At 57.8% G+C, this 113,832-nt stretch carries 109 protein-coding genes and 2 tRNA genes (2 of these 111 running past the window's edge); 70 read left to right on the top strand and 41 right to left on the bottom strand.

What is annotated here, in order from left to right:
- A protein-coding gene (locus HDF08_RS14185; RefSeq protein ID WP_257031136.1) for a BON domain-containing protein crosses the window boundary here: on the top strand, positions 1-418 show its 3' portion. Its footprint begins 389 nt before the window's first position; the window shows 418 of its 807 coding nt (coding positions 390-807); the start codon falls outside the window, past its left edge; its stop codon occupies positions 416-418.
- 66 nt (positions 419-484) lie between these two features.
- Positions 485-1,351, top strand: coding sequence for a UbiA-like polyprenyltransferase (locus HDF08_RS14180; RefSeq protein ID WP_179639299.1), 867 nt, complete (start codon positions 485-487; stop codon positions 1,349-1,351).
- A gap of 46 nt (positions 1,352-1,397) precedes the next feature.
- Here the strand turns inward: HDF08_RS14180 and HDF08_RS14175 are convergent, their stop codons facing one another.
- Together HDF08_RS14175 and HDF08_RS14170 are read right to left on the bottom strand one after the other, a co-directional pair.
- Entirely contained in the window at positions 1,398-1,733 is a 336-nt protein-coding gene (locus tag HDF08_RS14175) for a CsbD family protein (RefSeq protein ID WP_179639298.1), read from the bottom strand.
- A gap of 61 nt (positions 1,734-1,794) precedes the next feature.
- On the bottom strand, positions 1,795-1,944 hold the full coding sequence (locus tag HDF08_RS14170; RefSeq protein WP_121472057.1) for a lmo0937 family membrane protein: 150 nt from the start codon (positions 1,942-1,944) through the stop codon (positions 1,795-1,797).
- A 134-nt stretch (positions 1,945-2,078) separates the two neighbouring features.
- On the opposite strand from HDF08_RS14170, the gene pheA reads away from it, so the two are divergent.
- The 5 genes from pheA (at position 2,079) to HDF08_RS14145 (ending at position 8,501) form a co-directional block, all read left to right on the top strand.
- Complete coding sequence (gene pheA / locus HDF08_RS14165; protein WP_257031135.1) at positions 2,079-2,933, top strand: prephenate dehydratase; 855 nt, start codon at positions 2,079-2,081, stop codon at positions 2,931-2,933.
- 355 nt (positions 2,934-3,288) lie between these two features.
- Positions 3,289-5,739 (top strand): endopeptidase La, encoded by a 2,451-nt coding sequence (lon, locus tag HDF08_RS14160; protein WP_179639297.1) that lies wholly within the window; start codon positions 3,289-3,291, stop codon positions 5,737-5,739.
- 249 nt (positions 5,740-5,988) lie between these two features.
- The gene (locus tag HDF08_RS14155; protein WP_179639296.1) at positions 5,989-6,534 is read left to right on the top strand and encodes a DUF488 domain-containing protein; all 546 of its coding nucleotides are present in this window, start codon (positions 5,989-5,991) and stop codon (positions 6,532-6,534) included.
- 304 nt (positions 6,535-6,838) lie between these two features.
- Entirely contained in the window at positions 6,839-7,675 is an 837-nt protein-coding gene (locus tag HDF08_RS14150) for a hypothetical protein (protein WP_179639295.1), read from the top strand.
- Between the two features lie 262 nt (positions 7,676-7,937).
- Positions 7,938-8,501, top strand: a complete 564-nt coding sequence (locus HDF08_RS14145; RefSeq protein WP_179639294.1) for a dihydrofolate reductase family protein — start codon at positions 7,938-7,940, stop codon at positions 8,499-8,501.
- 30 nt (positions 8,502-8,531) lie between these two features.
- Here HDF08_RS14145 and HDF08_RS14140 read toward each other — a convergent pair whose 3' ends face one another.
- Positions 8,532-9,419, bottom strand: a complete 888-nt coding sequence (locus HDF08_RS14140) for a GGDEF domain-containing protein (protein ID WP_179639293.1) — start codon at positions 9,417-9,419, stop codon at positions 8,532-8,534.
- 266 nt (positions 9,420-9,685) lie between these two features.
- Between HDF08_RS14140 and HDF08_RS14135 the strand changes: the two genes are divergently transcribed.
- A complete protein-coding gene (locus HDF08_RS14135; RefSeq protein ID WP_179639292.1) occupies positions 9,686-10,105 on the top strand; it encodes a DUF6321 domain-containing protein in 420 nt (139 codons plus the stop codon).
- A gap of 117 nt (positions 10,106-10,222) precedes the next feature.
- On the opposite strand, the gene HDF08_RS14130 is transcribed toward HDF08_RS14135, so the two are convergent.
- Positions 10,223-11,314, bottom strand: coding sequence for a GlxA family transcriptional regulator (locus HDF08_RS14130; protein WP_257031134.1), 1,092 nt, complete (start codon positions 11,312-11,314; stop codon positions 10,223-10,225).
- 11 nt (positions 11,315-11,325) lie between these two features.
- Here HDF08_RS14130 and HDF08_RS14125 point away from each other — a divergent pair, with 11 nt between their 5' ends.
- The 4 genes from HDF08_RS14125 (at position 11,326) to HDF08_RS14110 (ending at position 14,364) form a co-directional block, all read left to right on the top strand.
- Positions 11,326-11,973 carry an HD domain-containing protein gene (locus HDF08_RS14125; protein ID WP_179639291.1) on the top strand — a complete coding sequence of 216 codons (648 nt, stop codon included), beginning with the start codon at positions 11,326-11,328 and terminating at the stop codon, positions 11,971-11,973.
- A 102-nt stretch (positions 11,974-12,075) separates the two neighbouring features.
- Positions 12,076-12,327 carry a MoaD/ThiS family protein gene (locus HDF08_RS14120; RefSeq protein ID WP_218884709.1) on the top strand — a complete coding sequence of 84 codons (252 nt, stop codon included), beginning with the start codon at positions 12,076-12,078 and terminating at the stop codon, positions 12,325-12,327.
- 229 nt (positions 12,328-12,556) lie between these two features.
- Complete coding sequence (locus HDF08_RS21740) at positions 12,557-13,309, top strand: molybdenum cofactor biosynthesis protein MoaE (protein ID WP_257031133.1); 753 nt, start codon at positions 12,557-12,559, stop codon at positions 13,307-13,309.
- A complete protein-coding gene (locus HDF08_RS14110; protein ID WP_373563199.1) occupies positions 13,306-14,364 on the top strand; it encodes a VWA domain-containing protein in 1,059 nt (352 codons plus the stop codon). Before HDF08_RS21740 ends, HDF08_RS14110 begins: the two co-directional genes overlap by 4 nt.
- 3 nt (positions 14,365-14,367) lie before the next feature.
- On the opposite strand, the gene HDF08_RS14105 is transcribed toward HDF08_RS14110, so the two are convergent.
- The gene (locus tag HDF08_RS14105; protein WP_179639289.1) at positions 14,368-14,643 is read right to left on the bottom strand and encodes a DUF4242 domain-containing protein; all 276 of its coding nucleotides are present in this window, start codon (positions 14,641-14,643) and stop codon (positions 14,368-14,370) included.
- A gap of 118 nt (positions 14,644-14,761) precedes the next feature.
- On the opposite strand from HDF08_RS14105, the gene HDF08_RS14100 reads away from it, so the two are divergent.
- From HDF08_RS14100 to HDF08_RS14090, 3 genes are all read left to right on the top strand, one after another.
- On the top strand, positions 14,762-15,637 hold the full coding sequence (locus HDF08_RS14100; protein ID WP_373563224.1) for an inositol monophosphatase family protein: 876 nt from the start codon (positions 14,762-14,764) through the stop codon (positions 15,635-15,637).
- 1 nt (position 15,638) lies between these two features.
- Complete coding sequence (locus tag HDF08_RS14095) at positions 15,639-16,082, top strand: NUDIX domain-containing protein (RefSeq protein ID WP_179639288.1); 444 nt, start codon at positions 15,639-15,641, stop codon at positions 16,080-16,082.
- A 159-nt stretch (positions 16,083-16,241) separates the two neighbouring features.
- Positions 16,242-16,502 carry a 4Fe-4S dicluster domain-containing protein gene (locus tag HDF08_RS14090; protein WP_158943206.1) on the top strand — a complete coding sequence of 87 codons (261 nt, stop codon included), beginning with the start codon at positions 16,242-16,244 and terminating at the stop codon, positions 16,500-16,502.
- 108 nt (positions 16,503-16,610) lie between these two features.
- Here the strand turns inward: HDF08_RS14090 and HDF08_RS14085 are convergent, their stop codons facing one another.
- Complete coding sequence (locus tag HDF08_RS14085; RefSeq protein WP_353069462.1) at positions 16,611-16,973, bottom strand: hypothetical protein; 363 nt, start codon at positions 16,971-16,973, stop codon at positions 16,611-16,613.
- Positions 16,974-17,087: 114 nt separating this feature from the next.
- Here HDF08_RS14085 and recO point away from each other — a divergent pair, with 114 nt between their 5' ends.
- From recO to HDF08_RS14070, 3 genes are all read left to right on the top strand, one after another.
- Positions 17,088-17,825 (top strand): DNA repair protein RecO, encoded by a 738-nt coding sequence (gene recO / locus HDF08_RS14080; RefSeq protein ID WP_179639287.1) that lies wholly within the window; start codon positions 17,088-17,090, stop codon positions 17,823-17,825.
- 187 nt (positions 17,826-18,012) lie between these two features.
- The gene (locus tag HDF08_RS14075) at positions 18,013-19,086 is read left to right on the top strand and encodes a hypothetical protein (protein ID WP_179639286.1); all 1,074 of its coding nucleotides are present in this window, start codon (positions 18,013-18,015) and stop codon (positions 19,084-19,086) included.
- 112 nt (positions 19,087-19,198) lie between these two features.
- Positions 19,199-19,603: a secondary thiamine-phosphate synthase enzyme YjbQ gene (locus tag HDF08_RS14070; RefSeq protein WP_353069460.1), complete on the top strand. Its 405-nt coding sequence runs from the start codon at positions 19,199-19,201 to the stop codon at positions 19,601-19,603.
- A gap of 52 nt (positions 19,604-19,655) precedes the next feature.
- Here the strand turns inward: HDF08_RS14070 and HDF08_RS14065 are convergent, their stop codons facing one another.
- Positions 19,656-20,432: an SDR family oxidoreductase gene (locus HDF08_RS14065; RefSeq protein WP_179639284.1), complete on the bottom strand. Its 777-nt coding sequence runs from the start codon at positions 20,430-20,432 to the stop codon at positions 19,656-19,658.
- 99 nt (positions 20,433-20,531) lie between these two features.
- On the opposite strand from HDF08_RS14065, the gene HDF08_RS14060 reads away from it, so the two are divergent.
- Complete coding sequence (locus tag HDF08_RS14060; protein ID WP_179639283.1) at positions 20,532-21,023, top strand: winged helix-turn-helix transcriptional regulator; 492 nt, start codon at positions 20,532-20,534, stop codon at positions 21,021-21,023.
- Positions 21,024-22,205, top strand: coding sequence for a vWA domain-containing protein (locus HDF08_RS14055; RefSeq protein WP_257031131.1), 1,182 nt, complete (start codon positions 21,024-21,026; stop codon positions 22,203-22,205).
- A 104-nt stretch (positions 22,206-22,309) separates the two neighbouring features.
- Here the strand turns inward: HDF08_RS14055 and HDF08_RS14050 are convergent, their stop codons facing one another.
- Both HDF08_RS14050 and HDF08_RS14045 read right to left on the bottom strand, forming a co-directional pair.
- Positions 22,310-24,322, bottom strand: a complete 2,013-nt coding sequence (locus HDF08_RS14050; protein ID WP_179639282.1) for a DUF6600 domain-containing protein — start codon at positions 24,320-24,322, stop codon at positions 22,310-22,312.
- A complete protein-coding gene (locus HDF08_RS14045) occupies positions 24,286-24,621 on the bottom strand; it encodes a hypothetical protein (RefSeq protein WP_179639281.1) in 336 nt (111 codons plus the stop codon). The genes HDF08_RS14050 and HDF08_RS14045 overlap by 37 nt, the downstream gene beginning before the upstream one ends.
- Positions 24,622-24,867: 246 nt before the next feature.
- On the opposite strand from HDF08_RS14045, the gene HDF08_RS14040 reads away from it, so the two are divergent.
- Both HDF08_RS14040 and glyS read left to right on the top strand, forming a co-directional pair.
- Positions 24,868-25,857, top strand: a complete 990-nt coding sequence (locus tag HDF08_RS14040) for a glycine--tRNA ligase subunit alpha (protein ID WP_179639280.1) — start codon at positions 24,868-24,870, stop codon at positions 25,855-25,857.
- A 125-nt stretch (positions 25,858-25,982) separates the two neighbouring features.
- Positions 25,983-28,088 carry a glycine--tRNA ligase subunit beta gene (glyS, locus tag HDF08_RS14035; RefSeq protein ID WP_179639952.1) on the top strand — a complete coding sequence of 702 codons (2,106 nt, stop codon included), beginning with the start codon at positions 25,983-25,985 and terminating at the stop codon, positions 28,086-28,088.
- Here glyS and HDF08_RS14030 read toward each other — a convergent pair.
- The 3 genes from HDF08_RS14030 to HDF08_RS14020 all read right to left on the bottom strand — a co-directional run bounded on the left by HDF08_RS14030 (position 28,085) and on the right by HDF08_RS14020 (position 29,429).
- Entirely contained in the window at positions 28,085-28,261 is a 177-nt protein-coding gene (locus HDF08_RS14030; protein WP_179639279.1) for a hypothetical protein, read from the bottom strand. The genes glyS and HDF08_RS14030 overlap by 4 nt on opposite strands.
- A 232-nt stretch (positions 28,262-28,493) precedes the next feature.
- Entirely contained in the window at positions 28,494-29,117 is a 624-nt protein-coding gene (locus tag HDF08_RS14025; protein WP_179639278.1) for a GNAT family N-acetyltransferase, read from the bottom strand.
- Positions 29,118-29,204: 87 nt separating this feature from the next.
- On the bottom strand, positions 29,205-29,429 hold the full coding sequence (locus tag HDF08_RS14020) for a hypothetical protein (RefSeq protein ID WP_179639277.1): 225 nt from the start codon (positions 29,427-29,429) through the stop codon (positions 29,205-29,207).
- A 318-nt stretch (positions 29,430-29,747) separates the two neighbouring features.
- On the opposite strand from HDF08_RS14020, the gene opgC reads away from it, so the two are divergent.
- Positions 29,748-30,926, top strand: coding sequence for an OpgC domain-containing protein (gene opgC, locus HDF08_RS14015; protein ID WP_179639276.1), 1,179 nt, complete (start codon positions 29,748-29,750; stop codon positions 30,924-30,926).
- Here opgC and HDF08_RS14010 read toward each other — a convergent pair.
- Positions 30,919-31,623, bottom strand: coding sequence for a hypothetical protein (locus HDF08_RS14010; RefSeq protein WP_179639275.1), 705 nt, complete (start codon positions 31,621-31,623; stop codon positions 30,919-30,921). The two genes, opgC and HDF08_RS14010, sit on opposite strands and share 8 nt — an antisense overlap.
- 279 nt (positions 31,624-31,902) lie before the next feature.
- On the opposite strand from HDF08_RS14010, the gene HDF08_RS14005 reads away from it, so the two are divergent.
- The 10 genes from HDF08_RS14005 to HDF08_RS13960 all read left to right on the top strand — a co-directional run bounded on the left by HDF08_RS14005 (position 31,903) and on the right by HDF08_RS13960 (position 43,609).
- Positions 31,903-34,431, top strand: coding sequence for an LptA/OstA family protein (locus tag HDF08_RS14005; protein WP_179639274.1), 2,529 nt, complete (start codon positions 31,903-31,905; stop codon positions 34,429-34,431).
- Positions 34,428-35,156, top strand: coding sequence for an LPS export ABC transporter ATP-binding protein (lptB, locus tag HDF08_RS14000; RefSeq protein WP_179639273.1), 729 nt, complete (start codon positions 34,428-34,430; stop codon positions 35,154-35,156). Before HDF08_RS14005 ends, lptB begins: the two co-directional genes overlap by 4 nt.
- Before the next feature lie 224 nt (positions 35,157-35,380).
- Positions 35,381-37,123 carry an RNA polymerase factor sigma-54 gene (rpoN, locus tag HDF08_RS13995; RefSeq protein ID WP_179639272.1) on the top strand — a complete coding sequence of 581 codons (1,743 nt, stop codon included), beginning with the start codon at positions 35,381-35,383 and terminating at the stop codon, positions 37,121-37,123.
- Between the two features lie 45 nt (positions 37,124-37,168).
- Positions 37,169-37,792, top strand: coding sequence for a ribosome hibernation-promoting factor, HPF/YfiA family (hpf, locus tag HDF08_RS13990; RefSeq protein ID WP_179639271.1), 624 nt, complete (start codon positions 37,169-37,171; stop codon positions 37,790-37,792).
- Positions 37,793-37,843: 51 nt separating this feature from the next.
- Positions 37,844-38,785 carry an RNase adapter RapZ gene (rapZ, locus tag HDF08_RS13985; RefSeq protein WP_179639270.1) on the top strand — a complete coding sequence of 314 codons (942 nt, stop codon included), beginning with the start codon at positions 37,844-37,846 and terminating at the stop codon, positions 38,783-38,785.
- Positions 38,786-38,874: 89 nt separating this feature from the next.
- A complete protein-coding gene (locus HDF08_RS13980) occupies positions 38,875-40,752 on the top strand; it encodes an ABC transporter ATP-binding protein (RefSeq protein WP_179639269.1) in 1,878 nt (625 codons plus the stop codon).
- Positions 40,749-41,654 carry a YicC/YloC family endoribonuclease gene (locus HDF08_RS13975; RefSeq protein ID WP_179639268.1) on the top strand — a complete coding sequence of 302 codons (906 nt, stop codon included), beginning with the start codon at positions 40,749-40,751 and terminating at the stop codon, positions 41,652-41,654. Before HDF08_RS13980 ends, HDF08_RS13975 begins: the two co-directional genes overlap by 4 nt.
- Before the next feature lie 82 nt (positions 41,655-41,736).
- Positions 41,737-42,396, top strand: a complete 660-nt coding sequence (gene gmk / locus HDF08_RS13970) for a guanylate kinase (protein ID WP_179639267.1) — start codon at positions 41,737-41,739, stop codon at positions 42,394-42,396.
- Between the two features lie 76 nt (positions 42,397-42,472).
- Positions 42,473-42,685: a DNA-directed RNA polymerase subunit omega gene (gene rpoZ, locus HDF08_RS13965; RefSeq protein WP_179639266.1), complete on the top strand. Its 213-nt coding sequence runs from the start codon at positions 42,473-42,475 to the stop codon at positions 42,683-42,685.
- A 33-nt stretch (positions 42,686-42,718) separates the two neighbouring features.
- Positions 42,719-43,609: a uracil-DNA glycosylase gene (locus HDF08_RS13960; RefSeq protein WP_179639265.1), complete on the top strand. Its 891-nt coding sequence runs from the start codon at positions 42,719-42,721 to the stop codon at positions 43,607-43,609.
- 73 nt (positions 43,610-43,682) lie between these two features.
- Here HDF08_RS13960 and HDF08_RS13955 read toward each other — a convergent pair whose 3' ends face one another.
- The 4 genes from HDF08_RS13955 to HDF08_RS13940 all read right to left on the bottom strand — a co-directional run bounded on the left by HDF08_RS13955 (position 43,683) and on the right by HDF08_RS13940 (position 46,926).
- Positions 43,683-44,369, bottom strand: coding sequence for a ribonuclease T2 family protein (locus tag HDF08_RS13955; protein WP_179639264.1), 687 nt, complete (start codon positions 44,367-44,369; stop codon positions 43,683-43,685).
- A gap of 96 nt (positions 44,370-44,465) precedes the next feature.
- Positions 44,466-45,638 (bottom strand): LssY C-terminal domain-containing protein, encoded by a 1,173-nt coding sequence (locus HDF08_RS22195; RefSeq protein WP_179639263.1) that lies wholly within the window; start codon positions 45,636-45,638, stop codon positions 44,466-44,468.
- Between the two features lie 39 nt (positions 45,639-45,677).
- The gene (locus HDF08_RS13945; protein ID WP_179639262.1) at positions 45,678-46,445 is read right to left on the bottom strand and encodes a helix-turn-helix domain-containing protein; all 768 of its coding nucleotides are present in this window, start codon (positions 46,443-46,445) and stop codon (positions 45,678-45,680) included.
- A 40-nt stretch (positions 46,446-46,485) separates the two neighbouring features.
- Complete coding sequence (locus tag HDF08_RS13940; RefSeq protein ID WP_353069444.1) at positions 46,486-46,926, bottom strand: nuclear transport factor 2 family protein; 441 nt, start codon at positions 46,924-46,926, stop codon at positions 46,486-46,488.
- 157 nt (positions 46,927-47,083) lie between these two features.
- Between HDF08_RS13940 and priA the strand changes: the two genes are divergently transcribed.
- The gene (gene priA / locus HDF08_RS13935; protein ID WP_179639261.1) at positions 47,084-49,588 is read left to right on the top strand and encodes a replication restart helicase PriA; all 2,505 of its coding nucleotides are present in this window, start codon (positions 47,084-47,086) and stop codon (positions 49,586-49,588) included.
- A gap of 81 nt (positions 49,589-49,669) precedes the next feature.
- Here the strand turns inward: priA and HDF08_RS13930 are convergent, their stop codons facing one another.
- Positions 49,670-49,939, bottom strand: a complete 270-nt coding sequence (locus HDF08_RS13930) for an HU family DNA-binding protein (RefSeq protein ID WP_158943184.1) — start codon at positions 49,937-49,939, stop codon at positions 49,670-49,672.
- A gap of 243 nt (positions 49,940-50,182) precedes the next feature.
- Here HDF08_RS13930 and dcd point away from each other — a divergent pair, with 243 nt between their 5' ends.
- The 6 genes from dcd (at position 50,183) to HDF08_RS13900 (ending at position 55,469) form a co-directional block, all read left to right on the top strand.
- Entirely contained in the window at positions 50,183-50,737 is a 555-nt protein-coding gene (dcd, locus tag HDF08_RS13925) for a dCTP deaminase (protein WP_179639260.1), read from the top strand.
- A gap of 54 nt (positions 50,738-50,791) precedes the next feature.
- On the top strand, positions 50,792-51,493 hold the full coding sequence (locus HDF08_RS13920) for a response regulator transcription factor (RefSeq protein WP_179639259.1): 702 nt from the start codon (positions 50,792-50,794) through the stop codon (positions 51,491-51,493).
- 442 nt (positions 51,494-51,935) lie between these two features.
- Positions 51,936-52,637: a lipid-binding SYLF domain-containing protein gene (locus tag HDF08_RS13915; RefSeq protein ID WP_179639258.1), complete on the top strand. Its 702-nt coding sequence runs from the start codon at positions 51,936-51,938 to the stop codon at positions 52,635-52,637.
- 102 nt (positions 52,638-52,739) lie between these two features.
- Positions 52,740-53,684 carry a lysophospholipid acyltransferase family protein gene (locus tag HDF08_RS13910; protein ID WP_257031128.1) on the top strand — a complete coding sequence of 315 codons (945 nt, stop codon included), beginning with the start codon at positions 52,740-52,742 and terminating at the stop codon, positions 53,682-53,684.
- 25 nt (positions 53,685-53,709) lie between these two features.
- Complete coding sequence (gene lpxD, locus HDF08_RS13905) at positions 53,710-54,639, top strand: UDP-3-O-(3-hydroxymyristoyl)glucosamine N-acyltransferase (protein ID WP_257031127.1); 930 nt, start codon at positions 53,710-53,712, stop codon at positions 54,637-54,639.
- 209 nt (positions 54,640-54,848) lie between these two features.
- Positions 54,849-55,469 (top strand): hypothetical protein, encoded by a 621-nt coding sequence (locus HDF08_RS13900; RefSeq protein WP_179639256.1) that lies wholly within the window; start codon positions 54,849-54,851, stop codon positions 55,467-55,469.
- Between the two features lie 86 nt (positions 55,470-55,555).
- Here the strand turns inward: HDF08_RS13900 and HDF08_RS13895 are convergent, their stop codons facing one another.
- The 4 genes from HDF08_RS13895 to HDF08_RS13880 all read right to left on the bottom strand — a co-directional run bounded on the left by HDF08_RS13895 (position 55,556) and on the right by HDF08_RS13880 (position 59,986).
- Positions 55,556-56,575: a ferritin-like domain-containing protein gene (locus HDF08_RS13895; RefSeq protein ID WP_179639255.1), complete on the bottom strand. Its 1,020-nt coding sequence runs from the start codon at positions 56,573-56,575 to the stop codon at positions 55,556-55,558.
- Positions 56,576-56,588: 13 nt separating this feature from the next.
- Positions 56,589-57,530, bottom strand: coding sequence for a ferritin-like domain-containing protein (locus HDF08_RS13890; RefSeq protein WP_218884707.1), 942 nt, complete (start codon positions 57,528-57,530; stop codon positions 56,589-56,591).
- A gap of 95 nt (positions 57,531-57,625) precedes the next feature.
- Positions 57,626-58,357: a bacillithiol biosynthesis deacetylase BshB1 gene (gene bshB1, locus HDF08_RS13885; protein ID WP_179639254.1), complete on the bottom strand. Its 732-nt coding sequence runs from the start codon at positions 58,355-58,357 to the stop codon at positions 57,626-57,628.
- Between the two features lie 78 nt (positions 58,358-58,435).
- The gene (locus HDF08_RS13880) at positions 58,436-59,986 is read right to left on the bottom strand and encodes a hypothetical protein (protein WP_179639253.1); all 1,551 of its coding nucleotides are present in this window, start codon (positions 59,984-59,986) and stop codon (positions 58,436-58,438) included.
- 179 nt (positions 59,987-60,165) lie between these two features.
- Between HDF08_RS13880 and HDF08_RS13875 the strand changes: the two genes are divergently transcribed.
- From HDF08_RS13875 to HDF08_RS13865, 3 genes are read left to right on the top strand one after another with little or no spacing between them, the layout of a single operon-like run.
- A complete protein-coding gene (locus HDF08_RS13875) occupies positions 60,166-62,106 on the top strand; it encodes a bifunctional homocysteine S-methyltransferase/methylenetetrahydrofolate reductase (RefSeq protein WP_179639252.1) in 1,941 nt (646 codons plus the stop codon).
- Complete coding sequence (locus HDF08_RS13870) at positions 62,106-62,342, top strand: exodeoxyribonuclease VII small subunit (protein WP_179639251.1); 237 nt, start codon at positions 62,106-62,108, stop codon at positions 62,340-62,342. The genes HDF08_RS13875 and HDF08_RS13870 overlap by 1 nt, the downstream gene beginning before the upstream one ends.
- 22 nt (positions 62,343-62,364) lie before the next feature.
- The gene (locus HDF08_RS13865) at positions 62,365-62,502 is read left to right on the top strand and encodes a hypothetical protein (protein ID WP_179639250.1); all 138 of its coding nucleotides are present in this window, start codon (positions 62,365-62,367) and stop codon (positions 62,500-62,502) included.
- Between the two features lie 127 nt (positions 62,503-62,629).
- Here the strand turns inward: HDF08_RS13865 and HDF08_RS13860 are convergent, their stop codons facing one another.
- Positions 62,630-63,220, bottom strand: a complete 591-nt coding sequence (locus tag HDF08_RS13860; RefSeq protein ID WP_179639249.1) for a hypothetical protein — start codon at positions 63,218-63,220, stop codon at positions 62,630-62,632.
- 240 nt (positions 63,221-63,460) lie between these two features.
- On the opposite strand from HDF08_RS13860, the gene HDF08_RS13855 reads away from it, so the two are divergent.
- Positions 63,461-64,087 (top strand): serine O-acetyltransferase, encoded by a 627-nt coding sequence (locus HDF08_RS13855; RefSeq protein WP_179639248.1) that lies wholly within the window; start codon positions 63,461-63,463, stop codon positions 64,085-64,087.
- Here the strand turns inward: HDF08_RS13855 and HDF08_RS13850 are convergent.
- From HDF08_RS13850 to HDF08_RS13840, 3 genes are all read right to left on the bottom strand, one after another.
- A complete protein-coding gene (locus HDF08_RS13850) occupies positions 64,068-65,072 on the bottom strand; it encodes a polyprenyl synthetase family protein (protein ID WP_179639247.1) in 1,005 nt (334 codons plus the stop codon). The two genes, HDF08_RS13855 and HDF08_RS13850, sit on opposite strands and share 20 nt — an antisense overlap.
- Before the next feature lie 152 nt (positions 65,073-65,224).
- Positions 65,225-65,725, bottom strand: a complete 501-nt coding sequence (locus tag HDF08_RS13845) for a YajQ family cyclic di-GMP-binding protein (protein WP_158943172.1) — start codon at positions 65,723-65,725, stop codon at positions 65,225-65,227.
- Between the two features lie 57 nt (positions 65,726-65,782).
- On the bottom strand, positions 65,783-66,670 hold the full coding sequence (locus HDF08_RS13840; RefSeq protein WP_179639246.1) for a TatD family hydrolase: 888 nt from the start codon (positions 66,668-66,670) through the stop codon (positions 65,783-65,785).
- 98 nt (positions 66,671-66,768) lie between these two features.
- Here HDF08_RS13840 and HDF08_RS13835 point away from each other — a divergent pair, with 98 nt between their 5' ends.
- Complete coding sequence (locus HDF08_RS13835) at positions 66,769-67,260, top strand: cupin domain-containing protein (protein ID WP_179639245.1); 492 nt, start codon at positions 66,769-66,771, stop codon at positions 67,258-67,260.
- A 142-nt stretch (positions 67,261-67,402) separates the two neighbouring features.
- On the opposite strand, the gene HDF08_RS13830 is transcribed toward HDF08_RS13835, so the two are convergent.
- The 4 genes from HDF08_RS13830 to HDF08_RS13815 form a co-directional block, all read right to left on the bottom strand.
- Complete coding sequence (locus HDF08_RS13830) at positions 67,403-67,939, bottom strand: PEP-CTERM sorting domain-containing protein (RefSeq protein WP_179639244.1); 537 nt, start codon at positions 67,937-67,939, stop codon at positions 67,403-67,405.
- 200 nt (positions 67,940-68,139) lie between these two features.
- The gene (gene metG, locus HDF08_RS13825) at positions 68,140-70,623 is read right to left on the bottom strand and encodes a methionine--tRNA ligase subunit beta (protein WP_179639243.1); all 2,484 of its coding nucleotides are present in this window, start codon (positions 70,621-70,623) and stop codon (positions 68,140-68,142) included.
- A gap of 265 nt (positions 70,624-70,888) precedes the next feature.
- Positions 70,889-71,677, bottom strand: coding sequence for a FadR/GntR family transcriptional regulator (locus tag HDF08_RS13820; RefSeq protein WP_179639242.1), 789 nt, complete (start codon positions 71,675-71,677; stop codon positions 70,889-70,891).
- Between the two features lie 141 nt (positions 71,678-71,818).
- Entirely contained in the window at positions 71,819-73,147 is a 1,329-nt protein-coding gene (locus tag HDF08_RS13815; protein WP_179639241.1) for an MFS transporter, read from the bottom strand.
- 174 nt (positions 73,148-73,321) lie between these two features.
- Here HDF08_RS13815 and meaB point away from each other — a divergent pair, with 174 nt between their 5' ends.
- The 10 genes from meaB (at position 73,322) to HDF08_RS13765 (ending at position 80,668) form a co-directional block, all read left to right on the top strand.
- Positions 73,322-74,662 (top strand): methylmalonyl Co-A mutase-associated GTPase MeaB, encoded by a 1,341-nt coding sequence (meaB, locus tag HDF08_RS13810; RefSeq protein WP_257031126.1) that lies wholly within the window; start codon positions 73,322-73,324, stop codon positions 74,660-74,662.
- Complete coding sequence (gene tsaB, locus HDF08_RS13805; RefSeq protein ID WP_179639240.1) at positions 74,659-75,327, top strand: tRNA (adenosine(37)-N6)-threonylcarbamoyltransferase complex dimerization subunit type 1 TsaB; 669 nt, start codon at positions 74,659-74,661, stop codon at positions 75,325-75,327. Before meaB ends, tsaB begins: the two co-directional genes overlap by 4 nt.
- Before the next feature lie 50 nt (positions 75,328-75,377).
- The gene (locus HDF08_RS13800; RefSeq protein WP_179639239.1) at positions 75,378-75,818 is read left to right on the top strand and encodes a GNAT family N-acetyltransferase; all 441 of its coding nucleotides are present in this window, start codon (positions 75,378-75,380) and stop codon (positions 75,816-75,818) included.
- Between the two features lie 81 nt (positions 75,819-75,899).
- Positions 75,900-76,118, top strand: coding sequence for a DUF465 domain-containing protein (locus tag HDF08_RS13795; RefSeq protein WP_218884705.1), 219 nt, complete (start codon positions 75,900-75,902; stop codon positions 76,116-76,118).
- Between the two features lie 96 nt (positions 76,119-76,214).
- Positions 76,215-76,862 carry a phosphatidylserine decarboxylase gene (locus tag HDF08_RS13790; RefSeq protein ID WP_179639238.1) on the top strand — a complete coding sequence of 216 codons (648 nt, stop codon included), beginning with the start codon at positions 76,215-76,217 and terminating at the stop codon, positions 76,860-76,862.
- Positions 76,862-77,701: a CDP-diacylglycerol--serine O-phosphatidyltransferase gene (gene pssA, locus HDF08_RS13785; RefSeq protein WP_257031125.1), complete on the top strand. Its 840-nt coding sequence runs from the start codon at positions 76,862-76,864 to the stop codon at positions 77,699-77,701. Before HDF08_RS13790 ends, pssA begins: the two co-directional genes overlap by 1 nt.
- Before the next feature lie 80 nt (positions 77,702-77,781).
- The gene (locus tag HDF08_RS13780) at positions 77,782-78,837 is read left to right on the top strand and encodes an Asd/ArgC dimerization domain-containing protein (RefSeq protein WP_179639237.1); all 1,056 of its coding nucleotides are present in this window, start codon (positions 77,782-77,784) and stop codon (positions 78,835-78,837) included.
- 48 nt (positions 78,838-78,885) lie between these two features.
- Positions 78,886-79,806, top strand: coding sequence for a fructokinase (mak, locus tag HDF08_RS13775; protein ID WP_218884703.1), 921 nt, complete (start codon positions 78,886-78,888; stop codon positions 79,804-79,806).
- A 135-nt stretch (positions 79,807-79,941) separates the two neighbouring features.
- Positions 79,942-80,028 (top strand) — tRNA-Leu (locus tag HDF08_RS13770).
- A gap of 421 nt (positions 80,029-80,449) precedes the next feature.
- Positions 80,450-80,668, top strand: a complete 219-nt coding sequence (locus HDF08_RS13765) for a hypothetical protein (RefSeq protein ID WP_179639236.1) — start codon at positions 80,450-80,452, stop codon at positions 80,666-80,668.
- A gap of 187 nt (positions 80,669-80,855) precedes the next feature.
- Here HDF08_RS13765 and HDF08_RS13760 read toward each other — a convergent pair whose 3' ends face one another.
- Positions 80,856-81,131, bottom strand: a complete 276-nt coding sequence (locus HDF08_RS13760; protein ID WP_179639235.1) for a metal/formaldehyde-sensitive transcriptional repressor — start codon at positions 81,129-81,131, stop codon at positions 80,856-80,858.
- 555 nt (positions 81,132-81,686) lie between these two features.
- Here HDF08_RS13760 and HDF08_RS13755 point away from each other — a divergent pair.
- The 6 genes from HDF08_RS13755 to HDF08_RS13730 all read left to right on the top strand — a co-directional run bounded on the left by HDF08_RS13755 (position 81,687) and on the right by HDF08_RS13730 (position 91,413).
- Positions 81,687-82,967: an Nramp family divalent metal transporter gene (locus HDF08_RS13755; RefSeq protein ID WP_373563196.1), complete on the top strand. Its 1,281-nt coding sequence runs from the start codon at positions 81,687-81,689 to the stop codon at positions 82,965-82,967.
- An 11-nt stretch (positions 82,968-82,978) separates the two neighbouring features.
- Positions 82,979-83,203 carry a hypothetical protein gene (locus HDF08_RS13750; RefSeq protein WP_179639233.1) on the top strand — a complete coding sequence of 75 codons (225 nt, stop codon included), beginning with the start codon at positions 82,979-82,981 and terminating at the stop codon, positions 83,201-83,203.
- A 288-nt stretch (positions 83,204-83,491) separates the two neighbouring features.
- Entirely contained in the window at positions 83,492-85,180 is a 1,689-nt protein-coding gene (locus tag HDF08_RS13745) for a TonB-dependent receptor (RefSeq protein WP_179639232.1), read from the top strand.
- A 310-nt stretch (positions 85,181-85,490) separates the two neighbouring features.
- Positions 85,491-87,356: a CRTAC1 family protein gene (locus HDF08_RS13740; protein ID WP_179639231.1), complete on the top strand. Its 1,866-nt coding sequence runs from the start codon at positions 85,491-85,493 to the stop codon at positions 87,354-87,356.
- A gap of 75 nt (positions 87,357-87,431) precedes the next feature.
- A complete protein-coding gene (locus HDF08_RS13735) occupies positions 87,432-89,726 on the top strand; it encodes a tetratricopeptide repeat protein (RefSeq protein ID WP_257031217.1) in 2,295 nt (764 codons plus the stop codon).
- A 679-nt stretch (positions 89,727-90,405) separates the two neighbouring features.
- Positions 90,406-91,413 carry a tetratricopeptide repeat protein gene (locus HDF08_RS13730; protein WP_373563195.1) on the top strand — a complete coding sequence of 336 codons (1,008 nt, stop codon included), beginning with the start codon at positions 90,406-90,408 and terminating at the stop codon, positions 91,411-91,413.
- Positions 91,414-91,458: 45 nt separating this feature from the next.
- On the opposite strand, the gene HDF08_RS13725 is transcribed toward HDF08_RS13730, so the two are convergent.
- From HDF08_RS13725 to HDF08_RS13710, 4 genes are all read right to left on the bottom strand, one after another.
- Complete coding sequence (locus tag HDF08_RS13725) at positions 91,459-94,794, bottom strand: carboxypeptidase-like regulatory domain-containing protein (protein ID WP_179639229.1); 3,336 nt, start codon at positions 94,792-94,794, stop codon at positions 91,459-91,461.
- Positions 94,795-94,972: 178 nt separating this feature from the next.
- A complete protein-coding gene (locus tag HDF08_RS13720) occupies positions 94,973-95,395 on the bottom strand; it encodes a TOBE domain-containing protein (protein ID WP_179639228.1) in 423 nt (140 codons plus the stop codon).
- Between the two features lie 49 nt (positions 95,396-95,444).
- Positions 95,445-96,824 carry an FAD-containing oxidoreductase gene (locus tag HDF08_RS13715; protein WP_179639227.1) on the bottom strand — a complete coding sequence of 460 codons (1,380 nt, stop codon included), beginning with the start codon at positions 96,822-96,824 and terminating at the stop codon, positions 95,445-95,447.
- A 141-nt stretch (positions 96,825-96,965) separates the two neighbouring features.
- Entirely contained in the window at positions 96,966-97,448 is a 483-nt protein-coding gene (locus HDF08_RS13710) for a nuclear transport factor 2 family protein (RefSeq protein ID WP_373563193.1), read from the bottom strand.
- A gap of 1,194 nt (positions 97,449-98,642) precedes the next feature.
- On the opposite strand from HDF08_RS13710, the gene HDF08_RS13705 reads away from it, so the two are divergent.
- Positions 98,643-99,629, top strand: a complete 987-nt coding sequence (locus HDF08_RS13705) for a hypothetical protein (protein WP_179639226.1) — start codon at positions 98,643-98,645, stop codon at positions 99,627-99,629.
- 85 nt (positions 99,630-99,714) lie between these two features.
- Here HDF08_RS13705 and HDF08_RS13700 read toward each other — a convergent pair.
- Both HDF08_RS13700 and HDF08_RS13695 read right to left on the bottom strand, forming a co-directional pair.
- Positions 99,715-99,790, bottom strand: a tRNA-Cys gene (locus HDF08_RS13700).
- Positions 99,791-99,836: 46 nt separating this feature from the next.
- Entirely contained in the window at positions 99,837-100,493 is a 657-nt protein-coding gene (locus HDF08_RS13695; protein ID WP_179639225.1) for a peroxiredoxin, read from the bottom strand.
- Positions 100,494-100,814: 321 nt separating this feature from the next.
- On the opposite strand from HDF08_RS13695, the gene HDF08_RS13690 reads away from it, so the two are divergent.
- Both HDF08_RS13690 and HDF08_RS13685 read left to right on the top strand, forming a co-directional pair.
- Positions 100,815-101,783, top strand: a complete 969-nt coding sequence (locus HDF08_RS13690) for a PhzF family phenazine biosynthesis protein (protein ID WP_179639224.1) — start codon at positions 100,815-100,817, stop codon at positions 101,781-101,783.
- A gap of 660 nt (positions 101,784-102,443) precedes the next feature.
- Positions 102,444-102,893, top strand: a complete 450-nt coding sequence (locus tag HDF08_RS13685) for a response regulator (RefSeq protein ID WP_179639223.1) — start codon at positions 102,444-102,446, stop codon at positions 102,891-102,893.
- A gap of 140 nt (positions 102,894-103,033) precedes the next feature.
- Here HDF08_RS13685 and HDF08_RS13680 read toward each other — a convergent pair whose 3' ends face one another.
- Entirely contained in the window at positions 103,034-105,598 is a 2,565-nt protein-coding gene (locus HDF08_RS13680) for an ATP-dependent DNA helicase RecG (RefSeq protein WP_373563191.1), read from the bottom strand.
- A gap of 92 nt (positions 105,599-105,690) precedes the next feature.
- On the opposite strand from HDF08_RS13680, the gene HDF08_RS13670 reads away from it, so the two are divergent.
- Positions 105,691-106,923, top strand: a complete 1,233-nt coding sequence (locus HDF08_RS13670) for an MFS transporter (protein WP_257031124.1) — start codon at positions 105,691-105,693, stop codon at positions 106,921-106,923.
- Positions 106,924-106,927: 4 nt separating this feature from the next.
- Here the strand turns inward: HDF08_RS13670 and HDF08_RS13665 are convergent, their stop codons facing one another.
- A complete protein-coding gene (locus HDF08_RS13665; protein WP_179639222.1) occupies positions 106,928-107,122 on the bottom strand; it encodes a DUF1059 domain-containing protein in 195 nt (64 codons plus the stop codon).
- Positions 107,123-107,288: 166 nt separating this feature from the next.
- On the opposite strand from HDF08_RS13665, the gene HDF08_RS13660 reads away from it, so the two are divergent.
- Complete coding sequence (locus tag HDF08_RS13660) at positions 107,289-108,233, top strand: ABC transporter ATP-binding protein (protein ID WP_179639221.1); 945 nt, start codon at positions 107,289-107,291, stop codon at positions 108,231-108,233.
- Positions 108,226-109,470 (top strand): ABC transporter permease, encoded by a 1,245-nt coding sequence (locus HDF08_RS13655; RefSeq protein WP_179639220.1) that lies wholly within the window; start codon positions 108,226-108,228, stop codon positions 109,468-109,470. Before HDF08_RS13660 ends, HDF08_RS13655 begins: the two co-directional genes overlap by 8 nt.
- An 8-nt stretch (positions 109,471-109,478) precedes the next feature.
- Here HDF08_RS13655 and HDF08_RS13650 read toward each other — a convergent pair whose 3' ends face one another.
- Positions 109,479-109,844, bottom strand: coding sequence for a VOC family protein (locus tag HDF08_RS13650; protein ID WP_179639219.1), 366 nt, complete (start codon positions 109,842-109,844; stop codon positions 109,479-109,481).
- A 72-nt stretch (positions 109,845-109,916) separates the two neighbouring features.
- Between HDF08_RS13650 and HDF08_RS13645 the strand changes: the two genes are divergently transcribed.
- On the top strand, positions 109,917-110,231 hold the full coding sequence (locus tag HDF08_RS13645; RefSeq protein ID WP_257031123.1) for a helix-turn-helix domain-containing protein: 315 nt from the start codon (positions 109,917-109,919) through the stop codon (positions 110,229-110,231).
- Between the two features lie 24 nt (positions 110,232-110,255).
- Here HDF08_RS13645 and HDF08_RS13640 read toward each other — a convergent pair whose 3' ends face one another.
- On the bottom strand, positions 110,256-111,638 hold the full coding sequence (locus tag HDF08_RS13640) for an outer membrane beta-barrel protein (protein ID WP_218884702.1): 1,383 nt from the start codon (positions 111,636-111,638) through the stop codon (positions 110,256-110,258).
- A 425-nt stretch (positions 111,639-112,063) separates the two neighbouring features.
- On the opposite strand from HDF08_RS13640, the gene HDF08_RS13635 reads away from it, so the two are divergent.
- Positions 112,064-112,708 carry a lysophospholipid acyltransferase family protein gene (locus tag HDF08_RS13635; RefSeq protein ID WP_373563190.1) on the top strand — a complete coding sequence of 215 codons (645 nt, stop codon included), beginning with the start codon at positions 112,064-112,066 and terminating at the stop codon, positions 112,706-112,708.
- Positions 112,709-112,821: 113 nt separating this feature from the next.
- Positions 112,822-113,832 carry the 5' portion of a tRNA preQ1(34) S-adenosylmethionine ribosyltransferase-isomerase QueA gene (queA, locus tag HDF08_RS13630; protein WP_218884700.1) on the top strand. 84 nt of this gene lie beyond the right edge of the window, so 1,011 of the gene's 1,095 nt are visible here — the first part of the coding sequence; its start codon is at positions 112,822-112,824; the stop codon falls past the right edge of the window.

Below are 113,832 nucleotides of genomic sequence, written 5' to 3'. Positions count from 1 at the left end.
AACGACGGCGTTCAATGCGTTTACGATCGGCGTCGAGAAGGGTGTGGTGACCCTGGGCGGGACCGCATATGGCCCCACGGATAAGGATTCGGCGTTGAGCCTGGCAGAGAACTATCCGGGGGTGAAAGACGTGATTGATAACGTGGAGGTGGCGCCGGTGTCGCCTATGGATGACAGGATTCGACTGGCAGAGGCGCGGTCGATCTATGGCTTTCCGCAGTTGAACAAATATGCGATTGATCCGGCAAAGCCGATTCGGATCGCGGTTGTGAATGGGAACGTGACTTTGTCGGGCGTGGTGGACAGTCAGTCGGACAAAGATGTGGCGAATATTCGTGCTAATGGTGTGCCGGGAGTGTTCAAAGTGGTGAATAACCTGGAGGTGGTTGGGGGTGAGGCGGAGAAACCGGCTAAATAAGGCTGTTTTTTGACCTTTAGGCACGCTGGCTAGGTTAGAGGGGACTAACTCTTTTACGATAGAGGGATGGCATCGTTGTGGAAGAGTACGGTTGTAACGCTTGAGATGATCAAGTGGGAGCATTCGGTGTTTGCGCTCCCGTTTGCGTTGACAGGAGCGGTGCTGGCTGCGGGTGGTTGGCCGACGCTGCGAGTTCTGGGCTGGATTATTGTGTGCATGGTGGCTGCGCGGTCTGCGGCGATGGCGTCCAATCGGCTGGCGGATGCGCAATTGGATGCGGCGAACCCGCGCACCGCGATGAGGGCTTTGCCTGCCGGCGCGCTGAGCAAGGGGTTTGTTGCGGGATTTGTGGTGGTGTCGATCGCGCTGTTTGTGGTGGGAGCGGCGATGCTCAACCGGCTGACGCTGGAGCTTGCTCCTGTGGCGCTTGCTGTGGTGCTGGCGTACAGCTATATGAAGCGGCTGACGCGGTGGTCGCATGTTGTGCTGGGCCTGGCGTTGGGGATTGCGCCTTCGGCCGCGTGGATTGCGGTGCGGGGATCGCTGGATATCAGGATTGTGGTGCTGACGGCGGCGGTGCTGTTGTGGGTTGGCGGCTTCGATGTGCTGTATGCGTGTCAGGACTTTGAACACGACCGCAAGGTGGGGCTGAATAGTGTTCCGCAGGCGTTCGGCATCACGGCAGCCTTTTGGATCGCGCGCGGGATGCATTTGGGGATGCTGCTGCTGTTGTGCTGGCTGATCGAACTGTTTGGGTTGGGAAGGATTGCGATGTTAGGGGTTGGGCTGGTTGCGATCCTGCTTCTGTATGAGCACTCGATTATTTCGCCGAAGGATCTGCGACGCATGAATGCGGCTTTCTTTACGTTGAATGGGGTGATCTCGGTGGTGTTCTTTGGGTTTGTTGCTGCGGATGTGTTGCTGCACAAATAGAAAGGCCCGCACGGTGGCGGACCTTTCCATAGAATTCGACTGCTGATTAGCTGTTGTGCTCTCGTTTGAAGTTATCCAGCTTCTCGTTGACACTGTCTTTGGCATTCTGCGCGGTGTTCGCAATCTTCTCGCGCACGTTGTGAGCGGTGTCTTCTGCGTGGGCTTTGTAGTCTTCGCCTTTGACGTCAGTACGAGCGCGGGCATCATCCTTTGCGACCTCCGCGGCATCTTTAGCGTTGCCCCAGGTCTCCTTGGCGGCACCCTTGACTTGATCGGCTACGCCCGAGTTGGCTAGCTTTTGATTACCGACGGCTTCGCCTACGCTCTGCTTGATCTTGCCGGCTACCTGATCGAATTTACCTGCTGCTTTTTCGGTGTTCATAGTTGACTCCTTGCGTATAGAGCGAGAGGGCTGCGGTTTAACTTCTTAACTTCGAGAGTGGTTATAGGGCTCGTCTGCCAGACAGCAGGTTGAAGATGAGCACGATGATGGCCAGAACCAGAAGGATATGAATCCATCCACCGAGGGTGTAGCTGCTAACAAGTCCCACAATCCACAGAATGAAGAGAATAATTGTGATTGTCCAAAGCATTTGGTTCTCCTAAGACGATTGCCGGCTTCACTTCCCGGTTCGCCGTGATGGCATTCAAAGATTCAGGCCCGTCCTGTGGTAAGTTGCCCGGTTAGGCGAGTGGGTTGCCAGAGGGAATAAAATATGAACCAAACATGAACGAAATGTGCGGGGTATCTGGATTGAAGGTGGCGATTCAAGGAGAGCTGGGCTCGAATAGCCACATGGCAACTGTCGAGATGCTGGGCAGTCGCGAGAAGTTAGAGATTGTTGCTTGTACGGTATCGGCCCAGGTGCTGGCGAAGGTTCTCGCGGGTGGGGTCGATGCGGCGGTGCTGCCCATTGAGAACAGTCTGCACGGATCGGTTGCGGAACATTACGATCTGCTACTGGATCTTCCGGTGCATATTGAGCGCGAGAGTTTGATGAGGATTCGACACAATGTGATTGCGATGCCAGGAGTGAAGCTGCAGGAGATCAGGAGAGTGATGTCGCATCCGGTCGCGTTGTCGCAGTGCCGGAGATTTCTGGCTTCGCATCCGGAGTGGGAGGTGGTCCCTTTCTACGACACGGCGGGGAGCGTGAAGCGACTCATGGGGGAGGGTCTGCGGGATGTTGCAGGGATCGCTCCTGCGCTTGCGGCAACGGAGTATGGCGCAGAGGTAATGGTGGCGGGCATTGAAGACCATGCTGAGAACTACACGAGGTTTCACCTGGTGAAGCGCGACGGTGCGTCGGTCGAGGAGCCGGCAAAGGACGGGAACAAGATGAGCCTGGCGTTTGCCATCGAACATCGACCGGGAACGCTGGTGGCGGCGTTGCAGAGACTGGCGGACGCCGGGGTGGACCTAACCAAGATCGAGTCCAGACCGGTTCCGGGTAGCCCGTGGGAGTATGTCTTCTACGTCGATGTGCGGTTCGATTCGGCGGAGAAGGCTGAGGCTGCGTTGAGTGCGTTACGGGAACACTGCCGGATGGTGAAGGTGCTGGGTCGATATTGGGCGGCTTAGCGGTCCCGCTGTCCCGGACGTTATATTGGGCTTGCCTTGGCCGGTGGCAAAGTGGCGGGTCTGAGGCGTAGTATGCCCAGTACTGTGGGCGGTCAAACGACGGCTTGATTATCCCGTCCTTCTTTGGGTCGAGATTGATGTCGTGGGGTGATTTGGCGAGGATCTGACGACTGGGCTCTTATTTGGAAGAGCAATCTTGAAATCCCTCTTTTAGGAAGTTACTCACTGATGCGAATGGGGTTATGGCCGATGACGGAATGTGGAGACGCACGTTTTCCGGAGAGAGGGGCATAGTTTGCGACCAGATGAAGACTTGCTGCATCGAATAGTGGATAATCTGATAGAGGTACACTCAATGCCAAGCGACTTTGTAAGTGTGATTCAACCGACCGCGACCAAAACCAGCGAGGGGTCGGGTGCTGAGGTGATAGGGAAACGGCCTGTTCCGGTGTTGCCGGTTCGGGATACTGTCCTGTTTCCTCACGCGGTGCTTCCGTTGACGGTGGGGCGGGATAGCTCGATCCAGCTGATTCAGTCGCTGGGCGAGGAGAAGACCATTCTTGTGGTGGCGCAGCGGGATGCGCGGCAGGACGCTCCGCAGGCTGCAGATCTGTTTGCGACTGGTACCAGAGCGACGGTGCACAAGGTCGTCAAGATGCCGAACCAAAGTCTGTTTGTGTTCACCGAGGGCAATGAGCGGGTACATCTTGGCGAGTTTGCGCAGCTGGCGCCCTTTATGACGGCCGAATATGAGGCCATTCCGGACGTGGATCCACAGCAGACGCCAGAGGCCGAGGCGCTGCAACGGAATGTGGTCAGCCAGTTCCAGCAGATTGTGACCTCGTCGCCTACCTTGAGCGACGATCTGCAGACGATTGCGATCAACATCGACGAACCCGGGAGGCTGGCGGACTTTATCGCCTCCTCGCTTCCGTTTTTGACGACGACTGACAAGCAGGAGCTACTGGAGACGCCAGATGTTTCGGCGCGTCTGGAGCGGATCAACAAGCACCTGGCGAAGGAGCTTGAGGTGCAGCAGCTGCGCAACAAGATCCAGACCGAGGTGCAGGATTCCGTGCAGTCGTCGCAGCGGGATTACTACCTGCGCGAGCAGTTGAAGGCGATCCAGAAGGAGTTGGGTGATCAGGATGATACCCAGAAGGACATCGCTGAGCTGAAGGAGAAGATTGAGACCGCCGGGATGCCGGAAGATGTGAAGAAGGATGCGTTGAAGGAGTTGGGCCGGTTGAGCCGGATGAATCCTGCGGCGGCGGACTACTCCCTGACGCGGAACTATGTGGAGTGGCTGGCGGTGCTGCCGTGGTCGAAGACCTCTTCGGGCGAGGTGGATATTCTGAAGGCGAAGGCGATCCTCGATGAGGATCACTATGGCTTGAAGAAGGTGAAGGATCGCATTCTGGATTACCTTTCGGTGCGGCGTTTGAAGCCGGATATGAAGGGGCCGATTCTGTGCTTCGTTGGGCCTCCGGGTGTTGGTAAGACTTCGCTGGGACGTTCGATCGCGAAGGCGTTGGATCGCAAATTTTCACGCATCTCGCTGGGCGGTATGCATGATGAGGCCGAGATTCGCGGACATCGGAGGACATACATAGGCGCGTTGCCGGGGCAGATTATTCAGCACCTGAAGCGGGTTGAGGTGAAGGATCCGGTGTTCATGCTGGATGAGATCGATAAGCTGGGGCGCGACTTCAGGGGAGATCCTGCGAGTGCGTTGCTTGAGACGCTTGATCCGGAGCAGAATAATACGTTCCGCGACAACTATCTCGATCAGCCGTTTGATCTGAGCAAGGTGTTGTTTATCTGCACGGCGAATCAGCTGGATACGATTCCCGGGCCGCTGCTTGATCGTATGGAGATCATCGAGCTGACCGGTTATACGGAAGAGGAGAAGGTGAATATCGCCATCAAATACCTTATTCCGCGGCAGATCAAAGAGAACGGTATTACGGAAGAGAACATCGAATTCCCGAAGGACAGCGTGCATCTGATCGCGCGGCACTACACGCGGGAGGCTGGTGTTCGCAAGCTCGAGCAGCAGATTGGGACCGTGTGCCGCAAGGTTGCGCGCAAGATCGCGGAGGGTCAGACGGAGAAGGTTGTGATTACTCCGGAGGTCGTGCACGAGTTTCTTGGCGGCATCAAGGTGCGTGTGGATACCGAGATTGCGGAGCGTACCAAGCGTGCTGGGGTTGCTGTGGGCTTAGCGTGGACACCGGCGGGCGGCGATGTTTTGTTCATTGAAGCGAACCGGATGAAGGGCAAAGGCGGCTTCACGATCACCGGTCAGATTGGGGATGTGATGAAGGAGAGCATGCAGGCTGCTTTGACCTGGGTGCGCTCGAATGCCGCGTCGTTAGGGCTCGATGAGGACTTTACGAAGGATGTGGACCTGCACATTCACGTGCCTGCGGGAGCGATTCCGAAGGATGGTCCTTCGGCCGGCGTGACGATGGCTACGGCTCTGGTCAGCTTGTTGACGGATACTCCAGTGCATCCTCTGACGGCGATGACGGGCGAGATTACGCTGAGCGGCAATGTGCTGCCGGTTGGCGGGATCAAGGAGAAGTTCCTTGCGGCGAAGCGGGCCGGCGTGCGGGATGTAATTCTGCCGGCGGACTGTAAACAGCAGGTGGATGAGGACTTAACGCCGGATCAGATTGAGGGCGTTACGCTGCACTACGCTACGCGGATTGAGGATGTCCTGGCCGTCGCGCTGCCGAAGACTCGGGCGGAGAAGGTGAAGGATGAGGTGGTTCGCGAAGAGGTTCTTCACGCTACGGTGTAAGTTCGATCAGGACGAAGGGCGGTTCGGCGGTTGCCGGATCGCCCTTTTTTCTTTTCGGCGGGAGAGATTTTTTGTTTGGTGGTGGAGGGGTGTTTTTGCGGGGGTTTTTGCGAAATATGGGTGTTTTGCTGTGGTGTTTTTGTGGTGAGAACGTGGTGGTTTGCGTGGCTGATGTGGTGTCTTAGCCGTCATGTTTTTGGCGTCTAAAATGTGACACGTTTTTGAAGTTTATTTTCAGGCGGTGGCTGGATGATGACGGTTGGACACTCGACGCTGGAGCTGGGGGCGTTTCTGCGGGCGCTGGGGGAGAATGGCTGCTCGACGCTGGTGGATGTGAGGCGGTATCCGGGGTCGAAGCGGTATCCGCAGTTTGGGCAGGAGAGGCTGTTTGCATCGCTGGAGGAGGTTGGGATTCGCGGGGTGTGGCGGGTGGGGCTGGGTGGGCGCCGGGTGGCGAGGAAGGACAGCGTTAACACGGCGTGGCGGAACGAGAGCTTTCGGGGGTATGCGGACTATATGCAGACGCCGGAGTTTGGGGCGGAGATGGATTGGCTTATGGGGCTGCCGGATCTGAAGACTGCGGTGGTGATGTGCGCTGAGGCGGTGCCGTGGCGGTGCCACCGGTCGCTGATTGGGGATGCGGTGCTGGCTCGCGGTGGGGAGGTGGAGGATCTCTTTGTGACGGCTGACGGTGGGAGCTCGCGGAGGGTGCATGCGATGACGGAGTTTGCGCGGGTGGAGGGTGGGCGGGTGTGGTATCCGGGTGAGGCTACGTTGTTTGCTCCTGGGGATTGAGACCGCAGAAATATTTAGCAGCTTTTCGTACTGTCGATTACTTCCCACAAGCCGACTTGTCGGTAGTAATTGAGAGGGTGATATCCACAAGTTCCCTCCGGCTACTTACGGCGCAGCGAGATTACCAGTTGGGCCAAAGACAGAAGTAAGCCGATTACAGTCATCGTTACCATGAAACCCTCCGGGGCGAAACTGCGTCGCCCAATCACTTCACACTCCTTATGTTGTTCTTTCAGACGACTTAAAAGTTGTAGAACCGGTTGCATACAATTCTTTTTACGCGCATCATCTTTGTGTGCAAAGTGTGCAAATTTATGACGGGAAAAATCATGCTGGAGGCCGCTACGAGCGTTTCTTCCGAGACTTGATCCTTGACTTCCTCAATGGTGAGGCGACGCACTGGGGTTTGCTGGCTTGGAAGCGAATTCCGGAACTGAATCTGCCAAGCGAAGCGGAGTGTGAGGCCGCAAGCGCTGCATTCTTCATCCGGCTACGCGCTTTTGTGGATGGCTTCCTTCAGACTGGAATCGACAGCAACAGGATCGAGACACCGTCGAGCCGCAGAGTCCGCGCTTCGGTGGATGAAGCTCCCATTATGACGGTCTCCGCAGACGAAGCTCCGGTGGTGATCTTTGACGAGATTCAAGCATCGTGGCTGCGAAACCAGCCAATGCCTCTCTTGAACGGGGATGGTACGATGGCGATCGGCGTGAACCAACCGCGCTGGAAGAATCAAGACCCGATACTGTATGCGCGCGACATGGCGACCCACTACTTCCAGGAATTGCTTGCGTCACCGCTTTCGACGCGCATCGGCAAGTGTACCAATCCGACTTGCAAACGGTATTTCCTTCGCAAACGCCAACGGAAGACTGCAATCAAGCGGGGCAGCTACTGCGGCAGTTGCAAACTAGTCGGTGGAGCAGAGCGGACTCGGGCAAGCCGCGAACGATTGAAGCAAGAGATGCTTAGAGCGGCGGCGAAAGCCTGGCGTGAATGGGGTACGCGCGCGCGCCGGACCGACCGTGCGGTTTGGGTCGCGAAGCACGTCAACAACACTTTCGGGAAATCGTGTTTTATCCATCCCAAGTGGGTTAATCAAAATCGCGAAGCGATTGAAAGATACTGTGACCCCGAATAACTGACCGCGCCAAAGTGATTCGAGACGGGATTATTATTCACATTATTAGGGAAATTAGTACCGAGAAAAGCGCTTCTGGGAAGTGGTCTGTCGCCTGACAACAGCAAAGACGAGATGCGGGAGATCTTCGCTGCGCTACGGAATGACAACAGACAGACGACAGCAGTTGAAGGTACCATCTCGGGGGCGAAGTATGAGTGGTCCCATCCAACGTTGGATTCAGATTGAGGGTTCAGATTCAGGAGGATCGGAGGAGAGATCGATGCGCAGATTGATGGTGTTCAATATTTCGTCGGTGGATGGATACATCGCGGACGCGAACGGCGATATGAGCTGGGCTCGCCAGCAGGATAAGGAGTGGAACGAGTTTACGCAGGGGAATGCCAAGGGCGACGGCACGATGTTGTTTGGCAGGAAGACGTATGACCTGATGGCCGGCTTCTGGCCGACGTCCACGGCGACGGCGATGATGCCTGAGGTTGCGGAGAGGATGAACAGCGCGAAGAAGGTGGTGTTTTCGCGGTCGATGGAGTCGGCGGGGTGGAAGAATACGACGCTGGTGAAGACCGATCCGGTGGAGACGGTGCGAAAGATGAAGGCGGAGGCCGGGGAGGGGATGGTGATCTTCGGGAGTGGGACGCTTGTTGCGCAGCTGACGGGTGCGGGGCTGATCGATGAGTATCAGATTGCCGTGATGCCTGTGGTTCTTGGTGGGGGGAAGACGATGTTCGAAGGGCTGGAGGAAAAGGTGAAGCTGACGCTGACGAAGCATCGCGTGTTTGGCAATGGAAGCGTGCTGCTGCACTATGAGCCGACGAAGGCGTGAGTGGGTAGTGTGTGAATTGCGGTGGGGTGGCTATTGGGTTGCGGGGACGGTGGTGAATCTGGAGGCGGATTGTCGTCCTGAGGATTCGAAGGCGTGGCAGATGCAGTTGCGTCCGGCAGCTTTGGCGGAGTAGAGGGCTTCGTCGGCGATCTCGATGAGGTCTTCAGAGGTCTCCTTCCATCCGAAGGCAGTAGCGATGCCGATGCTGATGGTGGGGGAGTCGATGAGCGTTCTCTGACTGGCGATTTTGGTGGCCTGGACGGCTTTTCGAAGCTCTTCGGCGATGCGCCATGCCTGGCTGGAGGCGGATTGGGGAAGGATGACGAGGAACTCCTCGCCGCCGTAACGACCGATGGCTCTGGATTCGGGGATGATGTGGGAGATGACGCGGCCGAGCTCTTTGAGGACGGTGTCTCCGGTGCGATGGCCGAAGGTGTCGTTGATGGCTTTGAAGTTGTCGACGTCGATGAGGAGGATGGAGAAGGGGGAGTTGTGCTTGCAGGAGTGCTGGCACTGGGCGTCGAGAAGGGCCATGATGTGACGGCGGTTGAAGAGTTCGGTGACGGGGTCGATGATGGCGGCGCGTTCGAGGTCGACGATCTTGGAGAGGTCTCTGGCGGTGTGGAGGGCGAGGGTGGATACGGTAAAGACGAAGATGGATGCGGCCAGGAAGACGAGGCTGACGATCCAGTCTTCGTAGTTGTCTGGACCGTCGGTGGTGTTGATGCGGAGGAAGATGGCGACGCCGACGGCGGCGAGGGTGAGAAGTGCTCCCATGATGCGCCAGGTGGAGCGGGCACGGCCGCGAGGCAGCATGGCGCAGATCCGGCGGATGGGGAGGAGTGAGGAGAGAAACAAGACAACTGAGGTGGCGAGGATGAGTTGAATTACTAGATTTGGGATAGCTGGAATGGTCATGGGATGGTGCGGCGACTGATGACGGTTGGATGCCAAAAGGAGCGTGAATGTTGGTCGGAGCCAGCTTATCTCGGGTGGCGAGGGTGTAAGTGATGCCATCGCAGCGGTTATGGAAGTTGCCGATAGGTTGCAGTAGTTTGGCGGTCTTTAATTTGGAACCGTGGATGGTGCAATTTGTGGTGCGATGGTGTTTGTGGTCGAACTTCGGCGAGTGCCGAAGAAACCTGTTGGGGGTGGATTGATTCTCAAGTAGAAGAGGGTTTGCGATGCCAAATGTGAAAAAGCCAAGTGCGAAGAGTGTGGTGAAGAGGTCAGGAACGAAGAGCGCCGCGAAGTCTGCAACGAAGAGCGCGGCGAAGTCGATGTCTGCGAAGGGGAAGGATCCGAAGGGCGGGCTGACGGCGGCGGGGCGGGAGTTTTATAAGAAGACAGAGGGTGCGAATCTGAAGCCGGGAGTGAAGGGCGAGGCGGATACTCCGGAGAAGATGCGGAGGAAGGGATCGTTTTTGACGCGGCACTTTACGCATCCGCGCGGGCCGATGATGAAGGATGGAGAACCGACGCGGTTGGCACTGAGTGCACACGCGTGGGGCGAGGCTGTGCCGAAGACGGAGGCTGCGGCGAAGAAATTAGCGGCTAGGGGGAGGAAGCTGTTGGAGAAGTATCGTGCGGCGAAGGAGTCTTGAGAAAGCGGTCATGCTTCGCATGAGGCCCACATCTCAAAATCGAGATATGAAGCACCCGGCTGTTGAAAATGATTACGGGTGTTGCTGGTTTGCCCATCTTTGCCCAGCTGTATCCAGCTAGGACTTGATGGGGCGTTTGAAGCGGTGGATGTATTCGGCGGGTGTGATGCCGAGGATGCGGGAGAAGGTGCGGCGCATGGCGTCTGCGGTGCTGAAGCCGGTGGCGTCGGCGATCTCTTTGAGTCCCATGCTGGAGCTGTCGATCATCTGCTGGGCGGCTTCGACGCGCATGCGATCGACGAACTGGCCGGGGTTCATGCTGGTTTCGCGAAGGCAGATGCGGGTGAAGTGGCGGGGGCTGACGCCAATGCGCTCGGCGAGGCGGTCGACGGTGAGGGGTTCGCGGAGGTGCTCGAGCATCCAGACCTGTAGCTCGCGTAGGGGCTGCGAGGTGACGGCCTGGTGGGAGAGCATGTGGCTGTACTGGGCCTGGCCTCCGGGGCGGACGAGGAACATGACTAACTTGCGCGCGATGGCGAGGGCGGCGGCGTGGCCGTGGTCTTCTTCTACGAGTGCTAGGGCAAGGTCCATGCCGGCGGTGATGCCGGCGGAGGTGTAGATGGAACCGTCGCGGAGGTAGATGGGGTCGGGCTTGACTTGGACGGCGGGGAACTCGCGGGCGAGTCGGTCGCAGAAGTCCCAGTGGGTGACGGCCTGGCGGTTGTCGAGGAGGCCGGCGGCGGCGAGGAGGAAGGCTCCGGTGCAGATGGAGGCGACGCGGCGGGAGCGGGTGGCGGCTTGGGCGATCCAGGCGACGTAAACGGGATCGTAGGTGCCGGATTCGGCTCCGGGGCCGCCGGTGACGAGGAGGGTGTCGATTGGACCGGTGACTTCGGCGAGGGGGACGGCGTTGGTGAGGGCGAAGCCTCGGTTGGTCTGGAGGACGGTGGTGGCGTCGGGTGTGGCGAGTGTGATCTCGTAGCCGGGGGAGTTGGCGGGGACGGCGTTGGCGAAGACGGCGTTGGCAAAGACTTCGAGGGGGCCGGCGATGTCGAGGATCTGCACGGGTGGAGGGCCGGTGATGACGATCTTTCGCATGGTTTCAGGGTACGTGATTGGGGCCGAGGGGATGTCCGAATTTGCTATATCTGTGTCGTGGCGGTGCGGGCGGGGGCGGCGCAGGATGGGGGTGTCAGTAAGTTGTGCCAAAGGAGAGTGCCATGAGTCTTACGATTTCTGCTACCGCTATTCCTGATTCCAAGCTTGCCAAAGAGGCTACCGCTATTTTGCGTGAGCAGGGTACGGATCTGTTGTTCAACCATTCGAACCGGGTGTATTTGTTTGCTGCGGAGCTGGGGCGGCAGAAGAAGCTGCGGTTCGATCCTGAGCTGTTGTATGTGAGCGCAGCGTTCCACGATCTTGGGCTGGTGAAGAGGTACATCAGCGAGACGGAGCGGTTTGAGGTGGATGGGGCGAATGCGGTGCGGCAGTTTTTGACTGCGCATAACGTGGCGGAGGAAGAGGTGATGACGGCGTGGACGGCGATTGCGCTGCATACGACCCCAGGGGTGACGCAGTATATGAAGCCGGAGGTGGCGTTGCTGTTTTCAGGCGTGGGGCTGGATGTGCTGGGGGAGGGGTTTGAGAGTTTTCCGGCGGAGCTTCGTGAGGCGATTGTGGCGGAGTATCCTCGGGAGAACTTCAAGGAGGGGATCGTGAAGGCGTTCTTTGGCGGGTTTGAGAATAAGCCGGGGACGACCTGGGGGACGGTGAAGGCGGATGTTTGCGAACGGTTTATTCCCGGGTACAAGAGCCCGAACTTCTGCGACCTGATTGCGAACTCTCCGTTTCCGGACTCGGTTTGCTGAAGGGTTTGATGGTCAGAAGGCGGCGTTGCTCCCTTTAGGAGTGATGTTGAAGTTGTATGGACGTCAAAGACTCGTGCTCGCGTATTCTGATGGGATATGCGGGTGCGAGTTCTTTATTTTGGAGTGCTGAAGGATGTCTTCGGCAGGAGTGGTGAAGACATGGAGCTGGCGGATGGGGCTTCGGTGGCGGATCTGATTGCGGCTTGCCGGGGACGGGCTGTGGGCGCTGGGGGAGTTTGGGATTCGATGGCTGTGGCGGTGAATCAGGAGTATGCGCAAGGTGTCGATGTGTTGAAGGATGGGGATGAGGTGGCTTTGTTGCCGCCGGTGAGTGGGGGAGTTGGAAGACGATAGCGATGAGCAAAGGCAAAATCAAGAGCAGCGGCAAAAACAAGAACAAATGCGGGGGTCTCTCCACTACGCTGCTCACGATGAGACCGTGAGCAGCTTCGGTCGAGATGACGATTTTTAGTTGATTTGTTTAGAGGTAGAGGTAGAGGTAGAGGCAAAGGCAAAGGCAAAAGCAAAGGCAAAAGCAAAATGCGGAGGTTCTTCGCTCCGCTCAGAATGACAAAGGTTGAGTATGGGTTTGAGGTATGGGATGCGGGTTGAGATTACAGATGAGGTGATTGCGTCGGCGGAGATTGCGGCGGAGATCAAAGCTGCTGCGGACGGCGCGGTGTGCGTGTTTGACGGGATTGTGCGGGATAATACGCGGGGACGGAAGACGCTGTATCTCGACTATGAGGCTTATCGGGAGATGGCGCTGGAGAAGATGCGCGGGTTGGCGGGCGAGGCGGTGGAGCTGTTTGGCGTACGGGATGTGGCGCTGGTGCATCGTCTGGGGCGGCTTTATGTAGGGGAGACCAGTGTGCTGATTGTGGTGGCTTCGGCGCATCGGGGTGCGGCGTTTGAGGCTTGCCGGTGGCTGATCGATACGTTGAAGAAGATGGTGCCGATCTGGAAGAAAGAACAGTTTGTGGATGGGGCGGTGTGGGCGGATGGGGAGCCGTTCCCTGAGGAGCAGCGGGTTGGCGGGGTTGGCGGGTTGGCGAGTCAGCGAGTCAGCGAGACGGAGGGCGCTTCCGAGGCGTTGGTTTTGGGCGGGGCGGATGGGCTTGGGGAGGAGAGCGGTTCGCGCCTACCGGCGCGAATACCCCACCCTATCGCGATGAAACCGCGAAAGGATGGGGCACCCGGTGGGTTAGCGAGTCAGCGAGTCGGCGAGACGGCGGGACCCGGCGGTCATGCTTCTACGGACGATGCCGATATATCAGAAGCGATGTATCGGGCACCCGGTTCTGTGGCGAAGGTCGAGGGTGGAGGCGCACGGTGAGAGTGCTGGTTGGGGCTCTGCTTGGGCTCGTGCTGGTGCGGGGGGATCTGTTGTCGCAGGCTCCGGTGGTGCGGCAGCCTCCTCCGGCGGTGGGGGCGCAGGCGCCTAAGGATCCGGAGGATGTGCAGACACCGCCTGCGGTGGCGACTCAGACTCAGACGGGTGGCAAGGCGAATGGTTCTGCGGGGACTCCTGAGGGCGGATTTCCTACGATCAGGGTGGAGACGCGGCTGGTGAATGTGGCGTTGAACGTGGTGGATACGAAGGGTTCGCCGGTGGGTGGGCTGGAGCGGGAGGACTTCCAGATTCTTGAGGATGGGAAGCTGCAGAAGATCGCTGTATTTGAGAAAGAGGCTACGACGCCGCTGTCGATCGTGCTTGCCATTGATGCGAGTGAGAGCGTGATGACCAGTGAGCGGCTGGAGAAGGAGGCGGCGAAGCACTTTGTGCGGGCGCTGCTGCGGGAGCAGGACGAGCTGGACCTGATGGAGTTCTCGGATGTGGTGCGGGAGCTTGTGCCGTTTACGAATCAGCCGAAGCGGATTGAGAGCGGGTTGAATGCGATTCAGCATGGAGACGCTACGGCGTTGTATGACGCGATCTATCTGGCGTCGGATAGGCTGGCGGGGACCTCGGCTGCGAATGGGCGAAGGCGGGTGATTGTGCTGATCACCGATGGCGGCGATACGGTGAAAGGGGCGCGCTATACGCAGGCGCTAGAGGAGGCGCAGAGGGCGGGGGCGATGGTGTACTCGATCATTATTGTGCCGATCTATGCGGATGCGGGCAGGAATACGGGCGGGGAGCATGCGCTGATTCAACTGGCCGAGGATACGGGTGGGAAGTACTACTACGTGGTGGACCCGAAGGATCTGGAGCCGGCGTTTGCGCATGTGTCGGATGACCTGCGGACGCAGTATCTGCTGGGGTATTATGCGCCGCGGCGGGGGGCGGATAGTTCGTTTCGGCAGATCAAGGTAAGGATGACGGATGCGGAGCTAAAGGCGAAGTATGATCTGCGGTATCGAACGGGATACTACGCGGATGCGCGATAGAGATCAGGCGTCGGCGTAGGTGGGGTCGATGGTGGAGTGGATGAGGGTGATGGCGTTGGCGGGAAAGCCGCCCTCGAAGGCGTGGCGGCGGATGACCTCTTCGTCGGGTGCGATGTAGATGCAGAAGATCTTGTCGGCGGTGACGAAGGAGGTGAGCCACTGCACTTCGGGGTCGATGCCGCGGAGGGTGCGGCAGGAGCTTTCGGAGATGGCGACGAGTTGTTCGCGCGTGAGGTGGCCGGTGTCGGGGATATCGCGTTCGATAAGAAATTTTGGCATGGCCGACCTCGGGAGAGATGGAGTTTCGAGCGGGGCCGGACGGGCACAGGATAGTCTGGTGGACATACTCTGGTGGACAACGATAGCACTGGAGACGGCTGCGGTCGATGGGAGGTTCATGATGAAGAAGTTTGAGTTTGCGCATATTGCTGAGGGTATTGCGCGGCAGGCGGGGGCGTTGCTGCGGGGGTTTTACACGAAGGGGGTGACGACGGAGTACAAGGGCGATGTGGACCTGGTGACGGAGGCCGATCGTGCGAGCGAGCAGTTGATTGTGGAGAAGCTGAAGGCGGCGTTTCCTGCGCATGGGGTGTATGGCGAGGAGGGGACGCGGAGTGGATTGGATAGCGAGTTTCGGTGGTATGTGGATCCGCTGGATGGGACGACGAACTTTGCGCATGGGTTTCCGGCGTTCTGCGTAGTGCTGGGTTTGGAGAGGCGCTCGGCTGGGCTGGCTGCGGATCAGGATGGAGAGATGGTGGCCGGGGTGATCTACGACCCGCTGCGCGATGAGATGTTTTCTGCGGAGAGGGGAAAGGGCGCGTGGCTGAATGGGAGAAAGATCCATGTGTCGAAGATCGCTTTGATGCAGGAGTCGCTGACGGCTACGGGGTTTCCGAGTAAGAAGCGGCATGAGAGCCCGAACATTCACTTCTATAACGAGATCACGCTGCGGTCGCATGGGGTGAGGAGGGCAGGGAGTGCGGCGTTGGATATGGCGTATGTGGCTTGCGGGCGGCTGGATGGGTTCTGGGAGTTCAATCTGAATCCGTGGGATACGTCGGCTGGATTTCTGCTGGTGGAGGAGGCTGGGGGCTCGGCGACTCACTTCGATGGGGGAAAGTTTACGTTGGATAGTCGCGAGACTCTGGTGACGAATGGGTTGATTAAGAACGAGATGGTGCATCTGTTTACGGAGATGTTTGCGGGAAGAGAGTTGACGGCGATTCCTTCGGCGGCGGAGTTTGCGGCGAAGCGGATGGCTGCGAAGTAGGGTGCGGAAGAGACGAACGGCGCGGGTGATGCTGTTTGATGAGGCGGGAGATGTTTTGCTGATTCGATTTGTGGTGCCGCGGGAGGAGGGGGAGTTTGTCTTCTGGGCTCTGCCGGGTGGAGAGATTGAGGCGGGAGAGACGGAGGCTGCGGCGGCAGCGCGTGAGGTGAGGGAGGAGACTGGGCTGGAGCTTGTGATGTCGGGGCCGGTGTACTGCGACAGGAATCAGTTTCTGCATCAGAGGGAGATGCAGGACAATACGGATTTTCTGTTCAGGGCGAGGTGTCGGCGGGAGGAGCCTCGTCTGATGGGAGTTACGGTGGATGAGAGGGAGATTATGCGTGAGATTCGCTGGTGGAGCGAGGGTGAGATTGCGGGGTCGCGGGAGAGAATCTTTCCGGAGAATCTGGCGGGGCGGATGCGGGAGCAGAACGGCTTGAAGTGAGCGAAACAGGGGCTGAAGCGGCCTCTGGTGCATTGAAGAGCGAGTTGCAGATGAGAGCGGATGTGCTGCTAGAATCTAGGCACGAGCTTAATTTGCGCGGCGGATTTAGACGGTGAATTTAGACGTGGGTTTTACACGTAACTAAGGGAGATTTTTGAGATGGCTTATGTGATTGCGGAACCGTGCATCGGGACGAAGGATTCGGCTTGCGTGGATGCCTGCCCGGTGGACTGTATCCATCCGAAGAAGGATGAAAACGGGTATAGCGACGCGGTGCAGCTGTTTATCGATCCGGTGGAGTGCATTGATTGCGGCGCGTGCGTGCCGGTTTGCCCGGTGTCGGCGATCTATGCGGGGGATGACCTGCCGGAGAAGTGGGCGGAGTATCAGACGAAGAATGCGGCTCACTTCGGGCGGTAGATTCGTTTAGGGATTTCAAAAGAGACGCGTGGCCTATGAGCTGCGCGTCTCTTTTTGCGTACTGGCTCGTTTCCGCTGGCTCGGTTCAGTTGAGATCAGGTTGCCCGTTCATCTTGAGATGGTGTCGATGACGATGCCGTGCGAGCCGTTTCTTGCGTAGTCCTTTCCGGTGATGGTGACGTGCTCTCCGGCGTAGGGCATTAGTTTTGCGTTCTGTGATGCTGAGGGTGTTGCGCTGTCGATCGGCAGATAGATGGTTCCGTCGTCCTGCAGAATGACGAGAGGGGAGCCGTTTTTGGCGCAGGCTTTTGCGCAGGCTACTCCGATGGGTTTGCTGAGGCCTTTGGTAAATGCACATGCTGAGTCGATGACCCAGCCGGTGACTTTGACGGTTGAGCCAGGTTCTTCTGCCATTGCGATGAGGGAGACTGACATTGCTGCTGCGACAAAGAATCGTTGTGTTTTGTTCACGCTTATCCTCCAGAAGAGTTATTGGCGGGGAGAAGGGTTTGCTCGCCGAACGCAATCCTATACCAGAGGTGCCCGTTTTCGTCTTCTAATTCGCGGTGGATTAGTCTGGTTGGGATGATTGAGCGGCAGGGAGAGGCGATCGTGTTGCGTGTGTGGCCGTTTCAGGAGGCGGACCTGCTGGTGAGCCTGTTTACGCGGGAGCAGGGGCGGGTGAAGGGGGTGGCTCGTCATGCGATGCGGTCGCGGCGGCGGTTTGGCGGGGCGCTGGAGCCGATGACCTATGTGCGGGCGACGTATGCGGAGAGGCCGAAGCAGGAGCTGGTGCGGCTGGATGCGTTTGAGATTTTGAGTTCGCCGCTCTCGCGGCCGATTGACTATGCGCGGACGGCGGCGCTGCAGTTTGTGGCGGAGGTGGTGGAGGAGGCGCTGCCGGAGCAGGCTCCTGAGGATGCGGTGTTTCGGCTGGTGCTGGCGGTGCTCGACCAGATACAGGTGGGGAGGGTGTGGATGCCGGTGACTTACTTTTCGCTGTGGATGAGCCGGTTGATGGGGTGGATGCCGGAGCTGGGGCACTGCGTTGTTTGTGGCCTGGACCTGCGTGGAGGGACGGTTTGGTATTCGGGTACTAGTGACGGGGTGACTTGCGAGGATGATCGGCGGCCGGGGAGTGTGGGGCTGGCGGCGGCTTCGGTGGGGGAGGCGGTGCGGATGTTTCGCGGGACGGTGGGGGAGTTGGCAAAGGAGGATTGGCCCAAGGGGCGGGCGGCGGATCTGCGGAGGTTTGCGGTGGAGACGCTGGAGCGGCATCTGGAGCGGAGGCTGGTGAGTGCGAGGGCGCTGGGGAGAGCTTAGGGCGATAGAGGAGAGCGGTTCGCGCGCGGCGCGAATGCCCATATCTCAGAATCGAGATATGGCGCACCCGGCACCCGGCCTTTGATGAGCGTCAAGGTCTCGGAGATCAAGATGTAGCAGAGGCCGGCTAGTCAACCTTATGGTGGATGTTCAACGGCGGGCGGCGTTGGGTAGACTTGCCCTTCTTATGAGCACAACAAGGGTTTCGGTTTCGACTTCGTCTCGCCGTTCGCTTGAGGTGTCGCTGGCTGCGTTGATTGCTGTTGGCGTATTGCTGACGTTCTGGAGTCAGCAGCGTTATCCTGCGTTGTTGAAGAAGCTGCATGCGGGAACGGCGATCAAGGTGGCGGGACCGATCTCGTTCGATACGCTGTTGAAGGTGACGCCGACGATGCCGGCGCCGACCAGGGTTCTGCGGACGAGCGTGAACTGGCTCTATACGAATCGGTTTGGGATGTACTTTGCGCTGCCGTTTGGCGCTGCAATGATGACGCTGCTGGCGGGGGTTGAAGCGCCTAGACGATTTTCTTCGGCTGCGGGGAATGTGTTGTGTGGCGCGGTGGCCGGCGCTCCGATGGGAGTGTGTACGAACTGCGCGACGCCGGTGGCGCAGAGCTTGCTGGCGAGTGGGGCCAGTACTCGCCTGACCGTAGCTGCATTGATCAGTTCGCCGAGCTTCAATCCTGTTGTGGTGGCGATGGCGTTTGTCTTGTTTCCGCTGCCGCTGGCGGCGATACGTGTGCTGGTGCCGGCGTTGTTGCTGATTGGTCTGCCGCTGCTGGTTCGGGAGAACGAAGTGGTGGTGCGGAGTCTTGGTGTTTCGTTGGAGGCGGAGGGACTGGGTTCTCGGTTGGTTGCGCTTTGCCGAACGTACTTGCGGAATTTGCTGCGACTGACTGTGCTGACTTTGCCGTGGATGCTACTGGCTGCATTGTTTGGGGCGCTGGCTGCTGAGTTGATTCCAGTGTATGGGACGCATGTTCCGGTTTCGGTGGGCGGGGTTGTGCTGGTGGCGATTCTAGGTACGTTGTTGCCGGTTCCGATGGCGCTCGATGTGGCGTTGGCGTATGTGCTGTATCGTGCGTGTGTGCCGACGCCGTATGTGGCGGTGCTGCTATGCACTCTGGGGCCGGTAAGTGTTTATTCGCTGACTGCGCTGGGGAAGCAGTTGGACTGGCGGACGAGCCTGCGGCTTGGTGGAGCGGTGGCACTGCTGGGATATGTTGTTGGGTTTGTCATGATGCGGTTTCCGGTTCTCTGATTGGGTGCGAGGTTATCGTTAGCTGCGCGCGGCGAATGCCCAGCATCTAATCTTTCGTATAACCTGGACACTTTCTGGCGACAACAATAGGCGAGAAATATTGAAGCAATCAGTGCATCATCTTGAAATTTTGACGCGTGGGCAAAGGCTTTATGAGGTTACGTCGGCTATTGGGGAATGGGTAAGGCAGCAGAGAATGCAGACTGGCCTTCTGACCATCTTCTGCAAACATACGTCAGCCTCGCTTTTGATCCAGGAGAATGCTGATCCTACTGTTCGCAGCGATATCGAAGCTTACTTCGATCGACTTGCGCCTGAGGGTGGGCCGTATAGGCATCACTCCGAAGGGTCAGACGATATGCCTGCGCATCTGAAGACGGCACTAACTCAGGTGCAGCTCTCGATACCGGTGATAAAGGGCGGGCTGGCGCTGGGAACCTGGCAGGGTATCTACCTTTTTGAGCATCGAGTCCGCCCTCATAGACGGGAGATTGTGTTGCACCTGATTGGGGAGTAGTCCGCTTCTCTTTCACATGATGATGCTGCGAAACCATCGGGTGACTGCTCTCTTACTGGGGTCCGGCGGACATGGCGTCGTTGAACTGGGTGAAGAAGGCGGTGTATTTTTCCGGGCCGTTTTGTTCGGCGAAGCGGAGGGGTTTGACTCGTTCGACGAGGATCTCGGTGGCGTCGGGCTGGGTTTTGAGGATCTCGATGGTCTCGTTGATGTAGTCGGCGAGGGGCATGGCGCGGGGGTCTGAGGCTTGATGGGCGCCTGAGAGTTCGGTCTGAACGTAGGGTGGGATGATCTCGATGACTTGAATGTTGGTGGCTTTGAGTTGATAGCGCAGGGACTGGGTGTAGGAGTGGATGGCAGCCTTCGTGGCGTTGTAGGTAGGAGCCATTGCGAGGGGGATGAAGGCGAGGCCGGAGGTGACGGTGAGGACGGCGGCGTGGGGCTGCTTCTGCAGGTGAGGCAGCAGAGCGGCATTGAGGCGGATGGGGCCGAGGAGGTTGGTGGTGAGGATGGCCTCGGCGTCGGCGAGATCTTCTGGTTGGTCGAGGAGGTTTTCGGTGCGCGAGATGCCGGCGTTGTGAATGACGGCGTTGAGTTTGGGAAAGTCGGTGGTGAGTTTGGCGGCGAAGGCGCGGATGCTGGTGGCGTCTTCGATGTCGAGGACGGCGGAGGAGATGCCGGGGTTGGCGGCGACGGTCTCGTCGAGGACTTGCTTGCGGCGGCCGGCGATGATGACGTGGTTGCCGAGTTTGTGGAAGGCCTCTGCGAGACCGCGGCCGATACCGGAGCCGCCGCCGGTGATGAGGATGGTATTTCCAGTGGTGATCATGGTGGTGATTTCTCCTAAGTTGATAGTAGGATTGTTTGTATATCTCGGAAAGTAGGCACCTGAAAAATCTATACTTACCTGAAAGAGAGTGATGAATTTATGGGCAAAAAAGGCATTGTGGCTCGGACCGCGGGGAAGAAGGTGGCTAAGCATGTGTCTGAGACAGCTGCGAAGAAGCTTGTCGCGACGGGAAGGCCGAGGGATGTGGTGGAGAACGATCCGAAGGTCGAGGCGCTGGTGCGGGAGATTATTGCGCGGGTGGCGGATAAGTGGACCATGCTGGTGTTAGAGGTGCTGGAGGAGCATGGTGTTGTACGGTTTACCCGGCTGGGGGAGCGGGTGGGGGGCGTGAGCCAGAAGATGCTGACCAAGACGGTGCGGCAGATGGAGCGGGATGGGCTGGTGAGGCGGACGGTGCATCCGGTGATTCCGCCGCGTGTGGAGTATGAGTTGACGGCGCTGGGTTCGAGTCTGAGCGAGGCGTTTTGCGGGGTGTGGGTCTGGGCGGAGACGCATGGGGAGGAGATTGAGCGGGCGCGGGTTGCATTTGAGAGAGATGCGGTGAAGAGGCGGGGCTCTACGGAAGGGTAGATGCTGGTGGTAGCTGAATTCTGGCATACTGCTGCGATGGCGAAGAGCAGCGGTTTCGCGTCTGGGTTTGAGCTTAGGTTCGAGTCTGGTTTGGGTGCGGTGGGCCGGGTTGCGGCGGTCTGGGTGGGGACTTTTGCGGTGGTGCTGGGGATGGCAGCGTGGCGGGGCGTGATGGCGCGGGCGCAGGATGCGGATGTTACGACGCTGCATGTTTATGCAAATACGATCCAGATCCCGGTGCTGGTGCTGGGGGAGGATCGGAAGAAGACGGCGCCGATTGCGCCGAACCGGTTTCAGGTGAGCGTTGATGGAGGGCCGCCGTTTCGCGCCTCGCATGTTCGGCTGGAGGGCGATGATCCGATCTCGCTTGCGATTCTGTTGGATGTGAGCGGGCCTCAAGAGGTGCTGATGCCGAAGGTAGACGGTGCGATTGCAAAACTGGCCTCGCTGTCTTTGCGACCGGAGGATCGTGTTTCGGTGTATGCGTTGGACTGTAAATTGAGACGCTCTGCGGAGAACGTTGTGGTTTCACCGGAGCTGTTAAAGGATGCGGTTTCAAGGTCTCTTCAGCCATGGAAGGATCGAATGCGGAATAGACATGGGACGGCATGCCAGCAAACGATGCATCTGTGGGATGCTCTGGCGTATATCACGAACAGGTTGGCGGATCAGCGTGGTCGTCGCGTGATTCTGGCGGTGACGGATGGGAATGACAAGGGTAGCTCCAATCGATGGAATGAGGTTCGGACGTTTGCGCAGGCGACGGCTGTCGCGATCTTCGGGATGACTTACGTGCCGAATGAGCCGGGGTTTTTGCAGGGTTTGAATGCCCCGGGGTTTTCGCAGAGTTTGAACTCGGAAGATGCTTTCCATTCGGTGTGTGAACTTAGCGGTGGACTTGTGTTTGCGGCCAACAGGGACACGTTGGATAAGCGCCTGACAGAGTTTGTGGCGATGGTTCGCGGGCGCTATATTGTCGAGTTTCCACGGCCGTACAACTCGACCCGAGGACAGCACCAGCTTATGGTGACTATCGATAAGAGCAAGGCGTTTATCCGGTCGACGGGGATTGCGGTTCCGCTGCAGGATGCAAAGGTGCTGAGTGATCCGACGACGGTGCGCCCGGATAGCACCTCGGCTCCGGAAGAGGGGACGCGTCATATTTTGACGCCGCCGCAGTAGGGGTTTTTCCGGGTGAAGAGACGCGAAAAAATCCCGCACTCTTTTCAAGGAGTGCGGGATTGGATTTGAGGGATGGCAGCGGTTATTTAGACATTATCTTGTCCTTATCTGGGAGGCGGCTGCTTTGACTCGTTTTTGGGTTGAGGAGGTTGAGGAGCGCGGGCGGCTGGATGGGCGATTGGCTCAGGCTGCTCGTGTGGTCCGGCTGGGCGTCCGTTGCGGAGGTTGTCGACCTGCTGCGGGCCAAGAGGGCGACCGGGATCGGTCTTCTGAATGGCTTGCCGCTGCTGGACGAAGGTCGGTTGCGCGGGTGGAGGCTCGCTCCGATTGATGAGAGGACGCGATTGATCCACGGGGCGTGGTTGCGGCTTGGGTTGTGCTGCCTGTACGGGAGGCTCGGGCCTCTGCTGGTTGATGGGCGCTGACTGCGGTCTCTGTTGATTGATGGGCGCTGGCTGCTGCGGCCTCTGTTGATTGATGGGCGCTGGCTGCTGCGGCCTCTGTTGATTGATAGGCGCTTCCGGTTGTGGCCTTAGCTGATTGACCGGAGCTGTCGGTTGAGGCCGTGGCTGGTTGAACTGGGTTGGCGGCTGTACCGGTTGGGCAGGAGGTTCGGGCCTTGCCTGGTTGACGGGGGCTGTTGGTTGTGGGTGTGGCTGGTTGAACTGGGTTGCTGGTTGCGTGGGTTGTACCGGTTGCGTTGGAACGGGGTGCGCGGATGGGTTTGGAGTTGGGGTGGCTCGTTCTATGGGTGCCTGTCGTGAAACGGGTTGGGTTGCGGCCTGCTGGATAGGTTGTCGCTGGACGGGGGTAGGCGCGGGCTGCTGGATTGGCCGCTGGCCGTTGGGCAGAGGCTGGACTTTGACTGCCTGCTGTTGTTGCGGGCTAAGAGGACGGACGGGGACGGGGTGCGCCTGCGCTCCGGGTACAGCCTGCGCGAGGCCGGCGTGGGTTTGGAGGACGGGCCGTGCGACGTTGACGGGGACGGCTCGGGCGGGTGCCGGGGCTACGATGGCACGAGTGGGCGTGATCATGGGATGAGGCATGACCTGAGCCTGGGCGAGCTGCTTCTGGTCGACGTGAACGGCTGCTGAGGCTACCGGGCGTCCGGCAGCGAAGGAGCGCTGGGGAACGACGGTGGTGGCGACGGCGCGATTGACGTAGGTAACGTTGTTGATGGTGGTGTTGTTGACGGTGGTGTTGTTGACGTAGATGTTAGTGGTCCGGTTGTTGTAGACGTTGCGGACCTCGGTGACGTTGCGGTTGTAGATGTTAGTTACATTGACGCGGTTCACGTAGCCGGGGCTGGCGTGATACCAGGGAACGTAGGTCTCGCGCGGGCCGAGGGGGAACCATGCGGTGAGGCCTGCTCCATTGCCTGCACCGAAGCCGGCGCTGATGGAGAAGCTGGGGCCGCCGACGAAGGCTACGAGGGCGGGAGAGTAGACGGGGCGGACGATGGTGGGTCCGGGAATCCATCCCCAGCGTCCGTTGAAGCTGGCCCAGCGGCCGTAGTGGAAGGGCGCGAATCCCCAGGGCTCGGCTTCAACCCAGGTCCAGCCCCAGGGGGCGATCCAAGCCCAGTGGCCATTGTGGTATGGGGTCCATCCCGCGTCGACGTTGCGGGGATACCAGACCTGACCGTAGTCGGATTGGGAGGACCACTCGCCGTACTCCTGGAGGTCGCTGTATCCGATCATGTCGGGGTTGACGTACTGCTGCTGGGCGGCGCGGTCGGCCATCTGGCGGCGGTCGCGATCCTGATCGAAGCGGTCGAGGTTGTCGCCTGGTGCGAGTTCAACGTATTCGACGTAGATGGGGTTGGAGCCGGTGAGGCGGAGTGCCTGTCCAGGGTTGATGGCCTGAGAGAGATCGGGGCCGGTGGCTTCGGCCTGTCCGGAGTTGACGGTGACGACGGTGGTGTCGTCCTGAGGGTAGCTATCGATGCGGACGTCGCCGGGCTGGAGGATGGTGATGGTGCCGTTAGGGGTGTCGATTTCGATGGTGGCGCCGTTCTGAAGGTTCCAGCTTCGGATATGGATGGAGCCCTGGGCGAGGCCGAGCTGGGCGACCTGGTCGGTCATGCTGGTGAGGGTGAGGTCGGCACCGAGGCCCATGCGGATGGCGAGGGCGTCGCTTTGGAGTTCGGCGAAGCTGGAGTTGTCGACGTAGACGCGATCGCCGTTGGTGAGGGATAGTTTGGCTCGGCCTGACTGAACTGATCGACGCCGGCGGGCTGGAGAGAGACATTGCCTTGAAGGATGCTGAGGCGGGCGACGCGCTCGGGCGGGTCTGCGTCCTGCGAGTAGCTCTGAGCGTGCAGGGGGAGGGTGGTGAGGAGAGTGAGGACAAAGGAGGCGAAGATGCTCTTTTTATAGAAGCCCCTGATGGTCGTACGAGTGAGTGGGGTTTTCATGGTTGTTGCCTCGATACTCGGTTGTATGAACCCGGCTTTTTGTAGATGGTGGCGCCGATGGTTGGAATTGGGTTGTAAAGACTCCCGGACATCATAGAGGGAAATGTTGGCGCAGGCATGAATCAGGCGAGGGAAGTTGCCTGGGTTGCTACTGGGGAAGACGTTTGCGTTATGGCTGATGGTGCGGTCGGGAAGTGGCCGATTGCATTTAGAATCGTAGGATTACCGTTTTTTGAAGAGAGATGCATGACTGAGAGAGCTGGAAAGAAGCGCGCGCTTACGTTTCAGGAGCTGTTGTTTACGCTGCAGCGGTTCTGGGCGGATAGGGGTTGCGTGTTGCAGCAGCCTTACGATGTTGAGGTGGGCGCGGGGACGATGTCGCCGGATACGTTTCTGCGGGTGCTGGGGCCGAAGCCGGTGCGGATCGCTTATGCGCAGCCCTCCCGTAGACCAGCCGATGGGCGGTATGGGGAGAATCCGAATCGGCTGTTTCGGCATACGCAGCTGCAGGTGATTCTGAAGCCGCCACCGGTGCGGATTCAGGAGATGTATCTCGCGTCGCTGGTGGCGATTGGCATCGACCTGAAGGAACACGACATCAAGTTCGAAGAGGATAACTGGGAGTGGCCGGTGGGCGGCGCGTGGGGCGTGGGCTGGCAGGTGATGCTGGATGGGTTGGAGATTACGCAGTTCACTTACTTTCAGCAGTGCGGCGGGATGGATCTCGATCCGATCTGCGGAGAGATTACGTATGGGCTGGAGCGGATCGCGGGATTTTTGCAGGATGTGGATTCGATCTACGACATTGTGTGGGCGGTAGAGCCCGATACTGGCCGCGAAGTGACGTATGGGGAGATGCGGCTGGCCGAGGAGGAGCAGTTTTCGGCTTACAGCTTCGATTATGCGGATGTGGCTTCATTGTGGAAGCACCTGGAGTTGTATGAGGCGGAGTGCAAGGGGCTTTTGGAGAAGGCTGGATTTCGTGACGACTTCAAGGACTTCGCGAAGATGGATGAGCTAACGCTGAAGCGGTTTCCGGTTTTGGGGTCTTATGAGCTGGCGTTGAAGTGTTCGCATCTGTTCAATCTGTTGGATGCTCGCGGGGCGATCTCGGTGACAGAGCGCGTCGGCGTGATGGCGCGGATTCGGACGCTGGTGGTGGGAGTGGCGAAGGCTTATGCGGCGCAGGGTGAGGCGTTGGCGGCTCTGGTAAAAGAGGAAGCTGTGGCGGGTTGAGCAGTTTGCGATCCCACCCTTTGCGATGAGACTGCAAAGGATGGGGCACCCGAGCGTTTGGGTTGGTTGAGAGAGTGATTCAGATACGAGATGCGCCTTATGTGGCGGGATTTGAGTTGAGGACGATGGCTGATTTTTTGTTTGAGATTGGGTTGGAAGAGGTTCCGGCGCGGATGATTGCGGGAGCGCAGGCGGAGTTGGAGCAGCGCGTGGTGAAGATGCTGGAGCGTGAGCGGCTGGTGCGGTCAGGTGCGATGGCTAAGAGCTTTGCTACGCCGCGACGGCTGGCGGTGTGGGTGGAAGGCGTTGCGGAGCAGCAGGAGGATGTGGCTGAAGAGCTGGTGGGGCCATCGGTGAAGGTGGCTTATAAGGATGGGGTGGCGACTCCTGCAGCGGTGGCGTTTGCGAAGAAGGCTGGGGTGGAGGTCGCGGCGCTGAAGACGATTACGAACGCCAAGGGAGAGTATCTTGCGGCGACTGCGGTGAAAGCGGGGCGGAGTGCGGCGGAGGTGATTGCTGCGGAGATGCCGAAGGAGCTGGCAGGGATCTACTGGGCGAAGAATATGTATTGGCGTGCGGGGCGGCCGGAGCGGTTTGTGCGGCCGGTGCGGTGGATGGTGGCTATGCTGGGCGAGAAGATTGTGCCGGTGGAATTTGGCGGATATGTAGCTGGAAGTGTTACGTATGGGCATCGGGTGCTGTTTGGAGAACAAGAGATTTCGCTGAAGGCACCTGGTGATTATGAGGACGCGTTGCTGGGCGGCTTTGTGATTGCGGATGCTGAGGTGAGGCGGCAGAGGATTCGGAAGGCTTTGGATAAGGTGACTCGGGCTGGTGATCCTGAGGGGGCAGGGCTGCGGTGGCGTGAGGACCATGAGTTGGTCGATAAGCTGACGCACCTGACTGAGTGGCCTTCGGTGTTGCTGGGTAGGTTTGAGAAGGAGTACCTGGCGCTGCCGGAGGAGGTTCTGGTGACGGTGATGCGGGATCACCAGAACTACTTTGCGGTGGAGGATCGGGACGGGAAGCTTGCTCCGCATTTTCTGGCGGTGCTGAACACTGAGGCCGATGAGGCTGGGGTTGCGGTGATTCGGCATGGCAACGAGCGGGTGCTGAGGGCGCGGTTCAATGATGCACGGTTCTTTTGGGAGTTCGACCAGCGAGTGCCTCTGGTGGAGCGGGTAAAGCTGCTGGAGAATGTGACGTTCCAGAAGGATCTGGGGAGCTATGCGGCTAAGACGGAGCGGGTGCGCAAGTTAGTGTCCGAGCTAGCTGGATTGGCTGCTGCGCGTGGAGTTGCGGTGGACACTCTAGCTCTTGATACTGCGGCGTTGCTAGCGAAGACGGACCTGACAGCCGAACTCGTCAAGGAGTTTACGGAACTGCAGGGCGTGGTGGGCGGTCTATATGCGCGGGCTCAGAAGTTTCCTACAGTGGTGGGAGATGCGATCTATGACCAGTACAAGCCAGCTTCCGCTAAAGACAATATTCCTCGCTCGCTTGAAGGTTCTTTGTTAGGACTTGCTGATCGAATGGACACAATTGTTGGGATGTTTTCTCACGGACTCGAACCCACAGGTTCAAAAGATCCATTCGCATTAAGGCGTTCTGGAAATGCCGTTGTGCGAATCCTTTCTGAGTCGGGCCTTCCCTTGACGCTCAATCATTTGTTAGCAATAAGCAATGCATCTTTTGACGAGACAGCGAAACTCGAGCAATTTTTCAAGGAACGCATCGCGTTCTATCTTCGTGAGGTGCGAGGACATGCCTATGACGTAGTTGAAGCCGTGATGCTGCCCGGCCCAGAAGGACTGCGTGATGTAGTTGTCCGTGCGGAGGCGGTTACGGCTGTTCGCGGGTCGGGGGATTTTGTTGCGGTGTCTTCGGCTTTCAAGCGGATGAAGAACATTCTTACGCAGGCCAGAGAAAAGGGGATTGCGGCGGCGGGCGGTGTGGATGCTTCGCTGCTGAAGGAGCCTGCGGAGAAGGCGCTGGCGGAGAAGTCGGCGGAGTTGGCGGCGAAGGTGAAGGGGCTGCGGGCGGAGAAGAGCTACAAGGCGGCGTTGGAGGAGATTGCTACGCTGCGGCCGCAGGTGGATGCGTTCTTCGAGGCGGTGATGGTGATGGCGCCCGAGGAGGCAGTGCGGGCGAACCGGTTGGCGCTGCTCGAGAAGGTGCTCGGGGATTTCTCCGGGATCGCGGATTTTTCGGAGATCGTGATCGCGGGCTAGTGCGTGAGGAGCATGACGCAGAGCATAAAGAGAAATACCGCGAAGAGGGAGCCGAGCGGGACGAGAACACCTTCGCGGAGGCCACGCCAGCTGCTGCTGTCGAGCTGACCGTCTTCAGCGCGAATGTTGGATTGAAAGGTTGGGGCTATTTCTTTCGATTCGATGTAGTTCATCTTGATTTCCTGTGCGAAGGATCGCTGGCATCCGGCAAAGCGTTCAGGGGAGCGACTGCTTTTGTCCCTGCTTCTTATGAAGCGATGTTGGATGCGGGATGCGGAGAAGGCATTGTGAGTTGACCTTCTTCGCAGGCCATTACGTTGTTCGCCATCATGCATGACGAAAACTATTGACGGCAAGGGTAACGCGTAGGGGTGGTGCCTTGAATGACACTTCCTGGGGATGCGCTCAGAGCTGGAGTTGCACGAACTCGGAGTGTAGCCGGGGCAGGAAGAGGTCATTGTCCGGCATATCTCGGGAGGCGGGAAGCTCGCCTAGAGCCATAGCGGTCTCGTCGCAGGTGTTGCGGCGCCCGCAGTGTTGGCAGTCTTTCGACACTTTTTCACGGAAGATTTGGCGGTCGGCGACTTCGAAGTGGAAGTGGTCGAAGAAGCCGGGGATGCGGGTGAAGAGGCAGACGCACTGGATGCCGCGGGCGTTGGCCTGGCGCAGGAGTTCGTGGACGAGCTGGCCGCCGGCTCCGCAGCCCTTGATGTTAGGACGAACGACGATTGAGCGAATCTCGGCGAGGTGCGGGCCGTAGATGTGGAGGGCAGCACAACCGAGGAACTGGTGGGTGTGGGTTTCGACGATGGTGAAGGTGCGGATGTTGGCGCAGATCTCAGCGTAGGAGCGGGGAAGGAGGGTGCCGTCGTGGGAGAAGCTGTCGATCAGTTGATGGATGGCGCGGGCGTCTTGTATCTGCGCTTTGCGGGTTCGCAGAAAGATAGTTTTGGGGTCGCAGCGGAGGGTGGTGGTTGGTGGGAAGGGGAACGGGGAGGTCGGAGGTTCCAGTACAGGGGACAATGCCATAGGACACTGCGCTTTTCTCATTTGGATCGTGGGCCGGGGCCGGTTGGTGATTTCGGGTTGGAATTTGGACTTCTGACGGGAGCGCCGTTAGCTGCCGTAGTGGCGGCCTTCGCTTGAGGACTCCCATGCGATGGGGGCGAAGGTGCGCTGGAAGAAGGTGTTGTCGACGATGTAGCGCTCGCGGTTTTCGCCTTCGATGATCCAGTCGCCGGGATAGGCTTTGCGCTGGCCGGAGTCGGTGAGGATGAGGGTGGGGTGGAGGCACTGGGTGGCATTTACCAGGAGCGGTCTGCGGGTACGAAACGTGTTCATCTAGCTCTCCTGTCGGTTGTTGCTTCGGCCGACTTCTATATTTCAGCACTGCGTTCGTAAAGAAGGCATAAGGGATTTCGATGAAGTTCGTAAAGACTCTTCGTCTTTATTTTCTGCGTTTGCTGGTGCTTTCGGATGGCTCTAAAAGGCGGTCTGGAATCTTCGGCAGGGCTGAAGCGGATCTCGTGTTCAGGACGTCTGTTCTCAGTAGTCGAGAGGGGTTTTAGTGCTGGTCCATACGAAGCGAATCGCGACTCCGTTGCTGGTGGCTTTGTAGCCTATGCTGAAGATGCGCTTTTTCCAGCGAGGGGATTACCAGTGACGCTCTGTAGTACAAAGACGCAGAGGAGGCCGGAGCTGGATGCGCTGCGGGGGCTGTTCCTGGTGTGGATGACGTTCACGCACATGCCGACGCACTTCAGCGACTTTGTGAATCAGCCGGTTGGATTTGTGTCGTCGGCGGAGGGATTTGTGTTTCTTTCGGCGATGCTGGTGGGCACGGTGTATCTGCGAGACGCTTTAGAGGATGTGTCTGGGGTGATTGCGAGGCTTTGGCGACGAACGCTGAAGATCTACGGGTATCACCTGCTGATGCTGGCATTCGCGTTTACGATTGCGGCTTTATTTGCGGCTAAGACCCATCGGCCGGCGATCTACAACCTGATCAACTTTTACCTGGCTCATCCGAAGGTGGCGATCCTGGGCGGAGTGCTGCTGATCTACTGCCCTCCGCTGCTGGATATTCTGCCGATGTATGTGATCTTCATGTTTCTGACGCCGATTGCGCTGGCGGTGGGTGTGCGTTATGGGTGGAGATGGGTGCTGGGGGGGAGCGCGGCGCTGTGGGTTTGGGCGCAGTTTGGACTACGGGAGCTGATGCATGATTGGACGGTGCGGGTGACTCATCTGCAGATTCCTCTGCAGGAGACGGGCGCGTTCAACTTGTTTGCGTGGCAGGGGGTTTGGATTGCGGGGCTATGGCTGGGGGCCAAGAGCGCTGAGGGCGAGATGCCGCTGAAGCGGATTCCAGGATATGTCGTGGCGGGGTGCGGCGCGGTTTGCCTCTTCTTTCTTGGAGTGCGGCATCACTGGTTGGGACCTGTGTTGACGCAGGAGTCGCTGGGGATTGGGCTGGATAAGTGGCAGATCGGGCCGATGCGGGTGGTGAATCTGGCGGCGTTTCTAATCGTCTGTTACTGGATGCGGCGGTTTCTGGTGAAGCTGATTTCGGTTGAGCCGTTTCTGACGCTGGGAAAGGCTTCGCTGCAGGTGTTTTGCGCGCATGTGTTCTTTGTGTTCGTCGGACTGACGCTGTTGTATGAAGATACTCCGCAGCTGCATGGTGCTCGGGCCTATGGGGTGCTGTCGCTAACCTTTGCGGGGCTGATGCTGGTGGCGATGAGGGAGTCGCGATTGCGGAGAGAGGCGAGGGCTGCTGCGGCTGCTGCAAAGGCTGCGGGTCAAGGTGAGACGGCTGTGGCTGAGAGCGCTAGTTGACGCGCTGGAGGCGGTCGATGAGTTTCTGAGCGAGGGGTTCCCCGGACTCGGTCCAGAGGAGACGGCTGCTGATGCCACAGTTTTTTTCGACCGAGAGGGTGAAGGCCAAGAGCATCTCTACGTTTTGCTGAATGTGTTTGGTGGCGGCTGCGTCGAGCTGTTCGTCTTCGAGGGTCTCGGCGAGCCAGGGGGTATCGAGTCCGAAGTCGACGCGGATGTGGCCGTTCTGGTCAAAGCTGGCATCGTCGAATTTGGGGCCGAAGCCGAGTATACGGACGGTGGAGAGCTGAAGCTTCCAGAGGGGATCGAGAGCGGTGGACTGGTACTCGGGGTCGATGTCGGAGTCGGGATCGATGTCTGGGTTGGGGTAGTTGGGATCGACTTCGGGGGACCAGAGCTTCCAGCGCATCTCGAACTCGTAGGCCATGTCGTCGTGGAGCTGCTCGGTGGCTTCGGCTACGGCGTTTTCGATGATGGAGCCGGAGGTGTCCTGGTTTTCTTCGGCGCGGTCGTCGTTGACGTAGATGCGCTGGTAGGTGGGGGCTTCGGTGAAGCTGATGGGATAGACGCTGGCTGCCGCTACGCGCTTTTCTCCACTGATGAGCGCGAACTGGCGCATGACCGAGACCATGGTGGCGGGGAGGGTGTCGAAGCGGAAGTTGGGGAACCAGAGACTGAGGTAGAGCTGATCGGCCATTGGCTTAGTTTAGACCTTTGTCCTGCCGGACGGGCCCACTGCGCTAGGCCACCCCACAAACGAAGACCTGTTTGTGGGGGCCCCGGTTGGTGCGGGCGTTCGCACGCCTTTTTAGAGCTTCGCGTGGTCCTCCCGTTGGTCGGAGGAAGATGATTCCGACCAACGGGAGGACCTGTGCTGCTCGTCTTGTCAAGACCGGTATACGCGTCACGAAGTGACCGCCCCACGCGCAGTGGGCCCGTCCGGCAGGACTGGTCGGGATGAGAAGATAGAAGATGAATGAACGTCTCGGTAGAACGGCTGCGGGTCTGGTTGCTGGCTGGTGCAGGCCTGCTGGTGATCGTGATCGCCTCTTTTCTGGGATATGCCCACTACCGGGCGCACCGGTTTCTGACGAATCTGCCGAAGAAGCTGGGGGTGAACGTTCGACGGGAGACCAACGGGTTTACCTACTCTCAGTCGGTGCAAGGTCGGACGGTCTATACGATACATGCGGCGAAGGCGGTGGAACGCGCGGACGGCAAGGTGACGCTGCACGATGTGGGGATCGTGCTGTATGGGCGTAAGGAGGATCGGGCCGACAGGATCTACGGGAAAGAGTTTGAGTATGACCAGAAGAACGAGGTGATCCGAGCGGAGGGAGAGGTGCATATCGATCTGCAGGCACCGGAGACGGCGGATGCGAACGCGAAGATGGACTATGCGCCAGGGAAGGATCTGCATGGTTCGGAAGCGGCTGAGAAAAAGGATGTACGGCTGATCCATGTAACGACCAGCGGGCTGGTTTTTTTACAGAAGCTGGGTGTGGCGGCGACGGACAATGAGATTGAGTTCGAGTCGGGTGGGCTGACGGGCCATGCGGTCGGCGCGGACTACAACTCGGATACGGGAGTGGTGGTGTTGCACTCGGCAGTGAGGGTGAATGGCCTGGAGCGCGACAGACCGGTGGTGTTGACGGCATCGCGGGCGGAACTGGACCGGCAGAACGAAAGAGCTGTGTTGACGCAGGCAAAGTATATGGCGGTGGGTGGCAAAGGAGATGCAGGGCAGACCGCGCAGGCGAGGGATGTTGTCGCGCATCTGCGGCCGGATGGAACGGTCGAGCGGATTGAGGCGGAGGGAGAGGTGACGCTCACTGATGGAACGGGCGGCATAGTGATGGCTCCGCGAGGCGAGATGACGTTGAGTGCGCAGAGTCAGCCGCAGTCGGCGGTGATGTCGGGTGGGGTGAAGTATTCGGTGGATGAACCGCTGCGGCAGGCCAAGGGAGAGGCGGGGCACGGACAGGCGGCGTTCGATAAGGCGGGCAGGCCGGAGCATGTGGTGATGACAGGCGCGGTGCATCTGAACGAGTGGGTTCGGACGGATGCGTCCAGTGACGCATGGGGTGAGCGTGAGTTGAACGCGAGGCAGATAGAGTTAGCGTTATTTGCAGGCGTCAATGGGAAGGCCGAGTTGCGGGATGCGAAGGCTACGGGTGACGCGCGGTTGAAGGTGATGAATCCGGCTGGCATCCATGGCGGGGGCGGTGGGCCGACCAGTAGCGCGTTGGCCGGGGATGTCTTGACGGCGCACTTTGTGCGTGTGGGGAGTGCAGACCATCTTGCGGAGGTGCATGGTGATGGGCACACGTCGATGCGTCGAGTGAATGGGAAGGGTGTCGTCGATACGAGTTCGGGTGATTCTCTGGTGGCGCACTTTCGGCCTGGGAGCGCGGGAGTGTCGCGCAGGGCAAGTGCTACTGGGAAGGGGCAGAGTGCTGATGAAGTTACAAACGCGATTGAACAAGGGCATGTGGTGATGACAGAGTTGCCGGTGAAGAAACCGGGAGATTCTGCGGCTCCGGTAGAGGAGAGAGTAACGGCGGAAAAGGCTATTTACGACGGGGAACTGGAACGGACGACGTTGACGGGCAATGTGCAGGTGAGCAATGGGACGAGCGTGTTGTGGGCGGATCGAGTAGTGGCGGAGCAGCAGACGGGAGATGCTTCGGCGGATGGTTCGGTGAAGGCGAGTTTCAGCCAGGTGGGGAGTGAAGCGGAGCCGGTGCATGTGCTGGCATCGCGCGCGGAGATGAAGCATGATTCGCAGGTGGCGAAGTTTTATGGGGCGGGATCGAATGGCAAGCCGGCGCGGTTGTGGCAGGGTGCTTCGCAGGTAGACGCTCCGGTGATTGAGTTTGAACAGAAGCAGAAGAGGCTGCTGGCGCATGGTGAGGGACAGGGCGCGCCTAGTGCAGTGCATACTGTGTTGGTGAGTGCCGGGACTGGGGTCAAGACGGATTCAGCCAAGGCTGATAACAAGACCGGTAAGCAGATGGGCGGCGGTAAGACCAGCGTGATTCGGGTGATCAGCCGGGATCTGGTTTATTCGGATGTGGCGCGCAAAGCGGATTTTACGGGCGGGGTTCAGGTAGATAGCTCGGATGGAAGTATGCGGGGACAGCAGGCGGTGGTGTATCTGCAGGCAGCTCCGGCTAATGGCGTGAAGAAGGCTGATGGTGCGGCGGGTGGTGGGTTCATGGGTGGGAGTGTGGAGAGAGTTGTTGCGAGTGGCCGTATTGAGATGCAGCAGCCTGGCCGGCGCGCGAGCGGTGAGCAGCTTGTGTATACGGCGAGCGACGGCGTGTTTGTTTTGACCGGGACACCGGCTGCGTTGCCGAAGGTTGTGGACGATCAGCGGGGGACCGTGACAGGTACGTCTTTGCGATTCCACAGCGGGGATGAGAACGTCGTGGTTTCTAATGAAGGAGAGAGTAGCGCGGGGCAACGGGTGCGCACGGAGACGCGGGTGAAGAACAAGGAATGAAGACCTTATCGACGGAGGAGATCGGCAAGTCGTACGGCGGCCGCCAAGTGGTGAAGGGGGTCAGCCTCGAGATCGAACAGGGCGAGGTAGTTGGTCTGCTTGGCCCGAACGGCGCGGGCAAGACGACGAGTTTTTACATGATCGTTGGGCTGGTGCGTCCGGATTCGGGGCGCGTGCTTGCGGATGGGCACGACATCAGCCGGCTGCCGATGTATCTGCGGGCGAGGAACTATGGGATTAGTTATCTGCCGCAGGAGCCTTCGGTGTTTCGCAAGCTGACGGTGCAGGACAATATTCTGGCGGTGCTGGAGGCGCAGCAGTTGAGCTGGGAGAGCCGGCGGACGCGCACGGAGAAGCTGATTGAGCAGCTGAATCTGGGACATGTGCGCAAGACGCGGGGCTATGCCTTGAGCGGGGGAGAGCGCAGGAGGGTGGAGATTGCGCGGTGTCTTGCGATCGAGCCGGCGTTCATTTTGCTGGATGAGCCGTTTTCAGGTATCGATCCGATTGCGGTGTTGGACTTGCAGGAGATCATCTTCGGATTGAAGAAGAGTGGGATTGGGGTGCTGATTACGGACCACAATGTGAGAGAGACTTTGTCCGTGACGGACAGGGCTTACATCATCGCCGAAGGGAAAATCTTTAAGGCAGGAACGCCAGGAGAACTGGGGCGCGACCCTGAGGTGCGGCGGATCTATCTGGGCGAAAACTTCTCGATGGGTTGAGGAGCCGCAATCTTACAACTTCTGTTGTAAAGAAGAGATGCTATCGGTGCAGTGCGCTCAGCCTTTGACAGCATTAGACTTACAGCGAGATCAAGTCAGTGCGTGGAGACTGTGCCAAGTTGGGGAATAGCGCTCTGGTTGAAATTAATTGCACAATGAGCACGAGAGATGCCAAATGGCAGATCTACGGCAAAGATATTGTAATCAGGTAGTGAGGGAATAACGTGTTGCTGCAACCGAAGCTGAACTTGAAAGTCTCGCAACGACAGGTGCTGACCCCTGGTCTGGTGCAGATGGTCAGCGTGCTGGCGCTGAACAAGCTCGAGCTGAGAGAGATGATCAACACCGAGATGGTCGAGAATCCGGTGCTGGAGGAGTTGGAGGAGTCGGTTGCCACGCTGGATGAGAGAGCAGGCCTCGAGGGGGATCGGGAGCGCTCGGCGGAGGATGTGGCTGCGGAGAGCGAGAGGGTTGAAAAAGACCCATTCGATGAGATCGACTTTGGCAGCTACTTCCAGGATTATCTTGACCCTGGTTTTCGGACTGCGTCGAACTTCGAGGAGTACGACAAACCATCTTTTGAGAATTTTCTATCGCAGCCTAGTACGCTGAGCGACCATCTCGCGTGGCAGTTGGGTTCGCTGACGTTGAGCCCCGTGGTGAGGGCTGCTGCAGAGTTGGTGGTCGGAAATTTGAATGAGAATGGTTATCTGACTGCGAGCGATGAGGAGCTGGTGGAGGCTCTGATGCAGATGCAGGAACCGGAACGGTCGGAGCCGATTCCATTTGACCGTGCGGCCAGAGGTAGATCGGCGCGGGTTTGGGATTTCCCGGAGACGAGGGGAGAGGACGACAGCTCCGGACAGGGTGAGTCGCTGGATTTAGCGGCTGCGTCCGACGAGACCGTTGGAGTGTTTTTGGCGGCGGTCCGCGAGGCACGGAAGGTGGTTAATTTCCTCGATCCGGTAGGGGTCGGGTCGAGAGATTTGCGGGAGTGTCTGCTGATTCAGATATGCGCTCAGCAGGGTGAGGCGGCGATTGTGCTTCGACGCCAGCAGGCGCACGCGGCAGATAAGGCTGCGAGAAATGGTGCATCTGGCGCCAGCGACGAAGACTATGGCGCGATCGAGGTGGTTGCGGCCTCGGATAGTCCAGGGCGTGAGGATATCTTCAGTATCGCGACACACGTTGTGACAAACTGTCTGCCGCTGTTACAGAAGAAAGATATGCGCGAGCTGACACGGAGCTGCGGGCGGACGGCGGATGAGGTGAACGCTGCGGTGGAGTTCATCCGCACGTTGGATCCGCGGCCGGGACAGCGATATAACCACAGCGAAACGCGGCTGATTGAGCCGGATGTTGCGTTTGTGAAGCGCGATGATGTCTATGTTGTGTTGATGAACGAAGAGGATATGCCTACGCTTCGGTTGAACCAGGGCTATCGCAAGATGCTGCAGCAAAAGCAGACGGAGAAGGAAGTCAAAGAGTATGTGAAGGAGCGGTACAAGTCGGCGATTCAGCTGCTACGAAACATCGAGCAGAGGAAGAATACGATTGTGCGCACCTGTGAGGTGATCGTCAGGCGGCAGCAGGAGTTTCTCGAGCATGGGGTCAATGCTCTGAAGCCGATGATGATTAAAGAGGTTGCGGAGGAGATCGGGGTTCATCCTTCGACGGTTAGTCGCGCGGTGGCGAATAAATATGTGCACACCTCGCAGGGCGTGTTCGAACTGCGCTTTTTCTTTTCCGAGGGAGTGAATGGGCCGGAGGGCGGTGATCTGCCGCTGGTGCTGCTGAAACGCAAGGTGAAGAAACTGATCGAGGAAGAGGATGAGCGGAAGCCGTTGACGGACGATCAGCTGGCGGCTGAGTTGCAGCGGCAGGGGATTCAGGTGACCCGAAGGACGGTCGCGAAGTACCGGGAAGATATGCAGATTCCAAGCACGCACCAGCGTCGTGTACGCTGATCGTCTGCGAAAGATCCGAACCGATCGCGGGGACGAGGTGAACGTATGGACGTGGAGTACACCGGCAGACAGACGACTATTACAAAAAAGCTGAAGTCACAGGCAGAAGAAGGCGTGGAGGCGATTGCGAAGATCGTCGGCAACTCCGGCAGTGTGCATGTGATTTTGTCCACGGACAAGTATCGGCAGATCGCCGAGGTGACGGTGCAGACCAGGCATCAAAAGCTGGTGGCGCGGTGTGAGGCTACGGACATGATTGTTGCGTTGCACGATGCGCTGGCGAAGATTGAGCAACAGGCGATTCGGCATAAGAAGAGATTCGGGACGATCAAGCGGCATCCGAAGTCGGATTTGAAGGGAGCTGCGGCTGAGGTGGTGGCACCTGTTGCGCGGAAGACTGCGGTGGGGAAGGTGGCGACGAAGAACAGTGTTGGCCGTAAGGCAGTGCCGATGCTGGTGCACTCTTTTCCGTCGCACTCGCCGCTTGCAGAGCCACATGTGGTGCGCTCGAATGATTCGGTTGCGTTGCGGCCGATGTCGATCGAGGAGGCAGTGAAGGAGGCTGCGTTTCGCGACCGCGAGGTGTTTGTGTTTCGCGACCATGGCGGGCAGGCGATGGTGCTCTATCGTAAGCGTGACGGAAAGATGGAGCTGATTGAAGTTCCTTAGAGCAAGGTTGCTGGAGCAAGGTTCCTTAGCCTGGGGTGCTAGGATTTCTGCATGACGAGCAAGCGGGTCGCGAAGAGTTCCGTGAAGTCATCCACTGGAACACGCAGGAAAAAAGTCGCAGAGGCTGCGCTTCCGGAACACCGGGGCGAACTGGTTATTCTGACAGGGCTTTCGGGATCGGGGAAGTTGTCGGCGCTGAAGGCGTTTGAAGATCTGGGGTATTACTCGGTCGATAATCTGCCGCTAGAGCTGGTGCCGAGCTTTGCGGATCTTGTGCGACAGTCCGCGGAGATCGAGCGCGCTGCGCTGGTGGTCGATGTACGGGAGGGAATGCGACTGGATCAGTTCCCGTCGATTCTGAAAAAAGTATTAAAGATACTGCCTACGCGAGTCGTCTTTTTGGAGGCTAGTGAAGACGCGTTGATTCGGCGATTCTCCGAGACGCGGCGGCCTCATCCGATGGGAGGCAGCGATACCGTGGTGAAGTCGATTCGGGCGGAGCGCAAGCGGCTGGACCCGGTTCGCAATGTCGCCGACATCGTTTTGGATACGACAAAGTTCAACGTGCATGAACTTCGGGCGCATATCAACTCACAATTTGCACGCGAAGAGAGCGGACGCGCTCTGATGATCTCGTCGAACAGCTTCGGTTTCAAGAACGGCGTGCCTGCGGAGGCGGACCTGGTGTTTGACGTGCGGTTTTTGCCGAATCCTCACTTTGTGCCGGAGTTTCTGAAACTGACTGGCAAGCATCCCAAGGTCGCGAAGTATGTAATGCAGTTTCCGCAGACGAAGGAGTTTTTGGATAAGACCGCCGAGATGTTGAAGTTTCTTCTGCCCCACTACATCAAGGAAGGGAAGAGCTACCTGACGGTGGCGTTTGGATGCACCGGGGGGCAGCATCGGTCCGTCTTTATCGCGGAAGAGATGAAGAAGCGGCTGGCGGCTGAGGGGTATCGAGTGAAGACTGCTCATCGGGATATGCCAAAGTAGCTACTGCGCACGGCGGCACACAGAAGAATAGACGCGCAATAGAATAGTGAGATGCGCAATGCAATGGCGACAATCAGGAGAGTGACGGCTTGAGGCGCATCTGGCGATTGCTGCTGTATGTCCGGCCATACGCCCTTTACTCGGTGGCGTCAGTGGGATTGATGGCAGTCGTAGGCGCGATGGCGGCGTTTCGCGTGCTGCTGGTAAAGCCAATCTTCGACAATGTGTTGAGTCCGGATGCTTACACACACGATGTGCTGGTGTTCCCTCATGTGCCTCTTCTTGGAAGGCCGTTGAACCTGCACTTTCTGGTTCCGAGTCCACTGCATAATGCGTGGACAGTCGTGGCATATGCGCTGGTGGTCTCCGCACTGGTGAAGTCGGTGTGTGACTATGTGGGGACTTACCTGGTGAACTATGCGGGCTTCGGGATGATTACCGACCTGCGCAACGATCTGTACAACGCTGTGCTGCGACGTTCGGTGGGTTTTTTTCAGAAGCACACAACGGGCACTTTGTTATCTACCCTGATCAACGATATCGAGCGCGTGCAGACGGCGATGTCGAGCGTGCTGGGGGAGTTTCTGCAGCAGATCTTTACGCTGATCTTTATGATTGGCGTGGCGATTTTCTACGGTGGGAAGCTGGCCTGGGTACTGTTGTTGTTCGTTCCTGTGGTGATCTCTTCGGCACGGCGTATCGGGCGGCGGGTGCGGCAGACGACGCGCAAGGGGCAGGACAAGCTGGCAGAGATACAGAACATACTTCACGAGACGATTACGGGCAATCGTATCGTGAAGGCGTTCGGCATGGAGTTGTGGGAGATGAACCGCTTCCGGCGCGCGGCGAAGAGGCTGTTCAGCGCCAATCTGCGGTCAGTGAGTGTGCAGGCGATTAGTTCTCCCTTGATGGATGGGCTTGGTTCAGTTGCGATTGCACTGCTGTTGCTCCTTGGCCGCGACCGCATCAAGAGCGGCTCGATGACGATCGGGTCGTTTATCTCTTTCTTGATCGCGGTGTTTACGCTGTACGACCCGGTGCGGAAGTTTGCGTTGTTTTATAACAGCTTTCAGCAGGCGCTGGGGGCAAGTGAAGAGATCTTCAAGTTTATGGATGCGCAGGACGATGTGCAGGAGAAGAAGCGCGCGTTTGTGTTGAAGGAGTTTAAGGAGGAGATCCGGTTTGAAGATGTTGGCTTCGCTTATGAGAGCGAAGGAGAGGTGAAGCAGGTGCTGCAAGGGATCAACTTGAATGTGCGGCCGGGTGAGGTTATAGCGTTTGTTGGTCCGAGTGGAGCGGGCAAGTCCTCGCTGGTGAATCTGATTCCTCGTTTCTTCGATGTGAATGAAGGAAGGATTCTGTTGGATGGGCACGATCTGCGCGATGTGACGATCGCTTCGCTGCGACAGCAGATTGGGAAGGTGACGCAAGAGACGGTGCTGTTCAACGACACAGTGCGAAATAACATCGCTTACGGTCAACCGGATGTTCCGATGAGCAAGGTGGAAGAGGCGGCGCGGATGGCGCTGGCGCATGAGTTCATTCTCAACATGCCTGACGGGTACAACACGATGGTTGGCGAGAAGGGGACACGGCTGAGCGGGGGAGAACGCCAAAGACTCGCGATTGCGCGGGCAATTTTGAAGAATGCCCCGATCCTGATTTTGGATGAGGCGACTTCGGCTCTCGACATGGAGAGTGAACAGTATGTGCAGGCGGCATTGGCGAATCTGATGCAGGGGCGGACGGTGTTTGTGATTGCCCATCGCCTGTCAACGGTGCGACGGGCCTCTCGTATTGCGGTGATTGAAGGGGGACGGATTACAGAGATTGGCACGCATGATGAGCTGATGCAGCACTCGGGGACCTACCGGCGGCTTTATGACATGCAGTTTAGTGAGAATGATGCTGCGCCAGCCGGGAACGGTGAGGGTGTGCTGACGGTCGGGCTGGAGGGGATTGCGTGACAGATATCTATTCGATGACTGGGTACGCGAGTATGCGCGGTGCGGTGCGAGATAGCCTTGCCTTCACTTTGAGTATGAAGAGCGTGAACCATCGGTTTCTTGATCTTCATCTCCGGTTACCTTCTTTCTGTGATGGTCTCGAGGTGCAGATGCGAAGGATGTTGAAGGAGAGTCTGCGTCGGGGGCATATCGAGGTGACGCTGCAGATCGAGCGCAGGGCAAACGTTGAGATCCAGCTGAATGAGGGCTTGCTTGAGGCTTACGTGCAGGCGTTTCGCGAGGCTGCTGGGACGCATGGCGTGTCTGCGGAGCCGGACCTGAATGCGATGCTGCGCATACCGGGTGTGATGAGTACTGAGGGCGTTGCTGGTGCGGCGGAGATTGAGGGGCTTGACGCGGCGGTGCTCTCGCTGGTCGTTCCGCTGGTTGGGAAGCTCAATGAGGGGCGAGCTCAGGAGGGTGCTTCGCTGGCGGCTGAGCTGAAGGCTTCGATGCTGCGTCTGCAGGCTTTCGGGGAAGAGATGGCTGGGCTGAGGAACGGAGTACGCGAGGTGCAGTTTGAGCGACTGCGGAGCCGGCTGATGGAGCTTACGCAGGGCGTTCCGGTGACCGAGGAGCGGCTGCTGGCTGAGGCTGCGGTGTTGGCGGAGAAGAGCGATATCGAGGAGGAGATCGTTCGATTGCGGACGCATGTGGAGCGCTTTGTTGCGATGCTCGAGGAGGGCGGCGAGTTGGGCAAGCGGCTGGACTTTCTGCTGCAGGAGCTGAACCGCGAGGCGAATACGATGCTGTCGAAGACCAGCGGAGCAGCGGGCGAGAATAGCTTGCAGATCACGGAGCTTGGACTCGAGATGAAGGCTGAGATCGAGAAAGCGCGGGAGCAGGTTCAGAACCTCGAATAGATATGGGAATAGATATGGGAGTAGCGTGTGCGCGCGCGGTTGTTAGACTGGCAGAGACAAATGGAATAGGTGATTGAGGCGCATGGCGGGAATTCTTTTTATCATTTCGGCGCCGTCGGGTTCGGGGAAGTCGACGCTGGTGAGTCAGCTGCGGACGTTGGTGGAGGGGCTGGACTTTTCGATTTCGTATACGACGCGGGCGCCACGGGGGTCGGAGACGGATGGGCGGGAGTATCACTTCACGACCCGGGAGGAGTTCGAGCGGATGATTGCGGCGGGAGACTTTCTGGAATGGGCAGAGGTCTTCGGCAACTACTACGGGACGGCGATGTCGGCTCTGGGACATGCGAAGGATGCAGGGAAGGACCTGCTGCTCGACATCGATGTACAGGGTGCGGTGCAGGTGATGAAGAAGACGCCCGCTGCGGTGTCGATCTTCATCTTGCCGCCTAGCCCGCAGGTACTGGAGATGCGGCTGCGAAACCGGAGCGAGGCCGAACATGTGACCTCTGAGAAGGTGATTCAGAGCCGGTTGGCGGAGGCTCGGACTGAGTTGAAGCAGATGTGGGACTATAAGTATGCGCTGGTAAATGATGTGCTTGACCAGGCTGTGGCGGAGCTGAGGGCGATTGTTTTGTGTGAGCGCGGCGAGCGCGACGGGGTACAGGCGCTGGCTTCGAGTTGCAGGACCGATGCTGCTTCGCCTCGCTTACAGAAGGCATTGAGGACCTTTCACGATTAGAGACGTGTTATCCACTACGAATTGTGTATGGGTTTTCATCGGGGTGAGTTATAACTTCTGCATCGGGGTGAAACGCATGACGATTGAGAATGCATTCCACAATAAGTACAGTCTGGTAAAAGGTGCGGCGCGTCGGGCGCGGCAGCTACAGTCTGGCGCCTCTCCTCTGATCGTGGCCAAGTCGATGAAGGCTTGTCGCGTGGCGCAGGATGAGATCAAACAGGGACACGTCAAATTTGTTCTGCCGGAGAAGGTCGTAGAACCTGTGCTCGACATTCCGGTGCACTAAATCTGACGGAGCAGACCGCGATACCATAGAGCCATGGCAGGAGAAGCAGAGCAGCTGCGGGCTTACGTGGACTATCTTCGCGACATGGGCGTCCATGACTTTTATCGTCGGGGCGAGCCGGTGTACGTCGAGGCTGTTGCGGTTCCTGTTCCTGCTGCGGTTGATGCTGTCTCCGTTGTCGAGGAGGTGGTTCAGGCGCGACCGTTGTTTGCGAAGACGACTTTGGTGGAGCAGCCAGTTGTTCCTGTTGCCGTTCCGGTTCGACCTCAATTTCTGGAGCCTCCCATCGCGAAGCTTGTGAGTTTCGATGATCTAGTTCCGCTGCCTGCAGTGCGGGTGGATGCTGCGCATAAGGCTGAAGCGCTGGTTGGAATCAAAACTGAGATTGGCGATTGCACTCGCTGCCCGCTGGCGTATGCGGGCAGGCGGACGATCGTGTTCGGCGATGGCGATGCCAATGCGCGGTTGATGTTTGTCGGCGAGGGGCCGGGGGCGGATGAGGACACCTCGGGGATCCCCTTTGTCGGCAAGGCTGGTCAACTGCTCAACAATATGATCCAGGCGATGGGCCTCAAGCGCGAGGAGGTTTACATCGCCAATATCGTGAAGTGCAGGCCGCCCGCTAACCGGGTTCCTGAGCCGGTGGAGGCGAATACCTGCGACCAGTTTCTGCTACAGCAGATCGATGTGGTGCAGCCCCAGGTGATCGTGGCGCTGGGGGCTACGGCGGCGATGTATCTGTTGGGAGTGAAGCAGTCCCTGAGCTCCTTGCGTGGCAAGTGGCATAGCTGCAGGGGAGCGAAGCTTGCGGTGACCTATCATCCGGCGTTTCTGCTGCGTGACCCGACGATGAAGGGCGAGGCGTGGAAGGATCTGCAGAGGGTGATGAAGGAGATGGGGTTGAAGTCTCCGACCAAGGCGTAGAGCTGTCAGTTTTCTTCCTCGATCTTGCTATATCTATCCCGGAACCCCCTCCTATTTCCGAGGCATAAGCCGCTTACGGTGGGGTGATGCGGACTGCGTTGGCGCGGCAGGAGCGGATGGGGCCGCAGGAGATTGGGTGCGCGGATTTGTCGAGGCAGACCTCGACGGCGGTGAGGTAGTTGTTGCCGCAGCTGATGGCGAGGCTGGCGGCAGGTATGGCCGGGTTCGCGGTCTGGAAGAGGTCGATGAGCTGAGCCGGGGTGAGCGAGATTTGATGGTCGAGCTGGGCGAGTGTGGGCGGGATGGTGACGGCCTGGAAGGCGGTGCGGGCGAGGGCGAAGAAGGCGTCGGGAGAGAGGCCGGAGCAGGTGCCGTGAGTGCGCCACTCGTGACGGAGGAGGCCGGCGTCGGGGTAGATGTCGCTATAGGCGGAGGGGTCGCGCGGGCCGTAGTCCGTGGAGCAGTTCTGCGGATAGCCTCCGTTGGTGTTCTGAGGCCAGAGGCCGTGGAGGACGAAGGCGGGGCGCTGGGCGCACTCGGTTGCGTTGGGGTGCGAGTGGCAGAACTCGGGCGACCAGGAGAGATTGAGAAGGTAGTAGTCGAAGGGTTGCTGACTGGCGGCGGCTTGGTCTGAAGATTGGCTTGGGAGCGCGGTGGTGCCGGGGCGGGGTGCGGGCTCAGACGTGGGCTGCGGATGTGGCTCACAGGCGGCGAGGGGGAGAAGAAGGGCCAGTAGGACGGGAAGAGTGATCTTCTTCATGGTGGGAGAAGCATATCAAGATGGTGGAGTATCTAGTGCTGTGTCTGGAGAAGTTCGCAGCCTATTTCATCTGCTAAGCTGCCCACTTGCTTTACCTCAGTGGCGCAGAACCATGGCTACTACGTTTCCGTCGGAGTTGAAGGTTCCGCCTGTTGCTGTGTTTGCCTCGTGCAGCGGATCCTTGGGGGTGATGTAGGCGGCTGCATCCAGTGCTCCTGCGGCTGCGAAGCTTGCCTCGACAAAGTCCCTCTCCTTGTCCACCTCCGGGTCGATGTGATGGGTTACGCCGTTGTTTCTCTGGTCCTTCTCAAGACCGTTGTCGTGGGTCGACGAACCCACCCACACTGGAAGCCCGCCTGCGGTACGGCCCGTGTCCCACACACGCAGATGATGACGGACCATGGCGACGGTGATGGCGTCGCCGCGCGCATAGCTCATGTCCTGCGGGCGGCCGAAGAGAAAGAGCGTGCTCATCGGCACCTCGGTGTAGGCCTTCTTGGACAGAGTGGAGAGAAGGCCGTGCAGGACTGCCGCGTTGTTCGACTGGTCGACCTGCACCCAGCCTGCCGCGGTGAACGCCTTCTCCACGGCGTCCTTGGTTCCTACGATGCAGAAGTTCACCATGTCGCCGGGATTGCCTTGCTCGTCGCCTACGCGCTGCGGTACGCCGTCGAGCAGCGCCGGGGCGAGCAGCGCGGCGTCCTGCTGCATGGTCGCCTGGGAAGTTGGCTTGGCTGCTGTGATCTTCAGCGAGACCTGGTAGGTGCCCTGCGCGCCAACTTCCTTGGGCACGTTGGCGGCAAGGAACAGCTCGCCGTTGGCGGGTACGGTCTGCTCCAACTGGCCGCCGATGGCGAACGGGACCGCCGCATCGGAGCTGCCGATGCGCCCGATTAGAGCACCTGCGCTTGCACTGTCGAGGGGAAACTGCCGGAGCATATCCTTCCATCCTCGGGTAACTCCGGCAGGGGCCGAAGCGCGCGCATCCCACAGGGTGAGTTGCCCTGTGGCGCCATAGCTGACGGTCTCTCCTGCTGCGACGGCGAAGCCCGCATCGGTCCACTCTCCGCTTCCGGGAACGGCGACGCTGTAGCTAGCTTTGCGCGCCGAAGCCTGGGCCGAGGTTATCGCCGGGGGCAGGGCAATCGGCGTAACGGTTCCGGGCACGCTTGCTGCGGCCTTGGAAGCGGCATCCTGCCCGAACGCAACGATGCCACAGGCCAGCCACAGCGCGCACGATAGTTCAAAGGGAGAGCGCTTGATTTTCACGCCTCTATTTTAAGCACGGTCACGCTCGGTTGACATCACTCATTCGACGGGAAACATGCATTCGATCCGGAACTCCTGCGCGGTGATGTCCTGCGGCAGGCCGACGGTCGAGATCATCGAAAAATAAGAAAATCTCTCGTTCCCTCTGACGAAGGTGATCGGCAGGACCGGAGCTTGATCCCTGACGTCTTTGAGGGATCCGCTTAGTTCTCTCACTCCCGAATATTTTTTCAGGTCATCGAGGAGCTCCTTGGTTTTTTTGTCGGTGACGTGTCCAACCGCCTCGCGATAGACACGCTGTAAAAGCCCCGAGGCGACCACATTCCAGTCTTCGACGAACGGCCGCACTCCTTCGGGGTCGAAGAGGAGGTGGAGGAGGTTCCGCGGCTTCGGCCATTTGGATAGATCGACGAAGGAACCGAAGAAGCGCGGCGCGGCTTCGTTGGTCCTGAGGACGTTCCAATATCGATCCATCATGAGTGCGGGGTGAGGCTCGTTCTGCTTCAACATGCGATCGACGACATTGTTGACGACGGCCATCTCCGGAGTGTTCCATGCACTCTCGAGGTGGACGGGGGCGTATCCGGAGGCGAGCAGAAGGATGTTCTGTTCGCGAAGGGGAACGTCGAGCGTCCTGGCCAGACTCAGCAGCAACTCTCTGCTGGGAGTGCTGCGGCCTCTCTCCACAAAGCTGATGTGGCGTTGAGAGACTCCAGAGTCGAGGGAGAGATCGAACTGGCTCTTCCCACGCTGCTGCCGCCAGTAGCGAAGGAAGCTGCCTAGCTCGTGTTCGGTTTGCTGTGTCATTGTTTGAGATGTTAGGTGATGGGTTGAGCATGCACGAGGGTTAGAACTGGACGGGGCCTACCGATCCAACCCAGCTACGGACCTTGGTGGGATCGGCTTCGTCCATGTAGAAGAAGTGTGTCATGACGGGCTTCACGGTCGGCTTGGTGGAGTCGTCAGGCTTCATGGTTACGATGCCGCGGAAGATCTTCAGCGGGCCGCTGTCCCAGTATTCGGTGACGTCGTGATGCGCGGTGAAGCCTGTGTCGATGAAGGCGCGAAGGTTTTCGCGGATCTGCTCGCGTCCGTTCCACTCTGCGATACCGAGGCGGCAGGTTGCATCCTCGACGAAGCAGTCGAAGCCTTTGCCGAAGGTTTTGTCGTCAATCTCTTTCCAGAAATCGAGGAGCCACTGGGGCGGTGCGGTTTTTGTGATGGTCAGGGTGTTCATAGCATTCTCCGGGTTGATATTGATCTGCTGCTCTTTTACTTGCTTCTTCACTATCAATCGGCTCGAAGCCGCTCGCAATTACCTCTGAGGTAATCGAAGTTCTTCTGCTTCGGTAAGGGATCCACTTTGTGGGGAAGGAAGTTGCCTGATTTCAGGCGTTCGCGGGGATAAGAGAGTGTCGTGCGGGTGGAGAGGTTAAGCTGGAGAGATGCCGCAGTTTTGTGATGTTGCTTTGCCGGTGCCGTTGGACCAGGTGTTTACCTATTCGGTGAATGGGTCTATGTCTGGAAATGGGCCGGTAGTGGGAGCTCGGGTGCTGGTGCCGTTCAGTGGGCAGAGGCTGATGGGCGTAGTGGTTCGGGTGCATGAGGACGCCCCGGCGGAAGACTTCGAGATCAAGCCGGTGCAGCAGGTGTTGGATGAGGCCGCGCTGCTTCCAGCAGAGTTGATGAAGTTGGCGGCGTGGATTGCTTCGTACTATGTGGCTCCGCTGGGCGAGGTGCTGCGGGGGATGCTGCCGCTGGCGGCGGAGGTGAAGCGCCACTTCTCTTATCGCATCGCGGAGGCTGGGCGGAAGATGCTGTATGAGGGGGCGATGAAAGGATCGTCGCGGCGATCGAAGCTGACGGTGGAGGAGCAGAATCGCGAGTACTCCGTGCTGAACTATCTGGAAGGGGGAGAGTCGGCGAAGATGTCAGCACTGCGGTCGGCGACTGGTGCAAATAAAGGGCTGCTGGAGGGGATGGTTCGGAAGAAGTGGCTGGTGCGCGAGGCGGTGGCGGAAGAGCGGGATGCGCGGCGGCTCGAGAAGGTGGCGGTGTTGGTGACGGATGCGCGGCTGCCGAAGCTGAATGAAAATCAGACGGCGATTCTTGCGGAGCTGGCGGCGGTGGGCGGGCGGATGCGGTTGCGGGATCTGCGGCTTAGTCTGACGCGCGCAGGAGTGCCGGAGTCTACGCTGGGGACGCTGGTGAAGCGCGGGCTGGTGGGCATTGAAGAGGTTGCGGAGGAGTTTCATCTGGGCGGCGTGGGCGCGCAGGGAAAGAAGCATGCGCACGAACATGCCTTGAATGAAGCACAGATGGAGGCGCTGGGGACGATTGCGGCCGCGATGGAGAAGGGTGGGTTCAGGCCGCATCTGCTGTATGGAATTACGGGGAGCGGGAAGACCTCGGTTTATTTTGCTGCCATGCGCCGAGCTTTAGACGCGGGGAAGAGCGCGTTGCTCTTGGTGCCGGAGATTGGGTTGACGCCGGCGATGGCGGGGCAGATGGTAGCGGCGTTTGGCGGCGAGGTAGCGCTCTTACACTCTCAACTGACGCCGGATGAGCGGGCGGAGCAGTGGCACAGGATTCGGCGGGGCGAGGCGAGGATCGTGGTTGGGACACGGTCGGCGGTCTTTGCCCCGATGGTGGATCTGGGCCTGATCATCGTGGATGAGGAGCACGACTCGAGCTACAAGCAGGAGGAGACGCCGCGGTATCACGGGCGCGATGTTGCGGTGATGCGGGCGAAGCTGAACGAGTCGGTGGTGGTGCTGGGGTCGGCGACGCCATCGCTCGAAAGCTGGGCGAATGCGGAGAAGGGGCGCTATGCGCTGGTGGAGATGCGCGCTCGGGTTGCGGACAGGCCGCTGCCTCTGGTCGAGCTGGTAGATATGCGGGAGGAGTTTCGCGAGACTGGGCAGGAGCAGATCTTTTCGCGAAGGCTGATAGAGGAGACGCAAGCTACGCTCGATCGCGGCGAGCAGGTGATTCTGTTGTTGAATCGGCGGGGGTACTCGTCGACGGTGCTGTGCCGGAGCTGCGGGGAGAAGATTGAGTGCGAGAACTGTGCAGTGTCGATGACCTATCACAAACCGGTGAGTGGGAACGATGCGATTGCGCAGCCGGGGCAGAGGCTGGAGTGCCACTACTGCGGTTCGCGGCGGTCGGTGCCGTCAAAGTGCCCGAAGTGCGAGAGCGAGCATCTTTATTTTCTTGGAGTGGGTTCGCAGCAGGGGGAGGAGAGGTTGCAGGAGCTTTTTCCGACGGCGAGGATTGGGCGGATGGATCGCGATACCGTACGCGGGAGGAGTGACATGGAGCGGCTGTTGGCGAGGCTGCACGGGGGCGAGATCAATCTGCTGGTGGGGACGCAGATGATCGCCAAGGGGCATGACATTCATGGTGTGACGCTGGTCGGAGTAGTGGGGGCGGACTTTCAACTTGGGCTGCCGGACTTTCGTGCAGCGGAGCGGGTGTTTCAGCTGCTGACGCAGGTCTCGGGGAGGGCGGGGCGTGGGGATCTGATAGGCAAGGTGTTGGTGCAGACGTATCACCCCGATCACTATGCAATTCAGTTTGCAGCGAAGCATGACTATCCGGGGTTTGTGGCGAAGGAGATGCAGTATCGGAGGTGGATGCACTACCCGCCGTTTGCTGTGCTCGCGAATGTGGTGATTCAGAGCGAAAAGCTGGAGGAGGCTACGGGATGGGCCGGGACGCTGGGGCGATGGTTCCAGAAGGCCCGGCTGGATAAGGTGCGGGTGCTGGGGCCGGCGGCCGCTCCGATTGTGCGGCTGAAGCGGATCTATCGATACCACTTTGTCTTGAAGGCGGAGCGGCGGCAGGCGCTGGGAGAGACCTTGCGGGCGATGTTAGCCTATGCGGAGACGCAGGGGATTGCGCGCCGGAACCTGGTGGTCGACGTGGATGCGGTGCATCTGATGTGACGCATCGCTTCAGAAAAATTTTGGGGAGGTTATCGCAAACGAGCCCCGACTGCTGGTGCGCCGAGACTTAGATCGGATGCGTTAGTCGAGCAGATGAAGCTCTTTGCCAGGCTTGAAGCGGACTGCTTTGCCTGGGGCGATGGTGACCTCGGCGCCGGTCCTTGGGTTGCGACCGATTCCGGTTTTGCGCGGCTTGACGGTAAAGACACCAAATCCGCGGAGTTCAATGCGGTCTCCCGCGATGAGAGTCGCCTTCATGCTTTCGAAGATCGCATCGACAGCCGACTCTGCTTTTGTCCTTGGAAGGCCGGTTCTTTCTACCACCCTCTGTATGAGATCCTGCTTAATCATCTGGGCCGCCGTCCTTGGGCTGTATTTTTTAGAAAACTGGTGCTGACCTGGTAGTACGGTGATGGTAGAAACTCGGACTCCGATTGTCAACGATAGAACGCTACCGTAAGATGAAGAATCTAATGATGCAATGGGGCCTGGGAACTACCGCACCCAATTTACACCCTTCTGCGACAATTAGGGATATCTACCTTCTGCGAGAATGGAAGAAATTTCAAAAGCAGAGACCGAAGGGGCACCAGAGTGGCAATTAAAAGCGACCGTTGGATTCGCCAGCAGGCGAACGAACACGGAATGATCTCTCCATTCAGCGAAAAACAGGTTCGAGAGGGCGTTATTTCGTATGGACTTTCTTCGTATGGATACGATCTGCGGGTCTCCGACGAGTTCAAGATCTTTACCAACGTCAATAGCGCGATCATCGATCCGAAGGCGTTCGACGAACGCTCGTTTGTGACCGTACAGGCCGAGAGCGTGATCGTTCCGCCGAACTCGTTTGCGCTGGCGCGGTCGATCGAGTACTTCAAGATTCCACGCGATGTGCTGACGATCTGCGTCGGCAAATCGACCTATGCGCGCTGTGGAATCATCGTGAACGTGACGCCGTTTGAGCCGGAGTGGGAGGGCTATGTAACACTCGAGATCTCGAACACCACCCCGCTGCCCGCTCGGATATACGCGAACGAGGGCCTCTGCCAGATTTTGTTCTTCCAGTCCGATGAGGTGTGTGAGATCAGCTACGCGGATCGTAAAGGGAAGTATCAGAATCAGCAGGGAATCGTGCTGCCTAAGCTGTAGAACTGCGGATCACGATTTTTTCTGAAGCGCTGAAGTCGGCCTACTAAATGCACGATGCTGAGTAAAGGGGCTGCGCAGGCGATGAAGGATACCAAACACAAGAAGGCGAAGAAGGCCAAGGGATCGCTGCGCGTCGGCCTGGTGGCTGCCGACCCGCTGCGGATCCTGGGGTTGCAGACAATCTTTCCCGATGGCGGACCGGTGGAGGTGGTTCCCCTGTCGGTGCCAGGCGCGCTGGACGCCTCGGGGGTGTCGTTGATCCTGATCGATTCGGCATGTACGGATCACATCTTCGAGCTGCTGGCTACGTTTCGCAGGACGCGTCCGCGCTTTCGGCTGATCGTGCTCGGGCTGGAGGAGGATCACGATCACATCCAGCGCATCATCGGTGCCGGAGCCAAGGGCTATCTGGCCCATTCGGCGAAGGAGAGCGAGATCCGGATGGCGATCGATGTGGTGCAGGATGGGTCGGTATGGGCACCGCGGAAGGTGCTGGCGCGGTTGCTCGAGTCGACTTCAGCTGGAGCCGAGACGCCGGCTGGCCCGGCGAAGGCGCCGAAGTTCACCCAGAGAGAGCTGGAGGTCCTCCGCCTTCTGGCCGCGGGACACCCGAATCCGGCGATTGGAAGAGAGCTTGGCATCGATGTGGCTACGGTGAAGAAACACGTAGGGAATCTGATGCGGAAGGTTGGGGTCGATAACCGCATTGCCTTATCGGTTCAGGCCGTCAATCAGAAGATGTTTTTAGGGCGGTAACCCTGGCTTTTGTTGCAGAATATTGACGATTACGACGCAAGTTTTCCACACTCTGACCGGAAGTCTACTTCTGTCTTTAGTTGCTGGAGCTTTTTGCACCCAGATTTTGTTAACTACTAAGTTAACAAAATTCGCTCAAAGGTATACCCACCTTCGTACCGTTGTGAGCGAAGGTAATGTGGGGCAAAGTACTACTAAGCAACACAGACCTGGGAGAGGGGTTGTAGAGATAGCGTCGGAGTTCTACCGACATTATCTCTACAACCCCCATTTTTTTTGCGTGTGTGTAGCTCTCTCGGCGTATGCTGGTGCCGTCATGCTGACTTTTTGACGGGACAACTTGGACCGGTCTTTATCCATCTTATATATTGTTGGAAATAAGCAGTTTGTTGAGCCCCGTTGAAGATCAGAAAAATTCAGAACGAGAGTGAGAAGGAAAACGATGCTAAAAAAGATTTCAGTGGCTTTGTGTGGTTTGGCGATGATCGCCGGTTCTCTGTCTGCCCAGGCGGAGGGTGATAAGGCGAAGGTTGCGGAGCGTCTCAATGCCGCTAGCCAGGTGATTCGCGAGATTATGGCGACACCGGATAAGGCTATACCCGGCGGCATTCTTGCGGGTGCGCAGTGCGTGGTAGTGATCCCGAGCTACAAAAAGGGTGCCTTCGTTGTGGGCGCGCAGTATGGTCAGGGTGTTGCGACCTGTCGTACACCCAGCGGAAAGTGGAGTGCGCCGGTTTGCGTTCAGTTGGCTGGCGGAAGCTTTGGGTTCCAGATCGGTGGACAAGCAACTGACTTGGTATTGGTCGCGATGAACCAAGAGGGTCTGCAGGATATGCTGAAGAATAAGTTCAAACTTGGTGCGGATGCCGCTGCTGCTGCCGGCCCGGTTGGCCGCAACGCTCAGGCTGGAACGGACTGGAAGCTGAATGCGCAGTTCCTGAGCTACTCGCGTGCCAAAGGGCTCTTTGCGGGAATCAACCTGGATGGCACGGTGCTGTCGCAGAATCAGGACGACACTCGTGCGCTGTACGGAACGGACATTGGATTCGATCAGATCCTCGGCGGCAAGCAGGTCACGCCGGTTGAGGCTCGTCCGTTTGTGCGCACAGTGGCCAAGTACTTCGTGGTTGCCAAGAACCAGTAATGCATCTGTTGTTTGATTGTTGTTCGATTGCAGAGGGGCGGCTTATTCAGCCGCCCTTTCTGTTTTTCGAGCGGCGTGGGTTGGAATCGGTAGACTAGAGGCTTGAGCAAAGTTCCACAAAAAGAGGGAATTGACGCGCAGGTGAGCTTCCGTGAACGGGTGGAGTTTGCCGTGGTGTGGCTGGCGGTTCACGGAATGCGGTTGCTTCCGCGAGGACCGGCCAGGGCCGTTGGCGCGGGGATTGCGGCCATTGCCTATCACGTGTTGGGGCGACTGCGCGGAGTGGGTGTACGGAACCTGAAGCTTGCGTTTCCCGAGATGCCGGAGCCTGAACAGGAGAGGACTCTACGCTTGTTGTATCGGCGTCTTGGTTGGCTGCTGGCGGAGTTCTGCCTGATGCCGGGATACACGCAGGAGAGTGCCAGCTGGTTTATTCGCTACGAGGGATTGGAGAACTACCTGACGGCTCGTGAGCGCGGGAAGGGCGTGCTGGTTTTGACGGGCCACTTGGGGGCGTGGGAGCTGTCGAGTTTTTATCACTCGCTGATGGGCATGCCGATGGGGATGGTGATTCGGCGGCTGGATAACCCGCTTGTCGATGAGTTTGTAAATCGAGTTCGGTGCCTGCATGGAAATCGCGTCATTCACAAAGACGACTTTGCGCGAGGGTTGATTGCGTCGATGCGTGCGGGAGAGACGGTGGGGATTTTGATGGATACGAATATGACTCCGCCGCAGGGTGTGTTTGTGCCGTTCTTTGGCGTGCAGGCGTGTACGGCCTCGGGGATGGCGCGCATCGCCGGGAAGACGGGAGCCGCAGTGGTGCCGGGGTTTCTGCTGTGGGAGGAGAGCGAGCAGAAGTACGTGCTGCGCTTTGGCAAAGAACTTGAAGTGGCGCATATAGGCGATTCTGAAACTGATGCGGTTACAAATACAGCGGCCTTCACGGCAGCGATTGAGGCGATGATTCGGCAGTATCCTGATCAATGGCTGTGGATGCATCGGCGGTGGAAGACGCGGCCTCCGGGAGAAGAGGGGATCTACTGATGGCGAGGATCTACTGATGACAACGATGAGCAAGATCGCAGACTGGGTTGGTGTGAGCGCGCCGCTGCTGGAGGTTGAGATTACGGCGGTCTCGAGCATCGAGGATGCTGACGAGAGCTCGGTTGTGTTTGCGGTTGAAGCCGATGCGTTGGGCCGGGCGCTGCAATCGAAGGCTGGTGTGATCCTGGCGAGCAGGAAGTTGGAGTCGGCGGAGCTGCCGCCCTATCGGTCGCCGGATCCCAGGGTGTTGTGGGTGGCGGATGCGAAATATGCGTTTGCGCAGGTGGCGCGAAGGTTGAGCGTCAACGGAGTTCAGACAGGTGTGCATGCTTCGGCTGTGGTGGGGCAGGGCGTGGCGATTGGCGTAGGAACGGCGGTTGGGCCGGGTGCTGTGCTGGGCGATGGTGCGGTGATTGGAAGTGAATGCGAGATTGGTGCGCGCGTGACGATCTATGCGGGGACCGTGTTGGGGGATCGCGTGGTGGTACAGGCGGGTGCTGTGCTTGGATCTACCGGCTTTGGTTATGTGCGGAGCGCGGAGACGGGAGAGTATCTGATCTTTCCGCAGCAGGGGCGGCTGGTGGTGGAGGACGATGTCGAGATTGGCGCGAATACGACGATCGATCGTGGTGCGCTTGGGGAGACGAGGATCGGGCGCGGGACGAAGATCGACAACCTCGTGCATATCGGACATAACTGCGTGATTGGGAAGAACGTCATTATCGCGGCGCAGACGGGGATCTCGGGCTCGAGTGTAGTGGAGGATGGCGCGATTCTGGGTGGGCAGGTGGGGATTGGGGAGCATGCCACGGTAGGGGCCGGCGTGATTCTTGGCGGCGGAGCGGGGGTGCTGAGTGGGAAGAAGATGCGTGGGCCGGGCGAGGTGTTCTGGGGGCGCCCGGCGCGACCTTTGAAGGAGTATCTGCGGGATCTTGCGCGGTTGAAGCGGCGTTGAAGCTGTCCTGCCGGACGGGCCTCCTGCGCGGAGCGCGGCCACTTCGTGGCGTATATACCCCTTCGGTTGGCGCTCCCGTTGGTCGCGAAGGAAGATTGATTCCGACCAACGGGAGGACCACGCAAAGCTCTAAAAAGGCGTGCGAACGCCCGCTGCCCGCGCAGGGCGCCCGTCCGGCAGGACTAAAATCAGCAGAAGCGCGGTGAATAATGGCGACTGTAGTGGTTGGCGGACATACAAGAAACATTGGAAAGACCAGCGTGGTAGCAGGGCTGATCGAAGCGATGCCCGAGATGCATTGGACTGCCTTCAAGATCACGCAGTTCGGGCATGGAATGTGTTCAGCCAATGGTGAGCCCTGTGACTGCGAGACCGCCGAACACACAGTTGCAGTCAGTGAGGAGCGCCCGGGGGGAGATGCCACGACAGATTCGGGACGCTATCTGGCGGCGGGTGCGGTGCGGTCATTCTGGGTGAGGACTCGGGCAGGCGATCTGTCCGAGGCGATGCCGCGCATTCGTAAGGAGATGGAGCGCGCGGAGAATGTGGTGATCGAGTCGAACAGCATCCTGCGGTTTCTGCGGCCCGATCTTTATCTAAGCGTGCTCGATCCGGAGACGGCGGACTTCAAAGATTCTGCGAAGTACTTTCTGGATCGCGCCGATGCGGTGCTGGTGCCGGAAGGCGTACTCGGAAGGCCCGAGTGGAAGGGTGTTTCGCTGAAGCTGGTAGAGGGAACGCCGGTGCTGCCGATACTGCCGCCGGTCTATGTGACGGATGAGGTGGTGGAGTTTGTGAGAGAACGGCTGCGAGTGCGAGTGATTGTTTGAACTGATCTTGAAGAAGGTCTTTGAACAGGACAAAAAGAGCCGCAGCTTGGAGGGCCGCGGCTCTTTTGTTGGTTTCAGAGTACGAGCTATGCGATGAGACCGTTAAGGCCATTGGGGAAGAAGACTCCCTGATGGACCGTGTCGGTCGGTTTGGTGCCGGTGACGATTGCGAGGATCTGGGAGGTGGAGCGAGCCCAGCCCAGGGAGTTCTGATCGCAATCAACGATGGTTGAGGCAGTGATGTTCGCCGTGGAGGTGTTGAGCGCGACCTGGGTTGTGGAGACTCCGATGTCGTCTGCCGCTGAGCCTGTGAAGGTGACAAACGGAGTGGTGATCGGTTTGGTGGGATCCGGATTCGCCAGCGAAGAACGAGCTGCCGAGATCATCTGCGTCAGCGTGCTGAGCGGACCGGTTCCACCGCCGCCATCGAGACCGTTGATGGTAGTGCGGATGAGACCGGCGTGATAGGCCTCGACCGCGTGAATACCAACCGCTGCCGGGAGGATGTTGACCTTGTCGCTAATCAGAGGAGCCGCTCCATGATAGGCGGAGACTCCCACATCCTCGAAGATATAAGCGCCGATCAGGAAGTTGGCGTCGCTTGCGAAGGGGTCGAAGCTTGGACCGATCATCGCTGCCGCGGCAAGGGTGTTGAAAGAAGTGAACAGATCGATGTTGGGCATCGAGACGGCCTTGGTGCTGAGCGCGCTCTGGAGGAAGAGGACGTGCTTACCTTCTTCCGTTGCGGTCTCCGTGGCATAGGCCTGTACGTAGGATAGTGAGAATGGAACCTTGGCGAAGGTCGGGCTTAGCGCGACCGTGCCGCCGGTGGTGCCGTTGACGCTGATGGGAATCGGCGTCGACAGTTTGTCGATGGTTACTCCGTAGACCGCGAGGTTGTAGAACTGCGCCTCGAGATACTCCAGGTTGAGAGCGAAGTTGAGGATGTCCGAGTCGCCGATGGCAGCCGACTGGGCCTCTGCTTTTTTAGGGGTTGCGGCTGCTCCGAAGGCAAGAGCGGCCAGCGCGGCGCCTCCCTTGGTGAGCATCTTTCGCCGGGTGCTGACGATAATTTCATCGAGCTGCTGTGTCTCTAAAGTTGCCATGATGTCTCCGTCCTTAGGAAGCTGTTACTGAGATCGAGCCGTTGAGTCCATTGGGGAAGAAGCCGCCCTTGGAGAGGCCTGCTCCGCCCGCCGCGCCGTACACAATGTGCAGAACCTGATCGGTTGTGCGGTGGAAGGCGATGGCGTTGGTGGGATCGGCAGCGACGATGCTGCTGACGCTGAGGGCAGTCTCATTACCTCCGCCGAGTGTGGCGCGGAGAGCGGATACCTGGTTGGCAATGGTGGTGTAGGTCTGATTTCCGGCTGCGCCATCTACGGCAGTGATCAGAGTGCGAATCTCGGCGGCGTGGTAGGCTTCGACTGCCTGGATGCCGGCAGCAGCGTTCAGGATATTGTTGTTGGCCAGCAGAGGAGCAGCGCCACTGTAGGCCGTAACGCCGACGTCTTCAAAGACAAAGGCTCCGATAAGGAAGTCGTTATTGCCGTCGAAGGGATTGAAGGTGGGAGTCGCGGTGATCTTGGCTGCGACAGCCAGCGGACCGAAGAAGGTGAGGTCGAGGGCAGGGCGGGAAACTGGGGTCCCCTTGTTTCCGGTGATGGCTGCCTGGAGGAAGCGAACGTGATTTAGCTCATCCTGGGCGATCTCGGCCGCGTACTGGGCGAAGATCGGACTAGTCCATGGCACTGCCTTGATGCCGGGGGGAACGATCGTGGTGCCCGCCCCACTGAGTGCATCGGCGGTGGAGAGACCGGAGCCAGTCGCGGCATAGAGGTAGAACTCGGCCTCAAGATACTCCAGGTTGAGGGCGAAGTTCAGAATGTCATTGTCGGGGATGTCGAGCGGGGTTGGTGTCGGGGTTGGTGTAGTGGTTGGTGCTGGTGTGCTGTTGTTGCAACCGATCATCATTGCGCCGGCAGCGGCCGTCCCTGCTCCCGCCAAAAACTTCCGGCGGGATAGAGCCTTATCTACTAAATCATTAAGCTTTTTTTCCACGATGGACCTCTCCTGAGTGCCCGTTCCTAGCTGCACCTTCGTTGTGATGACGAAATGTGCCCTGAAACGGATTGCGGAGATAATAACATTCGCGGTTAGATTGATTGGACTGGAAGAATCATGATGTCATCAACAAGACATACTTCCTTCTGAATAAAGGGCTCGGCGTAGCGGACTCCGGCCAGCAAACCGTAGTGGCGCGCTGTGGCGAAAGTTCGCTCGCGGATCTCCTCTTCGGGGACGAAGAGGCCACTGCCTTCAGGCTGCGCGCCGTACTGCGAGTGGTAGGCCAGCAGAGACTGTAGGCGCTGCTCGGCAAACGGTGTGATGTCGACGACGAATGTGGGACGCACGTCGGCATAGAGGCTTGCATAGAGGATCTTGTACGGCCGATGTGGCGGGTGGAGTTCGCCGGGCGTTACGACCTTAGCGAGGCCGCTGACGAAGCAGGCCTCGTAGCCTAGCGTGGCTGTGGTGTAGTGGTCGGGATGGCGGCCCTGCCAGTAGGGAAGGATTACAACGCGGGGGCGCAGGCGGCGCAGGACGGCTGCCAGCTTGAGACGATTGACCAGGGTGTTCTCGACGTTGCCATCGGGAAGGTCGAGCGCCTCACGATGAGCGACGTTGAGGATGCGCGCGGCAGCGTTGGCCTCAGACTCGCGATCGGCGGCGGTGCCGCGGGTGCCGGACTCGCCCTGGGTGAGATCGAGGATCCCCGTCGTCCAGCCGCGGGCGTGCATGGCCATCAGAGTGCCGCCGCAGGTCTGTTCGACGTCGTCGCGATGGGCTGCAATGGCCAGGATGTCGAGTTGTGCGGGCGAGGACATAGGGCTCAGAAACAAAACTCAGAGCTCAGGCGCAGGACAGAGTCTTCCTTTGACCTGAACCCTGTGTCTGAGCCTGCATTAGTTGGCTGCGTCGGTCACGGCGTCCAGGTAGGCAACATCGAGCGCGGTGCCCTGAACGGTAATGTTGGCGTTGTTGATCTCGGAGCCGTCTGTTGTATTGAAGGCATGCACCTGCCCCCCGTAGGCGGTGTAAACCTTGTGGAAGCCCTGAACCCAGCAGAGGCCAGTCAAGTCGCCATAGTAATACTGGTTCTGGTTCGTGTTCGGGTAAGGGACGACGACGGGCGACGTTGCACTCTGCGTGACTGCAGGAACGATGGAGGCGCTGGCCGCGGTGGAACCCGACGGCAGAACCACGCGCGTGAGACAGTTGTAGTTCGCGCTCTGGTCGGTGGCCTGGCCGGCTGCGATCTGCTGGGCTGCACGGGCTGCGCGCTCTCCAGTGGCACAGAGCTGGGAGCCGATCCACAGAGTGTTGTCGTCAGCGAAGAGGATCTTGTTGTGAGAGCCGTCGGAGATGGAGACCGTGCTGGTGACGGCGTTGGTCGCGAGGCTGATGATGGACAGATTGCCGGCAAAGAGCCCGTCCGGCTGCCGCTGCTGACCGGCGACGTAAAGATTATTCCCATCAGAGACTGCCGTCGTGACCCCGCCTGGGACCGGGAGATTGGAGGAGAAGGCGTTGGGGTTCTGCTGTGCCGGCACAGTGCTGTTGGTGTAGCTGTTGACCTGAAGCGCGCCCGGCAGGAGGTAGGTGATGCTGGAAGTGGTTCCACCGCACTCAGCGCCGCAGTTGAGAACGTAGACCGTGTTGCCGTCAAGGGAGAAGTAGGCTCCGGCAGGCCGGTCGAAGGCGGTCGTGTTGCCTCCGACATTTACCGGGATAACGCAGTAGATGGGAAGGTTGAAGGGCTGGCAGTCCACCGCACCGATTGCGGCAATGGCAGCGGTCGAGGTGAGGTACTGATTGGCGTTCAGCTTGATGACGCGGTACACCGAGTTGGAGTTGCGGACCATCGCCAGGATGACCGTGTCGCCCTGGTTGACGACCACCCGGTAGACATTCGGCAGGTTGAGCTCGTAAGTCCCTCCGGTGATCTTGTCGATGATCCCAAGCAAGCCAGCGTTCTCCTGGGCGGCATACACGTGGCCGAAGGTCGGAGGAACAGCGATGCTCGTGGAGCCGGGGAAGCTGCCCGCATTACTGCTGGCGGACTCGGTGCCGTAGTTGATGATCTGAACGTCGCCCAGCGTATTCGAGTAGACGTAACCGGCGATCTCAGAGGGGAAGTTGAGAATGAGATTGGGATAGCCGGACGAGTATCCGCTGATGGAGAACGAGGGCTTCGTGTTCTCTACGTTGTTGCGCAGATCGCGCTTCGCATCGACGATCTGTAAGCTGCCGCTGGTGCCGCCGTTGGCCGTCACGCCAATCATCACGCGTTGGGCAAGCTTACTGGGTGGAATCGGGCGGTTGGCGAAGGGATACTGGGGGAATTTGTAGTAGTACGGGCCGCAGGCTGTGAGTCCCAGCGTGAAGGCGGCGATCAGCAGGCCGCAGAAGATCTGGGCACGGAGAGACTGGGTAAAGAGACTTCGATTCGTCAACGGTAACTAACTCCAACCTGAGCGCTGAGGCATAATCTGGCGGCCGCGGCTATCTGCCGAGTATAACAAAAGACGCGCCAGACCATGGTTTGGGAGCAATCCGCAAAGGCTTGCATTTTATTGGTTTGGAGCGGGTCCGCCGCGTGGCTTAAGATGGTAGGAACACATTGGAGACGGCTATGGCGGATGAGGTACGGAGTGCGGAGTTGGCGTCTGTTGCAGGCTATGCTGCGGCCGGCCGGTTGTTTGACGGCGCAACAGTACTGTGCGACGGAGCCATGGGCACGATGCTCTACGCGCGCGGCGTCTTCATCAACCGCTGTTACGACGAGCTGAACCTCTCGCAGCCGGACCTCGTGCGCGAGATCCACAACGAATACCTCCAGGCGGGGGCCGAGGTCGTCGAGACCAACACCTTTGGCGGCAACCGGTTTCGCCTGGGACAGCACGGGCTGCAGGATCAAGTGCGCGCGATCAACGTAGCTGGCGTCAAGCTGGCGCGGGAGTGCGTCAACCAGATCCGGGAGAAGCAGGCCTGCGAGGCGTTTGTGGCGGGCTCCATTGGCCCGCTGGGCGTAAGGCTGGAGCCGCTGGGCAAGGTTGGCCTCGAGGAGGCGCAGGATGCCTTTGCCGAGCAGATCCGTGCGATGGTCGAAGGCGGGCCTGGCGTGGGCGTAGACCTGCTGATTGTGGAGACGATGACCTCGCTGACCGAGGCGGAGCAGGCGATCCTGGCAGCGCGTCGCGTCGCTCCCGGCGTTCGCGTCGTGGTGATGATGACTGTCGATGAAGACGGCAACTGCCTGGATGGGGCCTCGGCCGAGACCGCCGCCATCAAACTGACCGAGTGGGGCGCCGATGCGGTGGGATGCAACTGCAGCGCAGGGCCGGCGACCGTATTGAGTGTAATTGAGCGCATGCGGCCCCTTACCACGCTGCCGCTGGCAGCAATGCCGAATGCGGGAATTCCACGGGCCGTCGAGGGGCGCACGATCTATCTCACCTCGCCTGAATACATGGCCAGCTTCACCCGCAAGCTGGTGAAGGCGGGCGCGAGCATCGTTGGCGGATGCTGCGGAACCACGCCAAGCTACACCCGGGCCATGAAGAGTTCACTGCGTGCGCTCGACGCGATGGAGAGCGGCGTCGAGGTGATGCAGCGCGACGCAACCGGCAACGCCACCACCATCAAGGAGAGCAAAGTTGCGCCGCCACCGCTGGCCGAACGGTCGAAGATCGGCTCGATGGTAGCGGCGGGCGACTTTGTCACGATGGTCGAGATCGTGCCCCCAAAGGGCATTGACTGCAGCAAGGAGCTGGACGGAGCGATGCAGATGCACCGGCTGGGCGTCGATGCGATCAACGTGCCCGACTCGCCCCGGGCCAGCGCAAGGATGAGCGCGCAGAGCCTGTGCGTACAGATCCAGCAGCACGTCGGCATCGAGACGATTCTGCACTACACCTGCCGCGACCGCAATGTGCTGAGCATTCAGAGTGATCTGCTGGGCGCGTCCTCGATCGGGCTGAAGAATATTCTCTGCCTCACCGGCGATCCGCCGAAGCTGGGCAACTATCCTAATGCGACCGCGGTCTTCGATGTCGATGCAATCGGCCTGGTGAATGTAGTGAAGAACCTGAACTACGGACTCGACATCGGCAACAACTCGATTGGCGAGTCCACCGGCTTCTCCATCGCGGTAGCAGCGAACCCCGGCGTGCAGGATATGGATCAGGAGGTCCGCAGATTTGCTTTCAAGGTAGAGGCCGGTGCGGAGTACGCCATCACCCAGCCGGTCTTCGACCTGCGCGTACTCGAAGAGTTTCTGCGCAGAATCGAAAGCTTCCGCATCCCGGTAATCGCAGGCATCTGGCCGTTGACCAGCCTGCGCAACGCGGAGTTTATGAAGAACGATCTGCGCGTCAGCATGCCGGATGAGATCATGGCGCGGATGGCGAAGGCGTTAACGCCCGAGGCAGGCAGGCTCGAGGGCGTCAAGATCGCGCAGGAGATGCTCGCCGAGGCGAAGCCCATGGTGCAGGGCGTTCAGGTCAGTGCGCCCTTCGGACGATACGGCGTCGCAGCCGACGTGCTCGGTCTAGCCGCGGTTGAGGTTGCATAATGGCAAACTTTGAAGAGCAGTTAACAGCGTTGGAGAGTGTAGTCGAAAAGCTGGAGCGAGGAGACCTCTCGCTCGACGACTCGGTGCATCTGTTCGAGGAGGGCCTGAAGCTCTCGAACGCCTGCAAGAAGGAGCTGGAGGCCGCAGAGGGCAGAATCCAGGTGCTCGTCGAGCAGGGCAGAAATGCAATGCGGGTCGTAGATCTGGATGAAGAGAAAGATGCTAAAGCAGTGTGAAGACGAGGAGTAGGATTTCCATATGAAACGAGATATCGACAAGCTGGCAGATCGGCTCGTGGAACGCGGAAGAGAGGGTATCGCCGCGGAGAAGAAGATGCTCGAATGGAAGATCGCGGAGGGGAAACAACAGCCCGCGAGTAAGACGAAAGCCAGTTAATTTGCCAACTGTGACGATTGTTGCCGGACCAAAAATAAACACGGTAAATTGTGTTTCTAAATGAAGCCGAGGTAGCCCTGCGGTTGAGAACTAAAAGTCTGAGGAGAAGGTTGGAGGGCAGGCATTGTCAGCCTAATCCTTCGAATTCTGCCTGAGAGACTAATCCGGGTGTCGTTGGTGATTTGCTTCTCAGCCATCTTGCCCAGTGAAACCCTGAGTAGCCAAAACCTGCACATAACGCCGCCATCGCCAAGCCCCATAGTGCGAATCGGTAGTGAACTTGAGTGTTGAGAAGGAGCCAGAATCCCAGGCACCAGCCCCAAACAGTGCCGATTCCGCCTGCAACACGTCCTGCATAGATGCGAAAGAGCGCAAAAGTCATTTGGCGTATGGCCTTTTGATGAACCCAGGCAACAACTGTGGCTGTGAAAAGAGACCCGATCAATCCGAACACGATATACCCTGTTCCGATCCCCTTCGGCAACTCCGGCAAGTGGATGCTTCGCGTTTGCGTTGCCTGCATCAGTATCCCACTTGCCACAAGCGCGAGACCGGCTCCAACTGTCCATACCACCGAACACGGCCCCAACGTTGCACACCATAGAGCAGCGCTTAGGCTGTACTTGCGCAGCGGGGGTGCTGTCGCGCACAGGACAAATACAAACGCCCCCATTGCGAGGAATGCAAAGAGCATCATCAGGATGAGCAAAGGAAGCATGGCGCGATTCTGACGTCCAGTCTTCTGCGTGTCAATCGAATTGCGTTTGTTTTGATAGCGACTCTACTGGTCGCGGCTGGTGACGAAGCCGGGGACCCACAGCAGGGCGCGCTTGGCTTCGGAGTGGGGTCTTGCTCGACATTCGGAAAACCTCTATGCTTGAATCGCGGCTTGCCGTACATTAGCGCAGGAGATAGTCGCAGGGTTCTCTTCGAACGATCTTAGCCATATAAGCTGGGAATGGAGGCAAACGAATTGGACCCCGCGTTGCTGCAGACTTTGCGCGCAGATCTCTACCGCTATCGTGGCAAAGCAGACAGGCGCTCCTTCCTCGCTGCCTATCTTCATGATCCGGGCTTTCGCTACACCTATTACCTTCGCAAGGTAGCCTTTTACCGTAAGAGAAGGCGGTCCCTTGCGATATTTGCCTATGCCTGGAACCGGATTCTGCTGAATCGTTACCGCTTCAAATACGGCTTTGACATCTCTCCGACGACAAGCATTGGCAGTGGATTCTATCTGGGCCACTTTGGTGGCGTTGTGATTAGTCCTGACGCGGTCCTGGGAGACAATATCAATATCGCGCCGGGCGTCACGATCGGCGCAGCCAGCCGGGGGCCGCGCACAGGAGCGCCTACGTTGGAAGACCGTGTCTGGGTAGGGACGAACGCGATCATCGTCGGCAATGTGACCATTGGACGCGAGGCGCTCATCGCGCCTGGAGCGTACGTCAACTTCGACGTTCCGCCGAATGCAGTTGTGTTAGGAAACCCGGGCAAGGTGGTGTCCGATAAGGGTTCAGGGGGCTACGTCAATCAAACGATGGATGAGTCAGGCGAGCCGATGCTTAGCGGTCGCGGCTGGTGACGAAGCCAGGAACCCACAGCAAGGCGCGCTTGGCTTCTGAGTCGGGCAGGTCGGCGATGGTGAGGCGGGCGGCTTCGGCATAGGCGCAGGCGGTGTCCATGGCGTAGTCGAGTGAGCCGTGGCGCTGCAGAATCTCAAGGATCTGCGGGTGGGAGACGCGGGCGAAGCTGCGGTCGGCGAGCACTGTTCGGATAGCCTCGCGGTCGGCCCCGGTGCCGCGCTCGAGCGCGTGGATGACGGCGAGTGTGGCTTTGCCTTCGCGCAGGTCCGAGGCGACGGGCTTGCCGAGGACATCTTCCGCGGCGGTCAGGTCGAGGACGTCGTCGACGATCTGGAAGGCGAGGCCCAGGTTGCGGCCGTACTCCCCCAGCTGAGCCTCAAGCTCCTCCGGATCGCCGAAGCCGTGACCCGGCGTAATCGCCGCACCAAGCTGCATCGAAACCTTGAAGAGGCAAGCCGTCTTACGGAAGATGAGATCGAAGTACTCCTCTTCGTTGATCAGGTGACCTAGCTTTTCAATCTGCAGCAGCTCGCCCTCGACCATCTGCTGGGTGAGCGAGATCAGCAGCTCAAGGACGCGAAAGTTCCGCTCCTCGAGGGCCGCCGAGAAGGACTGCATGTAGAGCCAGTCGCCCGCGAGAACGCATTTCGCATTGCCCCAGGTGGTGTTCGAAGAGGGTCGCCCACGGCGTGTGTCGGCCTCGTCGATGATGTCGTCGTGAACTAGGGTCGCGGTGTGAAGCATCTCGACGACCGCGCCCAGCCGTATGCGGCTCTCGCTGGTGCAGCCCAGAGCCTTAGCCGAGAGCAGCAGCAGCAGCGGCCGAATACGCTTGCCACCACCCGCGATAAGGTACCGCGCAATGTCGGTGACAACCTCGACGTCGGAGGTGGATTGACGGGAGAACTCCTGCTCAATGGCGGCTAGATCGTCACGGAGGAGGTCGAACACCTCGGCTGCGGTCGCGATGGAGAGCGTGCTCACTTACTAGTCAGAGTATCAGGATGTGGATTTGGCTTCAGGTCCGGCTCGAAAAAGTAACTCAGAATTTTGATAGTGGCAACTCCACTGGCGAGACGCAGCGGCGAACCAGTCCTCGCCGCCCAGCGGATTCACATCCCAGGTTAGATTCCAAGTCAGTTGGAGCGGAAGTTGGTGAACTGCAGCTCGACGCCGATATCTTTGCCCTTCAACAGCGCCATCACCTCCTGCAGAACATCCCGGTCCTTGCTCACCACCCGCACGGTGTCGCCCTGAATGCTCGCCTGCGCCTTCTTCTTAGAGTCTTTGATCGCCGCAACGATGATCTTCGCCTTCTCCGACGGAATCCCCTGCACCAGCTTGATCTTCTGCCGTACGCTCGAGTTTGCTGCCGGCTCAATCTTCTCGAACTCCAGGTTCTTCAGCGACACGCCGCGCTTCACCAGCTTCTGCGACAGAATCTCCGTCACCGCCTGCAGCTTGTACTCATCCTGCGAGGCGAGCTGAATCGTGTCCGTCCCCTCAAGCTCGATCTTCGACTTCGAATCCTTGAGGTCGAACCGCGCATGAACCTCCTTCGAGGCCTGATCGATCGCGTTCTTCACTTCCTGAAGCTCTACCTTGCTCACTACGTCAAAGCTGTTATCGGATGCCATGGCTATATTCCTTCGTCTGTAACTTGGTCGCTATCTATTATGTCAGCGCTCGACAGTTTAGCGCGTCGTGGGAAAGAGATTTTTGAAGTTCGCCGTCGTCACCGCAGCCAACTCCTCTTGTGAGATGCCGCGAAGCTCCGCCAGGGCTGCCGCGGTATGGACTACCAGGGCAGGTTCGTTGCGCTGGCCACGCAGCGGGATCGGCGCAAGAAACGGCGCATCCGTCTCCACCAGAATCCGGTCGGCCGGAGCAACCACAGCCGCATCGCGAATTCCCTGCGCCTTCGGGTAGGTCAGGTTTCCCGCGAACGAAAGATGAAAACCCGCGGCCAGCGACCGTTCCGCCTGATCGACCGTCCCCGAAAAGCAGTGCATAATCCCCCCCAACCCATGCCCGTATCCCGGCCCGGTCCAATGCTCGCCGATCAGCGCCAGCAGATCCTCCCAGGCATCGGCCCTGCCATACTTCTCCTTGGCCTGCGGAGTCGCCAGCTCGCTCGTCCGGCAGTGGATCAGGATCGGCTTGCGCAGCTCCGCCGCCACCCGCATCTGGGCGATAAAAGCCTCCTTTTGCGTGTCAATATCAGGATTATCAAAGTGATAGTAGTCGAGCCCGATCTCACCAACAGCGATGCACCGCTCCTGAGCACCCAGGGCAGCCAGCTTGTCGAGCGCCTCCGAAGTAGCATGCGCCGCCTCCTGCGGATGAATCCCCGCGCTGGCATAAATCTGTGGATAGATCTGGGGATAGCCCTGCCGAAGCCCATCCCCCCCGTTCGAACTCGCAATCTCAAGCGCCTGATGCATCGTCGCCGGACCATCGCCGATGCCGATCGCAAGTACGGTATGGACCCCTGCAGCGTAGGCGCGCCGCAGCACCTCATCGCGCTCCGTCGGAGTCTCGTTGTAGAAGTCAAGGTGGGCGTGGGAGTCGATCAGAGCCATCTCTTTCAGGGTATCGCATCACCTGCGATCCAACGAGACCGTCGGCACGCCCAAAGAAGCGGATGACGGGTATAGTTCGGACCGCGTAGTATGTCGGCATGGAAAATCTAACCCGGCGTGATCTTTGTGTCGCCCTCTCGGCCTTTGCGGCGATGGGCGGTGTCGTGGCGGAAGGCCAAAGCAACGCCTCTCTGGAAGCTCCGGCCAGCAGCCCCAACGCGGCAGAGCCGGTGCTGGCGCACTCCGAGATCTTCGCCTTGGACAAGCTGCCCGTCCACGCCTCGGCGAACGGCGGCCAAAGCCGTGCGGTCATCCAGGGGCGGCTGGCCACGGGCGAGTTCGTCGAAGTCCACGAAACTGCCCTGCCACCGGGCCAGATGCCGCACCCCCCGCACCGCCACACCCACTCCGAGTTCCTGCTCATTCGCGAAGGAAGACTCGAAGCCACCAGCGACGGCAAGACCGGTATCGTCGAACCCGGCGGCGTCATCTTCACCGCATCGGGCGTGCTGCACAGTCTGAAGAACGTCGGCGACGTGATGGCAAACTACTTCGTCGTCGCCATCGGCGTGCAGAAGGCGATCGTCTAAGCGGGAGATCTATCCAGCGACCAACGGGAGCATCACGCGAAGCGGTATACAGGTCACGAAGTGACCGCTCCACGCGTAGTGGGCCCGTCCGGCAGGACAGGTTCTGCGACTACTTCAGTCGAGAGCCAGCGCAATCTTGTCCTCAAACGCGTCTCTTCCGGGTACGCGCAAACTCGATCAGGCCGACGATACCTGTTCCGAACAGAGCCAGGGTCGAGGGTTCAGGCGTCGTCGCAGTCGTCTCCGGCGTAATCGTCAGCGTGTAATCGTCCACGCCGCCCTTTGGGGGGAACGCATCCAGATCAAAGGTTCCTGTCAGAAAAGTAGGATTGGAGGCGTCCGGGAGGAAGAGCTGCGGTCCGAACAATCGTCCAGGATTCGACCCAAGACTCAAGCCCCCATTAAACCGAAACGTCGGGAAGGAAAGGCTTTCCACGCTGGTCACGCCATTCGTAGTGACTAGAGTAGAGAGGTAGAAGGCAGTCTCAGATCCCGGCAGGCAGGAGGGGCTGAAGGGGGGACAGGTCATCTCATTGCCTGGCGGCGAGGCTGGCAGAGAGAAGGTGATGTCGAGGCCGTTGCCGGTAAGGACAAAGTCGTCGATAGCGTCGGCGCGGGCGGTTAAGGGCTGAACGAAGGCAGAGGCAAGCAGAACAAGTGGGAAGACAAGCTTTCGCATGGGTACGAGCTTCCTTCTGTGGAAGTGGCCGAATTTACGCCACCAGCATGCGTCCGCGCAAAGCAGGTGTCAAGCAGATTCGCACGGCAGCAAACGAAAGGTCGTCGGCGACCAGCAGGAGCGCCAAGCGAAGCGGTATACAAGTCACGAAGTGACCGCTCCACGCGTAGTGGGCCCGTCCGGCAGGACAGATTCTGCGACTATTTCAGCCGAGAGCCCAACGCGATCTCTTCGCCAAACGTCGCCAGCACAGGCTTACCGTCTTCGCCATGCGAAGCAGCCAGCAGCATCCCGTGCGACTCCAGGCCGCGCATCTTGCGAGGAGCAAGATTTGCGATGACGACGATCTTCTTACCAATCAGTTCCTCCGGCGTATACCACTCGGCGATGCCGGAGAGAATCTGGCGCTTCTCATAGCCAAGATCGACCTCCAGCCGAAGCAGCTTATCGGCCTTGGGGATGCGCTCGGCCACGACGATCTGCGCCACGCGAAGATCGATCTTCACAAAGTCGTCGATGGCGATCTGCGGCGTGTCGGGGATGTTGGAGTGAGCTGCCGAGTTGGCGAAGATACCCGAGGCAGGGGCTTCGCTGTGCGAGGGCGTGCCGGTGCGCTCCGTGCTGATCGCGAGGCTGCCTGCCACGGTGGTGCCGGGCGCGACATCAGCAAAGCCCGACGTACGTGGGGGCGCACCGGGATGCGTGGGGTCGGTCGGAACGGGAGCCGTATGCGTTGTCGTCTCGTCGATGAAGCGCGAGGGCGTGGGCTGTTCTGGCTTCGGTGCGTTTGGGTTTTCCATATCAATCATGATCTGCGCGAGTCCTTTATCTGCTCGAGGAAAGATGGGTGCCAGTGGGCCTAGCTTTGTGCCCGGTTTCAGGCCGCCCCATTCAAGATTCTTCAGTTCGCCTTTTCGCGCGGCTCCTTCGATGTCGTCAAGCCCAAGCTGCGCCCAGACTTTCGTGGTGGCATAAGGAATGAACGGGTACACAAGCCCTGTGATTACTCGTATCGATTGAGCGGCGGTGTAGAGAATTGCCTCAACTTGAGATCGGTTTGTTTCCATACCCTTCGATGCAAGCTTCCAGGGAGCATGTTGAGTAAGAAACAAATCAGTATGAGTGATTAAAGACCATATTGAGTCGAGGGCACCCCAGCTTTGAATCGAGTCTTCCAGCGTTCCTTGTCTATCGCCTGAAAATTGAAACAGCTTCAATTTTTCGTCAACGATTTTCTGCGCTAGATGTGCGTACCTTTCAATTACGGATGAGCTGTGTACAGCTTTCCCTGTATTACTCTCCCAGTCGACTACCAAATCTCCAAAAACAGGGGTGTCCGCAGCATTCGGAATAGCTGCGTCACAGAAGTTCGTAATCATAGCTAAAGTGCGGCTGACCAGATTTCCGTAGCCGTTGGCAAGATCGGCGTTGTAGCGAGTGATCATGGCGTCGAAGCTGAAGCTGCCATCTTGCCCAAACGGAATCTCACGCAGAAGGAAGTAGCGGAGCACATCGGCGGCGAAGAGATCTTGTTCCTTCTTCGTACTGTCGGGAAACTGCTTCTTGTAAACTTCGGTGCCGAAGGCGTCGAGGATGGTCTCGGTGCGGACGACGTTGCCCTTGGACTTGGACATCTTGCTGTCATCGAAGAGGAGCCAGCCATTGGCGACGACTGACTTCGGCGTGGCGATTTCGGCGGCGAGCAGGAACGCAGGCCAGTAGACGCAGTGGAAGCGCGTGATCTCCTTGCCCACGAGATGGAGGTCGGCGGGCCAGTAACGGTTGAACTTCTCCTGCAACGCTGGGTCGTCCGAGCCGTAGCCGATGGCCGTTATGTAATTCGCCAGCGCGTCGAGCCACACATAGATGACATGCCTCTCATTGCCTGGCACAGGGATGCCCCACTTGAAGCTGGTGCGCGAGATCGAAAGGTCTTTGAGAGCGCCCGGAACATAAGGGCGTCCTGTGCTCGAGAATTTGAGTACTCCTTTTTCTCTGCCCATGTCGATCTCAAGTTGACTGATTCCCCACTTGGTTCGTGGTTGGTTAGTCACATCATGTATTCCGGCGGCTGCCGCGAGGTTTCCGCATACAAAATTTAGCACTTCGTTGCGGCTGGATTCAGGCTGGATGTTGAGCTGGGCTAGCTCTCCGTTCGGGCCGCTCTCGATCAGGTCGATGAGGGGAAGCTGATACTCCGAGAGGCGGAAGAAGTAGTTCTCTTCGGTGACAGTCTCGGTAGGCTTGCCGTCAGGGCCGATGGTGCCGGGAGGGCCATCAACGAACATCTCCTCGCCGATGGAGTACTGGCCGGTGTAGCTGCTGAGGTAGATCTTGTCGCGATCAAGCAGGAGCTGAAAGAGCTTCTGGACCGCTGAAATGTGGCGCGGCTCCGTGGTGCGGATGTAGTCGTCGTAGGTGATGCCCATGCGATCCCAGAGGGCGCGAAAGGAGGCCGAGACCTCGTCGGCGAACTGCTGCGGCGGAATGCCGGCGGCAGCGGCGGACCGCTCCACCTTCTGGCCATGCTCGTCGGTCCCGGTCAGGAAGAAGGTATCGTCGCCCAACAGGCGGTGGCGACGCGCGATGACGTCGGCCGCAATGGTCGAGTACGCATGGCCGATGTGCGGGCGTGCGTTGACATAGTAGATAGGGGTCGTGAGATAGAACTTTTGCTCAGGCATGGGGCAGAGCCCAGTTTAGCAGGGTGGCAACCCGCCTCTTCCCGCGACGGAGCGGTCGAAGGCGGGCTGGGGCAGCCCGGCCTCAAAAATAAATCTCAAAAAGTTGGCGTATTTTTCGCAACCGAAAAAGTGACTGCTAAAACACCACGTCTACCACGCAAGCCACCACACCTACACCAGCAAAAAACCACGATCAAAACACGGTTTTTCGCCAAAAACCCCTGCAAAAACGCCTCCCACCACGCCAAATAAACAAGTGCAAAAGCTACCGGCTCAGGTGAGCCTCATCCTCGGGAGGCGGCGGGACCTCCCCTGCGACCTCAACGACCGGCGCGGCAACCTCGGCCTCCGACTCCTCGGCGATCCGGGCCAGCTCAAGGTGCTGCTCCATCGCGCGCCGGGCCTGCGCAGGATGATGCGACCGAATGGCGCGATAGATCTCGCGGTGCATCTCGGAGGATTCCTTCAAATCAACCGCATTCTGGATCGTCTTGCTGCGCCGCTCATAGAGATTGGCGATGATCGTCTCCATCACCGCAGCCAGGATGGGGTTGGCCGCAGCCCGTGCAATGGCGCGATGAAAGCGAACATCGTGAATCAGGTACTCATGAGGATCGTCGAGCGCGGCATACATCTCGGCAACCTCTTCCGCAAGCTCCGTAATCTGCTCTTCGGTGGCGCGCTCCGCAGCGAGAGCGGCCAGATTTGACTCAATGACGGTGCGGGCTTCAAACATCTGCCCAGGAAGAAATCCATGCAGCGCACCGAGCACGGAGAAGGAGCTAGAGTCGAACGAGGGAGGACCGGACGCGACGAAGGTGCCGGCCCCGTGGCGGCTTTTGAGGACTCCCATGGCCGCAAGAAAACCAATGCCGGAGCGCAGACTGGAGCGGCTGATCTTGAGCTGGCGAGCGAGATCGCGTTCAGGCGGGAGGCGGTCACCGGGGCGCACCTCGCCCGAAATGATGAGCAGGCGAATGTGTTCGACGACCTGCATGGTGAGCTGGCTGTGGCTGGAGACCTCGTCGAACTGCTCTTTGACCTCTTTTTTCACGCTGAACAACACTCCTTTTGCGCCTGATTTGATGAAGGGTAACACGGTGGTGAGGCCTATGTTGGCGCCGGATCACCGAAGGCGCGCGGGCAGGCCACGCAGTGCGTGACTCAGCCTACGGTTGCGATGGGAAGACTGGGTTTAAGCTGTCTGCCGTCCGCCAAGACGTGGGACCAGGAGCTGAAAGATCATCAGGGCAGTAACGTAGGCGAGACCTGCCATCATGAAGATCAGCAAGGGGTGGAGCGAGAAGTAGTGAGAGACAAGCCAAGTGAAGCACGCGCCACCGAGGGCTCCAGTGGCCCCGCCTATGCCGACGACGGTGCTGACACCGGTTGAAGGGAACATATCGGTTGGGGTGGAGAAGAGGTTGGCGGACCAACCCTGATGCGCGGCGGTTGCCAGACAAAAGAGTCCAATTGCTGGCCACGCATTGCTGGGGAAGAGCGTGTGCATATGCGGGACAAGCATGATGGGAGTGACGCACAGGGCGCAGAGGAGAAGCGCGAACTTGCGTCCGGAGTTGACGCTGTGGCCGCGTTTCATCCGGAAGCCGGAGAGCCACCCCCCGGCGATGGAGCCGATGCTCGCGGCGGTGTAGATGACGATGAGGGGATACTTTACGTGGCTCAGGTTGAGGCCGTAGTTATCGTTGAGGAACTTGGGAAGATAAAAGAGATAGAACCACCAGATGGGGTCGGTCATTCCTTTGGCGATGCAGAAGGCCCAGAACCCGCGGTGGCGAAGGAGGATGGAATAGATGGAGCCGCCCTGGGTGACGGGAGCGAGGTTGGCCTGGGTCTGGGTCGTGCCACGGCGCAGCTTGTTATAGGGGAAGATGAGCCAGAGGATCGCCCAGATGAGCCCCATGGAACCGGTGCAGATAAAGGCTGCATGCCATCCCCAACGGGCGGCGACGGCAGCGATGAGGACTGGTGCGATGAAGGCGGAAGCGTTGGTGCCCGAGTTGAAAAGGCCGGTGGCAAGGGCGCGCTCCTCAGAGGGGAACCATTCCGTGACGGCTTTGATTGCGGCAGGGAAGTTACCGGCCTCCCCGAGGCCCAGGAAGACACGCGCCACACAAAAGCCAGCAACACTGGAGACGATGGAGTGACTCATTGAAGCGCATGCCCAGACCACGATGGCGACGGTGTAACCGACTTTGGTTCCTAGCTTATCGATGACTCGGCCGGCGAAGAGGAGACCGATGCCATAGGCAATCTGAAAGCAGATCAAGACGCGGCCGAAGTTCAGGTTGTAGGTGGTTTGATGGGCGGCGTCGAGGCCGGGAATCCAGCCCATGAAGTCGAGGTGGAGGAGGGGCTCGATGAGGGAGAAGACCGAGCGGTCCATGTAGTTGATGGTGGTAGCGAGGAAAAGAAGACCGCAGACGAGCCAGCGGATGTTGGATTTCTCCGGGGCGGCGGTGGTGAAGCCCGAATCAGGCAGGCTGGCAGTGTTGATCGACATTAGTTGCAACTCCAGCGTAAATGGAAGTCTGACGGGCCCCCGATTGCGGCCGATTCGGAGCAAAGGGTGTCGAGGTTGAGGATAGTCTGTGTTGGGCAGTAGGTGTCAAGCGGGATTCTGACGATGGGAAAAGATCATTTTTGATTACAAATCGCGATGTTTAGGGTTGGAAGGATGAATGCTCACAAACAAACGCGAACTTGGCTGGTGGGAGCTGAAGCCGGATTGGATCAGGGATGGGAGGAGCACGATATCATCGCTGACGTGGCTAAAGATTTCAGGATGAACGGGAGTGATATTGCGCAGATGATGGCTCGTATGCGGGCGGGGAACGTTCGTGCCCTGGCCCGGGCTGTATCTCTGGTGGAGGATGGTGGGGGATCGGAGTTGCTGGAGGCCTGCCGCGAGTTTGCTGGGGGATCGCTGCGGGTGGGCGTGACGGGGCCTCCCGGGGCAGGGAAGAGCACGCTGGTGGACCAGATGGTGAGGTGGCTGCGTCAGGAGGGGCAAAGTGTCGGGGTGGTCGCGGTCGATCCGTCGAGCCCCTATACGGGTGGAGCGCTGCTGGGAGACAGGATTCGGATGCAGGGCTTTGCCGGGGATGATGGCGTGTTTATTCGTAGTATGGCCTCGCGCGGAGCGATGGGTGGGGTGGCGCGCGCGGCTGCGAATGTTTGCTTGGTGATGGGGGCGGCAGGACGGAAGACGATTGTGATTGAGACGGTGGGTGTGGGGCAGGATGAGGTCGATGTGATCGGCCTGGCGGATGTTACGGTTCTAGTTCTGGTCCCGGGGATGGGGGATGAGGTGCAGAGTCTGAAGGCCGGCGTGATGGAGGTCGCGGATGTGTTTGTGGTGAACAAGAGCGACCGTGGCGGCGCGGAGCTGGTGGAGCAGGAGATTGTTGCGATGCAGGGCTTAGCGATGGGACGCGGCGAGTGGGTGCCTCCAGTTGTGCGGACGGTGGCGACAACAGGGGAGGGTGTTGAGGAGTTGATGGAGACGGTAAGACGATGTGCTGTGGAGAAGGGCGCGCGAAGAGTAAGGATCGAGGATGCTGCCGGGTCGAGGGTGCTCGACCGGAACGATTTGGGCGGCTTGCGGCTGGACCATCTGGGTGTTGCGGTGAAAAGTATTGCAGGGGCGCGTGGATTTTATGAGGCGCTGGGGCTGGTGGTAAGTCATGAAGAGACGGTAGAGCACGAACAGGTGAAGACGGCGATGTTGCCGCTGGGCGAAAGCCGGATTGAGTTGCTGGAGGCGACTGAGGCAGACTCCACGATTGGGAGATTTTTGGCGAAGCGGGGTGAAGGGCTGCACCATATCGCCGTGCATGTGGATGGGATTGATGGGATGTTTGCGCGGCTGATGAAGCAGGGTGTCAGGTTGGCGAGCGATGCGGTGAGGGTAGGGGCTGGCGGCCATCGGTATTTCTTTGTGCATCCCGCCAGCACCGGGGGGGTGCTCTTAGAGATTGTCGGAGATGCAATTGAGTCACATGAAGGTAGGGCATGATGCGGTTTTTGATGATTCATACGGCGGGTGCTGAGGGGAGTGTTGCGTTGGGGGATACCGAAGAGGCGCAGGCGGCCATAGCGACGGAGGTGTTGCCTGGAAGGAGTTCATCGGAGCGTCTGGTCCCGGCAGTGCGGCGGCTAATGACGGCTAAAAAATGGCGAATCAACGAGCTGACGGCTGTGGTTGTGGTGCATGGGCCGGGATCTTTTACTGGGGTGCGGGTGGGTGTGAGTGCGGCTAAGGGGCTGAGCGAGGCAGGAGCGGTGCCGCTGATTGCGGTGTCGCGGCTGGCGTTGCTGGCTGCTTCTGTCAATGGCGGGGAGCAGAGGGTACATGCGGTTCTGGATGCTGGTCGCGGGGAGTTTTACTATGGCGAGTATGTGGGGAGGAGATGCGTGCGGGAGGTTTTGATGGGTGCGCACGATGTGATGGTGGCGGCTTCGGGTTGTCTGGTGGTGGTGTGTGAGTTGAAGGTGGCGGAGGCTTTGGCCGAGTTACGCTGGAAGCTAGTGGATGAGCCATTGGCGGGGGATGCTCTGCCGTTTGCGGTGGAGAGGGTGGCGTTAGGGCGATTCGAGGATGCGGCTACGCTCGATGCAAATTATCTGAGGCGAATCGATATGGAGATATTTGCCAAGCCTGTTGCGCGAGCCGCACGATGAGCATTGCCGGTTGTCAGATTCGAGCGGGCAACAGAGGAGATCTGGCTGCTGTGATTCAGCTTGAAAAGGCCACTCCCGAGGCTCCGCATTGGGCGGAGATGGAGTACGGGGCGACTGTGAGTCCAGATGAGTCTCAAGCTGCAATGAAACGATGTCTGTTCATTGCGGAGGCAGAGTCGGGGCTACTGGGATTTGCTGTGGGAAAGGTTCTTGTTTCAGAGACTTTCATGCTGGCGGAGCTAGAGAGCGTGGCGGTAAGTGCGTCGGCGCGACGAGTGGGTGTCGGAAGAGCGCTGTGCGAGGCCGTCCTTGGCTGGTGCCGGGAGCATGGAGCTACTGTGATGGAACTTGAGGTGAGGGCTGGAGGGGTGGGGGCTGTTGCGCTTTATGAAGGGCTGGGATTTGCCGTCGTCGGGCAGCGCAGTGGCTATTATCGAGATCCGACGGAGGACGCCTTGCTGATGCGGTTGAGGTTAGCAGAAGACGAGTAATCCACATTGCGAGTGCCGATTCGGCTGTGATAGCGTGTCGGCCATCAGTGCGATGTTGTTTGTTGCTGGAGGTACTCTCACGTGCAAACTGGCAAGTTCACCGAGCTGCCCCATCCTGCGTCGTTCCCTTCCATTCAACAACTAATGCAAGAACATAGCCTTTACGATCGCAGGCTTGATACGCTGCGGTCCAAGTTATTTCTCACCGACTCGGAGCAGTTGGAGGAGGTAAGACTGAAGAAGCTGAAGCTGAGTTTGAAGGATGAGATGGAACGGCTTCGGCGTCTGGGAGCATCCTAAGGGTTTTAGCGCACGGTTCGTTGGGATTGAGGCGGTAAGCCAGAGTGGGGCTGCGCTCGGGTCTGAGGTGTGCGTGGCCTTATAATCGAGTCACTTATGGTTCGAGACGGTTTTTTCTATGCCTTAGGGCTTGGGGTTGTGGCGGCGGCGCTCTGGTATCTGAATATGCCGATTGCGCTAGTGGCGCTACCGGTGGTGCTGGCGATCTTCTTTTTGTGGTTTTTTCGAGATCCTAACCGGACAATTCCGCAGGCTCCAGGCCAGATTGTGTCTCCTGGCGACGGCGTCGTGACAGAAGCGGAGTGGATTGAGACGATTAGCGGGAGCCGGTTACGGCTCAGCATCTTTCTGAATGTCTTTGATGTGCATGTGAACCGGTCGCCGGTCGGCGGAGTCGTGAAGGTCTGCGAGTTTCGCAAGGGCGAATTTATGAATGCGATGAAGCCCGAGTCGGTGCTGAACAATGAGCAGACTCTGATCACAATCGATGCTGGTGGATACGAGGTCAGTTTCAAACAGATTGCAGGGCTGTTGGCGCGACGCATCGTTTGCAATCTGAAGGTCGGCGACCGGGTGGAGCGGGGACAGAGAATCGGACTTATTAAATTTGGATCGCGCGTTGATGTGCTGATGCCTGCTGCTGCGAATCTGAAGGTAAAGACGGGAGCTCGAGTGAAGGGCGGCTCGACCGTGCTGGCTGTGCTTCCCGAGCAATCACTAAATAACGCAACAGTGGTGGCTTGATGGAGGACGCGCAGATCGGGACCGATGGGAAGATGCGGCGTCAACCCAGCCGCGGGATGTATGTGCTGCCGTCGCTGTTTACAGCGGGCAATATGGCTGCTGGATACTACGCAATTACGCAGAGTATTCAGGGGTCGGTGGCAGACCAGAGTTACTTTGATCGAGCTGCGTTGGCGCTTGGGATTGCCGTTTTATTCGACGGGCTCGACGGCATCATTGCACGGATGACGAACACGACGAGCGACTTTGGGAAAGAGCTTGACTCGCTGGCGGATGTGATTACGTTTGGCGTGGCACCCAGTCTGCTGGCTTATATATGGGGTTTCCGTATGTTGCCTCTGATGGCGCATCCGGAGGCGCGGCAGCAGATAGTGCATATCGGAGTATTCGTCTGCTTTATCTTTTTGATCTGCGGTGCCAGCCGTTTAGCGAGATTTAACATCAGCATCAATCCTCAGCCTCGTAATCCTGGACGGCCGGGCAAGAAGTATTTTGTGGGCATGCCGATCCCAGCGGGTGCGGGCGTGATTAGCTCGGTGATTCACTTTCAACGCGGTTCGCCGATTGATAATCCGTGGATCTCCGTAGTTTGGCTATGTCTGCTGCTGTTCACAAGCTTTTTGATGGTGAGCAATTGGCGGTTCTGGAGCGCAAAGGAGATCACAGTTGGAGCGCGGCATCCTTACCGATTGTTCGCGCTTATTGCGGTGGTCGGTGCGTCGATTGTCCTGTTTCATCAATACATGCTAATCATTATCGCGATGGCCTACCTGGTGTCGGGCGTGGTGGCGAGGCTCGCTTATTCATGGGGCAGACGACGACGGCACTCCGCCGTGTAATGCGAGAATGTGCGAAGGGTAGATAAGAGAATATAGTCTGGCGGTGTGGGACTTAGATCGCGGCGACGTTTTAGGACATTATGGCGGAGCAAATATATCGAATCGGAATCGTCGGTGCATCTTCGCTTGCTGGTAAGGAGCTGAGCGAAGAGTTGGGCGAGTCGTTGCTGGGAGCATCGGACTTTGTGTTGCTTGACGAAGAAGAGGCCGTGGGCCAAGTAACTGCCGCGGGCGATGAGGTTGCATTCATACAGCGGCTCGAAGCTACTTCTTTCGAACGCATGGACTTTGTTTTTTTTGCTGGCGATGCAGCAGTAACAAAGAAGCATTGGCAGATGGCGCGGCGAGCCGGGGCGAGTATTGTTGACCTGACCTATGCGTTGGACGGCGAGAAAGATGTTCTGGTTCGAGCGCCGTGGGTAACTGAAGTGCTTGCAGACACAGCAGCGCTTGCAAGTCCGGAGCCGGATTTGAATACGCCTGCTCTGGTTGCGGCCCATCCCGGCGCTGTGATGCTTGCCCTGGTTGCTGGAAGATTGCACACGAAGCTGGCTTTGAAGAGCGTCGCTGCGACCGTGATGGAGCCTGCATCGGAGTATGGCCGTGCCGCTATGGATGAGTTACACCAGCAGACGGTCACACTCCTCTCGTTTCAGACGCTGCCGCGGGAACAGTATGATGCGCAGGTGGCATTCAATCTGTTACCCACGCTGGGTGAGGCTGCAAAGGTGAAGTTGAGTGCTACGGAAGAGCGTATTCGAAGACACTATGCGGGACTTGCTGATTCGCTGCTGCCTCAGCTGGCACTGCAGCTAGTTCAGGCACCGGTGTTTCACGGATATGTCGTTTCGATGCTGGTGGAGTTTTCGACAGAAGCGACAAAGGAAGAGATAGAGGCAGCGCTTGGCGGGGAACATATCGACGTAATCAGTGAGGAATCCGATCCGCCGAGCAATCTGAGTGCGGCGGGGCAGGAAGACATTATGGTGCGAGTGAGCGGAGACTCTGGTGAAGGCGAGCGGGGAAGACGCTTCTGGCTTTGGCTTTCTGCGGACAACCTGAAGCTAGCGGCGTTGAATGCGATTGCGTGTGGTGCGGAGTTGCGCAGGTTGCGCCCTCGCGGCAAGGTGCAGTAGGTTCGTTACGTCCACTTTTTTGAACGGCAAGTGAAGGGATTGGACTCAATGGCAGAGATCGGGATGCGCATCGGGATTGATCTTGGTGGGACAAAAATCGAGGCGCTCGCCATCGATGAGCACGGGATAGAGCTGGCTCGGCATCGTGTCGATACGCCTCGAGATGACTATGAGGCAACGATCAAAGCGATTGTTGCGCTGGTTCACCGGATGGAAGCAGAGACCGGAAAGACTGGTACGGTGGGAGCCGGAATTCCAGGGACTATCTCGAGAGTTACAGGGCTGGTCAAGAATGCTAATTCAACGTGGTTGAATGGCCGGCCATTCCATAGAGACTTGATCGCTACGCTGGGTCGCGAGGTGCGGGTCGCTAACGATGCAAATTGCCTTGCCGTGTCAGAGGCGACGGATGGTGCCGCTGCGGGGGTGCGCTTTGTGTATGGCGTGATTTTGGGGACTGGGTGCGGAGGCGGAGTTGCCCTGGAAGGATGCGTCCACGACGGTCCGAACGGAGTTGCAGGCGAATGGGGACACAACCCACTGCCGTGGCCGAAGCCGGAAGAATCTCCTGGACCGCTTTGTTACTGCGGGAAGAGAGGGTGCATGGAGATGTGGGTCTCGGGTACTGGGATCGCGCTGGACTATAAAAACGTTACCGGCAGAGCGCGGACTACGCGGGAGATCGTTGCCGACTTCGCTGCAGGCGATCCGGCAGCGGCAGAGACCGTGGAGCGGTTTGAGGATCGTCTGGCGCGCGGCTTGTCCAATGTGATCAACATACTGGATCCGGATGTCATCGTGGTGGGTGGGGGTGTATCGAGGATTGAGCATATCTACGCGGCATTACCTAAATTGCTGCCGAAATATGTGTTTGGGGGGGAGGCATCAACCCCCGTAGTGCAGGCAAAGTATGGAGATTCCAGCGGGGTTCGTGGCGCGGCATGGCTTTGGCCTAACAAACGAGTTTGAGAAGATGCAGATCAGCAGATGCTATGCGATACTTAAGGAAAGAGCCACTGACTCGGAGACTGAATTCAGCATGTGCCGGTTTCTCTGACGAAGAATTACCGGCGATTTGACTAGCACTGCTTGAGCAAGGCAAAGGCCGGGATGGCGGAACTGGCAGACGCAGCGGACTCAAAATCCGCCGAGGGCAACCTCGTGGGGGTTCGACCCCCCCTCCCGGCACCAACAAAACAAGAGACTTACCTCATCGTCGGTTCCAAGCCTGGAGTCGACTTTGTCTATTCTTTGTCCAAACCTGAAATCTCCCACTTCTACTCGCACAGATTGACCGGCATCACCTCGCAAAGTTCAGCAGAGCCCCTTCTTCCTCACATCCAGTGCGGTTGGACTCAGTCGAGTCAAGACCCTCCAAATCCACCGCCTCGCCTCCTCTTTCGAATCCCTTCGGCGGAGCCTGTTGATTCAAGAAAAAGCATGAGTGCCTTCTGCCCCGGGCATTGGAGCGTAATCATCCGTTTCGTCAATTTGCAAAGCCCATTCCGAAGGATTTGACGGAATTCGAATGTCTCCATGATCCCCACTCGACTGACTTCTTTGTCGAAGCTGACGCATGAGGGCGGGATGCCTAATGCGAGGAGACCTTGCCATGACCGTAGTGCCAATGTTTGAAAAGGCTATTGCGTACCAAGCAGGATGCCATCTATCTCTCCATGAGCGAGTGGAAGCTGAGGCGCGCCGGTCCGCGGGCAAAACGAGCGGCACGCCGACGCGGATGCGAAGCGTGGCCGTCGGATCGGGCGCAGTTGCTTTGCCGGAAGAGGCAATCGCCTGGCTGGCGCTCTCCGTGAGCTGGCCACAGCGGTAGAGGCTGTCGGCATCGACCGTCTTCGACCATGGATCGGAGTTCCAGGAAAAGTAGTCGATGCCCACGAGACGTAGCCCAGCTGATGGGCTACGCTCATCCACGACCTCTCGATTGATCTGCCTATGGCTTCTATTCTGCAACCTTCGATGAGTTGAATTGAGCGAAGTATCCCTGCAGTACGGCTGCTCTATTTCAGGTAAGCGCGCACCAGCTCAATCATGTCTTCGGCTAGTTCGTGAGGGGGAGCTGAACTTCTTTCAGGGGAAAGCAAATGATGCCGTATATGATCCTCAAGTACCTCGGCCATAAGACTGTTGATACCGCCACGGATGTTCGCAAGAAGCATGAGAACGTCCGCGCAATCATCCTCCTCGGTTAGCGAGCGTTCGATGGAGTCCACCTGTCCGCGGATGCGTTTTATACGAGCAACGAGCCTCTGTTTTTCTTTGTTGATGTGAGACATAATTGCCTTGTATATCCTAGGGGGGTATGGTAAACAATGAAAGACGAGAGCTTTCGTTCTCGCAGGAGAAACCGAACACCCTATGAGCATAAATTCCGCACAAGAGCCTCCAAGTACCCCGAGAGCTTTCCTGTGTTGCGATGAGCGCTCTGGAACCCGCCTCTAGCTTCCGCTACCGGCGAATTCTCACCGCTCATCCCAGCATACGACCTGAGATTTGAGCGCGTGAGACTGTGGCCCAAAAAGCCGACCTCACACCTCCCGAAACCGACGATCCGAAAGAGCGTTCTATGGCTGCGCTGCCGAGCGGCCATCGCCGGCTCTTGCTTGAATCGCGCAAGGAGGAATCATGAATAAGATCCAGAACAACAATATTGCTGTCCGCAGACCGGGCCCTCTCGTCCGTGTGTGGCGTTCCACCGGTGATCCCGGAATGCCCTTGATAGGGATCTGGATGCAGGCTGATACCGCAAAGCTGCGTTCAAGTCCCGCCGACCCATCAAGCGACGAAATGGGGGGATTACGCCTATGCGCGTGATGGAACCAGAGGATGCCGTGACTACTTCCGCAGCGGGAGTCGTGGTCCGAAGTGCGTGGCAGCGGCGCATTGTGACCTTCCTGATGGTCTTTGGGCCCGGCCTGATCGTCATGGAAGCGGACAATGACGCTGGGGCTGTTTCCACCTATATGCAGGCCGGTGGTCAGTACGGCCTGCATCTGCTTTGGCTGCTGGTCGTGCTGTTGCCCATCTGCTACTTCATTCAGGAGATGGTTGCCCGGCTAGGCATTGCGACAGGCAAGGGCCATGCCGCGATGATCTACGAGCGGTTTGGCAAGTGGTGGGGACGTTTCTCGCTGCTTGACCTGCTCGCAGTCAACTTCCTCACACTGATCACGGAGTTCGCCGCCATCTCGCTCGCTCTGAGCGCACTCGGCGTCAGTCCTTACATCTCTGTGCCTGTGTCAGCCGTTGGCTTGACTCTGATGGTTGTGACGGGAAGCTATCTGCGTTGGGAGCGGATCGTCGTAGGACTGTGCCTGATGGATTTGACCTGGTTCGTCCTTGCTTCCATAGTGCATCCGCATTGGGCGACTGTTGCCCACAACTCCATCGTACCAACGATGCCGACAGGAGGCATTACCAGCAGTCTTGTGTTCCTTGTAATAGCCATCGTTGGTACGACCATCGCGCCCTGGCAGCTCTTCTTCCAGCAGAGTTGTGTGGCCGAGAAGCGGCTCCGCTTCGCCGATCTGAAATGGGCACGGCTGGACACGCTCATTGGCGCAACCTTCACCGTCTGTGTTGCCGGCGCGATGATGTTGGTTGGGAACTACGGCTTTGAACACAAGGTTGTTTTCCAGGACCCGGCACAGCTCGCCCTGGCACTCGGCCCGATTGCAGGCAACTTCGTTCGCAATGGCGTTCTGCTATTGATGGTCAACGCTGCCGTGCTTGGAACGACGGCCATCTCGCTCGCCAGCGCTTGGGCCTATGGCGAGGTGAGGGGCTGGGAGCATTCGCTGCACAAGAAGCTCTGGGAAGCTCCCGGCTTCTATGCAACCTATATCACCTGTGTCGGAGCGGCAGCGGCCATTGTGCTGATTCCGCATGTGCCGCTGCAGTTGGTCATCATCAGTGTGCAGGTGTTCGCCGGCCTCATCCTGCCCTCCGCCATCATCTTCCTTCAACTTCTGCTCAATGACCGCGAACTGCTCGGCGACCGCTGGGTCAACCGGCCATGGAACAACTACATTAACTGGACGATCATCGTCGTTCTCTTTGCCCTGTCGCTGCTGCTCGCAGCCCAGGTAATGCTTCCGAATCTGTTTCAGTAGAGAGGTGAGTCATGGCAACGACGGGAGTATCCCCTGATAAGAATGGATTCCGCGTCATTCATCCGTTGGATGATGTCCCGGAACAGAAGTGTTCGACGGCTGGTCTTGGCAAGATTCGGATGACGCGGGCGGCGCGTCTCTCGCTCGGAATCCTGCGGGCCTACTTGATCCTGATGACGCTTATGCTCAGCTACCACGTCCTCGATCTCTCCGGTCTTCTGCACAAGATTCGTTAGGCGATTTCAACACTAATGGAGGAACAGGAACAATGGACGACCCAGTTTCGAGTGAGCCTCCGCATCGCCGGAGGCTGGCGGCAATCCCTCGCTGAGCACGACATCGCATGATGCTCTCCGCTCGCAGCAAGGGGTTCTCCGCCCACTGCGAGAGCTTCTTGAACAAGCTCCTAACAACTGAGTGCCTGCGTAACAGACAGACGCAAGCGAACGACTCACTGGCGAGCCGGACAGCGGCTCCGCCCAGAACACTCGACGTGTGCCCCAAAACGTCGCGGAGATTCCATCATGTCGACTTTCAGCAAACTGCTCGCCGCCCTCAAGGAACTGCAGAACTTTCCACAGCCATTCCGTCGCAATGCTCTGATCGTTTTCCTCTTCACGTTTGCGATCTCACCGCAGTTCCTCGCGGCACAAACTGGAGGCCGCATAGCGGGCGCTGTCAAAGATGCCACTGGCGCATTGATCCCAGAGGGCCAGGTCGTGCTTGTCAATACAGAAACCGGCGTAAAGCAGACCGCGGTGACCGGCAGCGATGGTGTGTTTACTTTTGCCGCAGTGCCCGTTGGACATTATGCGCTCGATGTGACTATGGACGGTTTCAACCCCTACCGTCAGACCGCCAATTTAAAGATCGACGTAAATACCGCCCTGACGATCGACGTGGTGCTGAAGGTCGCCGATAGCAGCCAAACCATCAACGTAATCGAGAATACCGCTGAGGTCCACACCACTGATACGCAGATCGGGCAGACCATCGAAAGTAAGCAGGTGGTCGATATTCCTCTCAATGGTCGAAGCTACACAGACCTGCTCGCGGTTCAGGCGGGTGTCTCTCCGATCACGACCAGCGGTGCCGGCAACACCATCTCCGGCGGCGGCTTCGGCACGGTGCCTGCCGCAGGCCAAGCCAACACGGGCCAGTTCTCGATTCATGGTCAGCGCGAGTCCGACAACGCCTACGACCTCAACGGCGCAAGCGTTCAGGAGACCATCGGCCAGCAGGCCGGGATCATTCCGAACCTAGACTCGATTGCGGAGTTCCGTATTCTGTCGAGCAACGTGGATGCCGAGTACGGCAGTTTCACCGGCGGTATCATCAACGTCGTCACCAAGTCCGGCACCAACAATTTTCACGGTAATCTCTTCGAGTTCTTCCGTAACACCCACCTGGACGCGCGGAACTACTTCTCTCCTGAGCGTGCAGCCTTCCATCAGAACCAGTATGGGGGCACCTTCGGTGGTCCCATACGCAAAGAGAAAATCTTCTTCTTCACCGATTACCAGGGGCAGCGCTACATTCAGGGAATCGAGACTGGGTTCGTCAGTGTGCCTTCAATGGCAAATCGAAATGGAGACTTCGGCTCGGCCTCGGCCTTCACCGGAACGGTGAACGGTCCGTACCTCGCGAAGATTCTCTCCCAGCGTCTCGGTCAGCAGGTGACTCAAGGCGAGTCCTTCGCCCAGGTATTTCCGAACGGAGTCATTCCTCGCAGCGCATGGGGCGCGGCGCCTACGCGCCTGCTTCAGTACATTCCGGAACCGAACGGCGGCGTGAACCAATTCTCCACCGGCGCTTATAAACGACGGATCAACGACGACAAGACGGCTGGGAGGGTGGACTTCAACTCATCGCGCTTCGGTACGTCTTCGATCTACTACTTCAACGACCGCTACAACCTCGATGACCCATACCCGAGCGGGCTGGGCGGTGCCACACTTCCCGGCAACGGCTTTGCTTACGACGCCGCATCCTTCGGTCTGGACCAGACGCTCGTCTTCAGCAACATCCATACATTTGGAGCGAAGACGGTCAATGAAGCCCGCTTCGGCATCACGTGCAGGTGCAGAACAATGGCGTCAATGCCACTAGCATCGACATGCCCAACTACGATGGCACCGGCTACAAGCTTAACCATAATCCGCGCAACGGCAGGCCCCATTTCAATATCACTGCTTTCACGCCGAATGCTCTAGGGGTGCAAGGCAACTCCAAACGGCGCATGTTTTTACGGCCCTGGCATCGACAACTACGATATGGTTCTTCACAAAGTGACCAGCTTTACTGAAGGCCGTTCGCTTGAGCTTTGGCTTGAAATAAGTCGATGATGCTGGAACGATGAGTTTGTCGCTTCACGAAGAGGTAAGATCGTTCTGCTTGCTAAACTACACGGACTATGTATCTTACTCGGATGAAGATGCGGCACTTTTGGTGCAAGCGGAATAAGGGGTTATGAAATACCTTAGGAAAACGATCCTGCTAGGGGTTCTAATATGCGAGTTTTTGATGAGCCCACTCATGGTGGCACAGGAGACCGGCAAGCTCAGTCCCGGCTCGACTCAGGACCAGGCAACCCCAACTGCTCCGCGTGGTGGGTCCGCGACAGCGGGTGTGTTTTCAGCGGTGAAAGATTCAGAGCTGCGCCCAATTACCGCTGGAGGGTTTGTTAAGGAAGGTCCAGTGATCTTCAAAGATATTGCGAAACAAGCTGGTCTGACAGTCTGGCATCATGTGATGGGCACGCCGGAAAAGAAGTACATCCTGGAAGCCCCCGGATCAGGGGTCGCCTTATTGGACTATGACAATGACGGCTGGCTCGATATCTACTTGGTGAATGGGTCTACTTATGATGCGTTGAAGGGTACCGCGGACCCGCCTCACGCAGCCCTGTTTCACAATAACCACGATGGCACATTTACCGACGTCTCCGCCAAGGCCGGAGTCACGAACGATCGTTGGGGGTATGGTGTTGCCGTTGGAGACTATGACAACGACGGCTGGCCGGATATTTATGTCTCCAACTTTGGCAAGAATCGGCTCTATCACAATAACCACGACGGAACCTTTACTGACGTAGCAGAGAAGGCTGGCGTCACTTTGGGAAACTGGTCTACAGGTGCCACCTTTGGAGACTATGACGGAGACGGCCGACTCGACCTCTTCGTTCCCGGGTATGTTCACTATGATGTAACCTATCCGCCCGATCCCGGCTCCGAAGCGGTCGGACTAGTCTACTGCCAGTTTCGCGGTGCCAATACCATGTGCGGCCCGCGCGGACTTCAGGGAGAGGCTGATCATCTCTTTCACAACAACGGGGATGGTACTTTTACCGACGTCAGTGAAAAAGCAGGGGTCTCGGATAAGGCGCATTACTACGGCTTCACCGCGGTGTTCGTCGATATCAACAACGACGGCAAGGTTGACCTGGTGGTTACGAACGATTCCTCGCCGAACTATCTCTACATGAACAACGGCGATGGAACCTTTGAAGATGCCAGCTATTACTCAGGTTTCGCGCTAAATCAGCAGGGACGGGACCAGGCTGGGATGGGGTTGGCAGTGGGCGACTATCTCAACAATGGATTGGTCGACCTTTACACCGGCACATTCTCCGATGACTATAAACCGCTCTTTAGAAATGGAGGGGATCAGGGGTTTACCGAGATCAGTCCAGAGATGGGCATTGCGGAGGTCACCTATCCTTTTCTCACCTGGGCAACCGAGTTTATCGATTATGACAACGACGGCTGGAAAGATATTTTTCTAGTTAATGGACATGTGTATCCTCAGGTGGACAAGTATGACTGGGGTACCTCCTACGCTCAGCGTCCCCTGCTATTCCATAACGTAGACAAGGGAAAAAGGTTTGAGGTAATGCCCGCGGTGATTGGAAGTGGCTTGGCGGAGGTGATCCCGGGAAGAGGAGCCGCCTTCGGGGACCTGTTCAACGACGGTAAGACCGATGTCGTCATTAACTCGATGGATCACGTCCCTTCGCTGATGCGGGATATTAGCCTCGATCATCATCATTGGGTTGGGTTGAAGCTCATTGGAGGTCCAAAGAGTCCTCGGGATGCTGTGGGTGCCACCGTCTATCTGACGGCGAACGGCTTTCGTCAGCGCGCGGATGTACTTAGCGGCGGTAGCTATGAGTCATCCAACGATCAGCGGCCTCACTTCGGGATCGGCGACGCAACCGTCGTAGATTCGGTTGAAATCCATTGGCCCAGTGGTTCGGTGGAACATATAACAATCCCGGCGGTCGACCGTTTTTTTACGATTCAGGAGGGAAAGGGTGTTGTGCCAGGTGTTCTTGATGAACCGGCAAGGGCGAAATCGGACGCAGAAATCAGAAGACAAAAGATGCATTAGGTGAGTAAAATTCCGATCAACCTCTCGTAGCCCTTTGATCAGTAATTTGCGAAAGAAGAGGTAGGGTTGACGCTGATGTTTTCCAAGTGGGCCAAAATGCAGGTGACGCGTGTCGTCAGCAATCGACGGAGCCTGGCTACCGTAAGGGTGGCGTACGTCAGTCTGGTTGGAGTGCTCTTCTTGGGAAGTGTCTTTGCATTTATACCTCGAATTCAAGCACACTCGGATCTAAGTCAGACACAACAGAAAGTCACCGACGAAGCTAAAGTTCGCAAAGAATATGCTGACAGGGTTAGCAAAACCTACAATTTTGCCTTTGGAAAAGGAAACATTTCAACGCCGGGAAATGCGGCAGTACAGGGAGACAACTTCCTGGAGCCAGACGCGTTTCCCACGGCCGACTACTGCGGCCACTGTCACAAAGAGGCGTATCACCAATGGCGACAGTCTCTGCATTCCAATTCATTTCGAACGCCCTTTTATCGCACCAGCGTCAATATTCTCATTAGAACCAAGGGAATTGAGTTCTCACGCCACTGCGATAGCTGCCACAATCCGATCGCAGTGCTAGGCGGAGGGCTGACGCAAAACTCGATCGTCGACCGCAAATTTGATCAGGATGGGCTGACCTGTACGACGTGTCACTCTGTGCAGAAGCTGCAATCCACGCTCGGCAATGGCGGCTACGTCATGGGAGTACCCGCTGTTCTGGTTGACGAAAAGGGAGACCGTATTCCGGGACTGGTGCCGGATTCAGAGATATTGGCTCACCTTGATCGGCATTCGAAGGCGGTGATGCAAACCTTCTATCGTACACCGGAGTTCTGCTCTGCTTGCCACAAGGCCAACTTGCCAAATCCATTAAACGATTACAAGTTTATTCGCGCATTCACTGCATATGATGAGTGGCAAAACTCGAAGTTCTCCCAGAGAAATCCTCTAACGTTTTATCAAGCTGATTTCACGACCTGTCAGGGCTGCCACATGAAGCGCGCGTCAAATGCTCTACCCGAGCCTGGAGCGAAAAACGGCACGTTCGCCTCTCACCGCTGGACCGCGGGCAATACCGCCGTCCCTTTCTACTATGGGTTTAGTGAACAGTTGGAGAAGACTGTCGAATTCCTAAAAACAGGCAACTACCTAAATGTCGATCTATTTGCGATTCGCAAGGCAAATGACGACAAGCTTATCGCGCCCCTGGGCTCGACCCCGTTCACTCTCGCTCCGGGTGATGCGGTGCAGGTGATGACCGTTATTCAAAACAAAAATATCGGCCACTCCCTGATCCCCGAAGTTCGCGACCTGTATGAGGCATGGGTAGAGTTTGTCGTCACCGACTCGAACGGGAAGGAGATCTATCACAGCGGCTTCATCAAACCAGATGGAATGCTCGACGAGCGGGCGCATAGCTTTACCAACCGTCCCGTCAACACGGACGGGGTGTTCGTCGACAATCATAAGGTATGGACCATTCACTCTGTTGCTTATGACAACACCGTTCAGGCAGGTAGGTCATCGCTCATTCGTTACGAGTTTCGCATTCCCCCCGAGGCGAAAGGTGCAGTAACAATAACTGCCAGGGTCAACTATCGACATCTCCGGCAGAGCTACCTCAATAATGTATTCGGGAAGGATCACGTTGCGTATCCAATCGTCGAACTAGCTTCGCGGACACGAACACTGAATCTCGGAGAGAATCCCGCAGGTTCACCTGACTCTCACGATAATGCTGACTGGATGCGCTGGAATAACCTCGGCATCGCCTATCTCGATCAGCTGCAGTACAGTGATGCGATCCAGGCCTTCTCTCAGGTGATCAAGTTGCGTCCTGATTATGCGGACGGCTACAGCAATATTGGGCTGACGAACATCGAATGGGAAAAATACGCCTCGGCTCGCGCAGGTCTTGAAAAAGCACTAGAGCTAAGTCCCAACAATGCGCGTGCGCTCTATTATCTTGCACTGGTAGAACGGCGAGCGGGACATTCTGATGCTGAAGTGGAAGATCTAAAAAAAGTCCTGGCGCAATATCCCCAATCGCGCGATGCTCGTCGCGAGCTTGGGATCTCATACTATCAACAACGCAGACCTGAAGAAGCGATGGAGCAGTTTGAAGAATTGCAAGCGATCGATCCAGACGACCTGACCGCGCACTACAACCTTGCACTGCTCTATCGTCGCGCCGGGATGAAGGATAAAGCCAAGGACCAATCTGCGAAGTTTGTCACGAAGAAGGTCGACCCCGGCGCTCCCACCTACTCCTTGGATTTTCTGCGCAAACATCCAGAGATTTCAATTGAAAGCGTGCCGTGGCACGTACATAAGGATGTAACACATCCCGAAGTAGTGAGTGCTGGCGGAGAGCACTAGATCAAGCCGTGTGTCATCTTCTCAGCGTTCGGCATGCTCGACGACAACCTTCAGCGAGATACTTTCTCTGCCGAAAAGACTTACGTTAAGAGGAAACCTTGAACAGAAGAAGTTTAGTTGCACTTGTGTTTTTGGCAGCCGCTGGCTTATTCATTAGCCCTGTGCGATGCAGCGCGCAAACTCAATGTCCATGGCTAAATGCAGCGACGGCCGCCGGCGTTCTAGGCGGTGAAGTTCAGGCGAACGCAACCGCCCTCACGCCACAAGGTGATACCACCTGCGACTTCAAGCGCGCTCAGCAAGCCTCCGTCTTCGAGCTAAAGATCGCTGTGCACACGATGGCTCTACCATCAAAAGACTTCGCCGCGTATCTCGCGCAATGTTCCGGCACTCCAGTCCCTCTAAAGGCAATCGGCAATGAAGCATTTCAGTGTGTCCCGAGTAAGAAATCTGATAACGGAGCGGAACAGATCATCGGTCGAGTACGGGACCGGGCTTTCATCATTGACATCAGGAGTAGCTCTACCCGGCAGCCAACGTCGACTCAGAGCGGCTTAAGTGAAGAAGCGAGGAACGTCGCAGAACAAGTAGCGGGGGCGCTCTTCTAGATATGTTCCTTATCGCCCGCTCTCTTCGCAGGCACCTTGGGTTTTGCTTTGTTTGCTGCGTAGGGTTATCCATGCCCCCCTATGTGAAAGCCCAGCATGACCCCGGCTCCGGAGCATCCGCTTCAACTGATTCAGCCCAGTATAACCTGAGTCCAACGGAAGAAGTACAGCGCTTAATCTCTCGTGGACAGTTAAGCGAAGCCGAGACGCGCTTGAACTCTTTGGCAGCTCAACAGCCGGAGCCGGCGGGACTTGAGCGCATGCGCGGAATGATTCACTACCAGCGCAATAACTTCGCCGCGGCGAACTTAGCCTTCGAAAAAGCCATACTTCAGGATGGCAACGATCTGCTCGCGACACAGATGCGCGGTGTGACTTTATATCGTATGGGGCAGCCGGCCGCAGCGATTCCTTTCCTCGAACGAGCGAACAGTCCAATCGCTAGCGTGAATGCCGATGGAACGTATGTTTTGGCGGTCTGTTATCTCGACGTGCATCGATACGATGATGCGCGTCGCATCTTCGCCCAGCAGTACAAGATCTCAGCGGATTCAGCGGCATCTTACTTATTCATGGGACGCATGCTGCTTCGCCGGGACCACCCCGCCGAGTCCGAGCAAATGGCCCGCAAAGCGCTCCAAATTGAACCAGGATTACCTTTGGCTCATCTACTCCTGGGGCAGCTTGCCCTCTCCCGCTCGAACGCCGCAGCAGCCGTCGCCGAATTTGAAGCCGAACGGACAATCAATCCAATGAATGGAGAGGTATATGAGCGTCTGGGCGACGCTTACCTGCGAGCTCTGCGATACGAAGACGCGCAGCAGTCGTTGAACTGTGCGCTTCTACTTGAGCCAAATTCGACAGGACCTTATATTCTTCTCGGTCAAGTTTTGTTGAAGCGCGATGACGCCTTGACCGCGCTTAACTATCTATTGCGCGCAGAACGTATGGATTCCAGCAATCATCTCATCCACTTGCTGCTGGGGCAGGCTTTCCGCGCTCTGGGCCGCAAGGAAGACGCAACGCGCGAGTACAAGATGGCAGAGAGTATTCAAAACGCTGGCGAAAATCAAAAGTAATTTTGAGCGCTGCGCTTAGTGACCAGCTAATGGCCGTACACTCCGCTATCTACTTAGTCGAATCGCGAACTGCACAACACGAGGATCTGTTGTAGTCGATGTGATGGTGCCGAATGCAGCAGAACCGAAGCTGCCATTGGGCTGTGAGAACTCCGGCGTGTTAGTCACGTTGAACATCTCGGCGCGGAACTCAAGGTCAGCTTTTTCAACCATCCGGGTTCGTTTGATAAGAGAGATATCGAGGTCGCGGTACGCTGGCCCACGTACTGGGTTGCGGGATGCGGTGCCGATAGCGAACTGCGGGGCGGTAGCAAAAGCCGCGGTGTTGAAGTAATGTGCGGGGGATCTTTGGTTGCCTGAGAGAGTAGGATTGCCGACGATATTGGGACGTTGAAGAGAAAAGCCAGCGAAAGAATTGTTATTCGTAGCCTGGGTAACGGTGACCGGCATGCCCGACTGCAGCGACAGGATGGTATTCAAGCTCCACCCTCCGAGCACTGCATTACCCACGCCTGTCGAGGCGAAACGGTGGTTGCGTCCGGCCGGCAGGTCGTAGATGCCGCTGAACGACGTTACATTGGGCATGTCGCCACTTGATGAGTCGCGTTCCAGATAAGGGCGGAAGGTGTCCGCCGCAATAAGAGAGCTCGTGTTGGGCGAGGAGAGAACCGTAGAGGAAAAGACAGAAGATGCATCGTCAATCAGTTTGGAGTGAGTATAGGCGAAAAGGAAAGAGAGGCCGCGAGAGAGACGCTGTTCGGCCTTGACCTCAATTGCGTTGTAGTTGGTGGTTCCCGAGTTATGGCGGTAGGTGGCAACGTTTTGAAATCGAGGGTAAGGTTTGATGAGCTGCGCGGCGGCTATGTTCTTCGTGTTAAGAGAGCTTGATGGGGGAAGTTGGCCGAAGTAAGGATTTGTGACAGGGGTTAGGAGTGAAGGACCCTGCGCCAACTGATCGGCCGTGAGCTGATTTAGATTTGAGTCGGGTATACCGACATGAATAATGTTTGATTCAACATAGGCAACTTCAACGGATAGATTGTTGGTCACTGCGCGCTGCACAGCGAGGTTCCATTGCTGGACATAGCCCGACCCGGCGGTACGATCGGCAGTGTACACGCTTTGGCCAAGACCGGCGTTAGGAGTGAGCGGAATGGGGGCCACGGAAGGTCCATGCGAGAGCGCAAAAGCAGCGTTTACGCTGTCCTGTGTCTTTTGTGTAACGCTCTGGATGAAAGGGAACTGAGGAACCGTGAATGGAGTTGTGATTCCGGATTGGTCAATAAATACGATTCCGAAGCCAGAGCGGATGACGGTCTTCTCGGTCGCGAGGTAGGTAAACCCGACACGTGGAGCGACATTGTCATAGTGGAGTTCTCTGGCGTTTCGCGAATTTCCATCAACGCCGACATAGTCGAGTTGTTGGGTCGCGAGATTGAAAATAGCTCCCTGATTATTCTTTTCAGTAGAAGGATGATGGAGAGTCCAGCGCGCTCCAATATTGAGCGTGAGGCGGTTAGAGGCCTTCCAATCATCCTGTAAGAAAAATTCTTCAATATAGTCGCGAGGGCGAATTTTGGCCTGTTGAAGATCAATCTGGAAGGTATCAACCTGGCCAAGTAAGAAGCTGGCGATGGAGTTGCCGCTGTTCGTGACGCCTTGTTGATTGGTGCCTGTGGTCGTGAAGGCGAAGGAACCTGTCGGATTGGGCGGTGAGACGGTATTGAGTTGATACCGGCGGAAGTCGATGCCGGCTTTAATAGCATGGGCGCCGCGAGTGTAGACAGCCGTGTCGACTACCTGCCATACCGCAGTCTGGAAGTTCGCGAAGGTGCTCGCGGCGGGACCAAGCTGCTGGAAGCCAGTGAAGGTGAAGAGTGGAAGGGCGTTATTGAATGCTGCATTGGTGGGGATGCCTGGAATGCCGAGCGCGGCTGACGCAGTGTCGTTGAGGTCAGGTCCAATAATATTGTTGCTGCGGCGAGTGTAGCCACCGGTGAGGTTGTTGACTAGTCGCGGCGAAAAAATGTGAGTCTCATTGGCAACGGCTTGCTGCCCCCGCACATTGGAAAGTCCAGGCACGCCTCCCGTTCCGAGTGCCGCTCCACTGATCAAACCACTACCATCAGGCAAAGGTGTAACAGGCTGCTCGACTTCGTTGTAGTACGTGTAGCGGCCGAAGGCGTGGTCGCGAGCTCCGTAAGCTCCATCGACACGTACGTCGAACTGATTCTGATGGTCCGCATCGTTTGCCGTGCGACTGTAGTTGTTGGCCGCATTTTTGTTGGTGGGGATTGGGAAGCGCGCAAGAAGAGCCTCCGCGGCGGGATCGAGCGATATGTTGATTACGTCGCCAGGAAACTCCTGCCGAACGTTCTTTCCATTGACGATGGTAGTCGTAGCTGGGTTGTAGATCTTCGAGACGCCAGTGAAGATACCTTTGCGCTCATTGTTGGTAGGAATTGTGGAGGTGAGCGTGCGGCCGATGAGCTGCTTCACTCCCTGATAGTCGCCAAAGAAAAAGAGGCGGTCGTGAAGAATGGGCGCCCCGAGTGTGGCACCGTAAAGGTTTCGACGATACTCAGGTTTGCGTCCCACAGGCGCGAAGTAGTTTCGAGCATTAAGATCTTCATTGCGGAGATATTCAAACAGACTGCCATGTATTTCGTTGGAGCCTGACCGCGTCGCAACATTCACCACGCCGCCGTTGAAGCGGCCAAACTCCGCAGGCACGTTGTTGGCTTCGATCGTGAACTCCGCAACGTCATCGAGAATAGGGAAGAACGCAACCTGGCCCGGCTCAGGCTGCAGAGCGGAGATGCCGTCGTAGATGTATTCATTGGTCCGCGGCCGGCCCCCATTGATGCGGGGAAGCAATGTGCCAGGGGGCAATGCGACGCCGGGTGCCAATGTCGTCAGTTGAATGAAATTTCTCGTATTGAGCGGAACTGCGGCAACAAAAGCGCCAGAGATATTGGTCTGAATGTTGCTGGTCTCCGCCTGTAGAAGAGCAGCATCGCTGTTGACTGTTACACTCTGTGGATCGCCTCCAGGACTCAGCGTCAGATCAAGGCTCACCGTCTGTCCGACAATGACAGTGACACCCTCGCGATTCAGACCCTTGAATCCGGGTGCTTTTACCTCCACGCGGTAAGAGCCCGGATTGAGGTGGATGAAAAGATAATCCCCTGAACTGGAAGTCGTCGTGGACCGATGCAGGTTTGTCGAAGACTCGACGAGTTCAACTGGCGCATTTGCGATCGCGGCGCCAGAGGGATCGAAGACGCGGCCCTTCAGATCAGCTGCGATTTGAGCAGAGGCTACTGCTCCATCGATTAGGACAAGAAGGAAAAGAGCACAAGAAAGACGATGAAGCTTCATGAAATCCGCTCCTGAGAACGCAGCTTTTGGGGTGCGTCCGGGGGCCTGAGGATTAGCGTGAACAACCGAGCTGAGCCTGGTCTTCCCGCACGTGTTTTGCTCGAATATATTACGAAGTTAGTCGATTCAAATCGTATAGTCAAACGATTCACCTGCATTGACAGGCGCCGGTTGCGTTTTACAAGGGATCGTCGAGGCGCTCAATCATCACGTCAGTCGACTTGATGAGAGCAGCCGCAAGATCTCCTTTTTTCAGCTGAAGCTCATTAACCGCGTTCGCCGTGATGATCGCAGTCAAGTGTGCGTCTCCTACAGAGAGGACAACCTCGGCGAGAAGACCTTCTACGTGGATGCTCACAACTTTGCCTGCAAGTTGATTTCTACCGCTGACCCGTCGATAGCGTTGACGGGATTCGGTCGCGGGCTTCATCTGGTCTTTGACCAAAAAAGGCTTCAAAGCAGCCTCTGACAGCCGATGATGCCCACCGGGCGTTTGAACGGTCTTTAGCTTTCCGCTCAAGATCCATTGTTTGATCGTCGGGTAGCTCACCCCTAGAATGCGGGATGCTTCTCGAGGCGTCAGCAACTGGCGTGTAGTCATGGCTTATAGTTTTAGCATTTTTCAGAGCTGGAGACACCCTCAATGGCATTCATCGGAGCGGCGTCATCGATTGAAGCATCGTAGGAATAAGCTCCGAAACCGTTGGATGAATGTGGACCGCGCGCGAGAGGGTTGTATACGGAGCGCCTGCGTACATCGTGCTCAAGATGCAATGAATAGCCTCGTCACCGCCAGTGCCCAAAATGGAAGCTCCCAGAATCTTCTTACTCTCTGCGTCCACCAGCACCTTCATGAAACCCTGCGACTCTCCTTTTTCCACGGCCCGGCCAATCTTCGTCATCGGACGAGTTCCAATCAATGCCGCGCGCCTACTCGCTCGCACCTGCTTTTCAGTAAGGCCAACCTGCGCCAAGGGAGGGTCAATGTAAAGGGCACTCACAGGGATACGATCACTTACGCGGCGCGAGCCATTCTCGAGAAGATTATCCGCGACGATCTCAAAGTCGTTGTACGAGGTGTGAGTAAAAGCTCCTCTACCATTACAATCTCCAAGCGCCCAGATTCCCACAACAGAAGTTCGCAGTTGATCGTCTACTGTGATGTAGCCGCGTTCATCGGTCCGCACGCCAGCAGCTGATAATCCGAGATCGTCGGTATTTGGTTGCCTTCCAACCGCAAGAAGTATGCGCGACCCTACCACCTTAGGTTGGCCCTCAAGACAATCAAGCCCAACCGCTACTTCTTCGCCATCGTTTTCGAGCCGAATACAGTTCGCGTCAAGGCGAAGCTGAATCCCCTCGGACTCCAGGATCTCCTGAACGCCGGAAGAGATGTCTTCATCCTCACTGGGCACAAGCCGCGGCTTGCGCTCGACTACCGTTACCTCAGCGCCGAAGCGGCGATACATCTGCGCAAACTCCAACCCGACATAGCTCCCTCCAACGACGATAAGATGTTGCGGCAGTTCATCAAGGTCGAGGATGGTCGTGCTGGTTAGAAAGGGAACCTTGCCAATGCCGGGCATATCCGGCACTGCTGACCTTCCGCCCACGTTCAGAAAAATACTTTTAGCATGAAGCACTTCCTCGCCAACCCGAATCTCATTCGGAGACTCGAAGCGCGCTGTTCCTGTAAAGACAGTGCACCGCTCCATGCCTCGCAGCCAGCCTTCAACGCTCGTCCGTGACTTCATTACAATCGCATTCTTGCGAGCCAGGACTTTTTTCATATCCACGCGAACCGGCTCATCACGCACAACTCCGAAGTCGCCTCCTCTGCGTGCGATGTGCGCCGCATGGGCACTTGCGACCATAGCTTTGGTCGGTGTGCATCCAACATTAACGCAGGTACCCCCGAACAACTTGCGCTCGACGAAGGCGACCTTCCAGCCAGCTTGCGTAAGTCGGCCTGCCAGCGATGGTCCTGCCTGTCCGGCACCGATAATAATTGCGTCGAAGTCTTGTCTCATGCGAGTCTCATGACAACCACAACAGCAAGTATGATCGCAATTGCGTCCTCAAGCAAAGCAGCAGGAAGGCTTCTTCCAAAGATCTCAGAATTTAATGCGTACAGCATCACCCTGCTGAGCAGAGTTCATCGAATTTAGAGTCTAGAGACCAAGCTCCGTAAGCCCCGGGTGGTCGTCGGGGCGCCGGCCCAGAGGCCAATGAAAAAGACGCTCACTCTCCCTGATGGGCAGATCGTTGATGCAAGCGTAGCGATGATGCATCACTCCGTCTTTGTCGAACTCCCAGTTCTCGTTGCCGTAAGAGCGGTACCACTGCCTAGCTGCGTCATGCGACTCGTAAGCGAAACGGACTGCGATGCGGAAGCCCCCAAAGGTCCATAGCTCCTTGATGAGCCGATAATCCAGCTCTTTTTGCCACTTGCGCGTGAGAAACTGAACGATCTGCTCTCGTCCTCTGACGAACTCGGAGCGATTGCGCCATTTGCTGTCGACGGTATAGGCGAGGCAAACTTTTTCAGGATCGTGCGAGTTCCAGCCGTCCTCGGCCTTGCGAACTTTAAGGATTGCCGTCTCCTGCGTGAACGGAGGGACAAGTGTGACTGTCGATTCACTGCTCATGCTCATGCTCATGCTCCTTCAAGCTACGCTAATTTTTCGAGGGGTCGCGAAATAACACACTTAATTCCAATCAATTATCTCTTCTTCTCTAGAGGCTGGAAGTCGCGTGGATTGAAAACTTTCAATGGTCGATCAGTAGACTCGACCTGTGAGACGAGACTAGCAAGGGTGGACCCTTGGAAGTATGGAATATGAACGGTGTGCCTTCCAGGCTCCAACAGTATGAACTTCTTTAATGTGGTGATTTTATCTGCCGAAAACTGTTGATAGCCCACAGTCTTCTCGGAGATGTTGAAAGGGCAAACCCGTAATCACGCTGAGTCCGTGATGCATGATCCGCTGTAGAAGCCAATTCAAGCGAACGGGGAGGCTGTCGAGCCAATATCGCAGAGCGGAACTGATGTGTGTTCGGCTTGTAGTGACGAGAACCATATAGCATCCACTGGCCCAGTCTCGAATATGTAACGTCAACTGGTAGTGAATCGTCGGAAGGATTTCACAGAGCCTACCCAGAGACAACGCATAATGTTCCTAGTGTACTGTAGTAAACTCGTTGCTGTTTGGACTCCATAATCCATGACCAAGAAAGACTTAATGAACAAGCCAATAGAACGTTTAAAGATTTACTTAGGTTTTGAATCTACAACGGGACTACTTTCGGCATCGTCATTTATTTTACTCACTGCAATCATATCTCTTCTATGGTCACATGCTGAGCTTCTGTGGAGTGACGAGTTTGGGATCCTGATGACCGATAGCGTGGGGTCCATATCCAGGATGCTTTATGTGCAACGGAACTACCCTATATGTCTGGATCCAGCCGTCTACCATTTGGTAGCCCACGGGTTTATTTACTGGTTTGGCCCTTGTGCCATGGCTATCCGTATACCCTCTCTCATTGGCTATATTGTCATGCAAGTTTGCTTATTTATCTTTGTTCGTCGAGGGGTAAATGAAAGGGCTGCACTTTTCGCAATTGCGCTATCTTCTATGACAGGCACCTAGTGGTATGCAGGACAAGGCAGACCTTACGGATTGCTGCTCGGGTTTCTCGGTCTAATGATGCTAAGTTGGCAGTCCGCAACAAAACAAGAAAGTAGCCGCCTCATTCCTCTCTTATGTCTCAGTTTATCTACCGCATTGGCCCTCAACACACACTATTATGCTGTCCTACTACTTGCCCCCTTATGTGGGGCCGAGTTGTTTCGGGAGATAGAGAATCGTAAGCCGGACTGGGAAATGTGTTCAGCTATTGTCGCGGGTGTGCTGGGTGTTGTATTTCTCCTGCCTTTCCTAAAGGCTGCGTCAGAGTACAGCGGCTACTACTACATCAAGTCAGTTAGTGGTCATATTGTGTCCCATTCGTATATGTGGATGTTAATAAGTGATCTCAACATCAGCAAAAGTATAAAAAATGATGTACAGCTTCTTCTTATTTTTGTGGTTGGCCTGCTTATTGGTACAGTCATTTATCAAACGATTAGGGGTAAGTGCGAGTTACCCAACGCGGAATTAGTATTTCTCATACTGATCTCAGCGGTGCCTTTGTTTGGGTACGTTCTTGCCGTGCTGGTGACACATGTCTTAGAGACACGGTTTGTTTTGGGAGCAGTTGTTGGGCTCCTGTCACTTTTGGCAATTGGAATGTCGATCGTATTCAAACGCCGACTGATTGTAAATGCAGTAATGGTTGCGCTATTTGTTACTTCACTGGTCTCAGGAGCTGCCAAAATCAAGGGTCAACGTGCAACTACTAGAAAGGTTTTGGAATGGTTGGTACTACCCAATGAGACCAAAGATGCACTCCATGCTAGGCAAGGCCAACCTGTTTATCTAGCAAATTGGGATGTTTTTGCGTCAATCAACTACTACACCCGTGATCCCGAAATCCGGAAACAATTCGCCATGTTTTACTCTATGAGTCTTGAGAAATCTTGCTGTGGGACCGGATACGATACTATGACGCGAACTATGTTGAATACACAGAATATTACCCATACGATCGTTCAATCGTATGAGGATTTAATCAAGGAGCCAGGCGAGCATCTTGTTTACCTTCCGAAATCTGAAGGGGATTGGGAGTGGACGAGGAAAGCGCTGTTTGCTTCACACGCTCAGATGAGGACATTGGGGCCCATGTTAGATGGGGATCTGGTATCGGTGATATCGCCCAGCGGTACACAGTAGAGCATCAGGAGTTTATTGAATTCAACAATGCTCAGTCTTTACCTCGATGATATTAAGGTTCTATGCAAAGCAAGAGATTGAACTATGGAGCACCGACCGGGATTTGAACCCGGGAATACTGGTTTTGCAGACCAGCGCGTTAACCACTTCGCCATCGGTGCCCTTGCCCGCTACAAAACAGAAGTGCAGCGGAGATCTTGTCCAACTCTACTCCGGTTGTGCCACCGTACGGAGATAGGGCTTCACTGTCTTGTAGCCAGGGAAGATCTTATCGGCATCCTCATTCGACACTGCTCCAGTGATGATGACCTCCTCGCCCTGTTTCCAGTTCGCCGGCGTCGCCACCTTATGCTTCGACGTCAGCTGCATCGAGTCGAGCACGCGAATAATCTCATCGAAGTTGCGGCCCGTCGTCATCGGATACGCAAGCGTCAGCTTGATCCTTTTATCAGGCCCAATCACAAACACGGTGCGCACCGGCGCATTGTTCGCTGGAGTTCGCCCCTCTGAGGTCTCGCCCGCATCCGCCGCAAGCATGTCATAGAGCTTCGCAATCTTCAACTCCGTGTCGCCGATCAAGGGATAGTTAACCTTCGCGCCTCCAACCTCCTCAATATCCGCAGCCCATCTCTCGTGGTTGTCGACCGGGTCCACACTGAGTCCGATCACCTTGGCGCCACGCTTGGCGAAGTCGCCCTCTAGATTCGCCACCGCGCCGAGTTCGGTGGTACACACAGGGGTAAAGTCCTTCGGGTGCGAGAAGAGAACGGCCCAATTGTCACCAATCCATTCATGGAAATGAATCGTGCCCTGGGTAGTTTCGGCAGTGAAATCGGGAGCAATATCGTTGATGCGAAGTGACATATCGATTCGCCTTCTTTGGGGGTCACCCAATCCTTCAATTCCTGATAAACTTCGCGCCAAAGTGAACTAATCTGCTGAGCCCAACGCAAAACCCACCCGGCTTATTCGCTTTGGGTGGGGTCTATGTGCTGCTCGAAGATGTTCTGCTTCGATTAGCTCATCAACGCACCCTCGCTGGGATACAGCAACAGCAGCAGAGTGTGAACATCGAGTTGAGCATCATCGTCATCGCTGTATGTTTTGTACCGCAGCCAGCTAAGCTAGCATGAGGCCGGTTCGCCCTATCGCGGTCTTTTCAAAAGATACTTCCGAGGAGCACCCATGTCAAATCAGAGCCCCGCTGTTACATCCACAGCAGCACTCCCCTCGACCTCTCGCACCTTCGACTTTGCCCAGGTTGACGTCTTCGCCGAACGCCCCCTCGAAGGCAACGCGCTCTCCATCTTTACCGACGCTCGCGGTCTCACCCTCGACGAGATGCAGGCCCTGGCCCGCGAGACCAACCTCAGTGAAACCACCTTCATCATGCCCCGAGCACCGGAGATCGAACGCGAACGCGGCGTCCAGGTCCGCATCTTCCTCACCACCGAAGAGGTTCCCTTCGCTGGCCACCCAACCCTTGGCACGGCCAGCTGGCTCTATTGGAATCATCCAACCTTTCGCGGCGCAGATCAGATCACTCTTGATCTTGGAATCGGTCCAATCCCTGTTCGTTTCCAGGCTCCGCAGCCACAAGAGATCGGAGCCTTCGGGACGATGCGACAGAACGATCCAACCTTTGGCAAAGTTCTCAACACTCCCGACGACCGTGCAGCCTTGGCCGCCGCACTCAGTCTCTCCATTGAAGACTTGGATCCGCATCTCCCCGCGCAGGTCATCTCCACCGGCATGGCGTTCTGCGTCGTCCCCTTGCGATCGCTCGAGGTTGCCGGCCGCCTCCATATCCTCCCCTCGCAAAGCTCTCGTCAATTTCTTGACCGCATCGGCGCAAAGTTCTTCCACTGCATTACTCCCGCTAATGAGAACTCAACAGCACATTGGCACGCACGCATGCAGTTCGACTCCGGCGAAGATCCTGCGACCGGCTCTGCCTCCGGATGCACCATCGCCTACCTCGTCCGTCATGGCCTCGCCGCCAGCGGACAACAACTCGTCATCGAACAGGGAATCGAGATGCTTCGTCCCAGCCGCATCCATGTCAGCGCAGCAATCGAGGACGGCATCGTCACGAAAGTGTTTGTCGGTGGCCGCACCATTCCTGTTGCAACGGGACGCTTTTTCCTGCCGTGATGCACTCGATTTCAACAGGGACCCATCATGAATCGCCAATGAATACAGCCCCTTCCGAGCATCGGTGGATGTGCAAGCTCTAATATTGCGAGTCTTCGCCCAAACTTCGCCGCTTGCCAACTCCCCCACTCATTCGTACTGTTGGAAAGCGTTGACGACGGCGTTGCCTGAAACAGGAAGCGTCGTTGGAGATGATTTGCTTTCGCCTGTTTTCTGACAATTTGAGTTGAGAGAAGCTCGACTGCCCCGCAGTCGCGACTCCCCAGCGCAATCTTACTGTCTGCACGCGCAGTGAGGTCGATGCCAGTATCTCCGGCATCGACACCCACTGTATCCGCAGCAGAGGGACTCTCTGCGCTCTCGGAGCCGCGTGGCAACCTGCGTCGGCCTACAGCCTCTCTCGCACCCCGCGGTTCGGCAGCTTCGCTCGCTGGACAGATGGCCCTGATCCCTCGTGGAGCAGACTGGAGAGCCTTGCTCATTCCGTCTTCTCCACTTCGGGAGCGGTGGACCCACTACGCGCTGAGAGCCGCATCCGGCCGAACCACGGGGAAGTTTTGAACACCACCAGACCGGCCCGTCTGCAAACCACCAGACGCGTCAGACTGGCCCATCGGCCGCGAGCCACCACAAGGTGGTGTCCGGCAGAAGAGAGACTGCATGCGCCCCAAGAAGACGATTCTCTGCGTAGATGACAACGAACAAATTCTCTCCGTCCGCACCTTCCTCCTCGAAACTCGTGGCTATCGCGTCGTCGCTGCCCACAGCGCGCAGGAGGCGCTCGCCGTCCTTGATCAATATCTTCCCGGCACGCTCGATCTCATCCTCTGCGATCTCATCATGCCGCAGATGGACGGCAACGAACTCGTCCGCCGCGCCAAGCAACTCCATCCCGGCTTGCCCGCGATGATCGTCTCCGGTACCGTCAATGCCTTCGATCGAGCCGTTCACGCCGATGTCTTCCTCCCGAAAGGCGCTTCGTCCCCCGCGGAGATGATCGAACGTATCAGGGTCCTCGTCGCACGTAAGCGGGGCCCAAAGAAGACCGTCGTTGCGTCAACCTCGCAGTCGCCACAGCTTGGTTCCTTCACCCACGCCACAGCAAGCTAGAGCCACTGGATCAAGTAGCAGTTTGCGTAGAACCTGTATTTTTTTTGCTTGTCATTCCCGAAGGGAATCTGCGGTTGCCTTCCTACACCGGCAGCAATCCGTTCTAACGGTCTCCAACCCTGCAGGGAACGTCCAAAGAATTAGGCTTCCACTAACCCGTACTTTCTCTGCCACTGCATCTTCAGCCGCACCCACACAGCGTCCTTCTCTTCACTCAAAACGGATGGATCAGGCTCCGACGCAAAGCGCCCAGCCTCCGTCTTCGCCAACTCCAGCAGCTCTCGGTCGCGTATCAGATTTGCAACCCTGAACTCCGGCATACCAGCCTGGCGCGTTCCAAAAAACTCTCCAGGCCCGCGTTGCTGCAGATCAAGCTCGGCTAGTTCAAAACCATTCTGCGTACGTACCATCGCATCCAGCCTGGCCTCAGCCTGCTCGCTCACCCTTCCGCCTGTCATCAACACGCAGAAGCTCTTCGCCGCTCCACGCCCAACACGGCCGCGCAGCTGATGCATCTGCGCCAACCCAAACCGTTCGGCATGTTCGATCACCATCACCGAAGCGTTCGGGACATCGACGCCCACTTCGATCACAGTCGTCGCAATCAGCACGTCAAGATCTCCCCGCTGGAACCGCCGCATCGTCACATCCTTGTCGTCCGCGCTCAACCGCCCATGCAGCAGCCCCAGCCGCAGCCCGCTCAGAGGCCCCTGCCGAAGCTCCTCATACATATCCGTCGCTGCTCGAAGCGCCCTCTTCGGCTCAAATAACTTCTCCATCTTCACAGAAGACTTCGTGCGCTTGACCTTTGCACTTCCTCCCTTTACGTCCGTCGTCTTCTTCCTCGCCGTTGTTTCTTTGTTGTTATTCCGCAACGCAGCGGAGGAATCCGCTTTTGCTTTTACGCTTGCGTTCGCCTCGTCCGGTTCAATATCCTGCGGAAAATCCAACTCCGGTTGGTCATCCTTCGCACCTTCAATCACTGGATACACGATGTATGCCTGCCGTCCCGCCTCTACCTGCTTGCGCACAAAAGCCCACACGTCCTCCGCACGTTCCTCCGTCGTTCGTCTGGTTACAATCGGCGTTCGCCCCGGCGGTAGCTCATCGATCACACTTGCATCAAGATCGCCGTATAACGTCAGAGCAAGCGTTCGAGGAATTGGCGTAGCCGTCATCACCAGCACATCTGGATCAAGCGCGCCCGACTTCTTCATCAATCGAAATCGTTGCTGTACGCCGAACCTGTGCTGTTCATCGACGATCACGAGGCCCAGATTTTCGAAATCAACTTTATCTTCAATCAGCGCATGAGTCCCAATCGCAAGATCGGTCTCGCCGCGAAAGATTCTTCCCCGCGCCTCCCGTTTCGTCGCCTCATCGAGCGATCCCGTCAAAAGGGTCACCCGATAAGGCTTTCCCGTGCGTGGAGACAGCACATCCCCCAGCAGCTTCCTCGCGGAGAGATAATGCTGCGTTGCCAGAATCTCCGTCGGTGCCATCAGAGCCGTCTGGTAGCCGTTCTCAATAGCAACCAGCGCAGCCTGCATCGCGACGATCGTCTTGCCTGATCCCACATCGCCCTGCAGCAATCTCCGCATCGGCTGCGGCCTGCGCATATCGCTCGCAATCTCGCCCAGCACGCGCTTCTGCGCCGCCGTCGGATGGAAGGGAAGCACCTGCTTGATCGCCTCCCGCACCTTCACATTCGTCACAAACGCAGTGCCTTCGCGCTCCCTCATGCGCCGCCGCTTCAACTCCAGTCCCAGCTCAAGATAGAAAAACTCTTCGAAGATCAACCGGCGATGTCCAGGCGTTGTCGCCGACATCAGCTCCACCATCGGCGTCCCGGCTTCAGGAAAATGCACAGCCTTCAGAGCCTTCAGCCGCTCAGGAAACGAGAGCCGCTTAAGCATCGCCCCTGGCAAGGTCTCAACCACTCCGTTCTCTCGCGGCCCACGCAGCCCGGGTGCCCCATTCATCGCAGTCTCACCGTGATGGGTGGGATGTACACTGCTCGCACCCGCCACCTGTTGCCTTTGCTTTTGTTGTTGTTTTTGCTCTTGTTCCTGGTGTAGTTCGTTCTTTTGCTTGTCATTCCGCAGCGCAGCGGAGGAATCTGCTTTAAGCTTCTCCCCGCCCTCCAACTCCTCAAAGAGGGCCCAGATCACCCGCCGAAGCCACTTCGACCCCAGCTTCGCCCCCCACGCCGTAGTGCCCCCAAGCGACTCATACACCGGCACAATCCGCCCAACCTCGAGCATGGAAAACTCAGCATCCGCACCAGCCCCCGAAGGCAGAATCTCAAACTGCGGCTGAATCATCTTGAACTTTCCCGCGCTGCTCCGCGAAGGTTCAAGCTTGCCATATAGCGCAACCATCTGCCCCACATGAAATTTGTCTCTCAAATAGGTCCCGCGAAACCACATGCACTTCACCGTGTTGAGCCCCTGTCCCACCGTCATCTCAAACAACGGCATGTTCCGCGTCTGCAGCAGCACCGTCCCACGCACCTCGCCGATCACCGACGCCATCGTCCCTGCCTTCAGCTCACTCATCGGCACTGGGTTCAGGCGATCTTCGTAGCGAAAGGGCAGGTGATACAGCAGATCCTCGACCGTCTCGACGCCGCGCTTGGCAAGCTCGACCGCAATCCGCTCTCCCACGAGCTTCACAAACTTGATAGATGTAGAAAGTTCCAGCACAGACCGATGCTACCAAGAACCAGCCATGGGCCAACTCCCGCACTTCCACAACAGCCTTTCAGTATTGACAGAAGATATGTTGCAATAAAAGAATGTCTGCCTCTGGAGCGAACTCAGTAACGACCACCGAGCGCAAAAACATCCTGCTGCACACGCCGCTGATGGCGCTCGCGGTAGCCGCCTTCGGCATCGGCACCTCCGAGTTCATCATCATGGGCCTGCTGCCCAACCTCGCCGACGACTTCCACGTCAGCATTCCCAAGGCCGGCGTCCTCGTCACCGGCTACGCGCTCTCAGTCACCATCGGCGCGCCAATCGTAGCCATCGCCACCGCCCGCCTTGAGCGAAAACTCGCCCTCCTTCTTCTCATGGGCATCTTCACCCTCGGCAACCTGGCATGCGCCATCGCCCCCGCCTACAACCTCCTCTTCGCCGCCCGCGTCCTCACCGCCCTCTGCCACGGAGCCTTCTTCGGCATCGGCAGTGTCGTCGCTGCCAACCTCGTCCCGCGCAACCAGCGTGCCCAGGCGATCGCCCTCATGTTCTCAGGCCTCACCCTCGCCAACGTCCTAGGCGTCCCAGCCGGAACTGCACTTGGCCAGGCCTACGGCTGGAGATTCGCCTTCTGGGCCATCGTCCCCATAGGCCTCCTAGCCGCAACTGCAGTCTTCTTCCTCGTCCCCAAACAAGCCCCAGGCTCCGGCGGTCTCCTCCACGAGTTCCGCGTCCTCCGCAAGCCACAAGTCCTGCTCGTCCTCGCCATGAGCGTTCTCACCTCAGCCTCGCTCTTCTGCGTCTTTACCTATATCGCCCCAACCCTCGAAGCCGTCACGCTCGTCTCCCCCCACACCGTCACCCTCACGCTGCTCCTCTTCGGCGTCGGCATCACCGTAGGCAACTTCCTCGGCGGCACCCTCAGCGACTGGCGCCCCATGGCCTTCCTCATCGGCGCCCTTCTCACCCTCTTAGCCTCTCTGGCAGCCCTCTACTACGCCGAACCCCACGTCATCCCCGCCATCGCGATGATCCTCATCTGGGGAGCGATCCAATTCGCCGCCGGAGCCCCACTCCAATCCCGCATCGTCGACCAGGCCGCCGCCGCCCCCAACCTCGCCTCCACCCTCAACCAGGGAGCCTTCAACTTCGGCAACGCCACCGGAGCCTCTCTCGGCGGCATGATGCTCACCGCCGGCTACACCTATCGCCAACTCCCTCTCGCCAGCATCATCGTCACCCTCGTTACTTTGCTCCTCGCGATCCTCTCTGCCAGACTAGATCGCAAACACCGCGACGCCCGCATCGTCGAAAAGCTATCCATCCTCTAACCGCTCAGCCATTCCTCCGTATTGCCTCCTTCACATGCTCCACCGCCTCCTCTTTGAAGTGCGTCAGATTATGAACCTCCGCTGCATGCTGTTCGATGACAGGCAGCATTTCTTCTTCACTATCGCCCTCAAGCTGCCAGTCGCACGCATACCCGACATCTTTGCAGTGAAAGTGCTTCTTCCCATTACTCTGTTCCATAATCCACCTCGAAAAGTCAGATGCGCGTCAACGAAGCTCATTCCAGACAAACTCCCTCCCAATTGACCTCAGTGCACAACTGAGTAGATTTTCCAATCTCATCGAACCTCGCCGGAACCTACAACTCACCCTGATAAACTGGCCCTGACACACAACACGAGAACCCATGCCCATTGTAGAACTGCAACATGTCCGCAAGGCCTACGACACCAAGATCGCCGTAGCAGACCTCAGCTTCACCATCGAACCAGGCAGCATGTTCGGCCTCCTCGGCCCCAACGGCTCCGGCAAAACCTCCTCCATCCGCATGATGATCGGCATCACGGTCCCCGACTCCGGCACCGTCAGCCTCTTCGGCCAACCCTTCCACCGCAACCTCCTCAAGCGCGTCGGCTATCTGCCCGAAGAGCGCGGCCTCTACAAAAAGATCAAGGTCATGGACCAACTCATCTTCCTCGGCCAGCTCCGCGGACTAGACGCCACCACCGCATCCAGGCGCGCCCACGACTGGTGCGACCGCCTCGGCATCACCCCATCCATCGACAAAAAGACCGAAGAACTCTCCAAGGGGATGCAGCAGAAGATCCAGTTCATCTCCACACTCCTCCACGAGCCCGAACTCATCATCATGGACGAGCCTTTCAGCGGCCTCGATCCCGTCAACGCCGTCCTCCTCATGGACACACTCGTCGACCTCCGCAAACAAGGCCGCACCATCCTCTTCTCCACCCACCGCATGGACCAGGTCGAAAAGATCTGCGACAACATCTGCCTCATCCACAACAGCCACCTCGTCCTCTCCGGCTCCATGCGCGAGATCAAATCCCGCTACCCCGTCAACCGCGTCCTCATCAACTTCACCGGCAACGACGCCTTCCTCCACCACCCCACCATTCACTCCGCGAAGAACTACGGAGGCCATGCCGAGATCCGCCTCCGCAGCTCAGGAGACGAAGGAGCCGACGCTCAGGCGCTTCTCGCTGACGCCATCCGCACCGGCGCCCGCATCACCCGCTTCGAAGTCATGGAGCCGACACTCGAAGAGATCTTCATCGAGAAGGTCACCGAGGAATCTACCGGTATCCCCGTTGGAGAAAAAGTCAATGCATAACATCTGGCTCATCGCCAAACGCGAGTACCTCGAGCGCATCCGTACCAAAGCCTTCCTCATCGCCACCATTCTCATTCCACTCTTTATGGGAGCCTTCGTCTTCGGCAGCGGCTATCTCGCCTCCCGTACCAAATCCTCCGCCCACCTCGCCATCGTCTCGGCCGACACGTCCTTCTCCGCCGACCTAAAGCACGAACTCCAAACCGGAAAAAACAGCGGCATGACGGTTGAAGTTCTAACACCAACCTCCCCATCCAACAGCAACGAGATCCGCGCCAACCTCGACCGCAATCTCCAAAGCAAGTCAGGAGACATCACCGGCTATCTCGTCGCAACGCCCGCCCCGCAGCCGAACGCGCGTCCCACCTTCACCTATGTCCCACGCTCAGCCGGGGACATCAGCACCGAAGACACGCTCTCCACCGCCATCCAAAACGTGCTCACCCGCGAAGGCCTCGGCCATCAGGGCATGGGCCCGTCCGACATCGCAGCCCTCATGGCCCCCGTCGCCATCGACACCAGCAAGACCGGCGACAGCCGCGCCGCCTTCGGTGCCGCCTATCTCCTCTTCTTCCTCATGTACATGGTCATCATGCTCTACGGTATGAACACCGCACGCTCCATCATAGAAGAAAAAAGCAGCCGCGTCTTCGAGGTCATGCTCTCCGCCATCAAGCCTGACGAGATGCTCGCCGGTAAGATCCTTGGCGTCGGCGCAGTAGGCATCTCGCAAGTAGGCGTCTGGATGATTGCCGCCGCCGCCCTCGGTTCCACATCCCTCGCAACCAGCCTCATCGGCAGCGGTCACGCGCTCATCAGCGCCGCGCAGATCATCTTCTTCGTCGCCTACTTCATCTTCGGCTTCCTGCTCTACTCCAGTATCGCCGCCGCTCTCGGCGCCATGACAAACTCCGAGCAGGAACTCCAGCAGCTCAACATGTTCCTCGTCATCCCGCTAGCCTTCTGCTTCCTCATGATCTTCGTCATCGTGCGCGCGCCAAACTCCACCCTCGCGCAGGTCGTCTCGCTCATCCCCTTTTGCAGCCCCCTGCTGATGAACTTCCGCATCTCCCTCACCACCGTCCCACCCTGGCAGATCGGCCTCTCATTCATCCTCATGAGCATGACCATCCTCGCCATCCTATGGGTTGCAAGCCGCATATATCGTGTAGGCATTCTCATGTACGGCAAAAAACCCAACCTCCCCGAGATCCTCCGCTGGCTCAAATACAGCTAGTTGGTCAGCTATCGGCTGGACAGGACAAACTGATTTCCATCGGCGTCTGCAAAGATCGCCGACGTTCCCCAATCTTCCTTTCGAGGAGCCTGGACAAAGGTCACGCCACGCGACTCCAGGCTCTTGGCCGTTGCGAAGACGTCATCGCACCAGAAGCTGATGGACTGAAACGTCCCGACACGGTCTTCGTGCCCCTCCGGAGTAAATAACGCAATACCGGTCTCCGTCCCAGGGAAGGCAAGCTCAATCCATCGCTGTCCTGGACCCATCTCCTGGTCCGTCGAAATCTTGCATCCCACCATCTCTGTCCAGAACCGTAACGCCTCATCCTGATTGCGAACTGGAACGCCAACAAATTTAATGCCTCGAATCATCGCCGTTCTCCTTGTCCTGCAGACTAAAGCGACATGAAGCGCCAATGCAATTGCCTCCGTAAAACTATAGTATTGGCTGATACAGCCATGATCGAGATCGATCCGTACATCATCGACGTTCTTATGCGCGACCTCGTCGGACACGATCGCCGCCCAGCCAGCTTCCTGGTCTATCTTTGGCTCGCAACCGAAGCCGAACAGCGAGGCTCCGAGGTACAGATCGGCTACCGGGAGTTGGCCGAAAACGTCGGCATCAGCAAAAGTGCGGCACAAAGCGCAGTGCGTTGGCTGATCAAGCGCCGCCTTCTCTCCGCTAAAAAAAACAACGCAACGGCTCTACCCACCTACAAGACACTCTTTCCATGGAAGGGGCGAGCCCAACGCTGATCTACTCTCCAGTCAACACTGCAGTTACCAAGCTCCCTGCTTCCCACCAACCCACCACACCATCCCCACAGTCAGCGTAGGCTGACTCGAAGACAGCATCCCAGGCTTGTTCGTCAAAAAGTACGGCACGTTGCTCCAGTCTCGTCGATACTCCACACGCGTCAAAAATCCATCGCCAAACTTGTACTCATAGGTCCCGGTAAACTCCTTCAGCGCCTGCGTCGTCCCGCTGAAGAGTCCTCCACGATCCGACAGATACTCGGTCCGCCCACCCAGCGCCATCTTCGGCGTCAGCTGATACCGCGCATAAGCCGCCCCGCCATCCACATGCGAAGGAGCGGAAGACTCACCAGGAGCCGCCTTAGCCCACTCCCGCGAGATCAAATAATCCCCCTCCAGCGACAACGCCAGCTTAGGCGTAGCGTTCCAAGTCACGTAGCTGTCGAAGATATGCTGCTTGCCATCCGGCGCAGGAGTAATCGCCTGCAAACACAGCCCAGGCTGCACCGGCGCATTGCAGTTCGTGGCCGGCGCGGCATCCGGATGGTCTTGTCCAAGGTAGTAGTTGAAGTTCCAGAGAACACTCTTCGCAGGTTGAGCCGTAAAACCAAACAGCTCATCCTTGAACGAGTTCGTAGGCTCCGACTGGTCCGTTCCATTCACCAGCCAATAGTTCACCGCCAGCTTGTCATTCACCTTGTAGCTGGTCCGGACGCCGGCGTGATAGAACGGCAGATAGTTGAAGAAGAACGATCGCGAGTAGTTCACCTGGTCCTTCGTATAGTTGCCTTCAATCCCCAGCGAGCTCGCCCACTTGCCCACGTCCACTGTCAGTCCCTTTCCCAGAGGAACGACGTATGTTCCATACACTTGGAAGATATTCCGGTAGATATCCGGTCGAGGCTCGTTCTGCGGACTGCCCTGCAGCGTCTCTGTCGCCTGCCCAAACTGCAGATCCAGCCGGACTCCGTAGCGCCTGCCCGCCGCAACATCCGGGTCGAGCGCAAACACGACGTCAGCCTGATTGATGCTGAACGCATTGCTCAGCACATCGTAGGCCCGCAGATACTGCACCCGTCCAATCGGATGATTGAAGTCGTAGTCGTAGTAACCGTCAAAGGTGTAGTTCAGCGTAGCTCCGCCGGGCAGTTGTGTCGGAAGGACCGAAGCGACGGGAGAGATTGGTGCTGGAGTGCTCTGCGTATTCACTATTGTGGACGACGGTATAGTTGCTGCCACGCTGCTGCTCGACACACTCTCCACGCTGCTGCGAACATCCGCAGCAGGGCCAACCAGCACAGCCGGCCTCAGCGTCGCCACTTCCGTCGTTGTCACCCGTTGCTCCTTGTGCAACTCCGCCTCCAGCGCGCTCACACGCTGCGCCAGATCGCGCACTGTCTGCCTCAATTCTTGAACGTCGGCATTTGTAGGCGCAGTCGTCGTTGTCTGCGCGGCTGCTTCAAATCCCGAGAAGACAACAAGGAAAAGAGAAAAAAGGATAAGTCGATTGAAGCAACGCATAGGCACGCCTCTCGCAAACGCGTTAAGCAAAACACGTTTGCAGTAAATTGATCGTAAAGGGCATCACTTCTTCTCAAGTCTTTTTCTGAGACTATGTCCTGCCGGATGGGCTCCCTGCGCGGGAGGCGGTCACTTCGTGACTTGTATACCGCTTCGCCTGGCGCTCCCGTTGGTCGCGAGGATGATGATTCCGACCAACGGGAAGACCACGCGAAGCTTTAAAAAAGCGTGCGAACGCCCGCCCTCCGCGCAGGAGGCCTGTCCGGCAGGACAGATGCCTTGCATCGCATCTCATAGGTAAACTAAACGAAGTGGCCTCCACCTACACCCTCAAGCAACGCCTCGCCCTCGCCATCGTCCCCCGCCTCGCGAGCGCGACCATACACGTCCTCGGCATGACCCTTCGCTTCGAAGACGTCCGCGACCCTGGCGCACCCCTTGGCTTCGACGCCCCCCCCCCAGCCGTCTACGCCTTCTGGCACCGCTGCCTGCTTACCAGCGCTTGGCACTTCCGCAACCACGACATCGCCATTCTCATCAGCCCCAGCTTCGATGGCGAACTCATCGCCCGCACCGTCGAGCGCCTCGGCTACATGGCCATTCGAGGTTCCAGCTCGCGGTCAGGCTCCCTAGGCCTGCGCAACATGCACAAGGCTTATCTCGACGGTCACTACTGCGCCATCACGGCCGACGGCCCCCGCGGCCCCGCCATGATCGCCAAACCGGGCGTCACCCAACTCGCCCAGCTCGTCGAAAGTCCGGTCGGAACCTTTTACGTCCTCCCCGAGCGAGCCTGGCAGCTTCGCTCCTGGGACCGCTTCCTCATCCCCAAACCATTCTCAAGAGTCTTCATAGGCTGGCCCCTGCTGACGACCGCCAACGAGGAAGCCGTTCAGGCCGCTCTTGATCGCGCGGTCGAGCTGGCCAAATCCCGAATCAGCAATCCCCTAAAATAAAGTTGAAAAGTTGGCGTATTTTCGTCGTCAAAATTCACCATGCAAAACACCACGTTGTCATCACGTTTCACCACACAACTCACCACGTTTTCACCACAAAAATCGACATAGATTTGCTCGTATCCGACTTCAATTTCGACCTGCCCGAAGAGCTGATAGCCCAGTCCCCACCGGCGATTCGCGGCTCCAGCCGCATGCTCCTCTTCGACCGGATCACCGGCCAGTACCACGACAATTTTTTTCGCAATCTACCCCAAATTCTCCAACCCGGCGACCTCCTTATCCTCAATGACAGCCGTGTTTTACCGGGCCGCCTCTACGCCACCCGCGCCCGCAGCCAACAAACCCAACACAGCTCCCCCGATCCCACAGGTCGCATCGAAGTCCTTCTAACCCAGCAACTTGCCGCCAACGATTGGATCGCCCTCGTCCGCCCGAGCCGCAAGATTCAGCTTGGCGAACGCCTCCTCTTCCACGCCCCCAACGAAGCGAAACCCTTGCTGGAAGCGGAGATCATCTCCGCCTCCGAATTCGGCGAACGTACCCTCCGTTTCTCTCCCACGCCTGACTTCAACGCCATCCTCAACAAAATAGGCCACATGCCGCTCCCCCCGTACATACACCGCGAGGACAGCGATGCCGATCGCGACCGCTACCAGACAGTCTTCTCCCAAGAATCAGGCAGCGCTGCCGCCCCTACCGCCGGCCTCCACTTCACCCCGGAAATCCTGGCCCAACTCAAGCAAAACGGCATCCAGATCGAGACCATCACCCTGCACGTGGGATTGGGAACGTTTCAGCCAGTTCGTGCTGAAAACATTGAGGATATCCGCCTCCACGCCGAACACTACACGCTGCCTGCGACGACCGCGGAGGCCATCAACTCCGCAGTTAGTGAAGGCCGTCGCATCATCGCGGCTGGCACCACCACAACCCGTACGCTTGAACATTGCGCCCAGATGTCTGCAGGAAGTTTTCTTGAACCTCACTCGGGCCAGACGAGCATCTTCATCAGTCCTGGCTATAAGTTCAAGATTGTGAGCGGTCTGCTGACAAACTTCCATCTTCCACAATCTACGTTGCTTATGCTGGTTAGCGCCTTTGCGGGCGCTGCTGGCGGAAGG

It is taken from the genome of Tunturiibacter empetritectus (genome assembly GCF_013410875.1).
GTDB lineage: Bacteria > Acidobacteriota > Terriglobia > Terriglobales > Acidobacteriaceae > Edaphobacter > Edaphobacter empetritectus.
The sequence above is the reverse complement of the archived record's forward strand: the minus strand, read 5'-3'. Positions and strand labels throughout refer to the sequence as shown.

Excerpts from the sequence above, each read along its gene's own strand:
- HDF08_RS14180 (WP_179639299.1), top strand. The coding sequence starts at position 485 with ATGGCATCGTTGTGGAAGAGTACGGTTGTAACGCTTGAGATGATCAAG.
- HDF08_RS14175 (WP_179639298.1), bottom strand. The coding sequence starts at position 1,733 with ATGAACACCGAAAAAGCAGCAGGTAAATTCGATCAGGTAGCCGGCAAG.
- HDF08_RS14170 (WP_121472057.1), bottom strand. The coding sequence starts at position 1,944 with ATGCTTTGGACAATCACAATTATTCTCTTCATTCTGTGGATTGTGGGA.
- pheA (WP_257031135.1), top strand. The coding sequence starts at position 2,079 with ATGAACGAAATGTGCGGGGTATCTGGATTGAAGGTGGCGATTCAAGGA.
- lon (WP_179639297.1), top strand. The coding sequence starts at position 3,289 with ATGCCAAGCGACTTTGTAAGTGTGATTCAACCGACCGCGACCAAAACC.
- HDF08_RS14155 (WP_179639296.1), top strand. The coding sequence starts at position 5,989 with ATGATGACGGTTGGACACTCGACGCTGGAGCTGGGGGCGTTTCTGCGG.
- HDF08_RS14145 (WP_179639294.1), top strand. The coding sequence starts at position 7,938 with ATGCGCAGATTGATGGTGTTCAATATTTCGTCGGTGGATGGATACATC.
- HDF08_RS14140 (WP_179639293.1), bottom strand. The coding sequence starts at position 9,419 with ATGACCATTCCAGCTATCCCAAATCTAGTAATTCAACTCATCCTCGCC.
- HDF08_RS14135 (WP_179639292.1), top strand. The coding sequence starts at position 9,686 with ATGCCAAATGTGAAAAAGCCAAGTGCGAAGAGTGTGGTGAAGAGGTCA.
- HDF08_RS14125 (WP_179639291.1), top strand. The coding sequence starts at position 11,326 with ATGAGTCTTACGATTTCTGCTACCGCTATTCCTGATTCCAAGCTTGCC.
- HDF08_RS21740 (WP_257031133.1), top strand. The coding sequence starts at position 12,557 with ATGGGTTTGAGGTATGGGATGCGGGTTGAGATTACAGATGAGGTGATT.
- HDF08_RS14105 (WP_179639289.1), bottom strand. The coding sequence starts at position 14,643 with ATGCCAAAATTTCTTATCGAACGCGATATCCCCGACACCGGCCACCTC.
- HDF08_RS14100 (WP_373563224.1), top strand. The coding sequence starts at position 14,762 with ATGATGAAGAAGTTTGAGTTTGCGCATATTGCTGAGGGTATTGCGCGG.
- HDF08_RS14090 (WP_158943206.1), top strand. The coding sequence starts at position 16,242 with ATGGCTTATGTGATTGCGGAACCGTGCATCGGGACGAAGGATTCGGCT.
- recO (WP_179639287.1), top strand. The coding sequence starts at position 17,088 with ATGATTGAGCGGCAGGGAGAGGCGATCGTGTTGCGTGTGTGGCCGTTT.
- HDF08_RS14075 (WP_179639286.1), top strand. The coding sequence starts at position 18,013 with ATGAGCACAACAAGGGTTTCGGTTTCGACTTCGTCTCGCCGTTCGCTT.
- HDF08_RS14065 (WP_179639284.1), bottom strand. The coding sequence starts at position 20,432 with ATGATCACCACTGGAAATACCATCCTCATCACCGGCGGCGGCTCCGGT.
- HDF08_RS14060 (WP_179639283.1), top strand. The coding sequence starts at position 20,532 with ATGGGCAAAAAAGGCATTGTGGCTCGGACCGCGGGGAAGAAGGTGGCT.
- HDF08_RS14055 (WP_257031131.1), top strand. The coding sequence starts at position 21,024 with ATGCTGGTGGTAGCTGAATTCTGGCATACTGCTGCGATGGCGAAGAGC.
- HDF08_RS14050 (WP_179639282.1), bottom strand. The coding sequence starts at position 24,322 with ATGGGCCTCGGTGCCGACCTCACCCTCACCAGCATGACCGACCAGGTC.
- HDF08_RS14045 (WP_179639281.1), bottom strand. The coding sequence starts at position 24,621 with ATGAAAACCCCACTCACTCGTACGACCATCAGGGGCTTCTATAAAAAG.
- HDF08_RS14040 (WP_179639280.1), top strand. The coding sequence starts at position 24,868 with ATGACTGAGAGAGCTGGAAAGAAGCGCGCGCTTACGTTTCAGGAGCTG.
- glyS (WP_179639952.1), top strand. The coding sequence starts at position 25,983 with ATGGCTGATTTTTTGTTTGAGATTGGGTTGGAAGAGGTTCCGGCGCGG.
- HDF08_RS14030 (WP_179639279.1), bottom strand. The coding sequence starts at position 28,261 with ATGAACTACATCGAATCGAAAGAAATAGCCCCAACCTTTCAATCCAAC.
- HDF08_RS14025 (WP_179639278.1), bottom strand. The coding sequence starts at position 29,117 with ATGGCATTGTCCCCTGTACTGGAACCTCCGACCTCCCCGTTCCCCTTC.
- HDF08_RS14020 (WP_179639277.1), bottom strand. The coding sequence starts at position 29,429 with ATGAACACGTTTCGTACCCGCAGACCGCTCCTGGTAAATGCCACCCAG.
- HDF08_RS14010 (WP_179639275.1), bottom strand. The coding sequence starts at position 31,623 with ATGGCCGATCAGCTCTACCTCAGTCTCTGGTTCCCCAACTTCCGCTTC.
- HDF08_RS14005 (WP_179639274.1), top strand. The coding sequence starts at position 31,903 with ATGAACGTCTCGGTAGAACGGCTGCGGGTCTGGTTGCTGGCTGGTGCA.
- lptB (WP_179639273.1), top strand. The coding sequence starts at position 34,428 with ATGAAGACCTTATCGACGGAGGAGATCGGCAAGTCGTACGGCGGCCGC.
- hpf (WP_179639271.1), top strand. The coding sequence starts at position 37,169 with ATGGACGTGGAGTACACCGGCAGACAGACGACTATTACAAAAAAGCTG.
- rapZ (WP_179639270.1), top strand. The coding sequence starts at position 37,844 with ATGACGAGCAAGCGGGTCGCGAAGAGTTCCGTGAAGTCATCCACTGGA.
- gmk (WP_179639267.1), top strand. The coding sequence starts at position 41,737 with ATGGCGGGAATTCTTTTTATCATTTCGGCGCCGTCGGGTTCGGGGAAG.
- rpoZ (WP_179639266.1), top strand. The coding sequence starts at position 42,473 with ATGACGATTGAGAATGCATTCCACAATAAGTACAGTCTGGTAAAAGGT.
- HDF08_RS13960 (WP_179639265.1), top strand. The coding sequence starts at position 42,719 with ATGGCAGGAGAAGCAGAGCAGCTGCGGGCTTACGTGGACTATCTTCGC.
- HDF08_RS13955 (WP_179639264.1), bottom strand. The coding sequence starts at position 44,369 with ATGAAGAAGATCACTCTTCCCGTCCTACTGGCCCTTCTTCTCCCCCTC.
- HDF08_RS13945 (WP_179639262.1), bottom strand. The coding sequence starts at position 46,445 with ATGACACAGCAAACCGAACACGAGCTAGGCAGCTTCCTTCGCTACTGG.
- priA (WP_179639261.1), top strand. The coding sequence starts at position 47,084 with ATGCCGCAGTTTTGTGATGTTGCTTTGCCGGTGCCGTTGGACCAGGTG.
- HDF08_RS13930 (WP_158943184.1), bottom strand. The coding sequence starts at position 49,939 with ATGATTAAGCAGGATCTCATACAGAGGGTGGTAGAAAGAACCGGCCTT.
- HDF08_RS13920 (WP_179639259.1), top strand. The coding sequence starts at position 50,792 with ATGCTGAGTAAAGGGGCTGCGCAGGCGATGAAGGATACCAAACACAAG.
- HDF08_RS13915 (WP_179639258.1), top strand. The coding sequence starts at position 51,936 with ATGCTAAAAAAGATTTCAGTGGCTTTGTGTGGTTTGGCGATGATCGCC.
- lpxD (WP_257031127.1), top strand. The coding sequence starts at position 53,710 with ATGAGCAAGATCGCAGACTGGGTTGGTGTGAGCGCGCCGCTGCTGGAG.
- HDF08_RS13900 (WP_179639256.1), top strand. The coding sequence starts at position 54,849 with ATGGCGACTGTAGTGGTTGGCGGACATACAAGAAACATTGGAAAGACC.
- HDF08_RS13895 (WP_179639255.1), bottom strand. The coding sequence starts at position 56,575 with ATGGCAACTTTAGAGACACAGCAGCTCGATGAAATTATCGTCAGCACC.
- bshB1 (WP_179639254.1), bottom strand. The coding sequence starts at position 58,357 with ATGTCCTCGCCCGCACAACTCGACATCCTGGCCATTGCAGCCCATCGC.
- HDF08_RS13875 (WP_179639252.1), top strand. The coding sequence starts at position 60,166 with ATGGCGGATGAGGTACGGAGTGCGGAGTTGGCGTCTGTTGCAGGCTAT.
- HDF08_RS13870 (WP_179639251.1), top strand. The coding sequence starts at position 62,106 with ATGGCAAACTTTGAAGAGCAGTTAACAGCGTTGGAGAGTGTAGTCGAA.
- HDF08_RS13865 (WP_179639250.1), top strand. The coding sequence starts at position 62,365 with ATGAAACGAGATATCGACAAGCTGGCAGATCGGCTCGTGGAACGCGGA.
- HDF08_RS13860 (WP_179639249.1), bottom strand. The coding sequence starts at position 63,220 with ATGCTTCCTTTGCTCATCCTGATGATGCTCTTTGCATTCCTCGCAATG.
- HDF08_RS13855 (WP_179639248.1), top strand. The coding sequence starts at position 63,461 with ATGGAGGCAAACGAATTGGACCCCGCGTTGCTGCAGACTTTGCGCGCA.
- HDF08_RS13845 (WP_158943172.1), bottom strand. The coding sequence starts at position 65,725 with ATGGCATCCGATAACAGCTTTGACGTAGTGAGCAAGGTAGAGCTTCAG.
- HDF08_RS13840 (WP_179639246.1), bottom strand. The coding sequence starts at position 66,670 with ATGGCTCTGATCGACTCCCACGCCCACCTTGACTTCTACAACGAGACT.
- HDF08_RS13835 (WP_179639245.1), top strand. The coding sequence starts at position 66,769 with ATGGAAAATCTAACCCGGCGTGATCTTTGTGTCGCCCTCTCGGCCTTT.
- HDF08_RS13830 (WP_179639244.1), bottom strand. The coding sequence starts at position 67,939 with ATGCGAAAGCTTGTCTTCCCACTTGTTCTGCTTGCCTCTGCCTTCGTT.
- metG (WP_179639243.1), bottom strand. The coding sequence starts at position 70,623 with ATGCCTGAGCAAAAGTTCTATCTCACGACCCCTATCTACTATGTCAAC.
- HDF08_RS13815 (WP_179639241.1), bottom strand. The coding sequence starts at position 73,147 with ATGTCGATCAACACTGCCAGCCTGCCTGATTCGGGCTTCACCACCGCC.
- meaB (WP_257031126.1), top strand. The coding sequence starts at position 73,322 with ATGAATGCTCACAAACAAACGCGAACTTGGCTGGTGGGAGCTGAAGCC.
- tsaB (WP_179639240.1), top strand. The coding sequence starts at position 74,659 with ATGATGCGGTTTTTGATGATTCATACGGCGGGTGCTGAGGGGAGTGTT.
- HDF08_RS13790 (WP_179639238.1), top strand. The coding sequence starts at position 76,215 with ATGGTTCGAGACGGTTTTTTCTATGCCTTAGGGCTTGGGGTTGTGGCG.
- pssA (WP_257031125.1), top strand. The coding sequence starts at position 76,862 with ATGGAGGACGCGCAGATCGGGACCGATGGGAAGATGCGGCGTCAACCC.
- HDF08_RS13780 (WP_179639237.1), top strand. The coding sequence starts at position 77,782 with ATGGCGGAGCAAATATATCGAATCGGAATCGTCGGTGCATCTTCGCTT.
- mak (WP_218884703.1), top strand. The coding sequence starts at position 78,886 with ATGGCAGAGATCGGGATGCGCATCGGGATTGATCTTGGTGGGACAAAA.
- HDF08_RS13765 (WP_179639236.1), top strand. The coding sequence starts at position 80,450 with ATGACCGTAGTGCCAATGTTTGAAAAGGCTATTGCGTACCAAGCAGGA.
- HDF08_RS13760 (WP_179639235.1), bottom strand. The coding sequence starts at position 81,131 with ATGTCTCACATCAACAAAGAAAAACAGAGGCTCGTTGCTCGTATAAAA.
- HDF08_RS13750 (WP_179639233.1), top strand. The coding sequence starts at position 82,979 with ATGGCAACGACGGGAGTATCCCCTGATAAGAATGGATTCCGCGTCATT.
- HDF08_RS13745 (WP_179639232.1), top strand. The coding sequence starts at position 83,492 with ATGTCGACTTTCAGCAAACTGCTCGCCGCCCTCAAGGAACTGCAGAAC.
- HDF08_RS13740 (WP_179639231.1), top strand. The coding sequence starts at position 85,491 with ATGAGCCCACTCATGGTGGCACAGGAGACCGGCAAGCTCAGTCCCGGC.
- HDF08_RS13735 (WP_257031217.1), top strand. The coding sequence starts at position 87,432 with ATGTTTTCCAAGTGGGCCAAAATGCAGGTGACGCGTGTCGTCAGCAAT.
- HDF08_RS13730 (WP_373563195.1), top strand. The coding sequence starts at position 90,406 with ATGCCCCCCTATGTGAAAGCCCAGCATGACCCCGGCTCCGGAGCATCC.
- HDF08_RS13725 (WP_179639229.1), bottom strand. The coding sequence starts at position 94,794 with ATGAAGCTTCATCGTCTTTCTTGTGCTCTTTTCCTTCTTGTCCTAATC.
- HDF08_RS13720 (WP_179639228.1), bottom strand. The coding sequence starts at position 95,395 with ATGACTACACGCCAGTTGCTGACGCCTCGAGAAGCATCCCGCATTCTA.
- HDF08_RS13715 (WP_179639227.1), bottom strand. The coding sequence starts at position 96,824 with ATGAGACAAGACTTCGACGCAATTATTATCGGTGCCGGACAGGCAGGA.
- HDF08_RS13710 (WP_373563193.1), bottom strand. The coding sequence starts at position 97,448 with ATGAGCATGAGCAGTGAATCGACAGTCACACTTGTCCCTCCGTTCACG.
- HDF08_RS13695 (WP_179639225.1), bottom strand. The coding sequence starts at position 100,493 with ATGTCACTTCGCATCAACGATATTGCTCCCGATTTCACTGCCGAAACT.
- HDF08_RS13690 (WP_179639224.1), top strand. The coding sequence starts at position 100,815 with ATGTCAAATCAGAGCCCCGCTGTTACATCCACAGCAGCACTCCCCTCG.
- HDF08_RS13685 (WP_179639223.1), top strand. The coding sequence starts at position 102,444 with ATGCGCCCCAAGAAGACGATTCTCTGCGTAGATGACAACGAACAAATT.
- HDF08_RS13670 (WP_257031124.1), top strand. The coding sequence starts at position 105,691 with ATGTCTGCCTCTGGAGCGAACTCAGTAACGACCACCGAGCGCAAAAAC.
- HDF08_RS13665 (WP_179639222.1), bottom strand. The coding sequence starts at position 107,122 with ATGGAACAGAGTAATGGGAAGAAGCACTTTCACTGCAAAGATGTCGGG.
- HDF08_RS13660 (WP_179639221.1), top strand. The coding sequence starts at position 107,289 with ATGCCCATTGTAGAACTGCAACATGTCCGCAAGGCCTACGACACCAAG.
- HDF08_RS13655 (WP_179639220.1), top strand. The coding sequence starts at position 108,226 with ATGCATAACATCTGGCTCATCGCCAAACGCGAGTACCTCGAGCGCATC.
- HDF08_RS13650 (WP_179639219.1), bottom strand. The coding sequence starts at position 109,844 with ATGATTCGAGGCATTAAATTTGTTGGCGTTCCAGTTCGCAATCAGGAT.